Origin of the sequence: Streptosporangium vulgare (assembly GCF_042428775.1) — a bacterium.
Lineage (GTDB): Bacteria > Actinomycetota > Actinomycetes > Streptosporangiales > Streptosporangiaceae > Streptosporangium > Streptosporangium vulgare.
On record NZ_JBHMBS010000013.1, the window covers coordinates 1 to 114,078 of the forward strand.

Annotated in this window: 101 protein-coding genes and 4 pseudogenes (1 of these 105 only partly in view); 56 read left to right on the top strand and 49 right to left on the bottom strand. The window is 72.2% G+C overall.

Features of this window, described 5'->3' with window-relative positions; all coding sequences use genetic code 11:
• Positions 1–910: 910 nt before the first annotated feature.
• Positions 911–2,140, bottom strand: coding sequence for a low temperature requirement protein A (locus ACFFRH_RS25700; protein ID WP_344745778.1), 1,230 nt, complete (start codon positions 2,138–2,140; stop codon positions 911–913).
• 254 nt (positions 2,141–2,394) lie between these two features.
• Here ACFFRH_RS25700 and ACFFRH_RS25705 point away from each other — a divergent pair, with 254 nt between their 5' ends.
• The 3 genes from ACFFRH_RS25705 to ACFFRH_RS25715 all read left to right on the top strand — a co-directional run bounded on the left by ACFFRH_RS25705 (position 2,395) and on the right by ACFFRH_RS25715 (position 4,583).
• The gene (locus ACFFRH_RS25705; protein ID WP_344745779.1) at positions 2,395–2,820 is read left to right on the top strand and encodes a sigma factor; all 426 of its coding nucleotides are present in this window, start codon (positions 2,395–2,397) and stop codon (positions 2,818–2,820) included.
• A 96-nt stretch (positions 2,821–2,916) separates the two neighbouring features.
• Complete coding sequence (locus tag ACFFRH_RS25710; protein WP_344745780.1) at positions 2,917–3,801, top strand: helix-turn-helix domain-containing protein; 885 nt, start codon at positions 2,917–2,919, stop codon at positions 3,799–3,801.
• Entirely contained in the window at positions 3,798–4,583 is a 786-nt protein-coding gene (locus ACFFRH_RS25715; RefSeq protein ID WP_344745781.1) for an SAM-dependent methyltransferase, read from the top strand. Before ACFFRH_RS25710 ends, ACFFRH_RS25715 begins: the two co-directional genes overlap by 4 nt.
• Before the next feature lie 181 nt (positions 4,584–4,764).
• Here the strand turns inward: ACFFRH_RS25715 and ACFFRH_RS25720 are convergent, their stop codons facing one another.
• On the bottom strand, positions 4,765–5,643 hold the full coding sequence (locus tag ACFFRH_RS25720) for an LLM class F420-dependent oxidoreductase (protein WP_344745782.1): 879 nt from the start codon (positions 5,641–5,643) through the stop codon (positions 4,765–4,767).
• A gap of 193 nt (positions 5,644–5,836) precedes the next feature.
• Between ACFFRH_RS25720 and ACFFRH_RS25725 the strand changes: the two genes are divergently transcribed.
• From ACFFRH_RS25725 to ACFFRH_RS25755, 7 genes are all read left to right on the top strand, one after another.
• Entirely contained in the window at positions 5,837–5,986 is a 150-nt protein-coding gene (locus tag ACFFRH_RS25725; protein ID WP_386160123.1) for a hypothetical protein, read from the top strand.
• Complete coding sequence (locus tag ACFFRH_RS25730; RefSeq protein WP_386160125.1) at positions 5,983–6,765, top strand: SGNH/GDSL hydrolase family protein; 783 nt, start codon at positions 5,983–5,985, stop codon at positions 6,763–6,765. Before ACFFRH_RS25725 ends, ACFFRH_RS25730 begins: the two co-directional genes overlap by 4 nt.
• A gap of 296 nt (positions 6,766–7,061) precedes the next feature.
• Positions 7,062–7,325 carry a malonate decarboxylase subunit alpha gene (locus tag ACFFRH_RS25735; RefSeq protein WP_386160127.1) on the top strand — a complete coding sequence of 88 codons (264 nt, stop codon included), beginning with the start codon at positions 7,062–7,064 and terminating at the stop codon, positions 7,323–7,325.
• A gap of 37 nt (positions 7,326–7,362) precedes the next feature.
• Positions 7,363–7,515 carry a hypothetical protein gene (locus tag ACFFRH_RS25740; RefSeq protein ID WP_386160129.1) on the top strand — a complete coding sequence of 51 codons (153 nt, stop codon included), beginning with the start codon at positions 7,363–7,365 and terminating at the stop codon, positions 7,513–7,515.
• Positions 7,506–8,120, top strand: coding sequence for a malonate decarboxylase holo-ACP synthase (locus ACFFRH_RS25745; protein WP_386160131.1), 615 nt, complete (start codon positions 7,506–7,508; stop codon positions 8,118–8,120). The genes ACFFRH_RS25740 and ACFFRH_RS25745 overlap by 10 nt, the downstream gene beginning before the upstream one ends.
• A 187-nt stretch (positions 8,121–8,307) precedes the next feature.
• Positions 8,308–9,282, top strand: a complete 975-nt coding sequence (locus tag ACFFRH_RS25750; protein ID WP_386160133.1) for an alpha/beta hydrolase — start codon at positions 8,308–8,310, stop codon at positions 9,280–9,282.
• A 264-nt stretch (positions 9,283–9,546) separates the two neighbouring features.
• The gene (locus tag ACFFRH_RS25755; protein WP_386160135.1) at positions 9,547–10,509 is read left to right on the top strand and encodes an epimerase; all 963 of its coding nucleotides are present in this window, start codon (positions 9,547–9,549) and stop codon (positions 10,507–10,509) included.
• 21 nt (positions 10,510–10,530) lie between these two features.
• Here the strand turns inward: ACFFRH_RS25755 and ACFFRH_RS25760 are convergent, their stop codons facing one another.
• Both ACFFRH_RS25760 and ACFFRH_RS25765 read right to left on the bottom strand, forming a co-directional pair.
• Entirely contained in the window at positions 10,531–11,067 is a 537-nt protein-coding gene (locus ACFFRH_RS25760) for a dihydrofolate reductase family protein (RefSeq protein WP_386160137.1), read from the bottom strand.
• A gap of 270 nt (positions 11,068–11,337) precedes the next feature.
• Complete coding sequence (locus ACFFRH_RS25765) at positions 11,338–12,150, bottom strand: aminoglycoside 3'-phosphotransferase (RefSeq protein WP_386160139.1); 813 nt, start codon at positions 12,148–12,150, stop codon at positions 11,338–11,340.
• Positions 12,151–12,476: 326 nt separating this feature from the next.
• On the opposite strand from ACFFRH_RS25765, the gene ACFFRH_RS25770 reads away from it, so the two are divergent.
• A complete protein-coding gene (locus ACFFRH_RS25770; protein ID WP_386160141.1) occupies positions 12,477–13,055 on the top strand; it encodes a DsbA family protein in 579 nt (192 codons plus the stop codon).
• Between the two features lie 286 nt (positions 13,056–13,341).
• Here the strand turns inward: ACFFRH_RS25770 and ACFFRH_RS25775 are convergent, their stop codons facing one another.
• Positions 13,342–14,454 carry a serine hydrolase domain-containing protein gene (locus tag ACFFRH_RS25775; protein WP_386160143.1) on the bottom strand — a complete coding sequence of 371 codons (1,113 nt, stop codon included), beginning with the start codon at positions 14,452–14,454 and terminating at the stop codon, positions 13,342–13,344.
• A gap of 533 nt (positions 14,455–14,987) precedes the next feature.
• Positions 14,988–16,118 (bottom strand): serine hydrolase domain-containing protein, encoded by a 1,131-nt coding sequence (locus ACFFRH_RS25780; RefSeq protein ID WP_386160145.1) that lies wholly within the window; start codon positions 16,116–16,118, stop codon positions 14,988–14,990.
• Between the two features lie 365 nt (positions 16,119–16,483).
• Between ACFFRH_RS25780 and ACFFRH_RS25785 the strand changes: the two are divergent.
• Positions 16,484–16,543 (top strand): annotated as a pseudogene (locus ACFFRH_RS25785) (hypothetical protein); the annotation flags it as partial.
• 141 nt (positions 16,544–16,684) lie between these two features.
• Here ACFFRH_RS25785 and ACFFRH_RS25790 read toward each other — a convergent pair.
• The 6 genes and pseudogenes from ACFFRH_RS25790 to ACFFRH_RS25815 form a co-directional block, all read right to left on the bottom strand.
• Positions 16,685–17,155: pseudogene (locus ACFFRH_RS25790) on the bottom strand (PfkB family carbohydrate kinase); the annotation flags it as partial.
• Positions 17,156–17,230: 75 nt separating this feature from the next.
• Positions 17,231–17,767: a sugar-binding domain-containing protein gene (locus ACFFRH_RS25795; RefSeq protein ID WP_386160148.1), complete on the bottom strand. Its 537-nt coding sequence runs from the start codon at positions 17,765–17,767 to the stop codon at positions 17,231–17,233.
• A 211-nt stretch (positions 17,768–17,978) separates the two neighbouring features.
• Positions 17,979–19,199: an ABC transporter permease gene (locus tag ACFFRH_RS25800; protein WP_386160150.1), complete on the bottom strand. Its 1,221-nt coding sequence runs from the start codon at positions 19,197–19,199 to the stop codon at positions 17,979–17,981.
• Complete coding sequence (locus tag ACFFRH_RS25805; RefSeq protein ID WP_386160152.1) at positions 19,199–19,915, bottom strand: ABC transporter ATP-binding protein; 717 nt, start codon at positions 19,913–19,915, stop codon at positions 19,199–19,201. Before ACFFRH_RS25805 ends, ACFFRH_RS25800 begins: the two co-directional genes overlap by 1 nt.
• Entirely contained in the window at positions 19,912–21,039 is a 1,128-nt protein-coding gene (locus tag ACFFRH_RS25810; RefSeq protein WP_386160154.1) for an efflux RND transporter periplasmic adaptor subunit, read from the bottom strand. Before ACFFRH_RS25810 ends, ACFFRH_RS25805 begins: the two co-directional genes overlap by 4 nt.
• A 5-nt stretch (positions 21,040–21,044) precedes the next feature.
• Positions 21,045–21,563, bottom strand: coding sequence for a hypothetical protein (locus tag ACFFRH_RS25815; RefSeq protein ID WP_386160156.1), 519 nt, complete (start codon positions 21,561–21,563; stop codon positions 21,045–21,047).
• A gap of 146 nt (positions 21,564–21,709) precedes the next feature.
• Between ACFFRH_RS25815 and ACFFRH_RS25820 the strand changes: the two genes are divergently transcribed.
• From ACFFRH_RS25820 to ACFFRH_RS25830, 3 genes are all read left to right on the top strand, one after another.
• Positions 21,710–22,366, top strand: a complete 657-nt coding sequence (locus tag ACFFRH_RS25820; protein WP_386160158.1) for a response regulator transcription factor — start codon at positions 21,710–21,712, stop codon at positions 22,364–22,366.
• Positions 22,363–23,583 carry a sensor histidine kinase gene (locus tag ACFFRH_RS25825; RefSeq protein ID WP_386160160.1) on the top strand — a complete coding sequence of 407 codons (1,221 nt, stop codon included), beginning with the start codon at positions 22,363–22,365 and terminating at the stop codon, positions 23,581–23,583. Before ACFFRH_RS25820 ends, ACFFRH_RS25825 begins: the two co-directional genes overlap by 4 nt.
• A 90-nt stretch (positions 23,584–23,673) precedes the next feature.
• Positions 23,674–24,294 (top strand): phosphotransferase, encoded by a 621-nt coding sequence (locus ACFFRH_RS25830; RefSeq protein ID WP_386160365.1) that lies wholly within the window; start codon positions 23,674–23,676, stop codon positions 24,292–24,294.
• A 64-nt stretch (positions 24,295–24,358) separates the two neighbouring features.
• On the opposite strand, the gene ACFFRH_RS25835 is transcribed toward ACFFRH_RS25830, so the two are convergent.
• On the bottom strand, positions 24,359–25,978 hold the full coding sequence (locus tag ACFFRH_RS25835; RefSeq protein WP_386160162.1) for a condensation domain-containing protein: 1,620 nt from the start codon (positions 25,976–25,978) through the stop codon (positions 24,359–24,361).
• Between the two features lie 640 nt (positions 25,979–26,618).
• Here ACFFRH_RS25835 and ACFFRH_RS25840 point away from each other — a divergent pair.
• The 3 genes and pseudogenes from ACFFRH_RS25840 to ACFFRH_RS25850 form a co-directional block, all read left to right on the top strand.
• Entirely contained in the window at positions 26,619–27,860 is a 1,242-nt protein-coding gene (locus tag ACFFRH_RS25840) for an RNA-guided endonuclease InsQ/TnpB family protein (protein WP_386160367.1), read from the top strand.
• A 63-nt stretch (positions 27,861–27,923) separates the two neighbouring features.
• Positions 27,924–28,772 (top strand): HAMP domain-containing protein, encoded by an 849-nt coding sequence (locus ACFFRH_RS25845; protein WP_386160165.1) that lies wholly within the window; start codon positions 27,924–27,926, stop codon positions 28,770–28,772.
• Positions 28,727–29,059 (top strand): annotated as a pseudogene (locus ACFFRH_RS25850) (acyltransferase family protein); the annotation flags it as partial. The gene ACFFRH_RS25845 and the pseudogene ACFFRH_RS25850, both read left to right, overlap by 46 nt.
• A 207-nt stretch (positions 29,060–29,266) precedes the next feature.
• Here ACFFRH_RS25850 and ACFFRH_RS25855 read toward each other — a convergent pair.
• A complete protein-coding gene (locus ACFFRH_RS25855; RefSeq protein WP_386160167.1) occupies positions 29,267–29,950 on the bottom strand; it encodes a TetR/AcrR family transcriptional regulator in 684 nt (227 codons plus the stop codon).
• A 298-nt stretch (positions 29,951–30,248) separates the two neighbouring features.
• Here ACFFRH_RS25855 and ACFFRH_RS25860 point away from each other — a divergent pair, with 298 nt between their 5' ends.
• A complete protein-coding gene (locus ACFFRH_RS25860; protein WP_386160169.1) occupies positions 30,249–31,202 on the top strand; it encodes an NAD(P)-dependent alcohol dehydrogenase in 954 nt (317 codons plus the stop codon).
• Positions 31,203–31,335: 133 nt separating this feature from the next.
• Here ACFFRH_RS25860 and ACFFRH_RS25865 read toward each other — a convergent pair whose 3' ends face one another.
• From ACFFRH_RS25865 to ACFFRH_RS25875, 3 genes are all read right to left on the bottom strand, one after another.
• Positions 31,336–31,734, bottom strand: a complete 399-nt coding sequence (locus ACFFRH_RS25865; protein WP_386160171.1) for a hypothetical protein — start codon at positions 31,732–31,734, stop codon at positions 31,336–31,338.
• A gap of 146 nt (positions 31,735–31,880) precedes the next feature.
• A complete protein-coding gene (locus ACFFRH_RS25870) occupies positions 31,881–33,203 on the bottom strand; it encodes a hypothetical protein (protein WP_386160173.1) in 1,323 nt (440 codons plus the stop codon).
• A gap of 167 nt (positions 33,204–33,370) precedes the next feature.
• Entirely contained in the window at positions 33,371–34,081 is a 711-nt protein-coding gene (locus ACFFRH_RS25875) for a TetR/AcrR family transcriptional regulator (RefSeq protein WP_386160175.1), read from the bottom strand.
• 144 nt (positions 34,082–34,225) lie between these two features.
• Here ACFFRH_RS25875 and ACFFRH_RS25880 point away from each other — a divergent pair, with 144 nt between their 5' ends.
• The 6 genes from ACFFRH_RS25880 (at position 34,226) to ACFFRH_RS25905 (ending at position 41,371) form a co-directional block, all read left to right on the top strand.
• Complete coding sequence (locus tag ACFFRH_RS25880) at positions 34,226–35,872, top strand: ABC-F family ATP-binding cassette domain-containing protein (protein ID WP_386160177.1); 1,647 nt, start codon at positions 34,226–34,228, stop codon at positions 35,870–35,872.
• Positions 35,873–36,131: 259 nt separating this feature from the next.
• Entirely contained in the window at positions 36,132–37,007 is an 876-nt protein-coding gene (locus ACFFRH_RS25885) for a hypothetical protein (RefSeq protein ID WP_386160179.1), read from the top strand.
• A 482-nt stretch (positions 37,008–37,489) separates the two neighbouring features.
• A complete protein-coding gene (locus ACFFRH_RS25890) occupies positions 37,490–38,005 on the top strand; it encodes a hemerythrin domain-containing protein (protein ID WP_386160181.1) in 516 nt (171 codons plus the stop codon).
• 131 nt (positions 38,006–38,136) lie between these two features.
• Complete coding sequence (locus ACFFRH_RS25895; protein ID WP_386160183.1) at positions 38,137–38,580, top strand: hypothetical protein; 444 nt, start codon at positions 38,137–38,139, stop codon at positions 38,578–38,580.
• Between the two features lie 113 nt (positions 38,581–38,693).
• Complete coding sequence (locus ACFFRH_RS25900; RefSeq protein WP_386160185.1) at positions 38,694–40,079, top strand: PLP-dependent cysteine synthase family protein; 1,386 nt, start codon at positions 38,694–38,696, stop codon at positions 40,077–40,079.
• On the top strand, positions 40,076–41,371 hold the full coding sequence (locus ACFFRH_RS25905) for an MFS transporter (RefSeq protein ID WP_386160187.1): 1,296 nt from the start codon (positions 40,076–40,078) through the stop codon (positions 41,369–41,371). The genes ACFFRH_RS25900 and ACFFRH_RS25905 overlap by 4 nt, the downstream gene beginning before the upstream one ends.
• Before the next feature lie 240 nt (positions 41,372–41,611).
• On the opposite strand, the gene ACFFRH_RS25910 is transcribed toward ACFFRH_RS25905, so the two are convergent.
• Positions 41,612–42,952: an aminotransferase class V-fold PLP-dependent enzyme gene (locus ACFFRH_RS25910; protein ID WP_386160189.1), complete on the bottom strand. Its 1,341-nt coding sequence runs from the start codon at positions 42,950–42,952 to the stop codon at positions 41,612–41,614.
• Between the two features lie 228 nt (positions 42,953–43,180).
• On the opposite strand from ACFFRH_RS25910, the gene ACFFRH_RS25915 reads away from it, so the two are divergent.
• Positions 43,181–43,732: a DinB family protein gene (locus tag ACFFRH_RS25915; protein ID WP_386160191.1), complete on the top strand. Its 552-nt coding sequence runs from the start codon at positions 43,181–43,183 to the stop codon at positions 43,730–43,732.
• Between the two features lie 43 nt (positions 43,733–43,775).
• Here ACFFRH_RS25915 and ACFFRH_RS25920 read toward each other — a convergent pair whose 3' ends face one another.
• Together ACFFRH_RS25920 and ACFFRH_RS25925 are read right to left on the bottom strand one after the other, a co-directional pair.
• The gene (locus tag ACFFRH_RS25920; RefSeq protein WP_386160193.1) at positions 43,776–44,204 is read right to left on the bottom strand and encodes a hypothetical protein; all 429 of its coding nucleotides are present in this window, start codon (positions 44,202–44,204) and stop codon (positions 43,776–43,778) included.
• 327 nt (positions 44,205–44,531) lie between these two features.
• Complete coding sequence (locus tag ACFFRH_RS25925; protein WP_386160195.1) at positions 44,532–45,248, bottom strand: polyprenol monophosphomannose synthase; 717 nt, start codon at positions 45,246–45,248, stop codon at positions 44,532–44,534.
• Positions 45,249–45,607: 359 nt separating this feature from the next.
• Between ACFFRH_RS25925 and ACFFRH_RS25930 the strand changes: the two genes are divergently transcribed.
• On the top strand, positions 45,608–46,852 hold the full coding sequence (locus ACFFRH_RS25930; protein ID WP_386160197.1) for a hypothetical protein: 1,245 nt from the start codon (positions 45,608–45,610) through the stop codon (positions 46,850–46,852).
• A gap of 128 nt (positions 46,853–46,980) precedes the next feature.
• On the opposite strand, the gene ACFFRH_RS25935 is transcribed toward ACFFRH_RS25930, so the two are convergent.
• The 5 genes from ACFFRH_RS25935 to ACFFRH_RS25955 all read right to left on the bottom strand — a co-directional run bounded on the left by ACFFRH_RS25935 (position 46,981) and on the right by ACFFRH_RS25955 (position 52,473).
• Positions 46,981–48,477: an aldehyde dehydrogenase family protein gene (locus tag ACFFRH_RS25935; protein WP_386160199.1), complete on the bottom strand. Its 1,497-nt coding sequence runs from the start codon at positions 48,475–48,477 to the stop codon at positions 46,981–46,983.
• A 363-nt stretch (positions 48,478–48,840) separates the two neighbouring features.
• Positions 48,841–49,707, bottom strand: coding sequence for a (2Fe-2S)-binding protein (locus ACFFRH_RS25940; protein ID WP_386160201.1), 867 nt, complete (start codon positions 49,705–49,707; stop codon positions 48,841–48,843).
• 225 nt (positions 49,708–49,932) lie between these two features.
• Complete coding sequence (locus ACFFRH_RS25945; RefSeq protein WP_386160203.1) at positions 49,933–51,297, bottom strand: FtsX-like permease family protein; 1,365 nt, start codon at positions 51,295–51,297, stop codon at positions 49,933–49,935.
• The gene (locus ACFFRH_RS25950; protein ID WP_386160205.1) at positions 51,294–51,956 is read right to left on the bottom strand and encodes an ABC transporter ATP-binding protein; all 663 of its coding nucleotides are present in this window, start codon (positions 51,954–51,956) and stop codon (positions 51,294–51,296) included. The genes ACFFRH_RS25945 and ACFFRH_RS25950 overlap by 4 nt, the downstream gene beginning before the upstream one ends.
• A complete protein-coding gene (locus tag ACFFRH_RS25955; RefSeq protein WP_386160207.1) occupies positions 51,949–52,473 on the bottom strand; it encodes a PadR family transcriptional regulator in 525 nt (174 codons plus the stop codon). The genes ACFFRH_RS25950 and ACFFRH_RS25955 overlap by 8 nt, the downstream gene beginning before the upstream one ends.
• Before the next feature lie 552 nt (positions 52,474–53,025).
• Between ACFFRH_RS25955 and ACFFRH_RS25960 the strand changes: the two genes are divergently transcribed.
• The 4 genes from ACFFRH_RS25960 (at position 53,026) to ACFFRH_RS25975 (ending at position 56,841) form a co-directional block, all read left to right on the top strand.
• Positions 53,026–53,847 carry a nitroreductase/quinone reductase family protein gene (locus tag ACFFRH_RS25960; protein ID WP_386160209.1) on the top strand — a complete coding sequence of 274 codons (822 nt, stop codon included), beginning with the start codon at positions 53,026–53,028 and terminating at the stop codon, positions 53,845–53,847.
• Positions 53,848–54,192: 345 nt separating this feature from the next.
• Entirely contained in the window at positions 54,193–54,867 is a 675-nt protein-coding gene (locus tag ACFFRH_RS25965; RefSeq protein ID WP_386160211.1) for a response regulator, read from the top strand.
• Positions 54,868–54,874: 7 nt separating this feature from the next.
• Complete coding sequence (locus tag ACFFRH_RS25970; RefSeq protein WP_386160214.1) at positions 54,875–56,359, top strand: ATP-binding protein; 1,485 nt, start codon at positions 54,875–54,877, stop codon at positions 56,357–56,359.
• Positions 56,356–56,841: a GerMN domain-containing protein gene (locus tag ACFFRH_RS25975; RefSeq protein WP_386160216.1), complete on the top strand. Its 486-nt coding sequence runs from the start codon at positions 56,356–56,358 to the stop codon at positions 56,839–56,841. The genes ACFFRH_RS25970 and ACFFRH_RS25975 overlap by 4 nt, the downstream gene beginning before the upstream one ends.
• Before the next feature lie 307 nt (positions 56,842–57,148).
• Here the strand turns inward: ACFFRH_RS25975 and ACFFRH_RS25980 are convergent, their stop codons facing one another.
• The 5 genes from ACFFRH_RS25980 to ACFFRH_RS26000 all read right to left on the bottom strand — a co-directional run bounded on the left by ACFFRH_RS25980 (position 57,149) and on the right by ACFFRH_RS26000 (position 61,835).
• Complete coding sequence (locus ACFFRH_RS25980) at positions 57,149–57,841, bottom strand: aspartate/glutamate racemase family protein (RefSeq protein ID WP_344749524.1); 693 nt, start codon at positions 57,839–57,841, stop codon at positions 57,149–57,151.
• Between the two features lie 176 nt (positions 57,842–58,017).
• The gene (locus tag ACFFRH_RS25985; protein ID WP_344749525.1) at positions 58,018–59,397 is read right to left on the bottom strand and encodes a UDP-N-acetylmuramoyl-tripeptide--D-alanyl-D-alanine ligase; all 1,380 of its coding nucleotides are present in this window, start codon (positions 59,395–59,397) and stop codon (positions 58,018–58,020) included.
• Positions 59,394–60,350 (bottom strand): D-alanine--D-alanine ligase family protein, encoded by a 957-nt coding sequence (locus ACFFRH_RS25990; RefSeq protein ID WP_344749526.1) that lies wholly within the window; start codon positions 60,348–60,350, stop codon positions 59,394–59,396. The genes ACFFRH_RS25985 and ACFFRH_RS25990 overlap by 4 nt, the downstream gene beginning before the upstream one ends.
• Positions 60,351–60,575: 225 nt before the next feature.
• Complete coding sequence (vanY-N, locus tag ACFFRH_RS25995; protein WP_344749528.1) at positions 60,576–61,148, bottom strand: D,D-peptidase/D,D-carboxypeptidase VanY-N; 573 nt, start codon at positions 61,146–61,148, stop codon at positions 60,576–60,578.
• A gap of 96 nt (positions 61,149–61,244) precedes the next feature.
• Positions 61,245–61,835 carry a cupin domain-containing protein gene (locus ACFFRH_RS26000; RefSeq protein ID WP_344749529.1) on the bottom strand — a complete coding sequence of 197 codons (591 nt, stop codon included), beginning with the start codon at positions 61,833–61,835 and terminating at the stop codon, positions 61,245–61,247.
• Positions 61,836–61,942: 107 nt separating this feature from the next.
• Between ACFFRH_RS26000 and ACFFRH_RS26005 the strand changes: the two genes are divergently transcribed.
• The gene (locus ACFFRH_RS26005) at positions 61,943–63,586 is read left to right on the top strand and encodes an FAD-dependent oxidoreductase (RefSeq protein ID WP_386160221.1); all 1,644 of its coding nucleotides are present in this window, start codon (positions 61,943–61,945) and stop codon (positions 63,584–63,586) included.
• 210 nt (positions 63,587–63,796) lie between these two features.
• On the opposite strand, the gene ACFFRH_RS26010 is transcribed toward ACFFRH_RS26005, so the two are convergent.
• The gene (locus ACFFRH_RS26010) at positions 63,797–65,362 is read right to left on the bottom strand and encodes an MDR family MFS transporter (protein ID WP_486389162.1); all 1,566 of its coding nucleotides are present in this window, start codon (positions 65,360–65,362) and stop codon (positions 63,797–63,799) included.
• A gap of 107 nt (positions 65,363–65,469) precedes the next feature.
• On the opposite strand from ACFFRH_RS26010, the gene ACFFRH_RS26015 reads away from it, so the two are divergent.
• The gene (locus tag ACFFRH_RS26015; protein WP_344749531.1) at positions 65,470–66,096 is read left to right on the top strand and encodes a TetR/AcrR family transcriptional regulator; all 627 of its coding nucleotides are present in this window, start codon (positions 65,470–65,472) and stop codon (positions 66,094–66,096) included.
• Between the two features lie 84 nt (positions 66,097–66,180).
• Here the strand turns inward: ACFFRH_RS26015 and crcB are convergent, their stop codons facing one another.
• From crcB to ACFFRH_RS26035, 4 genes are all read right to left on the bottom strand, one after another.
• Complete coding sequence (crcB, locus tag ACFFRH_RS26020) at positions 66,181–66,567, bottom strand: fluoride efflux transporter CrcB (protein WP_344749532.1); 387 nt, start codon at positions 66,565–66,567, stop codon at positions 66,181–66,183.
• Positions 66,564–66,905: a DUF190 domain-containing protein gene (locus tag ACFFRH_RS26025; protein ID WP_344749533.1), complete on the bottom strand. Its 342-nt coding sequence runs from the start codon at positions 66,903–66,905 to the stop codon at positions 66,564–66,566. The genes crcB and ACFFRH_RS26025 overlap by 4 nt, the downstream gene beginning before the upstream one ends.
• A complete protein-coding gene (locus ACFFRH_RS26030) occupies positions 66,902–67,465 on the bottom strand; it encodes a fluoride efflux transporter FluC (RefSeq protein WP_344749534.1) in 564 nt (187 codons plus the stop codon). The genes ACFFRH_RS26025 and ACFFRH_RS26030 overlap by 4 nt, the downstream gene beginning before the upstream one ends.
• Positions 67,466–67,710: 245 nt before the next feature.
• A complete protein-coding gene (locus ACFFRH_RS26035) occupies positions 67,711–69,279 on the bottom strand; it encodes an acetyl-CoA acetyltransferase (RefSeq protein WP_344749535.1) in 1,569 nt (522 codons plus the stop codon).
• Between the two features lie 271 nt (positions 69,280–69,550).
• On the opposite strand from ACFFRH_RS26035, the gene ACFFRH_RS26040 reads away from it, so the two are divergent.
• Positions 69,551–70,180: a TetR/AcrR family transcriptional regulator gene (locus tag ACFFRH_RS26040; protein WP_344749536.1), complete on the top strand. Its 630-nt coding sequence runs from the start codon at positions 69,551–69,553 to the stop codon at positions 70,178–70,180.
• Positions 70,181–70,326: 146 nt separating this feature from the next.
• On the opposite strand, the gene ACFFRH_RS26045 is transcribed toward ACFFRH_RS26040, so the two are convergent.
• Positions 70,327–71,169 carry an SDR family oxidoreductase gene (locus ACFFRH_RS26045; RefSeq protein WP_386160225.1) on the bottom strand — a complete coding sequence of 281 codons (843 nt, stop codon included), beginning with the start codon at positions 71,167–71,169 and terminating at the stop codon, positions 70,327–70,329.
• A gap of 62 nt (positions 71,170–71,231) precedes the next feature.
• On the opposite strand from ACFFRH_RS26045, the gene ACFFRH_RS26050 reads away from it, so the two are divergent.
• The 3 genes from ACFFRH_RS26050 (at position 71,232) to ACFFRH_RS26060 (ending at position 77,239) form a co-directional block, all read left to right on the top strand.
• Positions 71,232–72,242 (top strand): helix-turn-helix transcriptional regulator, encoded by a 1,011-nt coding sequence (locus ACFFRH_RS26050; RefSeq protein WP_344749538.1) that lies wholly within the window; start codon positions 71,232–71,234, stop codon positions 72,240–72,242.
• Between the two features lie 573 nt (positions 72,243–72,815).
• Entirely contained in the window at positions 72,816–74,138 is a 1,323-nt protein-coding gene (locus ACFFRH_RS26055; protein WP_344749539.1) for an aspartyl protease family protein, read from the top strand.
• 947 nt (positions 74,139–75,085) lie between these two features.
• Positions 75,086–77,239 carry a pectate lyase-like domain-containing protein gene (locus ACFFRH_RS26060; protein ID WP_344749541.1) on the top strand — a complete coding sequence of 718 codons (2,154 nt, stop codon included), beginning with the start codon at positions 75,086–75,088 and terminating at the stop codon, positions 77,237–77,239.
• A gap of 495 nt (positions 77,240–77,734) precedes the next feature.
• On the opposite strand, the gene ACFFRH_RS26065 is transcribed toward ACFFRH_RS26060, so the two are convergent.
• Positions 77,735–78,469, bottom strand: coding sequence for a helix-turn-helix transcriptional regulator (locus ACFFRH_RS26065; RefSeq protein WP_344749542.1), 735 nt, complete (start codon positions 78,467–78,469; stop codon positions 77,735–77,737).
• A 285-nt stretch (positions 78,470–78,754) separates the two neighbouring features.
• Here ACFFRH_RS26065 and ACFFRH_RS26070 point away from each other — a divergent pair, with 285 nt between their 5' ends.
• A complete protein-coding gene (locus tag ACFFRH_RS26070; protein WP_386160229.1) occupies positions 78,755–79,939 on the top strand; it encodes a globin domain-containing protein in 1,185 nt (394 codons plus the stop codon).
• A 318-nt stretch (positions 79,940–80,257) separates the two neighbouring features.
• Positions 80,258–80,680: a hypothetical protein gene (locus tag ACFFRH_RS26075; protein WP_386160231.1), complete on the top strand. Its 423-nt coding sequence runs from the start codon at positions 80,258–80,260 to the stop codon at positions 80,678–80,680.
• Positions 80,681–80,741: 61 nt separating this feature from the next.
• Here ACFFRH_RS26075 and ACFFRH_RS26080 read toward each other — a convergent pair whose 3' ends face one another.
• Positions 80,742–81,092: a PRC-barrel domain-containing protein gene (locus tag ACFFRH_RS26080; RefSeq protein WP_386160233.1), complete on the bottom strand. Its 351-nt coding sequence runs from the start codon at positions 81,090–81,092 to the stop codon at positions 80,742–80,744.
• Positions 81,093–81,259: 167 nt separating this feature from the next.
• On the bottom strand, positions 81,260–81,748 hold the full coding sequence (locus ACFFRH_RS26085) for an NUDIX domain-containing protein (protein ID WP_386160235.1): 489 nt from the start codon (positions 81,746–81,748) through the stop codon (positions 81,260–81,262).
• 120 nt (positions 81,749–81,868) lie between these two features.
• Between ACFFRH_RS26085 and cobF the strand changes: the two genes are divergently transcribed.
• The 3 genes from cobF (at position 81,869) to ACFFRH_RS26100 (ending at position 85,121) form a co-directional block, all read left to right on the top strand.
• The gene (gene cobF, locus ACFFRH_RS26090) at positions 81,869–82,744 is read left to right on the top strand and encodes a precorrin-6A synthase (deacetylating) (RefSeq protein WP_386160237.1); all 876 of its coding nucleotides are present in this window, start codon (positions 81,869–81,871) and stop codon (positions 82,742–82,744) included.
• A 428-nt stretch (positions 82,745–83,172) separates the two neighbouring features.
• A complete protein-coding gene (locus ACFFRH_RS26095; RefSeq protein WP_386160239.1) occupies positions 83,173–84,198 on the top strand; it encodes a putative protein N(5)-glutamine methyltransferase in 1,026 nt (341 codons plus the stop codon).
• A gap of 83 nt (positions 84,199–84,281) precedes the next feature.
• A complete protein-coding gene (locus ACFFRH_RS26100) occupies positions 84,282–85,121 on the top strand; it encodes a pentapeptide repeat-containing protein (RefSeq protein ID WP_386160241.1) in 840 nt (279 codons plus the stop codon).
• A gap of 82 nt (positions 85,122–85,203) precedes the next feature.
• Here the strand turns inward: ACFFRH_RS26100 and ACFFRH_RS26105 are convergent, their stop codons facing one another.
• On the bottom strand, positions 85,204–85,569 hold the full coding sequence (locus ACFFRH_RS26105) for an MFS transporter (RefSeq protein WP_386160243.1): 366 nt from the start codon (positions 85,567–85,569) through the stop codon (positions 85,204–85,206).
• 51 nt (positions 85,570–85,620) lie between these two features.
• Between ACFFRH_RS26105 and ACFFRH_RS26110 the strand changes: the two genes are divergently transcribed.
• Entirely contained in the window at positions 85,621–85,887 is a 267-nt protein-coding gene (locus tag ACFFRH_RS26110) for an ArsR/SmtB family transcription factor (RefSeq protein ID WP_386160245.1), read from the top strand.
• Here ACFFRH_RS26110 and ACFFRH_RS26115 read toward each other — a convergent pair.
• A complete protein-coding gene (locus ACFFRH_RS26115) occupies positions 85,839–86,036 on the bottom strand; it encodes an NAD-dependent epimerase/dehydratase family protein (RefSeq protein ID WP_386160370.1) in 198 nt (65 codons plus the stop codon). The genes ACFFRH_RS26110 and ACFFRH_RS26115 overlap by 49 nt on opposite strands.
• Before the next feature lie 23 nt (positions 86,037–86,059).
• Between ACFFRH_RS26115 and ACFFRH_RS26120 the strand changes: the two genes are divergently transcribed.
• Entirely contained in the window at positions 86,060–86,227 is a 168-nt protein-coding gene (locus ACFFRH_RS26120) for a hypothetical protein (protein WP_386160383.1), read from the top strand.
• Between the two features lie 91 nt (positions 86,228–86,318).
• Here the strand turns inward: ACFFRH_RS26120 and ACFFRH_RS26125 are convergent, their stop codons facing one another.
• The gene (locus ACFFRH_RS26125) at positions 86,319–86,744 is read right to left on the bottom strand and encodes a nucleoside deaminase (protein ID WP_386160247.1); all 426 of its coding nucleotides are present in this window, start codon (positions 86,742–86,744) and stop codon (positions 86,319–86,321) included.
• Positions 86,741–87,610 carry an LLM class flavin-dependent oxidoreductase gene (locus tag ACFFRH_RS26130; protein WP_386160249.1) on the bottom strand — a complete coding sequence of 290 codons (870 nt, stop codon included), beginning with the start codon at positions 87,608–87,610 and terminating at the stop codon, positions 86,741–86,743. The genes ACFFRH_RS26125 and ACFFRH_RS26130 overlap by 4 nt, the downstream gene beginning before the upstream one ends.
• A 93-nt stretch (positions 87,611–87,703) precedes the next feature.
• Here ACFFRH_RS26130 and ACFFRH_RS26135 point away from each other — a divergent pair, with 93 nt between their 5' ends.
• The 5 genes from ACFFRH_RS26135 to ACFFRH_RS26155 all read left to right on the top strand — a co-directional run bounded on the left by ACFFRH_RS26135 (position 87,704) and on the right by ACFFRH_RS26155 (position 93,416).
• The gene (locus ACFFRH_RS26135) at positions 87,704–88,156 is read left to right on the top strand and encodes an Lrp/AsnC family transcriptional regulator (RefSeq protein ID WP_386160251.1); all 453 of its coding nucleotides are present in this window, start codon (positions 87,704–87,706) and stop codon (positions 88,154–88,156) included.
• Positions 88,157–88,881: 725 nt separating this feature from the next.
• Positions 88,882–90,552: an alpha/beta hydrolase gene (locus ACFFRH_RS26140; protein ID WP_386160253.1), complete on the top strand. Its 1,671-nt coding sequence runs from the start codon at positions 88,882–88,884 to the stop codon at positions 90,550–90,552.
• A 169-nt stretch (positions 90,553–90,721) separates the two neighbouring features.
• A complete protein-coding gene (pyrF, locus tag ACFFRH_RS26145; RefSeq protein ID WP_344745290.1) occupies positions 90,722–91,549 on the top strand; it encodes an orotidine-5'-phosphate decarboxylase in 828 nt (275 codons plus the stop codon).
• On the top strand, positions 91,543–92,622 hold the full coding sequence (locus ACFFRH_RS26150; RefSeq protein WP_344745291.1) for a hypothetical protein: 1,080 nt from the start codon (positions 91,543–91,545) through the stop codon (positions 92,620–92,622). Before pyrF ends, ACFFRH_RS26150 begins: the two co-directional genes overlap by 7 nt.
• Positions 92,619–93,416, top strand: a complete 798-nt coding sequence (locus tag ACFFRH_RS26155; protein ID WP_344745292.1) for a thioesterase II family protein — start codon at positions 92,619–92,621, stop codon at positions 93,414–93,416. Before ACFFRH_RS26150 ends, ACFFRH_RS26155 begins: the two co-directional genes overlap by 4 nt.
• 205 nt (positions 93,417–93,621) lie before the next feature.
• On the opposite strand, the gene ACFFRH_RS26160 is transcribed toward ACFFRH_RS26155, so the two are convergent.
• Complete coding sequence (locus ACFFRH_RS26160; RefSeq protein WP_344745293.1) at positions 93,622–94,779, bottom strand: winged helix DNA-binding domain-containing protein; 1,158 nt, start codon at positions 94,777–94,779, stop codon at positions 93,622–93,624.
• Between the two features lie 11 nt (positions 94,780–94,790).
• Positions 94,791–96,002 carry a cytochrome P450 gene (locus ACFFRH_RS26165; RefSeq protein ID WP_344745294.1) on the bottom strand — a complete coding sequence of 404 codons (1,212 nt, stop codon included), beginning with the start codon at positions 96,000–96,002 and terminating at the stop codon, positions 94,791–94,793.
• 277 nt (positions 96,003–96,279) lie between these two features.
• Between ACFFRH_RS26165 and ACFFRH_RS26170 the strand changes: the two genes are divergently transcribed.
• The 4 genes and pseudogenes from ACFFRH_RS26170 (at position 96,280) to ACFFRH_RS26185 (ending at position 103,842) form a co-directional block, all read left to right on the top strand.
• On the top strand, positions 96,280–98,826 hold the full coding sequence (locus ACFFRH_RS26170; protein ID WP_344745295.1) for a S9 family peptidase: 2,547 nt from the start codon (positions 96,280–96,282) through the stop codon (positions 98,824–98,826).
• Entirely contained in the window at positions 98,823–102,293 is a 3,471-nt protein-coding gene (locus tag ACFFRH_RS26175; protein WP_386160258.1) for a non-ribosomal peptide synthetase, read from the top strand. Before ACFFRH_RS26170 ends, ACFFRH_RS26175 begins: the two co-directional genes overlap by 4 nt.
• A 663-nt stretch (positions 102,294–102,956) precedes the next feature.
• Positions 102,957–103,283 (top strand): annotated as a pseudogene (locus ACFFRH_RS26180) (histidine kinase); the annotation flags it as partial.
• A gap of 361 nt (positions 103,284–103,644) precedes the next feature.
• A complete protein-coding gene (locus ACFFRH_RS26185; RefSeq protein WP_344745298.1) occupies positions 103,645–103,842 on the top strand; it encodes a hypothetical protein in 198 nt (65 codons plus the stop codon).
• 167 nt (positions 103,843–104,009) lie between these two features.
• On the opposite strand, the gene ACFFRH_RS26190 is transcribed toward ACFFRH_RS26185, so the two are convergent.
• On the bottom strand, positions 104,010–105,221 hold the full coding sequence (locus tag ACFFRH_RS26190) for an acyltransferase family protein (protein ID WP_344745299.1): 1,212 nt from the start codon (positions 105,219–105,221) through the stop codon (positions 104,010–104,012).
• Positions 105,218–108,079 (bottom strand): condensation domain-containing protein, encoded by a 2,862-nt coding sequence (locus ACFFRH_RS26195; protein WP_386160260.1) that lies wholly within the window; start codon positions 108,077–108,079, stop codon positions 105,218–105,220. Before ACFFRH_RS26195 ends, ACFFRH_RS26190 begins: the two co-directional genes overlap by 4 nt.
• Positions 108,080–108,194: 115 nt before the next feature.
• Between ACFFRH_RS26195 and ACFFRH_RS26200 the strand changes: the two genes are divergently transcribed.
• From ACFFRH_RS26200 to ACFFRH_RS26210, 3 genes are all read left to right on the top strand, one after another.
• Complete coding sequence (locus ACFFRH_RS26200) at positions 108,195–108,959, top strand: SDR family NAD(P)-dependent oxidoreductase (protein WP_386160262.1); 765 nt, start codon at positions 108,195–108,197, stop codon at positions 108,957–108,959.
• A 208-nt stretch (positions 108,960–109,167) separates the two neighbouring features.
• Positions 109,168–109,608 carry a VOC family protein gene (locus ACFFRH_RS26205; protein ID WP_386160264.1) on the top strand — a complete coding sequence of 147 codons (441 nt, stop codon included), beginning with the start codon at positions 109,168–109,170 and terminating at the stop codon, positions 109,606–109,608.
• Entirely contained in the window at positions 109,605–110,615 is a 1,011-nt protein-coding gene (locus tag ACFFRH_RS26210) for a class I SAM-dependent methyltransferase (protein ID WP_386160266.1), read from the top strand. The genes ACFFRH_RS26205 and ACFFRH_RS26210 overlap by 4 nt, the downstream gene beginning before the upstream one ends.
• Before the next feature lie 265 nt (positions 110,616–110,880).
• On the opposite strand, the gene ACFFRH_RS26215 is transcribed toward ACFFRH_RS26210, so the two are convergent.
• On the bottom strand, positions 110,881–112,350 hold the full coding sequence (locus tag ACFFRH_RS26215; protein ID WP_386160268.1) for a glycosyl hydrolase: 1,470 nt from the start codon (positions 112,348–112,350) through the stop codon (positions 110,881–110,883).
• 263 nt (positions 112,351–112,613) lie between these two features.
• Positions 112,614–114,078: the 3' portion of a glycoside hydrolase family 2 protein gene (locus ACFFRH_RS26220; protein ID WP_386160270.1), read on the bottom strand. It continues 1,160 nt past the right edge of the window; the window shows 1,465 of its 2,625 coding nt (coding positions 1,161–2,625); its start codon lies beyond the right edge, outside the window; it ends in the stop codon at positions 112,614–112,616.

Here is a 114,078-nt window from a genome sequence, read left to right on the forward strand (position 1 = left end):
ACCTGGGAGAAACCCATCGTGATCTTGCCGTCGTCGGCGACCTTGCCGGTGTCGGTGGAGGCACCCGGGGTGCTGGAGCCACCGCAACCCGTCATCGCCGTGGCGATGACGCCCGCCAGGACGAATGCTGAGACTTTTCGGAACATGGGGGGTGTCCTTTATGTGAGCGTTAACATTTTGAACCGGAAGACCATGAATGGTGCTGGTCGTCCGAATTGACGGCTACCTCGGCTGAGTGCCGTTCACCCGCAGGGTGATCGAGGGCGCGCACGAGATGTTCACATGACGCGCCCGCCGCGTGAACCCGCCACGGCAGCACGTCGGCACCGCGTCGCTTCGCGGCTCCGCGGTTTCCGGACGCCCGTTCTGCGCGCGCCCGGAGGCTTGTTGAGCATCCAGGAGACCGTCCGGCGCGACACGCTCGCCGACCCGGACGCCTCGGCAGCCACCGGCGGGTGGAGCCCCACACTTGTCTGCACGGCCGCTCCTCATCTTGCGTTGGACAAGACTGTGAACGCTAACAACCATGCCGTCAAGCGATCGCCTTATTACGGTCTAATCACACCGGAAACGTGAAGCCGTGAGCCTCCGTGATCCTCGTGGCCGCAGGCGGTGGCCGGGCGGGCGCTTTCGGCGAGGTCACGCCCCTGAAAGCGCGCGGCGTTCGGGCGAGGTCACGCCCCCCCGAGAGCACGCCGCGTTCGGGCGAGGTCACGCTTCTGAGGGCACGCGGCAGCGGCACCCGGCGGACCCAGGCGACGGGGGACGGGGGCGGGGGACGGCGGCTCCGGGCCCGGCGCGCGCCGCCCGGATTCCAGTCCCGCCCCGCTTCCGGCGCCATGCCCCGAGGCGGCGGACCCTGACGCGGTGTCCGGCGGGGCGGGCGACACCACCACCGGCTTCGGCCGGATCACCCAGGGGCTTCCTCCATGGATCGGTCTTCCTCACCGGACCCGGGAACGATGGTGACGGCGATCAGCAGGACGCAGACGGTCGCGATCGCCGCGACCACGGCGGACACCCCGGTCCACGGCGCCGCGGACGGCAGCAGCAGGACGGCGGTGACGCAGCCCAGGAGCACGGCGGGGCGGATGACGGGCTCCGCCAGGATGGGGGCGTGGACCAGCCAGAGCAGCGCGAGGAACACCGCGACCGGGATCGCGACGGCGTAGCAGACCGCCAGGGGGGACGCCGCGAGGGCGTGCCCGCTCTGCTCGACCGCGACCTCCAGCCCGGCGCCGAGGGCCGCCAGGGCCGCGAAGATGCCATAGTGGCCGTATCCCCACAGGTAGGAGCGATGGCGACGGTCGATGAGGCCCTCGCCGACGGGCGCGAGGAAGTACAGCCACCACAGGGCGAACAGCAGGACGAGCCCGGACACCGCGACGACGACGAGGGAACCGCTGAGCTCGGCCGCCTCCAGCACCCCCTTGACTCCCGTGGTCGCGGCGAGGACGCTCTCACCGAGCAGGATGATCGTGAACAGGCCGTAGCGCTCGGCGATGTGGTGCGGATGCCAGGTGGTGGCCCCGGCCCGCTCCGCCCACCGTGGCACGGCGAGCTCCAGCACGACCAGGCCGGCGAAGAACGGCAGCAGGGTGGACGACGGCAGGACGCCCGCCTGCGAGAGGAGGAGGCGGAGCACCCAGCCCACCTGCACGACGGCGATGCCCGCGGCGTAGCGCAGCGCGGTACGGCGGCCCGGCGCGTCCTCGGCCCCGGCCCGCAGCCACTGGGCGACGAGCCCGATCCTCATGATGAGGTAGCCCAGCGTGACGGCGCGGTAGTCGGAGTCGTCGGCCGCCGCCGGCACACCTGCGGCGAGGACCAGCACACCGGCCATCTGCACCATGGTCAGCAGCCGGTAGGCGACGTCGTCGGTGTCGTACGAGGAGGCGAACCAGGTGAAGTTCATCCACGCCCACCAGATCGCGAAGAAGACCTGGAGGAAGGGGACGAGCCCGGCCGGGCCGTGACCGTCGGCGACGGTGTGCGCGAACCGGGCGGTGACGGCAGCGATCGCGACCACGAAGGTAAGGTCGAACAGGAGTTCGAGAGGACTGGAGGCGCGGTGCGGCTCGTCGGTCGGACGCGCCCTCATCCGGACCCGGATCGGGCTGCTGGTACTCGCTGGTGTCAAGGTCTCGCTCCTGTCGCTTCATGACTCCGTCCTGCGGGAAGACAGGACAGCCTCTCGATCCGTGACGCCGGTGCCGGAGATCCGCCGCCGGGGCCCCAAGGACCGGGATCGCCGGGCCGGGCGGTTCCGGACGGACGGCTCCCTCCCGGACGCCCCGGAGGCCCGGGACGCCCGTCACGGGAAGCCCGCGGCCGGGGAGCGCCGGCCCGGGACGCGGGGCCACCGATAGGGTGCGAACAGAGGTTAAAGGGGCGATGACCGTGGCCGATACCACGCCGGCGAACGAATCCGGCGGATCGGAAGATCTCGAACGGGCCGCGGCGGTCTTCGCAGACTCGCGGCCCCGCCTGTTCGGGATCGCGCACCGGATGCCGGGCAGCGCCGTCGAGGCCGAGGACCTGGTGCAGGAGGTCTGGCTGCGCCGGCAGACCTGTGACCGCGGCGCGGCGATCAGCCCGGCCGCGTTCCTGGCGACGGTGACCGCGCGGCTCCATCAACGCCGTCCAGTCCGCATCACCGCGGCGTCCACCGCGGGCCGACCCGCCGCGGGGCGCCGCTCCGCCGCCCTGTCGAGGTGCGGGCGGGCCTTGGCCGGACGCGCCTCCCGCAAGTTTTGTGATCTTGAAATTTCGTGGAGCGGTATTCGAAATCCCTGGACACCAGAAGAAAATAAGCAATAGCCTCGATTTCTCTTTCCAGGTGATCTTGCCGTGGCAAGTCGAGGGAGCGGGGGGTTCCCACTGATCGTCCGGCGGGCGGAGACACGCGGAGGGGATGTGAGCGCTCAAGCCGAGGTCGGCGACATGGCGCGCCAGATCGTCGGTGCCCGGCTGCGGCAGCTCCGGCTCCAGTGCAACCTGACCGCCGCCGAGGCGGGCAAGGCCATCCGGGCCAGCGAGTCGAAGATCAGCCGGATGGAGACCGGGCAGCGGGGCTTCCGCCGGGACGATCTACGCGACCTCTTCACCCTGTACGGCGTCAGGGACCCGTACCAGCAGGAGATGCTGCTGTCCGTGGCGTTCGGCGAACGCACGCCGGGCTGGTGGGACAGCAAGGAGCTCCCGCTGGACGCGGCGGTGGTGATGCGCCTGGAACAGACCGCGGACCTCATCCGCACCTACCAGCCGTTCGTCATCCCGCCGCTGCTGCAGACCCCGGAGTACGCGGCGGCCATCTACCGGATGAGCCGTTACCCGGCCCCGCCCCTCCACGTCGAGAGAAGCGTGGAGCAGCTGCTGCGCCGCCAGAGGGTGCTCGCCGGCGCCGACCGGCCCGTGCTGTGGGCCGTGATCGAGGAGCCCGTGCTGTGGCGGCCGATCGCGGGGGTCGACGCGCACATCCGCCAGCTCATCGCGCTGACCGCCTCGGCCCAGATGAAGGGCATCAGCATCCAGGTGAATCCGATGGGCTCACGGTTCGTCCCCGGGTACGGGCCTTTCACGATCTTCCGCCGCGGTTACGGCCGGCCCCAGATGATCGCCGTACACGGGGAGAAGGACGAGGTCGCCGAACGGTCCCTCCGGGAGGAGCACGCCATCACGTTCGACCGGCTCTCGGTCGCGGCCCGCGAGAGTGGTGACACGACAGCGCTCCTGATGAGGATCTGTGACCGCATTCACGTCATGGACGACCCCACACCTCCACCGAAAGGCGCCCAGTGACCCATCACAGTGACGCATCGCAGGCGAGTGCGGCCCGTATGTATGACGTCATGCTCGGCGGCGAGGAGAACTTCGCGGCGGACCGGGAGGCCGTCAAGATGCTGGTGGCCCATTTCCCGACGGTCCCCGACGCGTGCCGGGCCAACCGCGGGTTCCTGCTGCGGTCCGCCAGGGTCATGGCCGACGCCGGTATCGACCAGTTCCTGGACATCGGCTGCGGCCTGCCCACTCCCCCGAACCTCCACCAGGTCGTGCGGAGGGTCCACCCGGACGCCCGCGTGGTGTACGTCGACAACGACCAGACGGTCGTCACGCACAACCAGTCGACCGTGGACCACTCCGGCGTGCTCACGATCCACGGGGACCTGCGCAGGCCGCAGGAGATCCTCGACCATCCCCGGGTGCGGGCCACGCTCGACTTCACCCGGCCGGTCGGCGTGTTCACCGTCGCGGTGTGGCACTTCGTCACCGGGGACACCGCGCACGACCTCATGGCCCGGCTGCGTGACGCCCTCGCGCCGGGCAGCTACCTGGGGCTGACCCACGCCTGTTCCGACACGATGCCGGAGGACGAGGCGACCGCCGGGCTGGCGGTATACGGGCAGACCCGCAACCCGGTACAGCTCCGCACCATGCGCGAGGTCGGCGAGCTGTTCGAGGGGTTCGAGCTCCTCGAACCGGGACTGGTCCTGGCGGCGGACTGGCGTCCCGTCGACGACGACCCGTTCCCCGAGCGCGCGTTCGAGGTCGTCGCCGGTCTCGGCAGGATCCCATCGCGCTGAACCACCCGTGGACGCAGACCGGATCCCGCCACGCCGAACCGCCCATGGACGAGGCTCCGGGTCCCACCGCGCCGAACCGCCCGCAGGCGAAGGGCGGGTCCAGCCACGCTGACCACCCGCGGGCGAGGCTCCGGGTTCCGCCACGCCCAGCCACCCGCGGGCGAAGGGCGGGTCCCGCCGGTCAGGCGGTCCGGCCCTCACGCAACCCGAGCGTGTCGGCCACGGCCGCCAGCGCGGCCAGGTGCTCGTCGACCGAGCCCAGCCCCGCCTTCATGGTGTTGACGGCGAGGTGGGTGGCGCCGGCCTCCCGCCACCGGCGGACCTGGTCGCCCACCTCCTCCGCGTCGCCCATCCAGCCCGCCCGGCCCTCCATGCCGAGCGCCGACGGGTCGCGTCCCGCCTGTACGGCGGCCTCCTCGACCATCGCCCTGGCCTCGTCCAGCTTCGGACCGGGAGGCACCTGCGGGAACCAGCCGTCGGCCAGCCGCCCGACACGCCGGTACGCCGGGGGCGACTGCGCGCCGAACCAGAGCGGGATCGGCCGCTGCACCGGCAGCGGCGCCAGCCCCGCCCCGGTCACCCGGTCGAAGGTGCCCTCGAAGGTGACCGACCGCTCGGTCCACAGGCGGCGCATCAACTCCACCTGCTCCTCGACGCGCCTGCCCCGGGTGCCGAAGTCCTGGCCGAGGGCCTCGTACTCGACCTGGTTCCACCCCAGGCCCACGCCCAGCCGCAACCGGCCACCGGCGAGCAGATCGACCTCCGCCGCCTGCTTGGCGACCAGGACCGTCTGCCGCTGGGGCAGGATGACGATCGCGGTGACGAGCTCCAGCGAGGTCAGCGCGGCGAGATACCCGAAGAGGACCATCGGTTCATGGAAGGTCGCCTCTATGTCGTAGACGCCCTTCCAGCCCTGGTGGACCTCCGGGTCGGCACCGACGACGTGGTCGTAGGCCATCAGATGCCGGAACCCGAGCTCCTCGGCCCCCTGCGCGTAGGCGCGCACCGCGCCCGCGTCCGCGCCGATCTCGGTCTGCGGAAAGACGACACCGATCTGCATCCATGGCTCCCGTCAACGGTCAGGCGAACTCACCGACCATCATTCCGCGCCCGGCATCGCTCAACCGCGCGCGACACCGTGGCGGCCCGTCCGGAGGGAAAGATCTACGGCTGGAGCGACGCCCGTCTCGGTACGATCGGCCGGTCGTCCCCTGGCCCGGGACCAGGCCGCCGCCGCTTCTAGGATGAGCCGCATGGAAATCCTCGAACTCGACCGGCGGGTGAGTGACCCCCTGAGGAAGGTCGCCGCCACCGCCACTGTCAGCGCCACCGTCACCGGTGGCGCACCGGTCTGCCGGCGGCCGGTCACCCGCCCCGGACGCGACCCGCGGTGGACCCCGTGACGGACTTCGGCTTCGTCGCGCTCGGCGACAGCTTCACCGAAGGGGTCGGCGACCCGCTTCCCGACGGCACGTTCCGCGGCTGGGCGGATCTCGTGGCGGCGGACCTCGACGCGCCGGGCTTCGGCTACGCGAACCTGGCCATCCGGGGGCGCAGGTTCGACGACGTCGTCGCGCAGCAGGTCGAGGTGGCGATCGCGATGAGCCCGTCACTTGTCAGCATCGCCGCGGGCGGCAACGACGCGCTGTGGCGCGGCTTCGACCTGACCACGATGCGCGACCGCTTCGACCAGGTGGTCGCCCGCCTGCGCGCGTCGGGCGCGGACGTGCTGCTCTTCACCTTCCCCGACCTGAGCGTCCGGCTCCCGCTGCCCCACGTGCTGCGGCCTCGCATCGTCGCGATGAACGACCTGGTCACGGAGGTTGCCGAGCGGCACGGGGCCTACCTGGTCGACCTGTTCGGCGACCGGGCGTTCGACGACCACGGGCTGTGGAGCTCCGACCGCCTGCACCTCAACCCGCTGGGCCACCGCCGGGTCGCCGACCAGGTCCTGGCCGCGCTCGGCCGCGCCGCCGCCCCTGCCCCGCCCCCTCCGGGCCCGCCCGTGACCAGGCCGCCGCTGCTCGCCGACCTCCGCTGGGCCTCGGCGCACCTCACCCCCTGGCTGCGCCGCCGCCTGACGGGCCGTTCCTCGGGTGACGGGGTCCTGCCCAAGCGTCCCGTCCTGACGGGCGGATTCGAGCCGCCGTCCAGCCCTCCCCCGGACCTGCGGCCCGGCTGAGCGGCCCGCCGAGGTCCGCACGACCGGGCGGGGACCGGAGCTGTCGCCCCCTGCTTCGCCGGGAGGCTTTCGTTCTCCCGGGAGGGCCTCCCGGGAGAACGAAAGCCTCCCGGGAGGCCCTCCCGCTCGGCTCTTCGGGAGGTTCTCCCGCCCGGCTTGGACGCCGCGTACCCCTTCCCCCGCATCCGCTCCCCGCAGCGGCGAAGAAAGCCGAACCCCGATCACCGGCTGTGACGTTTTAACGTGATTTGAGTTAATTCTTATCTTTTGCGAGGTATTAGCCCCAAGGACATTAATTGGGGGGCAGGCGATGGCACTCACGAAGGTGGTACCCCGTCGGCCGCGACATCACCGAGCGGCGGGTGGAGGAACCGCGCCGCGACGGCCTGGTGGCACTGCCGGAGGACCTCGAGGTGAACGTCCGCGGGGCGGACCGCTCCCTGCCGACGGCCCGCGGCATCGAGGATCTCATCGCCTGGTCCGGGGACCCGCACGACCCGCCCGTCCACCTCTACGACACCCCGGCCTCCCTGACGGACGTGTGGTCCGGGGACCTGTAGGACCCGCCCGTCCGGTTCCGGACCTGGTGATCCGCCGATGACCGTCATCGGTGGCGCGCCCGCGACAGGGGAACGGACACCGGGCCCCTCCCCCATCCTGTCCCCCATCCTGCTCGCCGACCCGGCCGTCCGGCGAACCCGGGCGGCCTCCCGCCGTGTCCGCGACGCGCTCGCCGCCCGATGGCGGTGACCACGCGCCCGCACGACCTGCTGCGGCTCTCCGGAGCCGCGGCACTCGGGGACACGCCCCCGGGGTGGGTGTCCGCGTCGATCGCCGCCTGCCCCTGGGGGGTCGTACGGCGGGCACCGCATCCGCCCGGCCTCGTCCCGGTCGGCATCCGCGGGCCCGAGCGGTGGCAGCGCCACGCCGCCCTCGTTCCCCGGGACGCGGTCACCCGTTCCGTACCGCCCGAGGAGCTGAGGGAGCGGAGGCCCTGGCTCCCCCTGCTCGCCGTCACCCTCTCCGCCGTCACCCTCCTGCTCGCCGCCGAGCTGGAGGCCGACGCCGCCTGGGGCCCGATCGGCGGGGTCGGTTTCGAACTGGCCACCGGGAAGCCCGCCACCCACCCCGGAAGCGACCTGGACCTGCTGATCCGGGCACCGCGCAGGATCGACCGGCCCCTGGTCACCCGGCTGGCGGCCGTTTTCGCCGCCCTGCCCGGCAAGGTCGACTGCCAGCTGGAGACACCGTCCGGCGGGGTCGGCCTCACCGAGTGGGCACGCACCGGCGGCCCCGTCATGGCCCGTACCGAGCACGGCCCACGCCTGGTGGACGACCCGTGGGCCCCCGCATGAGCGTCGCGTTCCTCTACCCCGGCCAGGGCACCCAGCGGCCCGGGATGCTCCACGACCTGCCCGGCCATCCGGCCGTCACCACGACCCGCGCCGAGGCCGGTTCCCCGGCGGGGCCGGAAGATGGCACGGGGACGCCGGACCGCTCGCCGGAACCTGAGGATCACTCATCACAGCGAGGGGGAGGAAGATGAAATCCGCACGCACCCGTCGGCGGTTCAGGGGGATCGCGCCCGCGGTGGCACTCGCCGTCGTCACCGCGTCCGCGATGGCGTCGCCGGCGACCGGCGCTCAGACGGCCACGACGACCACCGCGACCGCCGCGACCACGGCGACCACCGCGACCGCAACGACCATGGCGGCTACGACGGCTACGACGGCCGCAGCGACCGCAACGGCCACGGCGGCGCTCGCGACCGAGCCCTTGCCCTGCCCGTCACAGGGACGCGCCAAGCCCACCGTCGTCATGGTGCACGGCGCCTGGGCCGGCACCTCCAGCTGGGGCGGCGAGGTGGACGCCCTGCACCGGGCGGGTTACGTCGCGCGGGCCATCGCCAACCCGCTCCGGGGCCTCACCGACGACGCCGCGTCCGTCGCCGACTTCCTGCGAACCGTCTCCGGCCCGATCGTGCTCGTCGGGCACTCCTACGGAGGCTCGGTGATCACGAACGCCGCGGCGGACGTGCCGAACGTCAAGGCCCTGGTGTACGTCGACGCGGCGGCGCCCGACGCCGGGGAGACCACCGGCGGGCTCAGCGGCCGAGGCTCCGCCCTCTCCGCGGATCCCGCCTCCCTCTACGAGAGGGTGCCCTACCCGGGGGCGCCCCGGGGAGCGACGGACCTGTACCTCAAGCGGGACACCTTCGTCCGCTCGTTCGCCTCGGACCTGCCCCGGGACACCGCCGTACGCCTGTGGGCCTCCCAGCGGCCCGCCTCGACCAGCGCGTTCTCGACGCCGTCGAAGGCCGCGGCGTGGAAGACGATCCCCTCCTGGTATCTCATCAGCACCGGTGACCGGATCATCACCCCGTCCTCGCAGCGGTTCATGGCCTACCGGGCGCGCTCGAAGGTCACCGAGTTCCCCGGCGGCTCGCACCTGACCCTGATATCGCACCCGGAGGCGGTGACGGCGGTGATCGGGTCCGCGATCTGCTCCGTCAGCTAGGAGTACCGGGTCATGACGTCCGCACACGACCGGGCGGCGGCGCGGCCCCGATCCGGTGGATCACCACCACCGTCGGGGAACCGCCGGAGGTGGTCTGGGGATGACCTGGAGGATTACCTGGGGACGAACCGCACCGGGACCGGCGCGCCCGGCTTCCCCGCCTCGCACACCGCTCGTGACCCGTGGGCGGACGCGTGACCGTTTCGGCCGTGTGTAAAGCTGGCAGCGGTCGACGCGTCCAGAGCGGCCGGAAACGGGAGCACGGTGAAAATCGTCATACCTGGTGGCACCGGACATCTAGGACTCCTGCTCGCCGGCGTCCTCGGGCACGCGGGCCACGAGGTGGTCGTCGTCAGCCGCCGCGCGGGCACCCGGGTGCCCGGTGCTCGTACGGTGCCCTGGGACGGGCGGAGCACCGGGGATTGGGCGGCCGAGGTCGACGGCGCCGACGCGGTGATCAATCTGGCCGGGCGCAGCGTGAACTGCCGGTACACCGAGTCCAACCTGCGGGAGATGATGGCCTCGCGGGTGGACTCCGCCACCGCCGTGGGGACGGCGATCGCCGCGGCGGCCAGACCCCCGCGGGTGTGGCTGCAGATGAGCACCGCCACGATCTACGCGCACAGCCACGACCGGGCCAACGACGAGGCGACGGGGGTCATCGGCGGCACCGAGGACGGCGTACCGGCGTACTGGGCCTTCAGCGTCGACATCGCGCGGCAGTGGGAACGCGCGCTGTCCGAGGCGCAGGCCCCGGACACCCGCAGGGTCGCGCTGCGCACGAGCATCGTGATGGCACCCGGCCGGGGCGGAGCGTTCGACCAGCTGTGGCGGATGACCAGATGGGGCCTCGGCGGACCGGTCGCCGGTGGCCGGCAGTACATGTCCTGGATCCACGACCGCGACTTCGTCCGGGCGGTCGAGTTCCTGCTGGCCCATGACGAGCTCGCGGGACCGGTCAACCTCGCCTCGCCCGGCCCGCTGCCGTACCGCGCGTTCATGGCGGACCTGCGCGACGCGGCGGGCGTGCGGGTGGGGCTGCCCGCCACGCGATGGATGGCCGAGCTCGGCGCGTTCGTGCTGCGCGGCGACACCGAACTGCTGCTGAAGAGCCGCCGGGTCGTGCCGGGCCGGCTGCTCAGCGCGGGCTTCGTGTTCGACGTCCCCGGATGGCCGGAGGCCGCCCGTGACCTGGTGGCCCGCGCCCGCGCGGGCGAGGGCTCGTGAGCCCGCGCGGGAAGGTGGCGCTCAGGTGGCCGGACGGTAGTCCAGGACGATGGCGCCGGAGCTGAAGGCCGAGGTGCCGGCCAGCTTCCAGGAGGAGGTGGCGACTCCGTCGGGGAACAGCCGCTTGCCGGAGCCGACCACGACCGGGTGCAGGAAGAGCTTCAGCTCGTCGATGAGCGTGTGCTCGATCAGGTAGGCGACCAGCTCGCCGCTGCCGTAGATCAGCAGGTCCTGGCCTTCCTCGGCCTTGAGCTTGGCGACCTCCTCGGCGACGTCCCCCTCGATCACGGAGGCGTTCCACTCGGGGTCTCGCAGGGTGGTCGAGGCGACGTACTTGGGCAGGCTGTTCATCTGCTCCGCCCCCGGCGTGCCCTCCATCTTCGGCCAGGCCTGCGACATGCCGTCGTAGGTCTTGCGTCCCAGCAGCAGCGCCCGGCTGGCGTGCAGCTGGCCGCTCTGGAACCTGGCGTGCTCGTCGTTCCAGTACGGGCCGGTCCAGGCGGGCTGCTCCACGACGCCGTCCATCGAGATGTAGATGATTGCGACGACCTTGCTCATGTTCTGCTCCTCGGGGGTGGCGGCCCGTCCGGCCCGCTGTTTCGATGTGCCTTCAGCGTGGCGGAACCCGTTTACGGATTGTTTACGGCTTCCGCCCCCACCGGTTTGTTCACGGCTTCCGTCTTCTCGGTTGTTCACGGTTTCCGCCCCACCCCGTTGTTGACGGCTTCCGTCCCGCCGGCCGCGCGGCTCCGGCGATCCCGGCCCGCCCCGGGCGGCGGGGGCCTCGCGGGAGCGGTCGCCGTGCCGGGCACTCGCGGGGGCGACCGGTCAGGCCATGTCCCAGAGCAGGCGGTAGTAGGCGAGGCGCTCCTGGTCGGGGACGATCCCGTACGCGTCGTACACGACGCCGTCGTATCCCGGGCCGTAGTCCCACTCCATGCTCCACGCCGCGACCGCGAGGTCCGCCCACCGGTCGGCCACCCCGAGCGAGCCCAGGTCGACGTGCGCGGCGAACGTGCCGTCGTCGTGCAGCAGGGTGTTGGGGGCGCACGCGTCACCGTGACAGACGACGAGGCGGTCGACGGCGGGCGGCTCCCCGATGCGGGCCCGCGCCTCCGCGAGTCCCAGGTGCCGGTGCTCGGGGAACCGGTCGTCCGGCCCCTCGCCGCCGGCGATGCGTTCGTCGGCGCGGACGAGCCGCCGATCGACGCTCCAGTCGTACGGGCACAGGTCCACGGGCAGGGCGTCGTGGAGCAGGCGCAGCCCGTGGCCGATCGCTGCCGCTGCGGTCGCCGGGTCGGCGCTCAACCGGGGATCCACCGCCGAGCGGCCGGGAACCGCCTCCGTGACCAGCCACGCGCCCTCGGCGTCCGTGCCGTGCTCGATGACCCGCGGGACGGTCACCCATCGCCGCGCCCAGGTCAGGCGCTCCGCCTCGCCGGGGAGGTCGATCTCCGGGGTACCGGTGGGCACCCATTTGGCGTATCTGGTGGCACCGTGCCCGCCTTCGAGGCGGAACGTCAGGCCGCCGAGCTCGTTGCGCCACACCGGGGTGACGGTGTCGCCGCCGGCGAGCGCGGCGACGACGGCGGGGACGGCCACGGGGCCTGTCGGGATCTCGGAGATGACGGGACGGCTCATGGAAACCTGATCCTTCCGGGAGGGCGGTGCCGGTGACAAATGGGTTTCCGAGCCGGAGGGCCCGCGTGGGGTTTCGAACCGGAGAGCGCGCGTGGGGTTCCGAGGCGGAGGGCACGCGCGGATTTTTCCAGGCCGGTGCGGCCCGGGTGAGGCCCCGAGCCGGAGAGGGCCTGCGCAACGGCCGGTGCCGGGAGCACCGCGAGGCCTGATCCGTGATCCCGGCTTTGACCTGTTCTTAGGCTGCGGCACCCGGGGGTGGGTAGGAACAGGGGAGTTCTCGGGCGCACGGGTCCGGGTCTCTCCCCGAACATCGCGAGGAGGACCTCATGAGCGCGCGACCACAGCGGGCGACGGCGCCCGTCCGGGTGCCGGCCGGCGCCTCCGCCGGCGGGGACGGCATCGTCGTCGGTACGGGCCCGGTCACCGTCGACGTCTACGTCGACTTCCTGTGCCCGTTCTGCAAGTCGTTCGAGCGGACGTCCGGGCCGGCGCTGAACGGGATGGTGAAGGACCGGGCGATCAGCCTGATCTGTCATCCAGTGGGCTTTCTGGACAGGCTGTCGACCAACCAGTACTCCTCCCGCGCTTCGGCGGCCTCCGCCTGCGCCTCGGACGGCGGGAGGTTCGTCGAGTACGCCCGCGCGCTCTTCGCCGGCCAGCCTCCCGAGGGAGGACCGGGACTCACCGACGACGAGCTGATCGAGCTCGGCGGCCCGGCCGGGCTCACCGGCCCGGCGTTCGGCGAGTGCGTACGCGCGGGCGCCTACCTCGACTGGACCGCCTACGTGACGCGGAAGGCCGTCGAGCGGGGGGTGAGCGCCACGCCGACCGTCCTCGTCGAGGGCGTGTCCGTGCGGACGGACCCCCAGGCGATCGTGGCCGCCGTGGCCGCCGCCGCCCCCTGACCCGCCCGGGCCGGGGTGGCCCCCACCCCGGCCTCGGATCCCCTCGCCCGCCTCACCCCCGTCTCCTGACTCCCTGCTCCCTAGTGCAACGTTCCTCATAGCCGGTAGACGAACGTGCGGCGCAGGGTGCGGGGCACATAGTTCTCGCTGCTGCGGACGCGCTGCGTGCCATGGAGGCCGACCTGGTCAAGCGGTGGAGCGGGTCGTGGCGCTTTCCCGGACCTGGCCGACGAGTTCGCGTTGGTGCTGCGCAACGTCTATCAGGCTGGGCGCGCCGAGTGGGGCTTCAAGCCGTCGGGCAGAGGACGGCTTCGACGGTTTTGATCATCGTGGGGACGATGGCGTTATCGTCGGCGGTGCTGCGCGTGACGGAGATGGCGAACTGCTGCCGGCCGTCGGCCGAGGCGAAGGTCAGTGTGGCGAGGCCGGGCGCCGAACCGCCGAGCATCTGGCCTTTCAGCTTTCCTGCGCACAGGCCCGTGCCCTGCCGCACGCTGCCACCGGTGAGGACCTCCTGCAGCGACGGCGGCAGCAGCCTGCCCTGGTCGAAGGCCCGCCGAAAGGCGCTGACGTCCCGCGTAGTCGAGACGACGCCGCCGGCGCCGTTGCCCCAGCTGGCGTTGAAGCGGTGCACGTCGCGCAGGGTGCCGGTGGAGTCGGGGTAGTAGCCGTGCCCGTGCGTGCCCTTGATGCCTTCTGGGGGCTTGGTGGCCTGGTAGGTCTCGGTCATGCCGAGCGGGCGGAAGAGACGCCGGTCGAGTTCGCGGGCCAGGGTTTGCCTGGTCACCTTCTCGATGATCATGCCGATGAGGGTGTAGTTGGTGTTGGAGTAGGTGTAGGTCTCGCCCGGCTCGCCGGTGCGCGGCCGGCCCCGCGTCATCTTCACGATGTCGATGGGCCGGTAGTAGGTGGTGAAGTCGAAGACGTCGAACGCCGGAGCGGTCGAGCCGCTCCGGTGGAACCAGTCGGGAATACCGGAGGTGTGCTGGACCAGCTGCCGAACGGTGATCTCGTCGGCCCGTTCCACCAGCCCGCCGACGGCCACCTCGGGCAGCAGTTCGGCGAGCTTGTCCTCCAGGCCGAGCCTGCTCTCCCCGACGAGTTGGAGGAGCACGGTGGCCACCATCGTCTTGGATTGCGAGCCGATACGGAAGCGGGAGGACGCCGGGATGGTCCCGCCCTCGCCGTTGAGCAGCCGCGTCCCGGCGGTGCCCCGGCCGGCGAGCTTGCCGTCCACGTACGCACCGCCAATGGCGCCCACGACGCCGGGCGTCGCGGCCAGGGCCTCCATGGCCTGCTGGACGTCGCCGATCGCGGTGGCGCCGTCGGCCATCGCGGGCAAGGTGGTGGCCAGCAGCAGGCCTACCGCAGTCGCGGCGGCAACAGACAGGCGTTTCACGACAAAAGCTCCTTCGAAAGGGACGGAAGGGCAAGAAAGGCGCGGCGGTTCGTGTGATGACCTGCCGTGCCGGCTCGCTGATGGACGTCACAGAGATGTCGCCGTGGGACACGCCGCCGGACTGGGAGGCCGGCGCGGGCGGGGTGGGTGGGTGGGTGGGTGGCGCACCGTCCCGCTGGGCGCGCGAGGGCGGGCAGGTCGGCGGCGGCGCGGAAAGACCCCCATGATGCGGATCGGCGAAGGGCAAGCAGAGGCTGGGGGTGAGGTCGACCCCGGAGCCGGACGGTCGAGTGGCGTACGGGCACACAACCGTCGGGCCGGCCCTCGCCTGCGTCTCACCCAGCCGGAACAGCCCGTCCTCGCAGGCTGAGCCGCTCGTTGCAGGCGGAACGCTCCGGCTCTCGGCGCCGCCCCGCTGCCGGCGTGCGGGAAAGGCCTCTCGGTCATCCGGCCTCACAGAACCGTGCCGCGTATGCGCCACGGCCGCCCAGAGGCTTCCCAATCTTCAGCCGCACTCGGCCATGATGATCTGATCACGTCCCGGGACAGAACAGCGATTTGAGGGCGTTGGTGATACGCGTCGGCACGGTGCTGCGCTCGTCGTTGTCCATGGCCAGGGTCAGGGACACGGCGAACTGCACGCGGCCGTCGGATGAGGTGAGGGTCGCGGCGGTGAAGCCGGGGGCGCTACCTCCGCCTCCTGCGGCGAACTCGGGGTTGCCGGCGCACGGGCCGCCCGCGGGCGGCGGCGTCTGGCCGGGCGGCGGGTCGGTGATGAGCTTGCTCAGGGACGCCGGCAGGAGCTTGCCCTGACGGAAGGCGCGCTGGAAGGTGCTCATCTCGCGCATGGTGGAGATCACACCGCCGGCGCCGAGCAGGGTGGTGGCGTTGATCTTGTCGGCATCGCGCATCGTGCCCGCCTCGTCAGGGGCGTAGCCGTGCCCGTGCGGGCCCTTGATGCCCTCGTTCGCCTTGGCGGGCAGGTAGGTGTGGCGCATGCCGAGCGGGGCGAAAAGCCTCCGGTTGAGTTCGGCGGCCAGTGACCTGCCGGACAATTTCTCGATGATCATGCCGAGCAGGATGTAGTTGGTGTTGGAGTAGTCGAAGGTACCGACTTCCACGCGGCGTGCGTTCTTGCGCGAGGCCGCCAGCAGGTCGGTCGGGCGGTAGTTACGCGTAGGGCTCGAGGTGTCCGGGCCGATGTAGTCGGGGATGCCCGAGGTCAACTGGACCAGATGGCGTACGGTGATCTCGTCGGCTCGCTCCACCAGGTCCTTCTTCGCCACCTCCGGCAGGACCTCGCTGAGTTTGTCGTCCAGGCTCAGCTTGCCTTCCTTGACCAGTTGCAGCGCCACGGCGGCGGTCATGGTCTTGGTCTGCGACCCGATCCGGTAACGGGCGGTCGACGGGATCGCGCCGCCCTTGCCGTCGAGCAGACGGGACCCGGCCGATCCCTTTCCGACCCGCTTGCCGTCCACGTACACCTCGCCGATGGCACCCACCACATGGCCCGTTTTCACCAAGGCTTCCATCGCCTGCTGCACGTCCCCGACCTTGACGGGGGCGGCAGCTGTCACGGCGGTGGCGGGCGGCGCCGCGCTCAAGACCAGCGCCGCGCACGCCAGTGAGGCTGCGCCGGTGAACATCGTTCGACGAAGAATCATGAAGTCTGCCTCTTCCAAACTTGAATACCGGGCTGTCGAGCCACAAGTTCTAACGAGGGCAGTGTTTCCTCAGCGTTAACCCCCTAAAGCGCAGCTCCGCCACGCCGGTCCGTGGTGTCCCCCCCCGCGCGAACGGCGGGACGGGGTCGCGTCCGAGATGCGGCGGGCAAGGGACATGTCTGCACCTTCACCACCTCAACGCCGCGACCCTCGGCGATCTCCTCGCCCGCGTCCTCACACCGACCACCAGGTAGACGAACGCCCCACTGAGCTTCCCCTCGTAGCGTGGAGATCGAACCGAGAGAGGTTTGGGCGTGGCAGGTACCACGCGGCGCCGCTTTGATCCGGAGTTCCGGGCTGGGGCGGTGCGGATCGTCAAGGAGACCGGCAAACCCGTCGCGCACGTCGCCCGGGATCTGGGGATCAACGAATACACGCTGCACAATTGGGTGGAGATGGACCGGCACGCCGACGGTCAGGTCAGCGACGAAGGTGGAACGCTGACCGGGCAGCAGTTCGCGGTAGCGCTCCGCGGAGACGATGCCGGGCCGGATGTTCGGGTCGATCGAGATGGTCGCGCTGACACGCCGTTCTCGCAGCGTCCTCTCGATAAGAGGGCCGCTGGGTTCCAGGGCGAGGGCCAGGGAGCCGGCGTGGACGCAGACGGCTTCGAGAGGCATCGCATCGGCGAGTTCGTCGGCCGTCCATTGGAAGTCGGCGGTGCCGGTCGCGTAAAAGGAGTACTGGGCATGGCCTGCCTCGTCGACGGCGGTGATCGCCAGCGTCGGCTGTTCGGCGGCGGTGACGAGGCGTGACAGGTCGACGTGGGAGTCGGCGAGGTGGGTGCGGAGCAGTTCGCCCAGCGGTCCGCGCGGAATCCGGCCGAGGAAGGCGACGGGCGTGCCGAGCCTGCCGAGGGCGACGGCGGTGTTGGCGGGTTCGCCGCCGGGGCGCACTCGCAGGTCGAGTCCGCCCGGTGTGGGCTGCTGGGCGGGCATGAAAGTGTCCGCCACGGTCTCCCCGATGACCGAGATCATAGTTGAACGGCTCCAGTCATGATCGCGACGACGTCGGACATCGTGTGATCGGAAGGTCTGACGACGCCCGCGCGTTTACCGAGGCGTTGGATACGGATACGGTCGGCGATCTCGAACACATGCGGCATGTTGTGGCTGATCAGCACGACCGGCAGGCCCCTGCCACGAACCCGCGCGATCAGTTCCAGTACCTGTGTGGGTAGAACACCTAGCGCGGTTCCTGGTGGGCCCGGGCGTCGACGCGGATCTCGTTTCCTGGCCGTAGCGCAGGAACCGGTCGGCGTCGATGAAGAAGCGGGAGTAGCCGTAGGGGCGCTGCCCGGCGTAGTCGCCGTTGATGAACACGGCGGCGTCGCGGTAGACGTCCTCGAACTCGACGATGATCCGCCGACCCCGGTGCTCCTCGGGCATGGGGAAGGCCTTGCGGTACTCGTACACCCCGCCGGGGAAGTAGCCGCCCGCCCCTCCGCCCGAGGCGTCCCGCTCCTGGTCGATCATGGCGTCGTGCGGCAGTGTCACCTCCTGGTACGGGACCACGTGGCCGGACAGTTCGGCGAACGGGTCGACCGTCGGCCGGACCTGCCAGCCGTCGTTGCAGGACGTGCGGATCACACATGCTCCTTGTCGGTTGTCGAGGTCGCCTGCTCCTGCTGGGGGTGGGCGCCAGGTCGCGTCCCGCTGCCAGCGACGGAACAGGTCGTACACCCGGTGCCACGGAGGTGGGTGCCCGGCAGCGCCGCAACCCCGTGGCCGCGTCCGGTTTCCCATCTCGGGACGCCCGGGCCGTGTGGGACCGGACGCGCCGGGCCCCGTGTGCGCGGGGTCAAGGGGTGGACAGGGCCTCGGTGGGGGAGAGGCGGGAGGCGCGGATGGCGGGGTAGAGGCCGGCGGCGGCGCCAATGGCGAGGGTGGCTGCGAGGCCGCCGCCGGTGGCCCAGGCCGGGACGACGGATGGCCAGCCGCTGTACAGTGCGTAGCCCATCGTGACCCCCGTCCCCAGGAGGATCCCGCCTCCCCCGCCAAGCGCCGACAGCAGCAGCGACTCCGCCAGGAACTGGGTGCGGATCTGCCCCCGGGTGGCCCCGAGCGAACGGCGGAGGCCGATTTCGGCGCGGCGTTCCAGCACCGAGATGACCATCGTGTTGGCCACCCCCACTCCGCCCACGAGCAGGGCCACGGCGCCCACCCCCAGCAGGAGGTTGGCAAACGCCTGGCTGGTCGCCTGCTTGGCGGCCAGGACGTCGGACGGCCGGGAGACGTCCACCTCGTTGGGCGCCTCCGGGTTGGCGGTGCCCGCCAGCACCTCGCGGACGGCCTCCAGTTTGGACTCCTCCGAGCGGGTGTAGAGCGTGGTCGGGTGCCCGTCGAAGCCCAGCCTGGACTCCGCCACCGGCCGGCCGATGAGCACACCGCTGTCCAGTTCGGTGGCGAGCGCCACCGGGTTCATGACCCCGACGACCGCGAAGCGGACGCCGCCGACCACCACTTGTGTGTCGGGCCCGATCGAGCCCACGCCGAGCCGCTGGGCGGCGGAGGAGCCAAGTACGGCGGCCGGGTAGCGTTCGGTGGCGGCGTTGAGCCAGGTCCCGCTCCGCAGGGTCGCGCCGACGGTGGAGGGCAGGTCGAGGCGGGCCGCGTACGTGGTCATACCGCCGGTCTGGGCCTCGGGGATCTGCTCCGATCGGTATACCTTGGCGTCGCCTACGCGCCCGATCGACGAGACCGCCTGGACAGGGCCGATCCGTTCGATCATCGACTCCGCGTCCTTCGGCATCTGCGCGGCCTCGCCCATGATCGTGGTGCCGGACGAGACCGTGAGCAGGTTGGTGCCGAGCGCGGAAAGCGTACGGTCCAACTCGGCGCCCGAGGAGGACGAGAGCCCGACGACGCTGACCATGGCCGCGATGCCGATGGCGATGCCGAGCGCCGACAGGAAGGCCCGCAACGGTCGCGTGCGCAGGCCGACCGCCCCGACGCGCATCACGTCGCGGGGCCGCATCCTGGCCGGGGACAACTTCGGCCGGGCCACTTCCAAGACGGTCATCACGCCACTCCCAAGTCCGCAGGCTGGGGAGCCGGGGACGCGGCGGCGGTGTCAGAGATCAGGTGGCCGTCGCGCATCCGCACCTGCCTGGGCAGGCTGGCGGCGATCTCCCGGTCGTGCGTGATAATCACGATGGTGGTGCCGCCCGCGTTCAGCTCGTGCAGCAGCTCCATCACCCCCGTACCCGACACCGAGTCCAGGGCCCCGGTCGGTTCGTCGGCCAGGAGCAGCGGCGGGTCGCTCGCCACCGCCCTGGCGATGGCCACACGCTGCCGTTCGCCGCCGGACAACTCGTGCGGCTCGTGGTCCATCCGGTGTCCGAGCCCCACCCGTTCGAGCGCCTCGGCCGCGCGACGGCGCCGCTCCGACCTGCTCAGGCCGGTGTAGACGAGGCCGTCGGCCACGTTGTCCAGCGCCGGGACCTTCGCGGCGAGGTGGAACGACTGGAACACGAACCCGATCGTGGTCGCCCGCAGTGCCGACAGCTGGTTGTCGGAGAGCTTGGAGATGTCGTACCCGTCGATGTGGATGGTCCCGGACGTGGGCCGGTCGAGGGTGCCGACGACGTTGAGCATCGTCGACTTGCCCGAGCCGGACGGCCCAACGATGGCGACCAGCTCGCCGTGCTCGATGCGCAGCGACACCGACCGCAACGCCGCCACGCCGCCGGGGTATGTCCTGTACACGTCCGTCAGCGCGATCATGGGGTACGTCATTTCGGCATCCCCACGCTCATGCCCTCGGTGAGCCCGTCACCGCTGACCTCGACCCGTCCCCCGGCGAACAGCCCCGTCTCGACCTTGACGTAGCGGGACCTGCCCCCTTCGACGACCTGCAGGCCGTACCCGCCCTCCCGCAGCGCCACCAGCGCCGCGACCGGCACGGTCAGCACGTTCTCGCGCTGGGAGGTCGTGAACGTCACGTCCACCGCCGCCTTGTCCAGCCCCTTCGCGGCCTTGGAGTCGCCGATCGAGACGAGCGCCTCGACCCGGGTCTCCGGCTCGGCGTTCTGGCCCTCGCCCGGCTTGACGACCGTGGCCACCTCGGTGACCTTGCCCCGCACGTTCTTGCCGACCGGCAGCGTGACCTCGACCTTGGCGCCCTTCTTCGCCATCCGCTGGTCCTCGGCCTCAAGCTCGACCGTGACCACCTTGGACGTGCCCGTATAAGTCAGAACCTTCTGCCCCGGCGCGGTCGGCTGGCCCTCCTCGGCCTCCAGGCTCTCCGCCCGTACCTTGCCGGGAGCGAAGACGACCCGGCCCAGCTCAACCACGCCCGTCTCGTCCAGACCGCGGTCCTCCTGCCACTCCTTGACCGCCTCAGCCGTGTCGTAGGTGTACTCGTCGTCGACCGTGAAACCGTCGTAGCCGAGTTTCTTGAGGTTGCGCTCCAGGTTCTCGACGTCCTTGCCCTCCAGGCCGACCTTGAGGTCTCGGTAGGCCGGCGTGTCGCCGTACATGAGCATGACCGGCTGGTTGTCCACCCGGTACAGCGACCGGCCGCGGGTGATCTGGGCACCGCTGTCGGGCAGCCAGGTGATCGTGCCAGGCTTCCTGCTCACCGCCGTGGTTACGGGGCCGTAGCCGAGCTCGCCGTCGGCATCCCTGGTGTCGTTCAAAGTCTGCCTGGTCACCGCGGTGGTGGCCGGGGGCAGGGCGCCGGCCGGCCGGGTGGGACCGGTGCCGCCCTTCAGCAGGCCGGCGCTGTTGACCGCCACGAACCCGCCGCCCGCGACAGCCAGCACGATCAACAGCCCGGCGACCACCCTGCCCCGGCCGCGCCGGCGGCGCGGCCGGGAGGGCGGGGAGCCGGGCTCCGCCTTCCCGTCGATGGTGGCCATCCCCATCACATGCCTCCCATGCCCGCCTCAGAGAGCTCCTTCTGGCACTTCTGCTGGGCGGACACGAAGTCGGGATCCTGGCCGACCTCGCTGGTGATGCGTACCATGCCGCCCTCGGGGTCGGGGTAGGACTCGACGCCGTTGTCACGCATGCACTGCGCGACCTTGCGCAGTGCCTCGGCCCTCTTGGGGTCGACCCTGCCGCCCTGCCCGCCCATCATCGGCGCGTACTGCTTGCACGCCTGCTGGGCCGCCTCGACCTTCTCCTGCGGGACGCTGCCGTCGAACTTCATCATGATGCCCTTGCCGGGTTCGGGATCGGGGACGTCGACGCCGTTCTCGCGCATGCACTGGGCGAACTTGAGACCGCGCTCGTACGGGTCCTCGCTGGGCTTCGCGCTGGCCGCGGCCTGGTTGCCGGTGCCGGACACCGACGCCACGTCGGAGCCGCCGTCGCCCGAGCCGCAGGCGGCCAGGATCGCGGTGAGCGCCAGGGCCATCACGCTGAGGGTTCGTCCTCGCATGGGTGTTCTCCTCCGTCGAATGAATGTGGTTCAAGGGGAGATGCAATAGGGGCCGCTGTTTCCTCGGCGTTTCCGTCCGCGGCTTATTTTGAGCGAATGCCGGCTATGCCACACTCGGGGCCCCATAAGCAGATGAAAGGTGCACAATGCGGGTGCTGGTGGTTGAGGACGAGCCGCTGCTCGCTGACGCGATCGCCGAGTGGCTGCGCGAGGAGACGCACGCGGTCGATCTGGCGCATGACGGCGAGGCGGCGTTGGAACGGATCGCGCTCAACGACTACGACGTGGTCGTGCTGGACCGCGATCTGCCGCGTGTGCACGGCGACGACGTGTGCCGGGAGCTCGTCGCGTCCGAGCGGGACGCGCGGGTGCTGATGCTGACCGCCGCCGCCCAGCTCGACGACCGGGTGACCGGGCTGTCCCTGGGGGCCGACGACTATCTGTCGAAGCCGTTTGCGTTCCCCGAGCTGGCCGCGCGGGTCCTGGCGCTGGGGCGGCGCTCGCGGCCGGCCGTGCCGCCGGTGCTGCGCAGGGCCGGGATCACGCTGGACTCGGCGCGCAGGGAGGTGTTCAGGAACGAGCGATTCGTCCCGTTGTCGAAGAAGGAGTTCGCCGTCCTGACGGAGCTGATGCGGGCGAACGGCAGCGTGGTCTCGGCCGAGCAGCTGCTGGAGAAGGCGTGGGACGAGCACGCCGACCCCTTCACCGGAGCGGTCAGGCTCACCATTCTCAAGTTGCGCCGCAAGCTCGCCGACCCGCCGGTGGTGGAGACCGTGCCGGGGGTGGGGTACCGGATCGCATGAGCTTCCTGAAGCGGCTCGTGCGGTCGCGGTCCACGCTGCGCATGCGGCTCACCCTGTTGTACGGCGCCGTGTTCATGCTCGCCGGGCTGACGCTGCTCGGCGTCACCTACCTGCTGTTCAACCAGCAGTTGACGAATTCGTTCGAGAGCCGGTTCACCGCCCCGCCGGGCCGGGTCAAGCAGTTGTTCTTCATTCAGGACGGCGTCCAGCTCACGGGCGACGCCGCGTACGAGTGGCTGCGGCAGCAGGAGATGAAGCTGCGCGGCGCGGCCGTCACGTCGCTGCTCACGCAGGGCCTGATCGCGCTGGTCGTGGTCGGCGCCGCGGCCGTATGGCTCGGCTGGGTGGTCGCGGGACGGGTGCTGGTCCCGCTGCACCGGGTCACCGAGACGGCGCGCAGGATCGCCGCCGCGCCCATGGCCGAGCGCGGGCTGCACGAGCGGATCGCACTGGAGGGGCCGGACGACGACGTCAAGACGCTCGCCGACACGTTCGACACCATGGTGGAGCGGCTGGACCAGTCCTTCGACGGGCAACGCCGGTTCGTGGCGAACGCCTCGCACGAGCTGCGCACGCCGCTGACGCTGAACCGGGCGCTGGTTGAGCTGGCCATGCACCGCCGTACGGCCTCGGCCGAGGTCAAGGAGCTGGGCGAGAGCCTGCTGGAGATCAACGCCCGCCACGAGCGGCTCATCTCCGGGTTGTTGCTGCTGGCCAGGTCGGAGCATGAGATCAAGGATCGCTCCCTGGTCGACCTGGCCGACGTGGTGACGCACGTGGTCAGGCAGACCGCCACGGACGCCCACGACTCCAAGGTCACCGTGTACGAGGTCACCGCGCAGGCATCCACCGCCGGAGACGCCCTGCTGTTGGAACGGCTGGTGCACAACCTGGTCGAGAACGCCATCCGGCACAACCTGGACGACGGGACCGGGTGGGTGCGGGTGGTGAGCCGTACCGTGTCCGACGAATCGGGCGGGAAAGTCGAGGTCGAGGTCAGCAACACCGGGCCGGGCGTGCCACCGTACGAGATCCCGCAGCTCTTCAAGCCGTTCCACCGGCACGGGGCCGAGCGCGTGATCACGGCCAGGAGCGCGGGCCTGGGGCTGTCGATCGTACGGTCGGTCGCGGCGGCGCACGGCGGCGATGTCGGGGCGTGGCCGCGCGAGGGCGGCGGCCTGGTCGTTGTCGCCTCGTTCCCCCACGCGCGCGAGTAGGTAGGGCGGCGGCCCTGGAGGCGCGGTGGCTGCCGAGGCTCGCGCCACACCTGCCGCTCGCGGTCCCGGTGCGGGTGGCGACGGGAGACCCTGCCGAGGGATACCCCTTCGCCTGGTCCGTGTACGAGTGGCTGCCCGGCGAGGACGCCAACGGCACGACCCGCGACCCCGGACCAGGCGGCCGTCGATCTCGCCGCGTTCGTGAGAGCGCTGCGGCGGGTCGACACCGTCGGCGCGCATCCGCGCCTCCCCCACGCTCGCGGCGGGCCGCTCGCCGAAGGCGACGATCTTGTCCGCCGGTCGGTCGCCCGGCTCGGTGACCGCGTCGACGGCGACGCGGTCCTGTGCTCGTGGCGGGAGTCGCTCGACGCCCCGGCGTGGGACCGGCCGGAGGTCTGGGTGCACGGCGACCTGCTGCCGGGCAACCTGCTCGTCGTCGACGGCCGCCTGTCCGCGGTCATCGACTTCGGCGGCCTCAACGTGGGCGACCCCGCGTGCGATCTCCAGCCCGCCTGGAACGTGTTCGCGGGTGACAGCCGCCTGCGCTTCCGGGCCGAGCTCGGCGTTGACGAAGCGTCATGGGTGCGTGGCCGCGGCTGGGCGCTCTATCAGGCCGTGACGGGGCTGGCGTACTACTGGGACACCAACCCCGGGATGGTTCGCCAGACCGCGCACGCGCTGGAACAGGTCCTCGCCGACGGCTCCCCGTGAGACGACGGTCCCCGTGGGACGACGGCCTCTCATGAGACGCCGGCGGCTCGTTGACGACTCCCCCTCAAGCCTCACCGCCCGCCCAAGAGATTTCGACGTGGTGATCAACAGGTGAGGCGGAGCCGGGGCGCCCACCGTTCCACGTGGTGCAGTGGGGCTCGACCAGGGGGCGCTCGACCGGGGTGATGCCGCACAGCCCGGCGACGGCGTCCAGCGGGACGCCCTCGGCGACGGCACGCACCAGCAGGGTCTCCATCCCGCGCAGCAACGCGTACACCGTGGGCCGGGGCAGGTAGGCGGTGTCGGCCAGCAGATGCAGCTCGCAGGCGTCCCTGGCCTGACCGATGATGAACTGCGCCGTGGTGGCGTCCACGTGCTCCCAGGAGCCGACCACGGAGAAGGTGGTCCGCGCGGTGAGGCCGGCGATCGCGGCGGGATCCCCCGCGGGCTCCACCACGGGCAGGTCGGGCCAGTCGCCGCCGCCCCGCGTGTCGTTGAAGTAGGCCGACAGGTCGATGGGACCGCCTCGTTCGCGACCGAGTTCCTCGCGCATCGCCATCAGCCTCAGCGGTTCGTAGAGCGCGTGGCGGTAGGCGGTCAGCGCCTGGCGGTGCCCGGCCTGGGTGATCTCGGTCAGGGTGCCGCCGACCGGCAACTCCAGGGCGAAGACGCCGTCCTGCGCGGCCGGGCCCACCAGCGCGCCGATCCGCGCGTCGTGCCGGTTGGCCGCGATCAACTGCATCACCACCCGGCGATGGCCGGTCAGCACCGACAACAACACCGCGCTCGCCGCGGTCAGCACGCTGGCCGAGCTCACCCCCCACCGCCCCGCCAGCACCTGAGCCGCCACCCCCAGGGCCACCGACTCCATCCGCACCCGCACGAACCGCGGCACCTCTCCCGGACCCGGCGGATAATCGAACATCGACCGCGGGGAACGCTCCAGCACCGCTCGCCAATGCCGAAACGCCCGCTCCCCCCGCTCGGCCCCCGCCCCCTCCCGCTCGAACCACGCCTGATCCATCGGCTGCCACCCCGGGTCCGGCCCCGCCACCCCCGCCAGCAGATCCCGCCAGTCAGCCGCCAGCAGATCCAGCGCACCCCCGTCCACCGCCAGGTGCGACAGCCCGAACGCCACCGCCCGCGGCCGGCCCCCCACCGTCACCACCGCACACCGCACCGGCCACTCCCCGGCGTAGTCGAACACCTCCGCCGCCAAGCTCACGGCCAGTTCCCTGGCCAACGCCATCGGCTTGGCCTGCCCGCCCTCGACCACCTCCACCACCAACCGCCCCGACCGCGCCACATGCTGCTCCATCCCCGCGACCCCCGGGCGGAAGTTCGTCCGCAACGTCTCATGCCGCTCCAGCAACCGCCGCAGCGTCCCCACCACCACATCAAGATCACGCCTGCCGTACACCGGCAGCACCCAGGGCATGTTGAAGTAGGGGTCACCCTCACCCCGCCACGTGGTCAACCGCCAGATCGACGTCTGCCCCCACGTCAACGGCGCCACCCCACCCCGCGCACCGTCGAACTCCACGACGACCGCACGCCGCGGCGGGTCGTCCACCGCCACTCCCGGGTCGACCGGCCGTACCCGCGACACCGGGGGCGGATCGCCGATCCCGGCATCGGGCAGCTCAAGATCAGGTCGCAGGGAGATCACACCGTCAGAATCCACGCCACAAGGCTGATCTTCCCGAACCACGGTGTCAACCGGTGTTTCGGCAGCTGGACCCGCCGTTTCGCCCAGGCCGAATCCGGGTCCCCGCGCGGGCCCGAGGACGCTCGGCCGTCCGGCGCGAGGGGGCGACCGATCCGTCCGGCGCGGCGCTTCCACGACCGGCGCGAGGGCCGACCGATCCGTCCCCGAAGATGCTCCCGTGAAGAGAGATTATGGTGTCCTAGGTGAGTTGCCTGTCGCCTTTGGGGAGATATGTCCGATTTGAGGGTCGACAGCGCGCCGATGGCTCCTGTCACCGTGCTGCTCGTCGAGGACGACGCGGTGATCCGCAAGGCGGTCTCGATGGCGCTGGAGCGCTACCGAAATGCGGGCCAGTGTGCGGCCTTCAGGCCGGGGGTGAAGGCCCGCGCGGGAGTGCCCGCCAGGGCGCGAGCGTGCCCTGACCTTCCTGGTCTTGCCGCTCGGCCCACCAGGTGTGGGACAGGTGTGGGAGGCGACCACGACGCGAGGCTCCCCGTGTCGCTCCACGATCGTGGGTTCGCCGGTGAAGTGGGCGACGTCGATGCGTCGCCCCAGGCGGTCGCGGAGTCGTCGAACACTCATGCGTTCCGTCATGAACCATGGAACCCTCAGTACCGTGCAGCTTCGTTACCGGTACCGGCTCTACCCCGACGCCGCTCAGCGCCAGGCACTGGCGCGGGCGTTCGGGTGCGCGCGGGTGGTGTTCAACGACGGGCTGCGCGCACGAGCCGACGCCCGCCAGGCAGGCCTGGCCTACGTTTCCGACGCGGAGCTGTCCAAGCGTCTGACCGCCGCGAAGACGACACCGCAACGAACATGGCTGGGCGAGGTGTCCAGCGTGGTTCTTCAGCAGGCTCTGGCCGATCTGAACACCGCCTACCGCAACTTCTTCGCCTCCCTGTCCGGTCGGCGCCAAGGGCCGAAGATCGGCCCGCCCCGGTATCGGTCCCGCAAAGACAGCCGCCAGGCGATCCGGTTCACCCGCAACGCCCGGTTCGCCATCACCGCGGGCGGGAAACTACGACTGCCGAAGATCGGTGACGTGCCGGTCACCTGGTCACGCTCTTTGCCGTCGGAACCCTCATCGGTCACAGTGATCAAGGATGCGGCGGACCGATACTTCGCCTCCTTCGCCGTCGAGACCGGTGATGAGCCGCTGCCCGAGACGGCGTGCGAGGTCGGCATCGACCTCGGGCTCACTCACTTCGCGGTGTTGTCGGACGGCCGGAAGATCGACAACCCGCGCTTCCTGCGGCGGGCGGCCAAGAAACTGCGCCGGGCACAGAAAGCACTGAGCCGCACGGCAAAAGGGTCGGCCAACCGCAGCAAGGCCGTCGTCAAGGTCGCCAGGGCGCACGCCCGGGTGGCCGATGCGCGCCGGGACTTCACCCACAAGCTCTCCTCCACGTTGATCGGTGACAACCAAGCCGTCTACGTGGAGGACCTTGCCGTCTCGGGTCTGGCGCGCACCCGGCTGGCCAAGAGCGTGCACGACGCGGGCTGGTCGCAGTTCGTGGCCATGCTGGAGTACAAGGCCACCCGGTACGGTCGGACCTTCGCCAAGATCGACCGGTGGTTTCCGTCCTCCAAGCTGTGCTCACAGTGCGGGAGCGTCGCCACCGCCCTACCGCTGGACGTCCGGGAATGGGCCTGCCCCTGCGGCGCGGTCCATGACCGCGACGTCAACGCCGCCCGCAACATCCTGGCCGAAGGCCGACGAACCGTCGCCGCTGGACGGAAACCCGCCGCCGGGAGGCGGCGGGAGGCGGAGACGTCAAACGCCTGTGGAGGTGACGTAAGACCACCGCTCGCGGTGGCGGACGCCGATGAAGCAGGAAGCCACAGAGGTGCCGCATGACGCGGCACGGACTGAATCCCCGGCCTTCAAGCCGGAGAGCGCGTCAAAAGTTGAGGCGCTGAGATGGGACACGTCACCCGGACGGCACGCGGGCTGCCGGGCTGGAGGTCGCTGCGCTGGAAGGTCGCCGCGCTGGTGACCATGGCGTCCTGCGCGGTGGCGCTGGCCGTCGGGGTGCTGGTGCACCGGAGCACCCTTGAGCGTTCCATGAGCATCGGCGAGGGCCGGGCACTGACCGAACTGGCCTCCACGGTGGAGACCCACCGGCGCGCGGCCGACGGCACACGGGCCGGTGAGCCGGACCCGGTGCTGATCCCGTCCCCGCTGCTCCAGCAGGTCAGGGCCACGGGACGGACCGGCACCTGGTACGACGACCGCAAGCCGGACATCCCCTGGATGTGGGCGGCCGAGCCCGTCGGCGACCAGGTGGTGGCCGTGCAGATCGACATGGGCACCGAGCTGCGCAGCAGGCAGGCGCTCGACCGGCACATCGTGATGGCCGCGCTGGCCGCGCTCGGGGTCGTCGTACCTTCCGCGGTGCTGGCCGCCGAGCTGCCCGGCCGGCGGCTGAGGCGGGTGGCCAGGACCGCGCGGCGTATCGCGGACGGCGACCTGGACGCCCGGACCGGGGAGGGCGGCCGGGGCGGTGACGAGATCACCGAGATCTCGGCCACCGTCGACTCGATGGCGGACAGCCTGCGGGAGCGGCTGCTGAGCGAGCAACGTTTCACCGCCGACGTCGCCCACGAGCTGCGCACCCCGCTGATGGGCCTGGTCACCTCCGCCGAGTTGCTGCCGGAGGGGGAGGCCACCGAACTGGTCAGGGACCGGGTACGGGTGCTGCGGGCGCTGGTGGAGGACCTGCTGTGGAGCGGCTGGCCGCCACCGCGGGCTGGGGACGCCTGGCCCTGACCGGCGCCTGCTACGCCGGGGCCCTGGCGGCGGTCGCGATGACCGGATCGCGGGCCTGGCCCGGTGTCTGGCCGGTGGTCTGCGCCGTCGCCACGGCCTTCGGCGTGACGGCCGCGGCGCTGCTCGGCCGTCACGCCGCGCTCGGGAACGCGCTGGCGCGGCTGGGGCGCCGCACCCTGCCCGTCTACGTCATCCACATGCCCCTGCTCGCGCTGCTGCACCTGGCTCTCGTGCCGCCGCTGTCGGCCGGCATGGACGGCATGGACGGCCGGGCTCGGATCGCGCTCGCCGTCGTCGAGCCGGTCGCCCTGACCGCCCTCGTGGTGTGGCTGTGCCTCGCCTTCCACCGGCTGCTGCCGATGCTGGGCGCCACCTGGCTGTTCGACCTCCCCGGCCGCGGGCCGCGGGCCGCGGAACCGCTGACCACGGCGACGCACCGAGGGACGGCCTCTCACCGGGCGCGTCACTCGCCGGAGACGGCGCGGCGCCATCGGCTATCCGGCGGAGCACGCCGGCGGGAGGCCGGGCATGTGCCGCAGTCCGAACGGGGGCGCCGGCGGGAGGGGGACGTCCCGATCGAGGTGATCGGCCTGGAAGGACTGGAGCAGGTAGGCGACGAGCCTCCGCGACGCCGTGAGCGCGTCCTCGGTGGACCCGGCGACGATGCCGCCGTTGGCCATGAGCAGCAGCGCGAGGTCCGCCTGCTCGAAGTCCGCGCGCAGGCGTCCGGTGGCCTTGGCCCGCCGTGTCAGCTCGGCGAAGCCCCGCTCGGCGCGGACGCGTTCACGTTCGTAGTCGACCGCGTCGGGGAAGGCCGTCAGGAACGCCGCGGTGAATCCCCGGTCGGTGGCCTGCATGGCGCACACCTTCTCGATGACCGTACGGAATCCGTGCCACGGGTCGGGGTCGGCGAGGGCGTCGTCGACGACCGACACGCACGCCTCCATCTGGTCGGCGAACACCTCGGTGATCAGCGACTCCCGGGTGGGAAAGCGCCGGTAGAGGGTGGCCACCCCGACACCGGCCCGGCGGGCGATGGCGGCCATCGGCACGCCGGGCCCGAGCGTGGCGAACGCCTCGCGGGCGGCCTCCAGGATGCGGTTGCGGTTGTGCAGCGCGTCCACGCGGAGCCCGGCCGTGTCCGCGGGGCGCGGCATCCGAGAGGAACTGATTGACATGTTTCTCACATTATCCCAAATGGAGCATCCTCTCCGTTTAACCGATTAGCCTGGCGATACGTGGAAATCACCGCCTGTTTCTCCCGGGCGCGTGGAGTTCGTCCCGGATCGACGACGGCCGTCGCGGCCACGGGAACACGACGCCGGACACGGCCCGCGCCCTCGCCCGATCAGCGAGGTGCCCGGAGCCCGCCCGCGTTCCCTCGCGACGCGTCACCGGGGGACCTGACCGACATCACGACCATGCGGAAGCCCGGCGACAGGCCGGGCGGATTGGACGACGAGGACAGTGAGCGAGATGCGCGCGGCCCGGTACGACAGGTACGGCCCGCCGGAGGTGCTGTACGAGGGCACGTTGCCCAAGCCGGTCGCGGGTCCGGGTGAGGTGCTGGTGCGCGTACGCGCCACCAGCGTGAACGGAGGCGAGTTCCTCGGCCGGACGGGAAAGGTACGGCTGATCACGGGACGGGGCTTCCCGAAGGGCACGGGGATCGACTTCGTCGGCGAGGTCGCCGCCCTGGGCTCCCCCATGTCCGGCCTCACCGTGGGTGACCGGGTGTGGGGGACACTGCCCAGGGGCTCCTTCGGAAGCGCCGCCGAGTTCGTGGCCGTCCGCCCCCGGCAACTCGCCTTCGCCCCGGCGGGGCTCGACCCCGCCCAGGCCGTGACCCTGCTCGCCGGAGGCACGACGTCGATCACCGCCCTGCGCGACAAGGCCCGCCTCAGGGCGGGAGAGCGGCTGCTCGTGCGGGGGGCGAGCGGCGGGGTCGGCAGCGTCGCCGTCCAGCTCGGACGGGCGTACGGAGCGCACGTCACCGCGCTCGCCGGGGCCGGGAACCTCGACTTCGTACGGGACCTCGGCGCCCACGAGGTCTTCGACTACGCGACCACCGGCCCGGCCGACCTCGGCACCTTCGACGTCGTTCTCGACACCGCGATCGGCACCGAGCTCGGCGCCTTCCGCCGCCTCCTGGCGCCGGGAGGGCGGATGGTGTCGATCACCCTCGACTACCGGCACGTGCTCTCGTCCCTGTCGTACGTCCTCGCGTCCGCCGTGTTCGGCCCGCGGCGCGTGCGGTTCTTCAGCGGCAACCCCACCCACCGGCTCTTCGCCGATCTGACCGGGCTGGTGGAGAGCGGGGCACTGCGGCCGGTCGTCGACACGATCCATCCCCTCGCGGACATCGCCAAGGCCCACCGGGCACTGGAGGCCGGCGGCGTACGCGGCAAACACGTCATCCTCATCGATTGACGGAGAGGTACGGAAAGGTACGGGAGGACGCGGAAAGACGCGGAAAGGTCCCGCCGCCCGTACCCGGCGCGGCGGGACCCTCGGGGCCCTCGACGGCGGGATCCTTGGCAGCGGGACCCTCGACGGCGCGGGGTCAGGCGCGGCGCAACCCGACGTACTGGAGCTCGGCGAAGACACCCACCAGGAGAGCCTGGGCCAGGACGAAGGCGACGCCCAGCGGGTTGGGGTCCACCCAGCCGGTGAACAGCAGGAGGACGCTGTCCACCGTCCACAGCGCGTTGAGGGCGATCAGCGCCCGGACGCCTCCCCGGGGCGGGACCGGGCGGGTGGCCAGGTAGACGACGAACGCCGCGACCGGCAGCAACCCGATCCCGGCCCAGCGGACCAGCGGCTCGGGGAGCCCGAACAGCCCCGCGAGCGGGGTCGCCGCGACGGCCAGGACGAGCGCGAACCCTCCGGTGAGGAAGGCGTCCGTCCACAGCACACGGGTCAGCAGGGGGGTACGGCGGGCGGTGGGAGTGGTGGTGCTCATCGGTGTCTCCTTCGCTGAAGGTTCCGGCTTCCGCTTCCGGCTTCACGGAAGCGGAAGCCGGAAGCCGGAAGCGGAAGGTGTCGGGGCTTCCGACTCCCTCAGCACACCGCCTCACCCACTGCCATCTGCAGACATGGCACTGCCATTCACTGCCAGTTCTCCCTGCGAAGATCGTCGGCGACGAGTTTGGCCGCCGCGTTCTGCCAGTTGTAGAGCGTGCGTTCGGGAACCTCGCGGACGAACCAGTCGAACGCCTGCCGCTCGACGGCGGTGAGCCCCCCGCGCCCGGCCCCGCGCCGGTAGGGACGCAGCCCCCGGACGTACGGGAAGTACAGGACGTTGTAGAACCGCCACTCCTCGCTGGTGCCGAACTCCCCGTCACGGGGCTTGAGCCGCTGGATGCTCTCCAGCAGCAGGCGCTTCAACTCGGCCGCCCGCTCCAGCGGGATGTCACCGGTGATCCGCGCCTCGATCACCGGCAGGTTCGCGAGCGGGCTGCCGGCGAGCTTGCCCAGATCGCCGTAACCGGCCAGGGCACGCCGCGTCAGCCGGACGAACTCGGCCTCGTCCGGTGGCGGCGGCCCCTGCTCGCGGCGCGGCAGCGCCTCGGACGTCTCGCGCAGCTCGGCCCGCTCGCGGCGGATCTCCGGATCACCGGGGAAGGCGATCCGGTCCAGCGCCCGGTGCACCGGACCGGCCAGCGTCTGCACGGCGACGGCCACCGCGATCACCCCGAACAGCAGCGCCGAGAGGGCGGGCGTGGACCCGCCGAGCGTGACGGCCAGCGCGACCTGGCCGCCGGACGCCACGGCCACGACGGCCGCCCCCAGCAGGGATCTCAGCATGTCGCGCCAGAGCGCCTCGCCCGCCTGGAACGCGCTGGACATCGCGATCGCCACGCCCAGCAGGACCATGTCCACGTCGACGGCGATGACGGCGAGCAGGCCGGGCGGGCCGAACAGCGGGAACATGAGCAGCGCGGCCCCCTGCAAGAAGAACAGCGTGGCGACCGCCGCCAGCCACCCGGCCCTCGGCGGCCTGGCCCGCACGAGCAGCACCAGCACCCCGGCCAGCGGCCCCAGCAGCAACACCCCGGTCACCACCCGCGCCGCGAGGCTCACCTCCGACACCAGGCCGGACACCAGCAGCCACGCGACCGCCGCGAGCGTGAGCGGGACGAGCCCTCTGGACCAGACCCGGTCCAGCCGTTCGCCGCCGGGGACGAGGGTGAGCACGGCCCCCGTCCAGAGCAGCGCCGGCAGGTGGACCAGCGTGGCCTCGACCGCGTCCAGCACCTCCGCGGCGGGACCCGGTACGGCGGTGAGCATCTGGGCGACCGCCAGGGCGGCACCGTAGACCAGCAGCCCCAGCCCGGCCCGTCGCGGCCCGCGCTCCCGAGGGTCCCGTGCGATCACGTAACACCCGAGCCACCAGGTGAGCCCGAACACGGCCGCGACGGCGAAGAGCATCCCGCCTCCCTTCCCGGCCGCGAGCGTACCGGCCGCGCGCTCCGGCCCTGTCAGCAGGTGAATCGGGAAGCCGTACGGGAGCGGCGACGAGAGAGGGTGATTTCCCTCAAATCCGGACAAATGCCTTTACATTGTAGATCAACGGATTTGAGGGGCAAGACCCGCTCTCACCGGATCCGCGACTCGATGCCGTCCAGCAGGTAGTCCAGCCCCGCGGCGAACACCGGATCCCAGTCGTTGCCGATCGGGGATCCGTGCGCGGCGAGCGTCGGATACAGCTCACGGCGGGTCCGCACGTGCAGGTCGGCGGCCCGCCTCCACTCGGCCTCGCCGTACCCGGCACCGGCGACCTGCATCGTCGCGGAACCGATGACGTAGTTGGCCAGGGCGTACGCGGCGGCGGTCAGGCGGGGGCCGGTGAGACCCGCGCCCGCCAGCACGGCGTGCAGGTGTTCGGTGCGGGCCAGGACGTTGGGACCGAGCAGGGGCCGGTCCAGCACCGTCACCGACCACGGGTGGCGCAGCATGGTGTCACGCCAGCCGGTGATCAGGGCGACGGCGTCGTCGCGCCACGCGCCCCTCCCCCCCGGCGGGACGGGCACCTCGCCGAACACGGCGTCGAGCGCGAGATCCAGCACGTCGTCCTTGGTCTCGACGTGCAGGTAGAGCGTGGTCGCGGCGGTCTCCAGCCGCTCGGCGAGGCGCCGCATGGTCAGCCGGTCGGCCCCCGCCTCGTCCAGCAGCTCCACGGCCGCCGCCACGATCCGCCCGAGGGTGACGACCGGCTCGGCCCGGCCCGCGCGCGGGGGACGCAGCCACACCCCCGGCGCCGCCTCACCGCTCCGGCGCCGCGTTCTCCTGCCCGGCGTAGCGCTCACGATCCTCCGATCCCGTCTCTCCCACTCCGGAGATCCTAATGGCCTGAGAAACGACCCGATCAATGTTCATAGTGTATGACCAATGTTCTAACTGCGGTTTCTCTCCAGCGCGATGGGGACCGCCACCTTCGAGGGGACGCCACCGTGGGACATGTCGAGGCCGACGAGCTGACCTACGTGCTGCCGGACGGGCGGCTGCTGCTCAACGAGGTGTCCTTCCGCGTCGGCGACGGCGTCACCGCGGCGCTGGTCGGCCCCAACGGCGCGGGGAAGACCACCCTGATACGGCTGATCGCCGGTGACCTCTCCCCCTCCTCCGGGCGGATCATCGCGTCCGGCGGGCTCGGGGTGATGCGTCAGTTCATCGGGGGGCTCCGCGGGGGCCTGACGGTCCGCGAGCTGCTGCTGGCGGTCGCCCCGGAACGCGTGCGCGCCGCGACCGCCGAGCTGGAGCGGGCCGAGCGCGCGATGCGGGAACGCGACCTGGAGGGGACCCAGCTCGCCTACGCCCGCGCCCTCGGCGAGTACGCCGACGCCGGCGGCTACGACATCGAGGTCACCTGGAGCGCCTGTACGACCTCCGCCATGGGCGTCGGCTACGAGCAGGTGGCGGACCGCGACGTCGGCACGCTGTCGGGCGGCGAGCAGAAGAGGCTCGCGCTGGAGGCGCTCCTGCGCGGCCCCGACCAGGTCCTGCTGCTCGACGAGCCCGACAACTACCTGGACGTCTCCGGCAAGCAGTGGCTGGAGGAACAGCTGGAGGCCACCCGGAAGACCGTCCTGCTCGTCTCCCACGACCGCCGGCTGATCGCCGACACGGCCACCCGCGTCCTCACCGTGGAGTCACGCGGGGTGTGGACCCACGGCGGGGGCTTCGCCACCTACGCCCAGGCTCGACGCGACCGCAACGAGCGCCTGCACGAGCACCGCCGCCGCTGGGACGAGGAGCACGCCCGGCTCAGGAAACTGGTCCATACCCTGCGCCAGAAGGCGACCAACAACGACTCCGTCGCCTCCGCCTACCGGGCCGCCCAGACCCGGCTGGCCAGGTTCGAGGAGGCGGGCCCGCCCGAGAGCGCGCCCAGGGAACAGAACGTCCGGATGCGGCTGAGCGGCGGCCGTACCGGCAAGCGCGCGCTCATCTGCACCCGCCTGGAGCTGACCGGCCTGACGCGGCCGTTCGACGTCGAGATCCACTACGGGGAGCGGGTGGCGATCCTCGGCCCGAACGGCTCCGGCAAGTCCCACTTCCTGCGGCTGCTGGCCGAATCGGGGAGCGGCGCGCTCCCTCCGGCCTCCGGGTCGCCCGCGCCGGTACGCCACCGGGGCACCGTGGAGCTCGGCGCCAGGGTCGTGCCCGGCCACTTCGTCCAGACGCACGCCCGGCCCGACCTGGCCGGGCGGACTCCCGCCGACATCGTCACGGCCGCCGGGTCGCTGACGCTCAACGACGCCATGGCCTCCCTCGCCCGCTACGAGCTCGCCCCCGCCGGGCGTCAGCCCTTCGAGACCCTCTCGGGCGGCCAGCAGGCACGCCTGCAGATCCTGCTGCTCGAACTGTCGGGAGCCACCCTGCTGCTGCTCGACGAGCCGACCGACAACCTCGACCTGGCCAGCGCGCAGGCACTCCAGGACGGCCTCGCCTCCTTCTCCGGCACCGTCCTCGCCGTCACCCACGACCGGTGGTTCGCCGACGACTTCGACCGGTTCCTGATCTTCGGCGCCGACGGGGAGGTCCAGGAGTCCGGCGAACCCCTCTGGCAGCCGGACCGATCCCGCCGCGCACGGTGACGACCCCAGCCGGAGTCGGCCGGACCGCGACCAAGCCAAACAAAGCCAAACAAAGCCAGACGAAGCCAGACGAAGCCACTGCCGCATACGCGGCGGGCCCGGAAAGGACGGCGGGCCCGGAAACGACGGCGGCGAACGTGTGACCGGTCCCTGCCCCCGGCCCGCCCCGACCGGTCCTGGACGGGCGCGGGCTCGGGGCGGGGGCGGTGTCCGATTCCTGCAAGACGGCCGGGCCAGGCGTCCCGCAGTATGGGACACCATGAGTGACAGCATCTTCGACACCGCTCAAGCCTTCGTCCTCCGCGAGGGGCGCCTGCTCGAACGCCGCCTGTTCGCCACCCTTTTCCAGGCGGCGCCCGCCACCGGGGTGGTGGACGCCCTGCGTGGCTACCGGAACTCGGACGGGGGCTTCGGCCACGGCCTCGAACCCGACAAGCGCTGCCCCGACAGCCTGCCCATCGACGTGGAGGCCGCGTTCCAGACACTGCTCGCGGCCGGCGTGCCGGCGACCGGCCCGCTGGTGCCGGAGGCGTGCGACTGGCTGGCGACGGTCGCCGCGCCCGACGGAGCGGTGCCGCTGTCCCTGCCGGTCATGGAGGCCTACCCGAGGGCCGTGCACTGGTCGGAGTGGACGTACACACCGGGGCTGAACCCGACCGCCGGGCTGGCCGGGCTGCTGCACCGGATGGGCGTGGAGCATCCGTGGCTCACCCGGGCCACCGACTGGTGCTGGTCGGCACTGGAGAAGGGCTTCCCCGACGACGCGCACGCCATGTCCGAGACGCTCGTGTTCCTCGAACACGTCCCGGATCGCGATCGGGCCGAACACCTCGCCGAGCGGGTGGGCGAGTGGCTCCCCCAGCTGCAGTGGTACCGGAGCGACCCCGCCGACCCGGAGTACGGGGTCACCCCCCTGCACCTCGCTCCCCACCCCGACAGCCGCTGGCGCCGGCTGTTCTCCGACGAGGTGATCGAGGGCCACCTCGACCGGCTGGCGGCCGACCAGCAGCCCGACGGAGGATGGGCCATCACCTGGGAGCCTCCCGGCGCGGCCGCCACCCTGGAGTACCGGGGTGTCGAGACCCTGCGGGCCCTCCAGGTGCTCAGCGCCTACCGGAGGGTGCCGTCGAGCTGACGGAAACCGGCCATGGCGCCGCGATAGTCCCGGCAGGCTCGTCTTCCCGATCCGTCGTGACCACGACCGCCGACCGCGGCGCCACGGAAAATCCCGGTGAGCTCGTCCTCCCGATCCGTCGTGACCACGACCATCGACCGCCGCGCCGCGGAGAGTCCCCGGTGAGCTCGTCCCCCCGGTCCGTCGTGACCACGGCCGCCGACCGGGCCGGTGGCGGTCCCCCGCGGACCACCGGGCCGTCGCCGTTCTCCTCACGCTCACCCAGTGCTCCGGGTGGTCACGACGCCCGGCCACCGGGCCGTCCCCGCGACGTCGCCCCCTTGGTGCCGTCATCCGTCCCCGGCCGGGGACGGCACGCGGGCGGAGCACGGCCCGGCGCGATTTGACGGATCGGCGCGACGATGATGGAGTCCCTGCCAGCGTCGCGGTGTACCCGGCAAAGAGATCGCCGAGGACATGGAGGCGTGGAACACGGGACGACCATGGAAACACCCGACGGACGCCTGGTGGCGTTCGGCAACCAGCTGATCGAAGTGCACCTCTGGCTCCGCGAGGAGCTCGCCGCGCTCCGCGAGGGCGTCGACGCCTACCTCGACGGCGGCGTGCGACCCCGCGAGCTGCGGGCCCACTGCCTGACCTTCTGCTCCGCCCTGGACCGGCACCACAACGGCGAGGACGACGGCGCGTTCCCCGCGCTCGCCGCCCGGTTTCCCGAGCTCCGCCCGGTGCTGGAGGAGCTGCGCCGTGACCACCGGCTGGTGGAGGACTCCCTCCGGCGGCTGGAGGCGCTCCTCGGCGACCTGGACCGGGAGATCGACCCCGTCACCGCGCGAAGGGAGATCGACAGCCTCGCCGCGCTGATGGAGACGCACTTCGTCTACGAGGAGAAGCGGATCGTCTCGGCCCTGAACGAGCTGAACACACCGGATATATCGAACATATCGGACTGGAATCGCTCCCGGCCCGATTTCCTGCTCACCGACGACGTGGAGCGCTGATCGGCCCCGGCCCTCCCCGCGGGGCCGCCATGACCGCTCCACGCCCCGGTCCCGCCCGAGGCCGCCCACCTGAAGCACGAAATCACACCCCGAATTCAAGCGATCACACAACGTGATGTACGTTTGTGGTCATGATCGTGTCGATGCGGCGAGTCGCGCAACGTGGAGGCGTCGCCTTCACACTGTGCCTGACCGTGCTCGGCATCGTCGTGCTGATCCATCTGGCGCTGTACGCCGCCGCCCACGCTCATGCGGCGCACCACCACGCGCCCGGCGCGCAGACGGCGATTTCCGCCGGGGGCTCGAACACCGATCCCCCCGCCGCGCTGCCGAGCGAGCACGCACCGTGCCCCCGGCTTCCCGTCGATCACGATCATCGCCTGTGTGGCGCGGCCGCCGGGGCGCAGGTCACCGACATGCGCCCTCTGCTGCAGACCGGCCCCGCCGTCACCGGCCCGATGAGCACCGAGGTGTCCGCGACCCCCTCACCACCGCCCACCCAGCGATCCTCGCGGCCCGCGTGCATGCCGCCGGGGGCCGTGCTCCTCGTCCTCAAATCCGTTTCCCGCATGTAGACCGGCCCACCGGGCCGCTCGGCAACGACTCAAGCTCGACACGATCGGCGTGAGCCGTCACTTCCGCGCGCCCAAAAGCGAGTCGAACACATCGCGACCATGGGAAACGGATCATGACATACACACTTAATTCATCGCAGATCGACACCGCCTCGCTCAGCCGACTGATCACCGGGACCACCTGCCACACTCCCGAGCACGTGGTCGGCAACACGCCGGTGCTCTGGGTTCCCGAGATCACCTCGGGGCGGGGGCACGGATTCTGGGCGAAGCTGGAGAGCGGAAACCCCGGGGGGATCAAGGACCGCTCCGCGCTCTACATCGTCGAGCGGGCGCGCGAGCGCGGCCTGCTGCGACCGGGAGCTCCCATCGTGGAATCCACCAGCGGCACCTTCGGGCTGGGCCTGGCACTGGCCGGCATCGTCCACGGCCACCCGGTGACGCTGGTGACCGACCCGGGCATGGAACCGCTGATGCGCCGGCTGCTGACGGCCTACGGGGCCCGCGTCGTCATCGTCACCGAACCGCACCCGGTGGGCGGCTGGCAGCAGGCCCGCCGGCAGCGCGTACGGGAACTGCTCGCCGAGCAGCCGGACGCCTACTGCCCCGACCAGTACAACAACCCCGACAACGTCGCCGCCTACGCGGGACTCGCCGTGGAGCTGGCCGGCCAGCTCGGGCGGATCGACGTCCTGGTGTGCAGCGTGGGCACCGGCGGCCACAGCGCGGGCGTCTACCGCGAACTCCGGCGCTTCTACCCCGACCTGCGGCTCGTCGGCGTCGACGCGGTCGGCTCGACCATCTTCGGCCAGCCCGCGCGCTCGCGGCTCATGCGCGGCCTGGGCAGCAGCATCCACCCGCGCAACGTGGCGTACGAGGCCTTCGGGGAGGTCCACTGGGTCGCGCCCGCGGAGGCGGTCTGGGCCTGCCGGCGCCTGGCCGCGCTGCGGTACGCCACCGGCGGCTGGAGTGTCGGCGCGGTGGCCCTGGTGGCGTCCTGGCTGGCCCGCGCGCTGCCCGGCCACACCCGGATAGCGGCGATCTTCCCCGACGGCCCGCACCGCTACTTCGACACCGTGTTCAACGACGACTACTGCGCCGAACACGGCCTGCTCGGCGTGCCTCCGGCGACGGACCCCGACGAGATCGCCCATCCGGCCGAGCGCGAGCTGACGCGCTGGACCCGATGCGCGACCGTGCTCGACCCGGCCGCCTTCCCGGGAGACGGCGTCGCGGAGACACCCCGGAGCAGCTCGGATGGCGGCGTCGCGGAGACACCCCGGACCGCCCTGGGGGACGGCGTGGCGGAGACACTCCGGAGCAGCTCGGAAGAAGGCGTCGCGAAAACACCCCAGACCAGCCCTGGGGACGGCGACGCGGCGACGCCCTCGGCCGCCTCGGGAGACGGCGCCCGTACCGGAGCCGCCGCTGTCACCACCACCACCGCCGACGCCCCCGGGGAGACGACGCTCGCCGGTGGCGAGGGGGGCCGGCTGTGAGAGGCACCCTGGCCCTGGCCCGCTCCTTCGACCGGCCGGTGAAACTGCTGCTGGTCAACCAGCTCACCATCAACACCGGCTTCTACATGCTGATGCCCTATCTGGCCGGTCACCTGTCGGGAACGCTCGCGCTGCCGGCCGCACTGGTCGGCCTGGTCCTGGGCATCCGCAACCTCAGCCAGCAGGGCATGTTCCTGGTCGGCGGCACCCTCGCCGACAGGCTCGGCCACAAGCCCGTGATCGTGGCGGGGTGCGGGCTGCGCACGGTCGCGTTCCTGCTGCTGGCCGTGGCCGGTTCCCTGCCCGCACTGGTGATCGCCTCCGCGCTGACCGGTTTCGCCGGCGCGCTGTTCAACCCGGCCGTGCGGGCCTACCTCGCCCGCGAGGCCGGAGCGCGCAAGGTCGAGGCGTTCGCCGTGTTCAACGCCTTCTCCCAGGTGGGCATCCTGGTCGGGCCGCTCATCGGCCTGCTGCTCAACGCGGTGGCCTTCAGGCTCGTCTGCCTGGTCGCGGGGGTGATGTTCGCGGTCCTGACGGTCGCCCAGATGCGGGCCCTGCCCGGAAAGACCGTTCCGGAAGCCGGAGGGGACGGGGCGGACGGGGACGGGCGGGGCGTGCTGCCCGCCTGGCGCGGGGTGGCGGGCGACCGGCCGTTCCTGCTGTTCTCGCTGGCCATGGCCGGTTCCTACGTGCTGAACTTCCAGGTCTACCTGGGGCTGCCGCTGGAGATCCGCCGGGTGACGGGCGACGAGCTGGGGATCACCCTCGTGTTCGCCGTCTCCGCGGTGATGACCATCGCCGGTCAGGCCCGGCTGACGGCGTGGGCGACCCGGCGGTGGCGACCGCCGCAGGCCATCGCGCGGGGCCTGGTCGTGATGGGGTTCGCCTTCACCCCACTGGCCCTCGCCGCCCCCTGGGCGGGCACCGCCGTCGTACCGTCCGGGGGTGTCGCCCGGATGCTCGCGCTGGTCCCCGTCCTGGGGGCGGCGGTGCTGCTCAGCCTGGCCACCATGATCATCTATCCGTTCGAGATGGCGACCATCGCCACCTTCGGCGGCCGGCACATGGTGGGCACCTACTACGGGCTCTACAGCACCCTGGCCGGAGTCGGCATCGCCGTGGGCAACCTGCTCACCGGGTGGTCCCTGGATCTGGGCGCGCGGGCCGGCCTGCCGGCCCTGCCGTGGCTGGCCCTGGCGCTGATCGGCCTCGGCTGTGCCGCCGCCGTCGCCGCCCTGGATCGATCGGGACGCCTGGCGCCCTCACCGGAGGGCACCCGGGCGACGGCGTAGTACCCGCACGGGACTTTCCCCGGCCACGGCTCGACCGGAAACCCCGGTGAGGCCCTGAGCGCGGCGAAAGACCCACACGAGCGTGTCGCGGGTCCGCCCGGTGGTGGGCCCGCGACATGGGGCACCCATGATCGCGACAGGGTGCCGCGAACCGGCGGGAACCGGTCTTCCCGGTTCATGCCATCGCCCCCGGCCCGCCCGCTCTTCCCCGCTCATGACGTGGCCCCGGCCCGCCCGCGTTCAGCGGCGCTTCCGTGACGCCAGCTCGCGTACGGCCACGGCGAGCAGGTCGACCTGGTCCCGGGAGGTGAACAGTGCCGGTGTCACCCGGACGCAGTCGCCTCGCACCGGCCCGCCGCGGCGCACCGTGAAGATCCGGTGCCTGTCCATCAGGTCCTTGGCGATCGCGACGTTGTCGGCCTCCGACGTGCGGCCGGTGATCCGGAAGGCGGTCATGGCCCCGTACATGGCGGGGTCCTCGGGGGTGAGGATCTCCAGGTTCGGGAGGTCGATCACCTGGTGCACCCAGCGGTCGCGCAGGAAACGCAGCCGCGCCTGCTTGACCGCGGCGCCCAGGGCGTCGTGGAAGTCCAGGGCGGTGCCGACGGTGAGGATCGAGGCGACGTCCATGGTGCCGGAGTGGACCCGCGAGCGGATGTCACCGCCGGGGTAGGTCTCGTCGGCGAAGGCGGGATCGATGTCGGCGAGGCGCTCCTTGCGAATGTGGAGAAACCCCGAGCCCAGCGGCGCCCCCATCCACTTGTGCAGCGAGAACACGGCGAAATCCGCCGCGAGGTCATCGGCGGTGAAGTCGAGTTGCCCCCAGGAGTGGGCCGCGTCGACGATCACGTCGACACCGTGGTCGCGGGCCATCGTGACGATCTCCGCCACCGGCAGGACGAGTCCGGTGCGGTTGTTCATGTGGCTCAGCAACAGCAGCCTGACCTTCGGATGGTCGCGGAGCGCCCGAGCGTAGGTGTCCAGTGCGATCCGGCGGGTCACCGGCTCGGGGATGGCCATCCGCTCGACGCTCACCCCACGCCGATCGCGCAGCCAGTTCATCGCGTACCGCGCGCTGTGGTAGTCGAGGTCGGCGTACATCACCGCATCGCCCGGCCGCAGCCGGTTGTAGCCGCCGATCAGGTTCTGCAGGGCCTCGGTGCCGCCACGGGTCAGGGCGATCTCCTCATGGGAGACGCCCAGGACGGTCGCGACGCGCTTCCTGACCTGGTCGGCCCGATCGGCGTAGGAGGTGCGCAGCAGGTGTGAGTTCAGCTCGTTCAGCTGGTCCACGTTGCGGTGATACGCCTGGCGCACCGGCTCGGGCATGATCCCGTAGTAGCCGTTCTCCAGGTTGACGAAATCCGCGCTGACCCGGTACTGCCGCGCGACGGTGCCCCAGAAGTCCTCGTCCCCGGCCAGCCGGTCGGCGGGAACACCGGCCGGAACGGCCGGCAGCGCGGGTGGCGGCTGTGGCGGCCGCGGTGACCGCGACCGCGGCCGCACGAGCGGTGGCGGTCCCGCGAGGGAGGCGGCGAACGCACCGAGCCCGGCAACCGCGTGACGCCTGGATATGGTCATCGATCCATCCCCCCGCAGACGGCCCGGCCCCCCGCGGGCCGAGCCACGGCGGTCACCGCGCTCGCGTTTCACCACCGGCTTCCAGTGTGCGGCGACCCGACCTCCCGCCCCGGCATCCATGATGTGCGGGCGTGGCGCGGCCCACCTCGGCCGTGGGGGTACGCGCCCTGTCCCTCCCGCGGTGAAAACCGGTGGCAGGGCGGCCGGGGACGGTGCCAGAGTTCCCGGGTGACCGTACCTCGCGTTGACCTGCTGATCCGGCAACTCGACATCGCATGGGCGCTGTTCGAGTACCACCTGAAGGACCTCGACGACCCGGCCTGCCTCTGGGAGCCCGCGGCGGGCTGCTGGGGCGTCCGGCCGGACGGTCGGGGCCGCTGGGTGGCCGACTGGGAGGTGCCGGAGCCGGATCCCGCGCCGGTCGTCTCGATCGGGTGGCTGACCTGGCACATCGGCTTCTGGTGGACGACCACCCTCGGGCACTGCTTCGGGTCGGGGGCACCCCCGCGCGAGGAGATCACCTGGCCGGGCACCGCCGAGGCCACGGCCGGCTGGCTGCGCGGACTGAGGGACGACTGGCGGGCGGCCCTGCTGCCGCTCACCGACGCCGACCTCGACTCCATGGAGAGGACCGCCGGGCTGCCGTGGGGGCAGGGGCAGACGCTGGTGGACATAGCGGGCTGGGTCACCGTCGAGCTGACCAAGAACGTCTCCGAGATCGGCCTCGTCCGTCACCTCCACGAGGCGCGAAGGCGTGAGCCCGGCGATCTCCAGGTGTGACCACGCGGCACGACGCGTCCTGTCCTCGGCCGCGTCTCGGGGGTCAGGCGTGGTGACGCACCGGAGTGCCGACCGTCTCTTCGCACGATCGGGCAGAGGGCGCGATCTCCGCAGTCCTGGCCGCCCTGATCGTCATGAGGATCACCCGACTCCAGAAGAACCGGCAACCGTCGTTCCCCGCGCGGATGGCCTGAGCGGCTCCCCACAGCGAGTCCGCGGGCACGGGCGCGGCGGCCGCGTCAGTGCCGGCGTCGGCGTCGGCGCGGACGGCTTCGCGGGGGGTGACCGGGAGGCGGCCGTCCACGCCCGCGCCGTTGGGCAGCTCGACGATGTCGTTCCCGGGGAAGACCGGACCGGCTCCCGGATTGACCGGCTCGCCGGGTCGCACCGCCGCGGTCACGGCACAGGGTACGGCGACGGCGCCCATCGTGATCAGCGTCACGAGGATCCCGGTCAGCCCCGAACGGGCCATCTTCCGCGCCACCCCGCGAGATCGATTGGCATATATCATAATATTGTTCTTTTCTTTTGGTATTGTGCCACCCAGACGCATTGAGATGATGCGTCACACCTTTCGACATTATCAATCAGCAGCACAGCACCCGTCGCATGGCATACCGGAAGATCCCAGTGAAGCAAATTTATCAGTCATGAATATGCGCCAAGCAGATATAGCCTGATGTTCATTGATGAAGGCGACATCTGATGCGTTCCCCGGCGGCGCACTCCTCGCACCCGCCACGGGAGACCCGCCCCTGGGGCACGGGACGCGCGGGGATCGGCGCGCCGCGCGGTCTCCTCAACGCTTGAAGATCAACCGCCACGGCATCAGGGCCGACTCCAGCTGCACCCGAAGGCTCATCTTCGAGCTGCCCGCCCGGCGGTCGGAGAAATGGATCGGGATCTCGACGATCGTCATCCCCGCCCTGATCGCCCGATAGTGCATCTCCACCTGGAAGCTGTAGCCCCCCGAGGAGATCGCGCCGAGGTCCAGAGCGGCGAGGCTCTCCGCCCGCCAGATCTTGAACCCGGCGGTCACGTCCCGCAACCCGACGCGCAGGATGGTACGGACGTAGAGGTTCGCCCACCTCGACAGGGCCCGCCGCCGCAGGCTCCACTCGGCGGCCAGCGTCCCGCCCGGCACGTACCGGCTGCCGATCACGCACGCCGCCCCCGTCGCCAGCACGGTGTCGAGCAGGCGCGGCACGGCGTCGACGGGATGCGAGAAGTCGGCGTCCATCTGCACCACGAACTCCGCCCCGGCCGAGAGGGCGGTCTTCATGCCGTCGACGTAGGCGCGCCCCAGCCCTTCCCTCACCTGCCGGTGCACCACGCCGACCCGGCCGGGATGCGCGGCGGCCAGCGTGTCGGCCACCTTCCCGGTGCCGTCAGGGGAACCGTCGTCGACGACCAGGACGCGCAGGTCGTCCAGCGGCAACGCGAGCAGCGCCTCCGCGATGAGCGGAAGGTTGTCCACCTCGTTGAACGTTGGGATCACGACGGTGACGGTGGCCATGTTCGGGGTCAGGGCCTTCCGGGCTCGATGGTCGGATGCTCTCGCCACGGAACGGCACGGCGTTCCCGTCCGGTGGTCTCCGACACCGGACGTGGCAAAAGATCATCCCATGCTAGCGGCCGACGGGCCGGCCGCGCGGTCGGCCCGGAAATGGAGGGCGCAGGTACGGTACGGCGCACCACGGACGGTACGGCGCATCACGAATGGCGCGGACGGCGCGGACGGCGCGGACGGAAAAATCCGTTGCGCAGGTATCAGGGTGACGTATCCTAAAGAATCGTCCATTATTCATGGAACCGGGCAGTGACCGATATCGCAAGGACATTATGCGGGCACAATCCGTATCGGCCTATCAATCCGTGGAAATCAGCTGCGACGAGTCCGGCTCGGAGGGCGAGAAACTCATCGGCGGAAACACCGATGTTTTCACCCACGCCAGCCTGTGCCTGGACGTCGAATCGGCGGCGAGCTGTATTCGGGGAATACGGGACAGGGCCCCCTCTCCGGCGGTGGAGTACAAGGCGAACGTCCTGCTTCGCGAGAAGAACAGGCCCGCCCTCACGTGGCTGCTCGGGCCGTCGGGGCCGATCCACGGGAAAGCCCATGTGCATCTGACCGACAAGACATTCCTCGTCATCGGCAGGCTCACCGGGCTGCTCGCCGGGGAGAGCGGCCCGGAGACCATCGCCGAGACCACTGCGGAGACCGCCCACGCGCCGGACATGGGTCTGCGGCGGGACCTGCGGCAGGACCGGCGGGATCGGCAGATCGGCGCCATGGCCGCCACCCTGTACCGCGAGGGCCTGCGCACGTTCGGGCACGAACGGTGGCGGGCCTTCCTGGAGTCGTCCAACGACCTGATGCGCACCGGGAACGGCCGGAGCACGGGAAACGGCCAGGGCGCCGGGAACGGCCAGGGAACGGGAAACGGCCGGGACACCGGGAGCGGGCAGGGCACAGAGAACGGCCGGGAGGCGGGAAACGGCCACGGCACAGAGAACGGCCGTGACTCCGAGAGCAACCGGGACACCGGGAGCGGCCGGAGCGCGGAGGCGTCCGCCGACACGTTCTTCGACATGGTCGAGGGCCTGCGCCTCGCCGGCGCGGGGAGCGAGGTCGGCGAGATCATGGAACTGTTCCGGCGGGCCAGACCCCGGGTGGACTCCTTCCTGGCACGGCTTCTCGACGACCCGCGGACGGTCCCGTCGCTGGATCCCCTGATCCCGGCCATCGTCCGGGCCGTCGCCTACTGGGGCGGGGGCACGAGGCCCGTCTCGATCGTCCATGACCGCCAGACCACGCTGACGGAGGAGCGCGTCGCCCGGATCAGGGAGATGCTGGGCGAGCCACGGCCCGACGGGCTCCCCTGGTCGCCGACGGCCCGGCTGTCCGGCCTGAGGTTCGTCGCCTCGTACGCGGACGCGCGGATCCAGGTCGCCGACCTCCTCGCCGGAGCGGCGAGGAAGATAGCGTCGGACGAGCTCAACGGCCGGGGCGACGCGGAGCTCACCGCCCTGCTGCGACCGTACGTGGACGCGTCCTCGATCTGGGGGGACGACCGGAGCTGGTCCCTGCTGGAGTCCGCGTCCGGCATCCGGCCATGAGGACGTCCCGCCGGAAAGGGTCCGGTCGTTCCGCCGGGGACGTGGAGCCGACGCCCCCGGCGGAACGACCGGACCCGCGCCCGCTCACCTGTCGTACGGTGCGGGCACGGGTCCGGTGTGCGGTGTGATCAGGTCTGCAGCTGGGTGCAGACGGACTTCACCTCGGTGTAGGCGTCGAGGGCCTGGTGGCCCATCTCGCGGCCCCAGCCCGACTGCTTGTAGCCGCCGAAGGGCAGGGCGGCGTCGAAGACGTTGTAGCAGTTGATCCAGACGGTGCCCGCGCGGATCTTGCCGGCGAGGGCGTGCGCCTTGGAGATGTCGCGGGTCCAGATGCCGGCCCCCAGCCCGTAGTCGGTGGCGTTGGCCTCCGCCGCGATCTCGTCCAGGTCGGAGAAGGGTGAGGCGACCACCACCGGCCCGAAGATCTCCTCGCGGACGACCTTCATCTCCGGGCGTACGTCGGTGAGCACGGTGGGCTGGACGAAGTAGCCCCGATCTCCGTACCGGCTACCGCCGGCCAGTGTCTGGACACCGTCCTCGCGTCCCGAGTCCAGGTAGCCGGTAACCCGGCGCAGTTGCTCGTCGGAGACGAGGGGGCCCATCTGCGTGTCGGGCTCCATGCCCGGACCGAGCCTGATGCCCCGGGCGATCTCGGCGACGCCTTCCACCACCTGGTCGAACCGGTCACGCTGGACGAACAGCCGGGATCCGGCCACGCAGCACTGGCCGTGGTTGAAGAAGATCGCGTTCGCCGCGCCCTGGATGGCGATGTCGGGGTCGGCGTCGTCGAAGACGATGTTGGGGCTCTTGCCGCCGAGTTCCAGGGTGACCTTCTTCAGGTTGCCCGCCGCGGCGTGCACGATCAGCTTGCCGACCTCGGTCGAGCCGGTGAAGGCGATCTTGTCCACGCCGTCGTGCGCGGCGAGCGCCGCGCCGGCGGTCTCGCCGTACCCGGGCAGGACGTTGACCACGCCGTCGGGCATCCCGGCCTCGGCGATCAGCTCCGCCAGCCGCAGGGCGGACAGCGGGGTCTGCTCGGCGGGCTTGAGGATCACGACGTTCCCGGTCGCCAGCGCGGGCCCGAGTTTCCAGGCCGCCATCAGCAGCGGGAAGTTCCAAGGGATGATCTGGCCGACCACGCCGACCGGCTCGCGCAGGGTGTAGGCGTGGAACGCGGCGCCCGGCATGTACGGCACCGACAGCGCGATCGTGTTGCCCTCGATCTTGGTCGCCCAGCCCGCCATGTAGTGGAACAGGTCGGCCGCGAGCGGAACGTCCGCGGCCCGCGCCACGGCCACCGGCTTGCCGTTGTCCAGCGATTCGAGCTGGGCCAGTTCCTCGACGTGCTCCAGGATCAGGTCACCGATCCTCCAGATGATCCGGCCCCGCTCCGAGGCGGTCATCCGTGACCAGGGTCCCTGCTCGAAGGCCTTGCGAGCGGCGCGCACCGCCCGCTCGACGTCCTCGGCGTCGGCTTCGGCGACGTGCGCCAGGGTCTGTCCGGTAGCGGGGTTGGGGGTCGCGAAGGTCCTGCCGGACGCCGCGTCCACCCACTGTCCGTCGATGAACAACTTGTGGGGGGTGGTGATGAAGTCCTCGACGCTCTTTTCCAGGGTTACCGTCATCAGCGTCGGCTCCCTTCCTGTTCAGAGACGCTGTGCCGGACCGCGCGCCCGCCCGCACCGCGAAACCGTCCGGGGTGCGTGAACGCTCGGCCCGATGAACAATTCCTGTCAATCAGACTACGGACGAAGTGAGAGCACAAGGACTCCCGTCTCCGCCCGGCCTCGGTCGCGTGGAACCACCCGCGCCGTCGTCACCCACCGGCTGCCCACACCTCTCCTCGTTGCTCCTCCCCGGACGGTAAGGCGGTGAAGCGGTAAGAGGACCGGACCCGAACGGGAACCCGGGTCACGTCCGGATACGGCCCGGACGGCCGGGGGCCGGGGGGGCGACGCGGACGGCAGGGGGTCCGGGGGGCGACGTGGTCATCGGCCGGACTCCCGTGCGGCTCGCGCCCACCGCTCGCGACGGATCCCGGGATCGACCAGAACGCAGTCGCCGCACATGCCTCCGCCGGGCAGGCGGTAGTACAGGCAGCAACTGCGCCGGGCGAAGAGAGGATGGCCTGGGACGGGTTCGGCCAGTTCGCCGGTGCCGCGCAGCAGGCCCGTGCCCAGCAGTTCGCGGCCCAGCGCCACGGCCTTGGCGGCGAGCCCGGGGCGGTGGCGGCCCAGTTCGAGGAGGGTGCCCACCAGGGCGGAGGCCGCGTTGCCCCACAGCAGGCCGGGAGCCGTCGGCACGACCCGCCGGACCGTCTCGGCGAGCGGCTCCAGCAGCCCGGTCACCACGGTGCGGTACAGCGGCCCGGTGATCCGCGCGGGGTCGCGGACCTCCCACCCTTCCAGGTGGGCGGCCCGCAGCGGCAGCGGGCCACCGGCCGCCGCCCGCCAGTACACGTGCCGGGGAGCCAGGTCGATGAGCAGGTCGTGGGCGACCGCGGCGCCGAGCGACGGCGACCAGAAACGGGCGGCCAGCCCCTGGAAGAGGATGGAGGCGGCCACCCGGGTCTCCACGGTGCCGAGCCGTCCGGCCATGTCCGCGACCCGGGCCCGCACGGTGGCGGGATCGGCGAGCAGGCCGGTGAGCGGCCGCCAGCCGGGCTCACCGGGAACCGGTCCGAGGTCCAGTCCGAAGTAGCCCCCGGCGGCGGAGACGTCCGCGACCGCCGCGGCGACCGTGGCCGGGGAGGCGGGAAACGATCCCGGCGCTCCTGACCGGACGGACGGCACGGCGACCACGTCCTTTCTGGGGGAGCCCGGCGAGACCCGGGACGGCTCAGGACCAATGCTCATGAGCTCAAGACTCGCGCGTCCAGGCCCGCAGGCCCAGAACTCACGCCCCCGAAACCCATGCACCGGAAACCCACAAACCCACGCCCCGCGAACCCAAAACCCGTGCACCCGAAACCCGCGAACCGCGAATCCAAGACCCGCGGACCCGAGACCCGCGAACCAGAGGGGAGCGCCGGAAGGACTCGGGAAGAGTCACCCCCATACTCACACACCCCCGGCTCCCCCTCACTCGTCCCGGAGTTCCTCCGGCCGCAGCGCCCGGCGCAGGATCGGCCGGGCGGCCCGTGCCACCAGCATCGCGGCCAGCACCCCGATCCCCACCATGAGCACCGCCCGGACGGCGGCGGCGGCGAACGCCTCCGGCACCTCGCGGTAGATGTCCCACAGCGACAGAACGACCACTCCCACCCCCGCGACGGCGGCCACGACGCACACCGGCGGCGCCGCGATGAGCGCCTGCCGGGTGAGGACCCGGCCCAGCGCGGGACCGGGCGCGCCCGAGGCGGCCAGGGTCGCGAACGAGCGCCGGTGGTCCAGCAGGGCCTCCGCCTGGTGCACCACGAGGGCGGCGGCCGAGGTGACCAGCGCGACCAGCAGGGCGAGGTCCACGAGCAGATAGGCCACGGTCTCGGAGGAATCGAAGCCGCCCCGGAAAAGAACGAACCCCTGCTGGGCGCCGACCGCGGCGCCGAAGAACACGGTCAGCCCCACCACCGACAGCGCGCGGGCCCACCCCCGGGGATCGGCCCCGACCATCCGGGCCGCCAGCAGGGTCTCCGCCGCCCCGGTCCGGTCACCGACCCACCGGGCGACCGCCCTGACCAGCCACGCGGCCCCGAGGACCAGGCCGAACAGCAGGAGCACCATGCCGGTCGTCATGGACAGCACCGCGGCGTACGGCCCGCCGGGGAACTTCCCCTTGCCGACGAACCCGGCGACGAACAGCCCGACACCCACCGCGACCAGCTTCAGGTCGCGCACCCGGGGACCGGCCGGGGATGTCCGCCGGACCACGCCCAGGGGTGAGGTCACCACGTGCCGCCCCGCCTTCAGCCCGGACAGCGTCCCGGCGAGCGTCACCGCGGCGAGGATCGCCACGATCTGCGCCGCGGGGACCAGGGGCACCGCACCCTCCAGCGCCCCGGCCAGCGCCAGGTTCGCCACCAGGTACAACGCGACACCGCACACCCCGCCCAGCAGGGTCCGCCACCCGCTCTCGTACGCCCCGAGCAGGCGCACCTCGCGCGGTGTGGCCCCGGCCAGCCGGAGCGCGGCCAGCCGCCGCTCCCGCGTCGCGGTGGCCAGGCGGCTCACCTGGTAGACGAAGGCCATGGTGGGCACGACCAGCAGGGCCAGCGCCAGCGCGGTGATCAGCCGCGCGTCCCGGCCGGAGAAGAAGCCCAGATACTCGATCCGCGTCTCGGTGAGGAAGCCCTCGGGGTGGCGCGAGACGCGGAGCCCGAACGCCAGGAGGTTCGCCGCCACGCACAGCAGGAAGGTCGCGAGCGCCGCCCCCGCGGTCATGAGGTGCCCCCGTACCCGCTGGCGCCGCGATCCGCCCCTGGCGAGCATCAACGTCACGGCGATCACACGGTCACCCCGGCAAGCCTGCCGTCGCGCAGCGCGATCTCCCGGCCGGCGTAGGCGGCCACCCGGTTGTCGTGGGTGACGATCACCAGCGTGGTGCCGTCCGCGCGGGCCGTGCCGACGAGTTCGTCCATCACCCGCTCACCGGCCAGCGAGTCGAGCGCGCCGGTCGGCTCGTCGGCGAAGACCACCCGAGGGCCGGTGACCAGGGCGCGGGCCACGGCGACCCGCTGCAACTGGCCGCCGGACAGCTCGCCGGGCCGCCGGGCCGCGCAGCCGGCCACGTCCAGCCTCTCCAGCCGGGACCGGGCGGCCAGCAGCGACTCCTGGCGCCCGTGCCGGTTGAACAGCAGCGGCAGCGCCACGTTCTCCTCGGCGGTCAGCTCGGGGACCAGCCCGCCCGACTGGAAGACGACACCGAAGCTCTGCCTGCGCAGCATCGTGCGCTCGGCCTCGTCGAGGGTGTCGACGCGCCGCCCGTCGAAGTGGACCTCCCCCGCCTCGGGGCGAATGATCCCGGCCAGGCAGTGCAACAACGTCGATTTGCCAGAACCACTCGGCCCGGTGATCGCGACGATCTCCCCGTCGCCGATCTCCGCGGACACACCGTCCAGCGCGACGGTCCCGGCGAAGGTCTTGCGCAACGCACGTGCCTCAAGCATCCATCTCCTCCTTCAGATCCGCGAGTCGTTCCATGGCCGTCTCGATCCAGCGCAGGTCGGCGTCGAGGTGCTGGAGCGCGTAGTCGGCGGCGAGCACCTGCGCGGGGGACCCCGAGGCCCGCTCCGCGGTGAGCTCGCGCATCCGCGCCAGATGGGCGGCGCGCTGCCTGACCAGGTAGCCGTCGGCGGCGCCCCCGGCGACGATCGCCACCACCACGCGCGAGACGAGCGCGCTGGAGACGTGCGGCGCGGGTGTCTCCACCTGTTCCAGCCATCGGGCCAGCTCGGCCAGCCCCTCCTCGGTGATCGCGTACACCGTGCGCTCGGGGCCGCTCTCCCGCACGGTCTCCGCCACCTCGGCGAAACCGTCCCGTTGCAGGCGCTGCAACGTCGCGTAGACCTGTCCGTACGCGAGCGGCCTGGCGCCCGGCAGGCGCTGGTCGTGCTCGCGTTTGAGCTCGTAGCCGTGCTTGGGCCGCTCGGCGAGCAGCCCGAGCATGACGTGTCCGGTAGACATGATCGCGACTATACATTCAATGAATACATCAGGTGAATAGTTGGGCGCCGATCACCCGGCACCGCGGGCGGCGGTCGAGCACCGGGACCGAGTCCGTCCCCGCGCGATCGACGCGTTGCCTCGGCGCGTCCCTGGCGCTACGGTTGATCTCGTGACTGCCGGGTCGGCCTTGGGCCAACAGCGAGTAGGGCACCCGGCCGAGGCGTGAGCCCCGGGCGGGCCAGAGGCCCACCCCTTCTTTCCTTCCGCGCGTTCAGCGTGACTCCCCCGTGGTCCCCACCTCGCGGTCTCCGCGTCCCAGGTGGCGACCGCGTCCCGCGTGATCCCCACGTGCTCTCACGGTGCCGGTCGTCGTAGGCCGTCGCCGATCTGGCGCCATCCGCGAACCGGCCCCGGCGGTGCACCGCCGGCCCGGCCGCTCGTCCGGCGCGCCCTCCCTCGTTTCCCGCACCACGGTCGCCCCGTGGTGATTTCACGCCGCCCGCCGGGCGGTCCTTCGTCATGCCCGCGAACAGCTCGCGGGACCATCGATCCCGGAGAAGAGAACAGAGAATGCCGATCGAATTCAACCAGCAGGTCATCGAGGAGTTCCGCGCCAACGGCGGGAAGGTCGGTGGCCCCTTCGAGGGCGCCCGGCTGCTCCTGCTCACCACCGTCGGAGCGCGATCCGGCGTCCGGCACACGACCCCGCTCGGCTACCTTCCCGACGGCGGCGAACGGATCCTGGTCATCGCCTCGGCCGGCGGCGCGCCGAACCACCCGGCCTGGTACCACAACCTGGTGGCCAACCCTCTCGTCACGGTCGAGGACGGCATCTTCACCTACGAGGCGCGGGCCGTCGTCCTGGAGGGCGCCGAACGCGACCGCGTCTTCGCCCGCGCGGTCGAGGCCGACCCCGGGTGGGCCGACTACCAGGCCAGGACGACGCGCGTCATCCCCGTGGTCGCCCTCGCCGGGGGCGGGCCGCCGAAGGCGTCGTCGGCGAGCGAGACCCTCAAGCGGGTCCACGACATGTTCCGGCGGGAACTCGCCCTGATCCGCAAGGAGGTCACCGAGTCGGGTCCCGGGCTGGGCGCCCAGCTGCGGGTGAACTGCCTCACCCTCTGCCAGGGGCTGCACAACCACCACACCGGCGAGGACATCGCGATGTTCCCCTTCCTCGCCGGGCGCTATCCCGAACTCGCCCCCACCCTGGAGCGCCTGGGCCGGGAACACGAGAAGATCGCGGCTCTCGTCGGGGAGCTGCGGGAGGTCCTCTCCACCGAGCGCGCGGACCCCCTGCTGGTGCTCCCCGAGGTCGAACGGCTCACGGACGAGCTCGAAAGGCACCTGACCTACGAGGAGCAGCAGCTGATCCCGATCCTCGACACCTGATCCTCGCCTTCCCGGCCGGGGATGCCCCAAGGATCCGGGGAGGCCAAGGATGCCGGGGGGTGAGGTCCACGTGCGCCCCGGACCCGCCCCCGGCGGACAGCCGGCCGCGGGGCCGGGGTGGGACCGCGCGTGGCTCGTTCACGACGAACTACGATTGGTGCCGAATACGCGCGCCCTGTCCGCCGCATGTCACCCTTCGCCGACGACGACCACCGCCGGCGTGACCGTGACACAACCATGACACGGCGAGGACGAGACGGGCACACGGCCGGCCGACAGTGGACGGGGTTGACCGGCGGACGAGTTATGGGCGAGTGACGGGGGCGTGCTGTGAAACCCGGGGGCGTGTCGCGAGTGTTGTTGATCGAGGATGACCCGGCCGTACGGGAGGGTCTCGAGCTGGCCCTGACCCTGCACGGGTACCGGGTGCGCGCGGTGGAGTCCGGCGAGCAGGGGCTGGACCGGCTGCGTACGGACCTTCCCGACGTCGTCGTGCTCGATCTGATGTTGCCCGGCATGGACGGGTTCGAGGTCTGCCGCCGCATCCGGGCCGCCGGACAGTTGCCGATCATCATGCTGACCGCGCGCGGCGACGACATGGACGTGGTGGCCGGGCTGGAGGCGGGCGCCGACGACTACGTGGTCAAGCCGGTGCAGCCCAGGGTGCTCGAGGCGCGCATCGGCGCCGTGCTCCGGCGGATCGGCCGGGACCAGGCGGAGCTGGAGCGGCACGGGGACCTGACCATCGACCGGGCCGGGATCGTGGTCGCCAAGCGCGGCGTGCCGCTGGACCTCGCCCCGACCGAGCTGCGCCTGCTGCTCGAACTCTCCGGCACGCCGGGCCGGGTGCACAGCCGCCAGCAGCTGCTGGAGTCGGTGTGGGAGCACGGGTACTTCGGCGACTCGCGCCTGGTGGACGCGTGCGTGCAGCGGTTGCGCGCGAAGATCGAGGACGACTCGGCCGCGCCCGTCTACGTGCAGACGGTGCGTGGGTTCGGGTACCGGTTCGGGCCGGTGTGAGCCGCCGGTGACGCCTCGGCCCGGCCTGGGGCTGCGAGCCCGGCTGTTGTTCGCCTTCGCACTGCTGTGCGTGGTCACCGCGGCGGCGGTGGCCGGCGGGACCTACGTCGAGGCCCGCAACGCCATCCTGCAGAGGACCCAGGACGCCGCGGTGCAGGCGATGACCGGCCGCCTGCAGGCGCTCTACCCGTTGCGGAGCACGACGCCGAGCCCGGCCGAGCTCGGCGAGATCGCCGAGGCCGCGGCCGACCAGAACAGCTTCGCCGTCGCCGTCCACGGCGAGACGCACTCGCCGCTCCCCCCGTCCCCGCCCCCGGCGCCGGGGGCCTTGAGGCAGGACGGGAGCGCCCGGATCCTGGACCTCGGGGTGATCTCACCGCAGCTGCGGCGGGCGGTGGCCGGTGGCGACGTCGCGTGGCAGCGCGTGGTCTGGGAGAACGCGCCCATCCTGATCGTCGGCATGCCGCTGCTGATCATCGAGGGGGACCGGACGACGCGGGTGTCCGGCATCGAGGTCTACAGCGCGCGCAGCCTGCTTCCCGAGGAGCGCAGCGTCGACGCGCTCGCCGCGCGCGCCTGGCTCATCGGCGGGGCGGCCCTGGCGTTCGCGGTCGTCCTGGCGTTGCTGGCCACCCGTGGCGTGCTGGGCCCGGTGCGCGAGCTCGGCCGGGCGGCCCGCCTGCTGGGCGAGGGCGAGATGCGGACCAGGATCGCGGTGCGCGGCTCCGACGAGCTGGCCGACGTGGCGCGTACGTTCAACAACACCGCCGCGGAGCTGGAACGGCTCGTCGGGCAGCTGCGCGAGATGGAGGCCGACGCCCGCCGGTTCGTGGCCGACGTGTCCCACGAGTTACGCACCCCGCTGGCCGCGCTCACCGCGGTCGCCGGCGTCCTGGAGGAGGAGGCGGACCGGCTGCCCGAGCCCGCCGACAGGGCCGCCAGGCTGGTCGGCCAGGAGACGCTCAACCTCACCGCCCTGGTGAACGACCTCATCGAGATCAGCAGGTTCGACTCCGGCGTCGCGGCCCTCGCGCCGAACGAGGTCGACATGGCCGAGCTGGTGCGCGCGACCTTGCGCGTCCGGGGCTGGACGGAGCGGGTGGACACCGAGGTGCCGCCCGGGGTGACGGCACGGCTGGACCCGCGCCGGGTGGACGTCATCCTCGCGAACCTGGTCGGCAACGCCCTGCGGCACGGCGAGCCACCGGTGTCGGTACGGCTTCGCGCCGACCCGCACCGGATCACTCTTGAGGTCCGCGACCACGGACCGGGGCTGGACGAGGCGGTGCTGCCGCACGTGTTCGACCGGTTCTACAAGGCCAGCGCGGCCAGGGCCAGGTCCGAGGGCAGCGGCCTGGGCCTGGCCATCGCGCGGGAGAACGCGCGTCTGCACCGAGGCGACCTCACCGTCGCCAACGCCCCGGACGGCGGCGCCGTCTTCACGCTGCGCCTGCCGCGCCGGGCGCCCGATCCGGACGGAGGCCCCGGATGAGGACCGGACTCGCCCGCCGCGTGCTCGCCGCGGGCCTCGTATCGCTCGTCGCCGTGGCCGGCTGCGGCGTGCGACCCAGCGACGTCATCCTCGCCGGCCCCCCGCCGAGCGGACGTGTCGCACCGTCCACGACGATCACCCTCTATCTGGTGAGGAACGGCCGGCTCAGCGCGGTGACCCGGCCCGGTGCTCCTCCGCTGCTCCCGGCGGACACGCTCGCGCTGCTGGCGGCCGGACCCACCGCGGCGGAACGGGCGCGCGGACTCACCACCGACGTCCCGTCCGGAGCCGGCCCGTTCTCGGTGACCGCCGAGCAGACCGGCCACCTGGTGGTGACCCTGTCCACCCCGGCGGGCGAACTGTCCACACTGGCCGTCGGGCAGATCGTGTGCACGGCCGCCACCACGGCGCCGGGAGGCCCCACCCAGGTCACCGTCGCCGGTGCCGGGCAGAGCGTCGGCCCCCGGAAGTGCCCGGGGTGACGATCACCTCGGCCCGATCGCCGTGGTCTCGGGGAGGTCGGATGGGACATTCGGCCGGCGGTGGCGGCGACGGCGACGGCGAGGCCGGGGAGCCGCCCGGGGGCGGCGGGCCCCGGGCGCGGGCGACGACCGGAGCGACGACCGGAGCGGCGACCGCACTCCGGCCTCGAACGTGTCCGCGCCGGCCCGTGACACCGGGCCGCACGGCGCCGACGCGCCGTGCGGGAACGCGGGTACGCCGCGCGGGAACATGCGGGAACGCGGGCACAGAGCCCACCCGCCGTGCGAGAACGCGGCCGGGCGCGCGTCAGCCGGCCAGCACGAAGCCGGCCGCCGCCTCCGCGTGCAGCCGGGCGCTCGGCAGCAGCGGGATGGCGGTGTCCTTCTCGGTGACCAGGAGCTCGATCTCCGTGCAGCCGAGGATGACGCCTTCGGCTCCGCCGTCCGCGAGATCGGCGATGATCTGGGCGTACGCGTCCCTGGAGGATTCCCGCAGCACCCCGCGCACCAGCTCGTCGAAGATCACGCGATGGACCAGTTCCCGCTGCTCGCGTCGCGGGACGACCACGTCGAAGCCGTGGGCGGCCAGCCGGTCCCGGTAGAAGGACTGCTCCATGGTGAAGCGGGTGCCCAGCAGACCGACCTTGCGCATCCCCCTGGCGCTGGCCTCCGCGCCCACGGCGTCGGCGATGTGCAGCACGGGCACGCTCGCGGCCCGCGCCACGTCGTCGCTCACCCGGCTGAAGGTGTTGCTGCAGACGAGCAGGACCTCGGCGCCGAGATCCTCCAGTTTCCTGCCGGCATCGGCCAGGAGCGTACTCACCTCGTCCCAGCGATCGGCGAAGACGAGGTCCTCGACGGTCGTGTAGTCGACCGACCAGATGAGGCTGTTGGCGGAATGGCTGCCGCCGAGGCGCTCGCGTACCCGCTGGTTGATGATCTGGTAGTAGATCACCGTCGATTCCCAGCTCAACCCGCCGATGAGACCGATGGTGCGCATGGAACTCCGTTTCGACAGCTGTGACGACGGGCCGGCCGGTGCCGGCCACGGTGAGGCCACCGGCTCGGCCGGGTCCGGCCAGGCGGTGCGCCTGCATGGACGTGCCCGACCCGCTCGGCCCCTCGGCGACGCGCCGACGCCCCGACTCGACGCGACGCGACGCGACGCGACGACGGTCAGGCACCGGCCAGCGCGCGGGCGCAGGCGCCGAGCCCGATCTCGCTGGAGGCCTTGACGAACACCACGTCTCCCGGTTCGAGGAGCGCGGTGGCCAGCCTGAGGGCCCCGGCCACGTCCTCGGCGGTGTGGACGGCCACGCCCCGGTCCGAGGACTCCGCCGCCTCCGCCATCGCGAGCGGATCCCCCGTTCCGACCGTGATCAGCACGTCGAAGCGGAGGTCGGCGACGAGCCGGCCCATCTCCGCGTGCCGGGCGCGGGAGGCGTCCGCCTGCTGCCCCATCGCGCCGAGCACGGCGACGGTACGGCGGGTGCCGGCCAGGGCTCTCACCGCCCGCAGCCCGGCCCGCATGGACTCGGGGCTGGCGTTGTAGGCGTCGTCGACGACGGTGACGCCGTCGGGTCGTTCGACGATCTCCAGCCGGCCCGCGGAGCGCCGCCGTGCGGCGTTCAGCCCGTCGGCGATCTCGGCGACGCCCAGGCCGAGCGCGGTGGCGACGGCGGCCGCGGCCAGGGCGTTGCCCACCTGGTGCTCGCCCATGAGGTCGAGCTCGACCGGGGCGCGGCCGGAGGGTGTCACCAGCTCGAACGCGGTTCGTGCGCCGTCGGCCATCCGCACGCCTTCGGCCCGCACCCGCGCCTCCGCCGACCGGCCGTACAGCAGGATCTGTGCCCTGGTGCGGCCGGCCATGCCCACGACGTACGGGTCGTCGGCGTTGAGCAGCGCGAACCCGTCCGCCGGAAGCGCCTCGACCAGCTCGCCCTTGGCCTCGGCCACGTCGGCCGGCCCGGTTCCCATCCGCTCCACATGCGCGGTGCCGACGTTGAGCACCAGCCCGATCCGGGGCGGGGCGATCCCGGTCAGGTACGTCAGGTCGCCCTTGCGGCCCGCGCCCATCTCCAGTACCAGGTACCGGGTGGTGGCATCGGCGCGCAGCACGGTGAGCGGCAGCCCGAGCTCGTTGTTGAACGACCTGTCGGTGGCGACCGTCGGGGCGTGCCGTTCGAGCACCTGGGCCAGCAGGTCCTTGGTCGTGGTCTTGCCCACCGAGCCGGTCAGGCCGATCACGGTCGGGCCGATGTGTTCGAGCAGGTGCCTGGCGAGCAGGCCGAGCGCGAGCCGGACGTCCTCGACCACGAGGGCGGGCACGCCGACGGGTCTCGAGGCCAGCACGGCGACGGCGCCGCTCGCGACGGCGCCGGCCGCGTGGTCGTGACCGTCGGCGCGGGCCCCGGCCGTCGCGGCGAACAGGCCGCCGGGCACCACCTCGCGGGAGTCGACCGCCGAGGGCGCCGTCACCGGCGCCTGCGGGTCGCGCACGTCGTGCAGGCTCGCGCCGACGACCCGCGCGATCTCGTTCAGCGTCATGGGGATCATGAGCCGCTCCTGGCGAACGCGAGATCGATGAGGCGGCGCAGCAGATCGGGGTACGGGACACCGCTCGCGGCCCAGGCCCTGGCGTAGACGGAACGGGAGGTGAAGCCGGGCATGGTGTTGATCTCCAGTACGCGCAGGCGTCCCGTGTCCTCCTCGTAGAGGAAGTCGACACGGGACAGGCCGTAGCCGCCGATCGCCCGGAAGGCGCGCAGGGCCAGCTCGCGCACGTCCTCGGCCACCCGTTCCGGCAGCACGGCGGGGATGGCGGCGATCTCGGCCCGGCTGAGGTACTTGGCCTCGTAGTCGAGCCAGTCCCCGGGCACGATGAGCTCGCCGGGCACCGAGGCCTCCGGGGTGTCGTAGCCGCCGAGCACGCCGCAGATGATCTCGCGCGCGGTCACGCCCTGCTCGACGACGACCACCCGGTCGTAGGTCAGCGCCAGATCCACGCCCGCGCGCAGCTCCTCCATGGAGGTGACACGTGAGATGCCGATGGAGGAGCCCATGTTGGCCGGTTTGACGTACATCGGCCAGTCGAGCGACTTGACCAGGCCCCAGTGGTCGGTGGTGGTGCGCCACTCGTGCCCGGTGAACCACACGTGTGGGGTGACCGGGATGTCCTCCGCCAGGAACGCGCGCCGCATCGCGGCCTTGTCCATGGCCACGGCGGAGGCCGTGACACCGCAGCCCACGTACGGGATGCCCAGCGTCTCCAGGTGACCCTGGACGACGCCGTCCTCGCCGAACGGCCCGTGCAGCACGGGGAAGACCACGTCGGCCAGATCGCGTCGCAGTTCCACCGGCCACCTGCCCCGCCGGTCGACGATGACGGCGACGGGCTCGTACAGATCCCTGGGCAGGGCTTTGAGCACGGCCTGCGCCGACTGCAGCGACACCTCGTGCTCGGCGGACGGCCCACCCGCCAGCACGGCCACGCGTACGCGTTCGGTCAAGATCGATCAGCCTTCCTCGGTGGCACGGAGACGGCCGGGCCCGCCGCCGGGGAACAGCGCCGGTCGGCCTTGTCCACTGTCGGCCGACCGTGTCCCCGCCTCGTCAGCGCCGTGTCATGGTCGTGTCACGGTCATCCCGGCTCGACGGGCCTGGCGACCTTGAGTCCCGGACGCGGGCGAGCCGGCCGGATCACCGGCGCGGCTCCCCCGGATCGCCCCCGTGTTCTACAACTGGTCCGTGTACTCACTGGCGTGGCCCACCCCGGGGTGGGGGCGTCGCCGCGGTGGCCTGCCGCCGCGGTCCGGGCGGTACTCGAAGTGCCACCACTCGTTGTCGTAGACGCGGTACAGGTCGTAGCGGGCGCCGTGCTCCTCCAGCCAGCGCGCGCCTTCATGGGGGCGCACGTCCAACGCGACGCCCTTGACGTGGCAGGACTCCGCCGGTGGCAGCACGAGCATGCGCGCCAGCGCCGGGGAGCCGGAGCGGCGCACCTCCTCGTCGAACATCCGTTGCTGGACATGGGGGTCGCGGTATCCCGAGGTGAGGCCGATCAGCTGGCCGTGCCGCCAGAGCGCCCGGGTGCGCGCCGCGGCGAACGCCGCCAGGGTTCCGTCGGTGAGGCCGGTGAGGTCCTCGGCGGGGAATCGCATCCGCAACGCCCAGCGGCAGGCCAGTTCGCGGGCACGGCCGGGACGGCGGACGAACGCCGCGGGCAGCAGGAACACGGCGAGCACCAACGTGACCGCGGCGTACAGCCGGTCACGGGGCCGGGGCGGGATCGTGCGTGGCTCGTTCATGACGAACCACGATTGGCGCCGAATATGCGTGCGTTGTCCGCCGCATGTCACCGTTTCCCGACGACGGCCACCGTCGGCGCTACCGGAGGGAGCGGATCACTTACCGGCGGGACTGGCCCGCACGTGCATCCGCTCGCCCTGCACCCCGAACAGGCTGAGGAACTCGACCGGCTCGGGACCGGCGGCGGCCCACGCGTGCGGGGTGCGGGTGTCGAACTCGGCGACCTCCCCGGGGCTGAGGACGAGGTCGTGCTCGCCCAGGAGCAGCCGCAGCCGGCCGGACAGGATGTAGAGCCACTCGTAGCCCTCGTGCGTCCGCTGCTCCGGCAGCGCGTCCCCGTGCGGCCTGCCCGGCATTATCTGCTTGTAGGCGCGCAGGCCGCCGAGATGGCGGGCGAGCGGCACGAAGGTCATGCCGTACCGGGTGAAGGAACGCATGTGCACGCGGGGGTCACCGGTCTCCGGCGCGCCGACCAGCTCGTCCAGCTGCACGCCGTGCGCCTTCGCGAGGGGCAGCAGGAGCTCCAGGGTCGGTTTGCGCTGCCCGGACTCCAGGCGCGAGAGGGTGCTGAGCGAGATCCCGGTCGTCTCGCTCAGCTGGGCCAGGGTGGTGCCGCGGGTGCGGCGCAGCGCCCGCAGCCGCGGGCCCACGGCGGTCAGCACGCTCGCGATGGTGTCGTCTGCCATGCCTCTATTTGCTAACTCAGCAAGTAATTTTGTCAAATTTCGGAGCGAAGGTGGAGCATGTGCGGTGAACGGAGGAATCACACATGACCGGACGAACGGAACAAAAAGTGACAGCAGCTCCCCCGGCCTCCTCGGCCCTCCCGGACGGGGAACGGCGCTACGAGGTGGTGGTCGTCGGCGGTGGCGCCGCCGGGTTGAGCGGGGCGCTGGTCCTGGCACGGGCACGGCGCTCGGTGCTGGTGATCGACGCGGGCCGGCCGCGCAACGCTCCGGCGGCCCACGTCCACTCCTACCTGACGCGCGACGGCGTGCCCCCCTCGGAGCTCCTCGCCGCCGGGCGCGCGGAGGTGACCGGCTACGGCGGCGAGATCGCGCGGGGCGACGTCGTGGCGGCCGAGCGCCTGGAGGCCGGTGACTTCCGCGTCGTCCTCGAGGACGGGTCCTCGGTCGTGGCGGAGCGGCTGCTGGTGACCACCGGCCTGGTCGACGAGCTGCCCGAGGTGTCCGGACTCGCGGAACGATGGGGGCGCGACGTCCTGCACTGCCCGTACTGCCACGGCTGGGAGGTGCGCGACCAGGCGATCGGCATCCTGGCCACCGGACCGCTCGCGGTCCACCAGGCCCTGCAGTGGCGGCAGTGGAGCGCGGACGTCACCCTCTTCACGCACACCGCGCCCGGGTTCGGCGCCGAGGAGCACGAGCAGCTGGCCGCCCGCGGCGTCGCCGTGGTGGACGGGCGGGTGGCGGCGCTGGAGGTGACGGACGACCGGCTCACCGGCGTACGCCTGGCCGGCGGCCGGGTGGTCCCCCGCCAGGCCCTCGTGGTGGCCCCGCGCTTCACCGCCCGCTCCGGGCTCCTCACCGGCCTGGGTCTCGAGACGACCGACCAGGAGATGGGCGGGTACGTGATCGGCAGCTACGTCGCCGCCGACCCGGCCGGGGCGACGGCACTGCCCGGGGTGTGGGTGGCCGGGAACGTCACCGTGCTGACCGAGCAGGTCATCGGCGCCGCCGCCGCGGGTGTGCGCGCCGGCGCGGCGATCAACACCGACCTGATCGCGGAGGAGACCCGCCGGGCCGTCGCCGCCCGCCGCGAATCCGGCGGGCACGAGCACGCGCGGGAGGACGCCCTCCCGGAGGAGGAGTTCTGGGACCGCCGTTACGGTGAGAGCGACCGGATCTGGAGCGGGAACCCCAACGTCATCCTGGTCCGCGAGGTCACCGGCATGGAGCCGGGCAGTGCCCTGGACCTGGGGTGCGGCGAGGGGGCCGACGCGATCTGGCTCGCACAGCGGGGATGGCGCGTCACCGCCACCGACATCTCCGGCGTCGCCCTGGAGCGCGCCGCCCGGCACGCCGCGTCGGCGGACGTCGCCGATCGCGTCGACTGGCAGCGGCACGACCTGGGAGCCTCCTTCCCCGAAGGCCTCTTCGATCTCGTCTCCGCCCACTTCCTGCACTCCCCCGGCGACATGCCGCGCGAGAAGATCCTGCGGACCGCCGCCTCGGCGGTCGCGCCCGGCGGGACGCTCCTCATCGTCGGCCACGCGGGATTCCCCGCCTGGGAGCCCAACCCCCATCCCGACGTGCACCTCCCCACGCCGGAGGAGGTCCTGGCCGGCCTGGAGCTCCCCGACGGGGAGTGGGAGGTGCTGCTCCGCGAAGAGCACGACCGGATCCAGAACGACCCCGAGGGGAAGCCCACCACCCGCAGGGACAACGTCCTCAAGGTCCGGCGCCTGCGCGGCTGAGCCGCCGCCCCCCGCCGCCCCCGCCGCCCCGCCGTACGGGCGGAAGGCCGGGGCTGGAGGGCGAGCGGGCGGAGGGTACGCAGGCGGGGGGTGCTCGGGCGGAGGATGCGCGGGCAGAGGCGAGCGTGCGCGGGCAGAGGGTGCGCGGGCGGAGGGGTGACCCGGGCGCCGAGGGGCCGGGGCGCCTCCTCGCGAGCGGCGGCGCCCGGGTCAGTCGGCCAGGGCGCCGCTTTCCCGCGTGTCCGGCAGGTCCAGGCTGTCGCGCAGCCTGGTCGGCTTGAGGAAGAGCGCGGCGACGACGCCCACCGCGGCGATCCCGGCGGAGACCAGGAAGATGTGCCCGGTGGCGTCGCCGTACGCCGCGCGCACGACGGTCCTCGCGGCTTCGGGCAGCGCCTGGAGGTTGAGGGTGTTGCCTCCGGAGCCGGACGGCCGGATGCCCGCCTTCGCGAAGCCCTCGGCGATGCCGGTGGCCACCCTGTTGGCCAGGATCGCGCCCAGGACCGAGACCCCGATCGTGCCGCCCAGCGAGCGGAAGAAGGTGATGGCGCCGCTGGCGGCCCCCAGCTCCCGCAGCGGGACGACGTTCTGGATGACCAGCACCAGGTTCTGCATGGACATGCCGACGCCGATGCCGACCAGCAGCATCGCGGCCGACACGAACACCAGCGAGGTCTCGTGGTCGATCACAGACAGGCCGAGGAATCCGACGGTGAGCACCACGGCGCCCGCCACGATGTACGGCTTGACCTTGCCGCTCCTGGACACGAGCGTCCCGGAGACCGTCGAGGACAGCAGCACGCCGAGCATCAGCGGGATGGTCAGCAGGCCGGCCTCGGTGGGGCCGTACCCGCGGCCGATCTGGAAGTACTGGCCCAGGAAGACCGATCCGCCGAACATCGCCATGCCGACCGCGAGGCTGGCCAGGATGGCGAGGGCGGGGTCGCGCCTGCGCACGATGTGCAGCGGCACGACCGGCTCCTTGACCCGCGACTCCACCAGCACGGCGACGCCCAGGACGACGATTCCGCCGCCGACCATGGCCGCGGTCTGCCAGGAGATCCAGTCGAAGGAGTTGCCGACGAAGGTGATCCAGATGAGCAGGACGCTCACACCCGCGGCGATCAGCGTGGCGCCTGCGTAGTCGACCTTGGCGCCCGGCCGCCGGACCGTGACCACGTGGAGCGTCTTGTGCAGCAGGGCGAAGGCGACGATCGTGAACGGCACGGCGATGAAGAAGCACCAGCGCCAGCCCAGCCACGAGGTGTCGGCGATCAGGCCGCCGAGGAGCGGGCCCGCCACGGTGGCCACGGCCATCACGGCGCCGAGATAGCCGTTGTAGCGTCCCCGCTCCTTGGGGCTGATCATCGCGGCGATGATGACCTGAACCAGGACCTGCAGGGCGCCCATGCCGAGGCCCTGGACGGCGCGGAAGGCGATGAGCTGGCCGGTGTTCTGCGCGAATCCGCAGGCCAGCGAGCTCACCATGAAGATGACGATGGAGATCTGGATGAGCAGTTTCTTGCTGAACAGGTCGGCGAGCTTGCCCCAGACCGGGGTGGACGCGGTCGCGGCGAGCAGCGACGCGGTGACCACCCATGTGTACTGGGACTGGGTGCCGTCGAGGGCGCCGATGATCTGCGGCAGCGCCACCGACACGATCGTGGCACTGATCATCGCCACGAACAGGGCGAGAAGCAGACCGCTCAGCGCTTCGAGGATCTCGCGATGGGTCATCGGTTCCGCGCCGGGTGGCGCGACCGCTTGCGTGCTCACGCACGACCTCCGATACCGGTAATTAGGACAGACCGTGACAAGATACATGCCCAATGGGAAAGTTTGCGCACTGGGCATACTTGTCCGGACAGTAGGCTGTTCACGTCATGGAGATCACAGCGGGATTGCGCGAGCGCAAGAAGGCCGAGACGCGGCTGGCGGTCCACGAGGCCGCCCTGCGGCTCACCGTCGAGCACGGCCTGGAGCACGTCACCGTCGAGGCCATCGCCGACGCCGCCAACATCTCCCGGCGGACCTTCTCCAACTACTTCGCCAGCAAGGAGGACGCCCTCCTCTACGGCGACGAGCAGCGTATCCGCCTCCTGGTCGAGCGGATCCGCGCCCGTCCCGCCGGGGAGTCGGCCTGGCGGGCGCTGCACGAGGCCGCCCGCGACGTCTACTGCCAGATGGGCGGGCCGGACAGGCAGTGGGTGATCCGCGCCAGGCTCGCCAAGCGGCACCCCTCGCTCCTGGCCAGGCAGCTGGCCAACCACACCAACCTCGAACGCGAGCTCGCCCAGGTCATCGCCGAACGCGACGGCGGCTCCGGCCCGCGCCCCCAGGTGATGGCCGCGGCCTTCCTGGTCGCGATGCGCATCGCCACGCACCTGTGGACCGACGAGCACGAGACCCGCCCGTTGGACGAGATCATGGACGACGTCCTCGACGAGATGGCCCGTCCCTTCGACGACCGGCCCTTCGACGCCGGCCGGCCCGCGCGGCAGGACGCCTGACGCGCCGGTCCCCCTACCGAGACCGGAGGCCTCCCGGGCAGACACCTCCCGGACAGGCGCCTCCCGGACCTCGGTGGAGCGAGGTCACGCGAGGATCGCCTGGGCGAGGGCGAGGCCGAGGAACACCGCCCCCAGCCCGGCGACGACCGAGGCGACGACGTTGGCCACCGCGAAGAGGACCGCTCCCGTCTCGGCCAGCCGCAGCGTCTCGTAGGAGAACGTCGAGTACGTGGTCAGCGCCCCGCAGAACCCGGTGCCGAGCAGTAGCCGCACGTCGGTGCCCACCGCGCCGGACAGCGCCGCCCCGGTCAGGAGGCCCAGGATCAGCGAGCCGACCACGTTGACGATGAAGGTCCCCCAGGGGAAGACCGTGTCGTGGCGGGCCTGCACGGCCCGGTCGGCCAGATAGCGCAGCGGTGCCCCGGCGGCGCCGCCGAGCAGCACCGGAAGCCAGTTCTGCGGCCCGTTCACGTCACTCGCCCGCCCCGGTGGCGAACCACCTCGACCTCGTCCAGGATGGCGAGCCCCTCGGTGAGGAGATCGTCAAGTTGTGGCAGGAAGGCGCGGATCCGCTCCTCGGTGTCGACGATCGTGATGGCCACCGGCAGGTCGTCGGCCATCGACAGCAGCCGGGTGGTGTGCACGATCGAGGTGGTGCCGAAACCTTCGAGGCCGTGGAAGACCGACGCCCCGGCCAGCCCGGCGGCGTGGGCACGGTGCACGATCTCGGTGTACAGGGGCCGGTGGTGCCAGGTGTCGGTGTCGTCGACGAAGATCGTCAATCGCAGCGCCCGTCCGGCTGGAATCATCGCGTTCTCCTCACCATCGCCGTTCCCGCTCTTCTCGCCAGGAACCACCGGGTGGTCCACGTGCCGGCCGCCACCGCGGCCAGCGCCGCCAGGACCGTCGCCGCCAGATAGCCGAGCGCCGGGCCGGGCCGGCCGGCGGAGACCAGGCGCTCGATGTCCAGGCAGTAGGTGGAGAAGGTGGTGAAACCACCCAGCACGCCGGTGGCCAGGAACGGCCGCACCCAGACCGGCGCGGTCCACGCCTCGGTGATCGTGACCAGGAGAACACCGATGAGCAGGCAACCGGCCACGTTGACCGCCAGCGTGGTCCACGGGAAGGAGCCGGTCGCGGTCGGCCACAGCAGGGCGGCGCCGTAGCGGGCCCCCGTACCGATCGCGCCACCGGCGGCGATCACCGCCAGGACCCCGTGACGGGAGCGACGCGGCTCACCGCGCCCGCGCCCGCCGGGGGGACCGGCGCCGGGGTCAGTGCCGGGGGCGAGCCCGGGATCAATGTCGGGATCGATGTCGGGGTCGATGGGCTCGGTCGCCACCGTGAACCTCGCCTGGTCCGGACGCATGCCTCTCCCTACACGTGGTGGAGGCCCGGCACGGATGCGCGGGCACGACCTGTCACGGGCAGGGACCGTTGGCGGCAGCGGGTGCCGCGGTTGGGTGCGGCGGGCCCCACCGCCGCGGGACCCCGGCATCGGCGGGATCCGCACCTCCCACCCTAGCGCGGCCGGTTCGCGATCACCCTCCAGCACCCGCGTGACGGCGTCGACCGTGGCCGATCTTGGCCGATCTTGGCCGATCGTGTCCTGGGTCAGCCGCCCGTCCCGGCGGCGCCGGCGGTCACCCGGTTGCCGGCGTCGAGGGAGCGGACGTGGACGCGCCGGCCGACGGGCTCGCCGTCGCCGAGCAGGGCGACCGTCTCCTCGTCGCCGTCGGCGGTCGTCGCCAGGAAGCGGCGCCCGTCGGCCTCCAGCCGCCCGACCACGATGCCGAAGCGGCTGCCGGCCCGCCGGTGCCTCACGGTGTAGGTCTCGATCGTGCCCCACCCGTCGGCCCGGACGGCCTGCCGGACGGCGGGCCAGGCGTCGATCTCGGCCTGCAGCGCGGCGCCGCGGTCCTTTCGCCACCCGGCGGGGGTGGTCGAGTAGACGCCGACCGAGTACTTGCTCAGCATCCCGCCGTTGGCCCCCACCATTCCGTACGAGCCGGGCCGGGCGCGGAGCCGCTGGACGATCTCGGCTATCGCGTGCGTCGAGTAGTTGTTGCCCGCCCCGCCGAAGAAGGGCAGGCCGCCGGTGACCGTCAGCCCGCGCGGGTCGTCGGCGGCGAGGCCGAGGCCGTCGCAGATGTTGGAGACGGCGATCGGGAAGCAGCTGTACAGGTCGATGGCGTGCAGGTCCGCCACCCCGATGCCGGCCAGCTCCAGGGCGTGCCGAGCGGCCATGACGGAGGCCGGTCCCCTGCCGAGGTCGGCCCGGTCCAGCAGGTCGCGCTCGCGCAGGTCGGCGTGGCCGTGCAGGAAGACCCACCTCTCCCCGGGAACGCCGAGACGCCTGGCCTCGGCCACGGACATCAGCAGGACGGCCGCCCCCTGGTTGACCTTCTCGCGCGCGACGAGGTAGCGGGTGTAGGGCTCGGCGATGAGCCGGTTGTCCTCGGTCGGGGTGACCAGCTCCGCGGGACCGCGCTCGGTGGGGGCGGCGGCGTGCGGGTTGGCGGCGGCGACCCTGGTGAAGGGGGCGAACAGCGCGCCCATCCCGGCCGCGTACTCCTGCCTCGTCTGCCCGAGGCGGGCCCGGCGCGCGTTGTCGAGCAGGGCGTACTGGCCCGGCGCGCCCGCCAGCCCGTGCGCGGCCAGGAACGGGGAGACCAGGCCCTCGAGTCCGTAGCCTCGGTCCTCCAGGTCGCCTTCGGCCGTCTCGCCGAAATCGGGCCTGTCCTCGGCCCCGGCCAGGTGCAGCACCGTCGAGATGGCCTCGGACCCGACGACGAGGGCCACCCGCGAGGAGCCCGTCGCGATCGTCGCGGCGAGCTCGTTGACCAGGTGCTGGGGTGCCTGCCCGCCCGCCACCTCCAGGATCGCCCGGCCGGGATCCGCCCCCACCCGGCCGGCGACGGAGCGGGGGTAGTTGGTGGAGCGGCCCAGCGGCGAGGGAACGCCGGGCGCGGAGATCTCGAACTGGCGCACCCCCGCCACGGTGTCGACGGCGGCGGCGACCCGTGCCGGGTCCGCCCCGGTGTCGGCGAAAGCCTCACGGACCGCGGCCGCCGCGAGCTCGACGGGCGACAGCCGCCGGTAGCCGGGCTCGCCGATCCGCTCGGACGACTGCCCGACGCCCACGAGCACCGGCGTGCGGGGGTCGAGGCCCTCGAAGGTCATCTTCACGCTCCAGCGGGTTCGGGGATGGGGTCCGTCACCGCCCCGGGCGGATGACCACCCTGGTCACCCGCGAAAGCCGAGGTGAACAGGTACGATTTATAGACGAATATCGTCCTTAAACAGGATCGAGGGTATCCCCGCGCTCCGAAGCCGGGCAAGCCTTCACCCCCCGAGACAGGCAGGCCGGACCTCTGCGGTCGCGCTCCTTAAGTACCGACATGCCGGTCGCGTCTAGGATTTCGAACCGATGTCCCCTCGGGAGGTGACAGCAGTGCCCGCACCCACGGCCGGTGCCGCCGGGCCCGGCCGGCCCCGCGACGCGGAGGTGGACCGCAAGGCCCTCCGCGCGGCCATGGAGATCTACGCCGAACTCGGCTGGGCCAAGTTCACCCTCGACGCGGTGGCGCGGCGGGCCGGGATCGGCAAGGCGGCGATCTACCGGCGATGGCCCACGCGGGAGCGGCTGGTCAGGGACGCGATCGAGTACGCCCTCGTGCTGCCCGCCATCTCCACCGACACCGGGACCCTGCGCGAGGACCTGCGCGAGCTCGCCCGCTCCATGATGGACCACTATCTCGGCCCCCACGGGCTGGCGGGCCTGCGGCTGCACGTCGAGGCCCGCGCCTACCCCGGCCTGTTCTCCGGCCTGTCGGCCACCATCCGGCGCTCGCGGGTGCTGGAGGCCCGGGCGATCATCCGTCGCGCCATCGCGCGCGGCGAGCTGGGCGAGCGGGCGTCGCCCACCCTCATCCTCGACACCCTGATGGGCGGGGTGCTCAACCACGTGCTGGCCACACCGGAGGAGCTGCGCGCGGAGATGGCCGCGCGAAGCCCCCGGTACGTCGACGACCTCACGGCCTTCGTCCTCACCGCCGCCACGACGATCTACCCGCCGGATTGACGTCCCCCCGCTCCACGGGACGGAGATTCCCGTCCGCCGCGTGTGCGGCTCCGGGTGGGTGGGTCGCGCCGACGTCAGGCGGGGCGGGCGTGCCGATGTCAGGGACGGGCCGGGCCGATGTCAGGCCGGGCAGCCCGGTGCGGCTGTCAGGCTCCGAAGGCGGCGGCGTTCTCCCGGACCCACTCCGCGAAGGTCCTGGCCGGTTTTCCGGTGACCTCCTGCACGGTGGGGAGCACGGTGTAGCCCGCCTCGGGCGGGTTGGTCCGCATCGCCAGGAAGAACTCGACGTCCTCGTCGGAGTAGCCGCTCCCGCGCCACTCCGCGACGATCTCGTCCCTGGTGAGCTCGACGTAGCGCACCTCGCGGCCCAGGACGGCGCCGATCACGCCTACCTTCTCGGGCGGGTTGAGCGCCTGCGGCCCGGTCAGCCAGTACTCCTGGCCCGCGTGGCCGTCGGTGGTCAGCGCGGTCGCGGCGACCGCCGCGATGTCCGCCTCGTGGATCATGGCGCTCCTGGCGCCGGCGAACGCCTCGCGGACGACGCCCTCGTTCCGCACGGAATCCGCCCACTCCAGGGCGTTGGACATGAACTCCACCGGTGCCAGGTGGGTCCACTCCAGGCCGCCGGCCTCGACGGCCTCCTCCAGCGGGCTCTTCGTCACGTCCCCCTTGAGCACCGTCACTTTGCGTACGCCCGCCCTCCTCGCCAGGTCCACGATCTCCGTGCCGTTGGTCAGCGGCGCGAAGTCGTCCCCGCCGAAACCGATCAGGTGTACGGCGTCGACGCCGGAGAGGGCCTCCGGCAGGGTCGCGGTGTCGGCGAGGTTGCCCGCCACCACCTCGGCGCCCGCGGGGAGGTTCGCCTTCGCCGGGTTCCGGGTGAGGGCGCGGACCCGGTGCCCTTCGGCCAGCAGCCGCTCGACGAGGGGGCGGCCGACGGTGCCGGTGGCACCGGTCACGAGAACGGTCATCGGATTTTCTGTGGTCATGGCGCAGACGTTAGGAGCATTCGCGGCCAGCTCCTGTCCGCGATAGATGGAAAAATCGTCTTATGTTGGAGACTTCGGCTCGGCTGCTCCGCCTGCTCGCGCTGCTGCAGGCCCATCGGGACTGGTCGGGCGCGGAGCTGGCCGGGCGGCTGGAGGTGAGCCCGCGGACCGTGCGCCGCGACGTCGACAAGCTGCGGCTCCTGGGGTATCCGATCAACGCGACCGGTGGCGTCGGCGGCGGCTACCAGCTGGCCGCGGGCGCCTCGCTGCCCCCGCTGCTGCTCGACGACGAGGAGGCGGTCGCGGTGGCGGTCGGGCTGCGGACGGCGGCCGGGGGCGCGGTCACCGGCATCGCCGAGACCTCCGTACGGGCCCTGGCCAAGCTGGACCAGGTGCTGCCCTCGCGGCTGCGCCACCAGGTCAGCACGCTGAGCTCGGCCATGGTGACCATGCCGATGCCCGGTCCCACCGTCGATCCCTCGACGCTGACCGCGATCGCCTCGGCGGTGCGCGACCACCGGCGGCTGCGGTTCGGCTACGTCTCCCACGACGGCTCGGAGAGCGTACGGGACGTGGAGCCCTACCGCCTGGTCACCGGCGGGCGGCGCTGGTATCTCTTCGCCTGGGACACCGAAAGGTCGGACTGGCGCAGGTTCCGGGTCGACAGGCTGTCCCCGCGCGTCCCCACCGGGCCCCGGTTCGTCCCCCGGCCGCTTCCCTCCGACGACCTGGCCGGATACTTCGCCCTGGGCATGACCACGGACCGCCACCGTTACCGGGCGGTGCTCACCATGCACGGTTCGGCCCGGGCGGTGGCCGACGAGGTTCCCCCCACCCTCGGCGTGGTGGAACCCGTGGACGACGACACCTGCGTCCTGCGCATCGGCTCCGACAGCCTCGACCATCTCGCGGTCTGGGTGGCCGCGTTCGGCTTCGAGTTCGAGGTCCACGAGCCCCCCGAGCTGGTGGAACACCTGCGGACGCTGACCGCCCGCCTGCATCGGGCCGCGTGGCGTGACTCCCCGGGGGCGGCCCCCTCCGAGACGTCCCAGGATGGACCGGGTCTTCCCTGAGGGACCGCCGGAATCCCGCCGGCCCCGTCTCCCCGCTGGGCGCCCCCAATAGTGCCCCCTTCACTGAAACAGTTTGCGGAACAGCTATACGGAACATCCTGACCTGGGGTCTGTGCGGGCTGGGTGGTGTTCCGGCGGGGGGATCCCCTTCCGGAACACCGCCATGATCACGCGGCCGTCAGCTCTCGTGGCCCTCGTCCAGGTCGTCGACGACCTCGTTCCATGACGGGGACACCTTCTCAGCTCATCATGAACCACGATCGGTTGCCGAATGCGCGCGCGTTGTCTGCCGCATGTCCCGGTTCGTCGGCGGCTGCCACCGTCGGTTGCGGCCGTGACGCGACCATGACACGGCGCGGACGAGGCGGGAACACGGCCGTCCGACAGTGGACTGGGCCGACCGGCGGGCGAGCTGTGGAGCGCGCCGCATCGGGACGACGCTGTACCGCCCGGGTGGCCCCGGCACCTCCGGCGCCGCCCTCACCAAGCAGGGCGAGACGAGCCGGCCGGAGGTGTTGTGCCCGTCCGTCGGACGGAAAGTCACGGCGAAGGTGATCACGAAAAGGAGAAGACATGGCTGATGACGGACGATGGGACCGCCGTTCGCTGCTGCGGGGCGCCTCCGTGCTGGCCGGTGCCGCCGCGACCGCGCCGCTGCTGGGCGGCGCGGCCACCGCGCTGGCCAGCAGCGGTGACGCGGACGCGCTGTTCAAGGCCGGCAAGTTCGAGCAGGCCGGCCGCGCGTACGAGGAGATCCTCAAAAAGAATCCCAAAAACCTGCACGCGGCCCGCCAGCGCGGCTACGTCGGGCTGCTGTCCAACCGGTTCCCCGACGCCGAGAAATACCTCAAGATGGCACTCAGCCTGGCGCCCGACGACAAGCAAACCAACCATCTCCTGGGCGACTGTTACATCCGGCAGGACAAGTTCGCCCTGGCCGCACCCCGCTGGAAAGCGGCAGGCGAGGACAGCTACGCCAAGTGGTTCGCGGCGGTCAGCGGCGAGGCGTATCAGGTCCATGGCGAGACGGCGCGAGTGCCATGGAAGCAGATGGACCCGAGGCCGCTGGTGGAGGCCTCGGTCAACGGCGGACCGACGAAGCGCTTCTCGTTCTACACCGGCGCCCCGAATCTGAGCTTGCGCGCGTCGGTGGCCAAGGAGGCCGGGCTGAGCCCCGTCGCCAGTCAGAAGACCGATTTCGAGGGCGTTACCATCTGGGCGTACTGGGGGATCCTGGACTCCCTGAAGCTGGGCGGCATCGAACTGCGCAACATCCCCGTGAGCTGGTCGGCAACGGAGTCGGGCGAAGATGTCGACACCGACTGCGACGGCCTGATCGGCACGTGGGTCTTTTACCACTTGCTGACCACCTTCGACTACGCGGGCCGGCAGCTGATCCTGCGCCGCCGCACCCCCGAAACGGCCAGGAAGGCACGCGCCGCCGCCGCACGGGCGGGCGCCGAACCCCTGCCGCTGTGGCTGGCCCGTGAGCAATACCTGCAAAGCACGGGCAGCTTCGCCGGCGCCGCCGGCTCCCGCACAGGGGTGGTGGGCGTGAACTTCGGCGGAGTCGGCGAGATCGCCGCGGGGGTGGTCGGGAAAACAGCCGAGCAGTTGGGAATCCGCACCGATCACGACCGCCAGGTCGGAACTTTCGCCCAAAGCCACCCGGCCGTCGTCTACCCCTGCTACCCGAAGGAAATCCGCGTCGGCGACGCCGTCGCCAAGGAGGTCTACTGCTACACGAACCCAAACGGGCCGGTCAACGTGCCCTGGCCCTATGGGACAGGATTCGACTCGATGGGCTGGTTTTCCCACTGCTTCTGGAAGCCCTACAACATCACCGTCGACTTCACCGACATGAACCTCTACATCGCCCGCGGCGAGGCCGCCTGATCACCGCGACAGCACGAGAGGCATAGGAGCCACCTGGAGCTGCCGACTCCTGCGGGCGCGGGGTAAGGGCGGGCCAGACGCCCTTACCCCGTCACCCGGTACCGCGCCCGGGAGTGTCCTGGCCGCCGCCGTAGCAGCCACGCGCGGTCGGAGCCCGGCGAGTCGCTGATCGAGCAGGGCCGTCAGCCCGCGTCCAGCGCCCTCTGGCCGGCGGCCCCGGCCGTCGGCGAGCTGGGCCGCCGGCACCGGCACCACGAGAAGCCGTATCGGCGCCTGGCCGACCCGAGGCCTTGGTCGGCGCCGTGCGCAGCCGGTCCAGCTCCGAGAACCCGCGGCCGTCGGCCACGCGTAACAGCCCCGTCAGCGCCGTGCGCATCTCACTCGACAACCGCCCCGACAACAGCGCGTACAGCCGGTCGTTCTCCGCCTTGCGGACCAACCGGGTCAGCACGGTGATGCCGGGCAGCAGGATCCGCTCCTTCAGCATGTGGGCTCGCGCCCGATCGAACAGCGCCCATGGTCGGCGGCACAGCCGGGTGTCCGGAGGTCGGGTGAGGCGTCAGGCGGGGCGCCTCACCGCGTCGCCGCTCCCGCGGTGCCGCGCAATTACTATTTGGAAACTTTCCTATTGACAAGCCTCCTGCCCCCGTGTTTGATCCGAGTTAATTTAAAAGGTGAAGTTACCGGAGGGACTACCGGGCCACGGGAACGGCTCCCGGATCCGTCACCTCGCCGTACGAGCCGACGATGCCCGGCGCCAGGAGCGCACGCACCGCGGCACAGGAAGAGACCCCACAGAGAAGAGCCACCGTGACCCCGCAGCACCCCCCACCGCCGCCTCCGGGCGCGGTCGCCGCGCCGACCCCAGGCACCACCGGCTCCGCCGAGGCACCGGCCCGGCGAGCCCGCACCTCGCCCGCGTCACGGCAGGATTCCAGGAGGATCGGATGAGGCGCATCCTCATGGCGCTCGCCGTGGTCGCGGCGTTCCTGGTCGTGCCGCCCGGCACGGCGCAGGCCGCCCCGCCCACCGGGCTCACCACCGTGATCAGCCGCAACAGCGGCAAGTGCGTGGACGCCCGTGCCGCCGCGACCGCCAACGGCACCGTCGTCCAGCAGTACGCGTGCAACGGCTCGACCGCCCAGCTCTGGCAGTTCCAGCCGACCAGCGGCGGGTACTACCGGGTCAACAACGGCAACAACGCCGCCCAGGCGTGGGACGTCACGAACGTCTCCACCGCCGACAGTGCCCCCGTCCAGCTCTGGTCGTACTCCGGCGGCAACAACCAGCAGTGGCAGGCCGTGGAGGAGACCGGCGGCTTCTACCACTTCGTCAACCGGCACAGCGGCAAGTGCCTCGACGTGCCGGGCGCCTCGATCGGGGACAGCGTGCAGCTCCAGCAGTACACGTGCAACGGCACGACCGCCCAGTCCTTCAGCCTGGGCAGCCCGCCGCCGACCGGGAACAACCCCGACCTCGGCCCGAACGTGAGCATCTTCGACCCCTCGACGCCCACCGCGACCATCCAGGCCAGGCTCAACTCGGTCTTCGGCCAGCAGCAGACCAACCAGTTCGGCGGCAACCGCTTCGCCCTGCTGTTCAAGCCCGGCTCGTACTCGGTGGACGCCAACATCGGCTTCTACACGCAGATCGCCGGTCTCGGCCTGTCCCCCGACAGCGTCACCATCAACGGCGGCGTGCACGTCGAGGCCGACTGGTTCCAGGGCAACGCGACCCACAACTTCTGGCGCGGCGCCGAGAACCTGTCGGTCAACCCGCCGTCGGGCACCGACCGCTGGGCGGTCTCGCAGGCCTCCTCGTACCGGCGGATGCACCTGCGCGGCAACCTGCAGCTCGACGACGGCGGCTGGTCGAGCGGCGGCTTCATCGCCGACTCGAAGATCGACGGCCAGGTCAGGTCGGGCTCGCAGCAGCAGTGGCTCTCGCGCAACGCCGAGTGGGGCAGCTGGACCGGCTCCAACTGGAACATGGTGTTCGTGGGCGTCAACAACCCGCCCGCGGGCAACTTCCCCAGCCCGCCGTACACCAGGGTGGCGACCACCCCGGTCGTGCGGGAGAAGCCGTTCCTGTACGTCGACCAGGCCGGCGCCTACCAGGTGTTCGTCCCGGCGCTGCGGACGAACTCCGTCGGCACCACGTGGGCCGGCGGCAACCCGGCGGGCACCTCGATCCCGATCAGCCAGTTCTTCGTCGTCAAGCCCGGCCACACCGCGGCGGACATCAACGCGGCGCTCGCGCAGGGGCTGAACCTGCTGTTCACCCCCGCCGTCTACCACCTCAACGACACGATCAGGGTGACCCGCGCCAACACCGTCGTGCTCGGCCTGGGCCTGGCCACGCTCGTCCCCGACAACGGCGTGACCGCGATGACCGTCGCCGACGTGGACGGCGTCAAGGTGGCCGGCGTGCTGTTCGACGCGGGCACGACCAACTCGGCCATGCTGATGCAGGTCGGCCCCACGGGATCGTCGGCGAGCCACGCGGCCAACCCGACGTCGCTGCACGACGTGTACTTCCGGGTCGGCGGCGCGGCCGTCGGCAAGGCCACCCAGAGCCTCGTCGTCAACAGCGACAACGTGATCGGCGACCACCTGTGGATCTGGCGCGGCGACCACGGCAGCGGCATCGGGTGGAACAGCAACACCGCCGCCAACGGTCTCACCGTCAACGGTGACGACGTCACGATGTACGGCCTGTTCGTCGAGCACTACCAGCAGCACCAGACCGTCTGGAACGGCAACGGCGGCCGGACGTACTTCTACCAGAACGAGATGCCCTACGACCCGCCCAACCAGGCCGCCTGGATGAACGGAAGCACGCAGGGCTACTCCGCGTACAAGGTGGCCGACACCGTCACCACGCACGAGGCGTGGGGGCTGGGCAGCTACTGCTACTTCAACGTCAACCCGGGCGTCGTGGCGGCCCGCGCGTTCGAGGTGCCGAACACGCCGGGCGTCCGTTTCCACAACATGGTGACGGTCTCGCTCGGCGGCGTCGGCACGATCCGCAACGTCATCAACACGACGGGCGGCCCGTCCAACTCCAGCACCAACGTGGCCAACCTGGTCAACTACCCCTGACCGAACCTCCCGCCGCTTTCCGGGACCGCTTCGAGGTCACCGCTTCGAGGTCACCGCTTCGAGGTCACCGTCTCGAGGTCCCGGAACCCGGCGCCCGGCTCCGCGCGAAAGGACCGCGCGGGGACGGGCTGGGACGGGCGGGGTCCCGCGGTGGCGCGCGGGAGGGCTCCACGGTGGCGCGCGGACGGGCGGGAGATCAGCCGGGGCGGTCATGGGATGAGAGCCGCCCCCGGTCAGGAGGCGGGCGCTCCCGCGGGGACGGCGGGCGCCCGCCTTCCGGCCCGATCGAGAGGCGGGTGCCTTCACGGGCACCCGCCTTTCCGCCCATCACCCCCGGCACGCCGCCGACCACCTCCGGCACGACGAGACGCCCGGCCGCGGTGAGACGTCCGGCACGACGAGGCGCCCGGTCGCGGTGAGGCCCGCGCGGCCCCGCCGGTCATCCCGTGACACGAGGCCCGCGCGCACCCCCGGATCACCCCGTGACACGACGCGTCACGACGCGTCACGGACCGCCGCGAGGTGCGCGAGGCACAGGTCGGGCTCGGCGAACGGTTCGAGCCGGTCCACGGTCACCGGGGAGCCGAGTGCCGCCATCGCTCCCTGCATGAGCCCGAGGTGCAGCGGGCAGATCACCTTGCCCTGGGTCGTGGCGAGCTCCAGGAACGGGCAGTGCCGCAGCCCGATCCGCCCGCCGTCACCCTCCGGCCGCTCCTCGGGGGCGAACCCGATGTCGTCGAGCAGGCCCACCAGCTCGCGCACCGCCTCCTCCCGCGTGGGAGCGGCCGCCGGAGCCGGCCGGTCGGCCGCCAGAGCACGTCCCCACGCCCGTCCGGCCTCGATCGCCTTGGCGGCGGGTTCCGGTCCGGCGGCCAGGTTGCCGGCCAGGATCTCGGCCAGCACGCGGTAGTTGCGCGGCCCGGCGAGATCCATCCCCGGCCGAGCCCGGAACACCAGCGGCGGCCGGCCGGGACCGGCCGGTGCCGCGTGAACCCGCTCGATCCGGCCGGTGTCGGCCAGGGCGTCGAGATGGAACCGCACCGTGTTGGGATGGACGTCGAGCCGCTCGGCGATCTCGACCACGCCCAGCGGTGTCCCGGACTCGCGGAGCATCGTCAGGATGAGCCGCCGGCGACCGGCCGGTGGCGGCACGGGGTGTCCGGCGGCCCGCGCGGACGTCGTGGCGCCCGTGACGTCGTCGGTCCCGCGCGGCTTCCTCGGCTCGGTCATGGCCGCTCACCTCCCCTGCTCCCCTGCGGCGGTGCCGCGACGCGCTCGTCCAGGTGGACGCGAAGACTCCGGCCGCCATCGTAGACGCGGCCGGCCGGCCCCTCCCCCGTAAGCGCCCGGTCCCGCGAGCCTGTCGCGAGGGAGCCCTATCTCACAGCCCACGAACTTGAGTTTATACAAAATCTGCTTGTATAAATAGGGCGACGGGAGGAAGAACACGTCTGACCAGGAGTTCGGCGTGCCCGATCCCACCCGTGCAAAGATCATCTAGTAGTTGGAGGACCTGTGCTTTCCCCAGATTCGGCCGTGATCGTCCGCGCCACCCTGCCCGCGGTCGGGGGCGCCATCCAGGACATCTCCGGACGCTTCTACCAGATGATGTTCACCGACCACCCCGAACTGCTGCGCGGACTGTTCAATCGCGGCAACCAGGCCAACGGCGAGCAGCAGAGCGCGCTCGCCGGGTCGATCGCCGCCTTCGCCACCATCCTGGTGCGGCGCCCCGACGACCGGCCGGACGCGATGCTCGCCAGGATCGCCAACAAGCACGCCTCGCTCGGCATCACCCCCGAGCAGTACGAGGTGGTCCACAAGTACCTCTTCGCCGCCATCGCCGAGGTGCTCGGCGACGCCGCCACCCCCGAGGTGGTGGCGGCCTGGGACGAGGTCTACTGGCTGATGGCGAACGCGCTCATCGCCCTGGAGGCGGACCTCTACCGCGACTCCGCGACGGAGGGCTGGCTGCCGGCCACGGTGCTCGAACGGCGGCGCGAGACCCCGGACGCCGTCTCCTTCACCCTGCGCCCGCGGATCCCCCTGTCCTTCAGGCCCGGCCAGTACGTCAGCGTCGCGGTCACCCTGCCCGACGGCGCGCGGCAGATCCGGCAGTACAGCCTGTCGTGCGCCCCCGAGCGGGACGACTGGCGGATCACCGTCAAACGGGTGCGCGGCGGCGACACACCCGACGGGGAGGTGTCCAACTGGCTGCACGCCAACGTCCGGGCCGGGGACGTGCTGACGGTCTCCGCGCCGTTCGGCGACCTGACCCTGCCCACCGAGGGTCCCCCGCTGCTCCTGGCCTCGGCGGGCATCGGCGCCACCCCCATCCTGTCGATGGTCGAGCACCTCGCGGCGAACGGTTCCACCCGCCGGGTCACCGTCGTCCACGCCGACCGCAGCCCCGCCGACCACGCCCACCGGGACGAGCTCAGGCGGCTGGTCGACGCCCTGCCCGGCGCCACCCTGCACCGCTGGTACGAGGAGACGGGCGACTGCTCCTGCCTGCCGGCGCCGAACGCCGGCCAGGTCGACCTGACCGGAATCGACCTTCCCGACCCCCTGGTCGCCTACCTGTGCGGGCCGCTGCCGTTCATGCGCGGGGTGCGTACCGAGCTGCTGCGGCGCGGGGTGCCCGCCTCCGACATCCACTACGAGGTGTTCGGGCCCGACCTCTGGCTCGGCCAGAACTGATCGGAGACCGGGCGCACCGGGATCGGCCGGTTGTCACATTCGAGACGCCCTCCTGGTCATAGCCGGTAACGAACCGGAAAGGAGCACCATGTTCGTTACGGCCCGCCCAGCGCGGCGGAACCGGCATGCCCTCACACGTCACCCGCGACCGGAGCCGCAGGAGGCACCGGAAAGGACATCAGGCCGGATACCGGGACGGGCACCGGGAGGGATCCCGCCGTCACGAGGAGCGCGTCGCCCGGGTGCCGGGCGTGCCATCGCCCGGCCCTGCCTGCCCGGGGAACGTCTCACGCGTGACGCGCGGAGCGGGGAGACGAGGTGAACGTCCCGATCCGCATCGCCCTGGCCATCCTCTTCCTCGACGAACTCGTCGTCGGGTTCTGGAACCAGTTCTTCCCCGAGAGCTTCTACACCGATTTCCCCACGGTCGACCTCACGCCGCCGTTCAGTGAACACTACGCGCGGGATTTCGGGGGTGCGACGCTCGGCATCGCCCTTCTCCTCGGCATAGCGCTCGTCATACCGCGCGCCGTGTTCGTCATCCCCGCCGCGCTGGCGTACAGCGTGTTCTCGATCCCCCATCTCCTCTACCACCTCCACCACCTCGAAGGCACGACGACCGGCGAGGCCGTCCTCCTCACCGCCGCGAACGCGACCGTCGCCCTGCTGGGCCTCCTCGCCGTCCTGCTCACGGTGATCAGGGACAGAAGGGAGCGGGGCCGGGCCCCGGCGCCAGCCTGAGGGGGCGACACGACGAACGAGCCCCTCCCCGGGAGGGGAGGGGCTCGTCGACGATCAACGACTACGGCGCGCCGGGGCCGTAGTAGCCGCCCAGCTTGTCGCGGTAGCCGGGCTCCTTGTAGGTCGCCTCGTCGAACTCAGGCGCGTCCTTGATCTCCTGCTTGGTGCGCGAGACGTAGATCTTGCGCTCCTGCGGGTCGATCTGGTGCACGGTGCCGGCCGGCAGCACGACCTTCTTGCCGAAAATCCAGAAACCGGTGTCGACGACGATGTAGCTGTCACCCACCGTGTTGCTCTCCTCGTCCACCGAACCGATCTTGCCGTCGGTGGCCTCCACGTCGAACCCCACGAGGTCCAGCGTCTGCTCGCCACTGTAGGCCTCGGGGCGGTAGCTCCACACGTTCTCCGTCATGGCGTTTCTCCTCGTCAGTGAAGGTTGGACAACTGCCTTCTACCCGTCGCGCCCGCGCTAAACGGACCGAGGGGGACGAGGAGCCGTACCGGTGGAGCCCTCGGCGGCCGTGCCGCGCCTCCCACCGAGGTCGCGGGCCAGATCGCGGCCGCCGACACTCACCGTAATCATTTCCCGGCGAAGTACTCCGCCACGATCCGGGTGTGCAGCGGGAACGCCAGCTCTCGCGGCCCGTCGATCAGCAGCCACTCCGTCGTCTCGGCCGTCGGCACGACCGGCGGGAGGTCCGCCTCGCCGGTCCGCGGCCCCAGGGCGAAGACCAGCACGGTGCCGTCGGGAGCGCTGAGCACGTCGAGGAGCCGCACGCCGTCCGCGTCGACGACGATCCCCGTCTCCTCACGAAGCTCCCGCACGGCCGCCTGCTGCCAGGACTCCCCCATGTCGACGAAGCCGCCGGGCAGGGCGAGCCCGCCCCGGTGCGGCTCGACGTCACGACGGACCACCAGCAGGCCGTCGTCCACCGGCAGCACCATCACCGCGACCGGCAGCGGATTGAGGTAGGAGGTGTTCGCGCAGCCGGAGCAGGTGCGCGGCCAGGGCTGGCCGGGGGTGAAGGCTTCACCGCAGAAGGAGCAGTGCGAGTTCCTGATCGTCACGATCGCGAGACTAGACCAGGGCGGGGTTCTACCTCACGTTTTCTCCTCTCCCGCCGGGAATCGGGGTCAGGGCCCGGCCCGGCGCGACGGCCCCTTCGCGCAGGCGGCAGACTTTCCCGCGTGAAGCGAATCCTCATCATCGGCATCGGCGCGGGGAACCCCGACCACCTCACCCTTCAGGCGGTCAAGGCCATCGCCTCGGCCGACGTGTTCTTCATCCTCGACAAGGGGGAGGCCAAGCACGACCTCGTCCAGCTCCGGCAGGACCTCGTCGACGCGCACGCCCGCGCCTCGTACCGGCTGGTCGAGGCCCGCGACCCCGACCGCGACCGGACCACTCCCGCGTACGCGGGCGCGGTGGAGGACTGGCGGTCGCGCCGGGCCGACATCTACGAGCGGCTCGTCCGCGACGAGCTCGGCGACGACGAGACCGGCGCGTTCCTGGTCTGGGGCGACCCCTCCCTCTACGACAGCACACTGGCCATCGTCGAGGAGGTCCTCGACCGGGGCACGGTCCGGTTCGAGTACGACGTCGTGCCCGGTATCAGCAGCGTGTCCGCGCTGGCCGCCCGGCACCGCACCAGCCTGACCCAGGTCGCACGGCCCCTGCACATCACCACGGGCCGCCGCCTGTCCGAGGAGGGGCCCGGCGGGTCCGACGACATCGTCGTGATGCTCGACGCCCGCCACGCCTTCGCCTCCCTGCCCGACACCGCCGGCTTCGAGATCTACTGGGGCGCCTACCTCGGCACCCCCGACGAGATCCTGGTCGCCGGGCCGGTCGCGGAGGTCGCCGACCGAATCCGCGACGTCCGCACCGAAGCCCGGGAGCGCAAGGGATGGATCATGGACACCTACCTGCTGAGGCGCATTCCCGGCACGGAGTCCGTCAAGGCCCCCGCGTCCCCCGCGTCCGCCAAGTCCCCCGAATCCGGCGCGTCCGGCGCGTTCCCCGAGTCCGCTGGGTCCGCCGAGTCCGCCGGCTCCCCGTCCTGAGCCGTACTCCCGGCGTGCCGGGTTCTCGCGGGAGGACGGGAAGAACCGGCCACCGCTCTCACAGGTGTCTCTCGGAGCGGTGGCACGCCGCGCTCCCGGCGGGGACGTCCGCCCCCTCCGGGAAGGCACGATCGACCTCCGGAGAGGACGTGGCCGGGCTGCGGAGGAGGCGCGGCGGGCCAACGCGGACGGGAACCGCCGGGAACCGTCCCCCTGAGTTCGGGCTCCGTCCTCCCCGAGGGCGCGCCCGGTGTAAACGTGTTCGCACCGGGGACCGGCTCGGGTAGTGTTGCCCTCCAGCAATGGACGTGATCGAGGAGGTGAGACCCATTACCGCTGTGTCAGGTCGGGTGCTCCCATCTCACGGCCGCGCGGTCCTTCCGACGTAGGTGACCGAGGGAGCCCCATCGGCATTCCGAAAGGCTCCAATGTCGGCTTTACCGTCATTTCTCCCCCAGCCCGTCATCGTCACCAGGCTTCGGGCCGCCGGTTGTGTCTTCGCCGAGGACGAGGCGCGGTTGCTCATCTCCACGGCGCGGACGCCGTCCGACCTCACCGACATGGTGGACCGGCGGGTCGCCGGTCTGCCCCTCGAACACGTTCTCGGCTGGGCCGACTTCTGCGGGCTGCGGATAGCGGTGGACACCGGGGTCTTCGTTCCCCGCCGCCGCACCGAGTTCCTCGTCCACCAGGCCGTCGCCCTCGCCCGCCGGACCGCCGGGCCCACCGGCCGCTCCCACCCGGCCGTCGCCCCGGCCGATCCCACCGGCTCCCTCGCCCCCTCCGCCCCTTCCGATCCCTCCGATCCCCTCGGTCCCCCCGATCCCGAAGCGCTCGCCGTCCCCGCCGGTCAGGTCCCTGACCGGCCACGGATCATCGTCGACCTGTGCTGCGGTTCCGGCGCGGTGGGCGCCGCGCTGGTCGCGGCCCTGGGCCGGGTCGAGTCGCACTCCGTCGACATCGACCCCGCCGCGGTGCGCTGCGCCCGGCGCAACCTCGCCGCCGCCGACGGCCTGGTGTACGAGGGCGATCTCTACGAGCCGCTGCCCGCCACGCTGCGGGGCCGCGTCGACATCCTGACCGCCAACGCGCCCTACGTGCCCACCGGGGCGATCGGGCTGCTGCCCCCGGAGGCCCGCGTGCACGAACCCCGGGTGGCCCTCGACGGTGGCGCGGACGGGCTCGAGATCCAGCGGCGGGTGGCCGCGGAGGCGGCGCTGTGGCTGGCACCGGGCGGCCATCTGCTGATCGAGACGAGCGAGCGCCAGGCGCCCCAGACCGCGGAGACCTTCGCCCGCAACGGACTGATCCCACGGGTGGTCGATTCCGACGAGCTGGACGCCACCGTCGTCATCGGGACCATGCCCGACTCTCACATGCCCGTCCCCCATATGCCCGTCCCCCACCCGCCGCGCTGTCCCGCCCGTGATCGGGAGATGGGCGGGTTCGGGTAGGGTTCACTGGTCAAATCGCTGTTCACGGCCATCGGAACATGGCCGTGAACAGCACGGCCGCCCTGTTCAGGAGATTCCGCGTAGTGTCCGAGAGCCGCGAGCGCACAACCCCCTCCCCGGGGGAGGGGCGCGCCGATCTGCGAGCCGACTGTGAGAGCTGCTTCGCGCTGTGCTGTGTCGTGCCCGCCTTCTCGGCCTCGTCGGACTTCGCGATCGACAAGAAGGCCGGGCAGGCCTGCCCCAACCTGCGGACCGACTTCCGCTGCGGCATCCACACGCGCCTCAGGGACAAGGGCTTCCGGGGCTGCACCGTCTACGACTGCTTCGGCGCCGGGCAGAAGGTCTCCCAGGTCACCTTCGGCGGGCAGGACTGGCGGCGGGCGCCGCGGACCGCCAAGCGGATGTTCGAGGTGTTCCCGATCATGCGGGATCTCCACGAGCTGCTCTGGTACCTGTCCGAGGCGCTGACACTGCCCCCGGCCCGCCCGATCCACGGCGAGCTCGGCCTCGCCCTGGAGAAGACCGAACGCCTCACCCGCGACACCCCCGACGCTCTCGTACGGCTGGACGTGGCGGCGCACCGGCGGGAGGTCAACACCCTGCTGCTGCGCACGAGCGAGCTCGTGCGCGCCGGAGCCGGGCGCGGGAGGAAGGACCGCAGGGGGGCCGACCTCATCGGGGCCAAGCTGAGGGGCGCCGACCTCAGGGGCGCCAACCTCAGGGGCGCCTATCTCATCGGGGCCGACCTCAGGGGCGCCGACCTGAGGACGGCCGACCTCATCGGGGCCGACCTCAGGGACGCGGACTTCTCGGGCGCCGACCTCACCGGGAGCATCTTCCTGATCCAGTCGCAGCTGGACGCGGCGAAGGGCGACGCCCGGACCACGCTGCCGCCGTCACTCACCCGACCGGCTCACTGGTAGTTCTCCGCTCACCGGCGACCGCCGTCACCCTCCCGTCCGGCTCGGCGGCGCGCGGCCAGGCCTTCGCGGCCCCCGGGTGTCCTCACGACCCGTCCGTCCTTGAAGCCGCCCGATCCCCGGCGGGACGGGTCAGGGCGGGATACAGGCACGCGGTCGCCACCAGTGACGCCACCCCCGCCAGCGCCATCGCCGCGGAGACCGGTACGAACTCGGCCAGCGTCCCCGTCCCCGAGGCCGCCAGCGCCTGTCCGGCCATCGTGCCGCTGCCCGCCAGCCCGAGCGCCTGTCCCCGGACGCGCTCGGGCACCGCCGCCACGTAGCGCTCCTGCGTGCCCAGGTGCCCGGCGAACCCGAAGGAGGCCACCGCCACCAGCACCGTCGCGACCCCCGCGCCCGGTGACAGCGCGAAGAAGAGGTACGGCACCGCCATCAGCGTGAACAGCGGCACCGCCAGCCGGACCCGCCGCGCGCCTTCGGGCTCACCTATCCCGCGCGGGGGGTGGCCGCGCTGTGGGAGAGCCGGGTGCCCGCGCCGGACAGCCTGGCCGCGCTGCTCGGCAGGGGCAGGGCCGCGGTGCTGCTGGAGCTGGCGGCGCCCGCGAGCACCAGCCAGCTCGTCGCCAGGCTGGGCATGACGCTCGGCGGCGTCGGCGACCACCTCGCGGTGCTCAGGCGGTCGGGGCTGGTCTCGCGCGGCAGGAGCGGGCGATCGGTGCTCTACACGCGCACCCCGATGGGCGACGCCCTGACGGAGTGGAACGCGTGAGCGTGGCACGCTGGGGGGAAGCGTCGGCGGCCGCCACGCGGAGACCGGGTGGGGGCCGGGCGGGCCGGGGCCGCGACGTCGTGACCGGCCTCGGCGAACGCGGTGGCCACGTGCGACCCGACGTAGCCGGTGGCACCGGTGATCAGGATCTTATGAGGGGACGGCTCCTTGGATGCCTGGGGAGTCCGGGGAGGTCTGGGAGATCCAGAGGGCGCCCGCCGACGGCATCGCGGTCCAGGCGGCCGCGGGCTGCGCCAGGGAGGACCAGCTGCGGGTCGCCGAGACGGCACTGCGCGCCTGGCCCGCCCCGGCCTCCAGGCGGGGCGGGCCGAAGCCGTGAGGCGACCGGCCGAGGCCCCGGCCGAGGCCCCGGCCAGGGACCCGGCCAGGGACCCGGCCACGACGGCGCGGTGGCGACCGGGGCGGATCGGTCAGGCGTAGTAGCCCTCGACCGGGACGCGCGCCTCGTCGAACAGCGCGGGCCCCTCCTGGGGCACGTGCGGCCAGCCGCCTCCCGGCTTGAGGCTCGCGAGCTGTTCGTTGGAGAGCGCGAACACCACGCGGCCGAGGCCGGACCGTTCGATCGCGCCCGCGCACATGGGGCAGGGCTGGCAGCTGGTGTACATGGTCGTGGCCGCCGCGGTGCCGGGGTCGAGCTCGCGGGCCGCCCACCTGGCCAGCTTCAGCTCGGGATGGGCGCTGATGTCGCGGTCGCCGAGGACCGTGTTGTGGTCCTCGGCCAGGACGGTGCCGTCCTGGCCCACCAGCAGCGACCCGAACGGGGCCTCTCCGGCCGCCCGCGCCCCGGCGGCGAGCTCGATGGCCCTGCGGAGATACTTCTCGTCGTCGTTCGTCATGACTGTCCTGTTCGTGGTTGACGGGTGCGCAGATCCCAGCGGGCGGCCACGGTCGCGAGCGCCTGCCAGGCCACCTCCGGGTGGCGCGTCTCCTCCGGGTCGCCGTCGAACGGGTCGAGCACGACGGTGTCGGCGCCGAGCAGGCGCAGCCGTTCGAGGTCGTCGGCGACCTGGTCGATCGTGCCCTCACCGGCGAGCCGCCCGGGGGCGGTGACCGGGGACGCGGTGAGCCGCAGGGCGATGCGGGGCGCGAAGCCGGGCACCGGCCGGCCCTCCTCGTCCGCGATGACCTTCAGCCGGTCCAGCGCCTCGCGCATCCGGCCGAGGGTGAGGCGCAGCGGGTGCCACGCCTCGCCGAGACGCACCGCCCGGCGCAGGCCGGCGTCGCTGTTGCCGCCGACCCAGACCGGGATCCGCCCGGCCCGGTAGTCGTCCTCGTCGTCCCAGGCTGCGCGCATCACCCGCAGATGGTCGTCGGTCAGTGCCCCGCGCCGCTCGAACGGGACCCCGAGCGCCTCGAACTCCTGCCGCGCCCAGCCGACGCCCACGCCGAGGACGAGCCGCCCGCCGCTGAGCCGGTCGAGGTTGGCGGCCATCCGGGCGACGAGCAGCGGATGGCGGTAGGGCACGATGAGCACCGTGGTGCCGATCCTGATCCCGTCGGTGATCCCGGCCAGCCAGGCGAGGGTGGTGAAGGGCTCGTAGAACGGCGCCGGGTACTGCTCGGCGACGTCGGGGGTGATCACGACGTGGTCGGAGACCATGAGCAGATCGAAGCCCAGCCCCTCCACCGTTCGCGCCCAGCCGCGCAGCACCCCGGGGTCGGTGCCGGGCCCAAAGTTCGGGACGTTGACTCCTATTCTCACCACTTCAGGCTATCCATCGATCACCGGCGACCGGAAGGGACTCATCACGGCGTACGAGGCCGTACGCCGTTGATATGCCGGTATCTTCGCCAGATGACCGAGAATCTCGACGCGACCGACTGGTTGATCCTGGTCGAGGTCCAGCGGGACGGCCGCATCCCGATCACCGAGCTGGGGCGGCGGGTGAACCTCAGCGCCTCCGCCACGACCGAGCGGGTCAGGCGGCTGGAGGCGGCGGGCGTCATCACCGGGTACCACGCGAGCGTCGACCTGGAGAAGGCCGGCTTCCCCGTGCTCGCCGTCGTCCGCCTGAAGTATCCGGGCAGCAGGCACGAGCCGCTGCACCGGCTGCTCGACGAGCGCCCGGAGATCCTGGAGTGCCTGCGGACCACCGGCGACGACTGCTACATGCTGAAGGTGGCCGCGACCTCCATGGGCCACCTCGAAGAACTCGTCAACGAGCTGGCCCAGCTGGGCAGCACCACCACCAACCTCGTCTACAGCCGGACACTCCCCTACCGCGGACCCAGGGAACCCCGTTCCTGACCGGGGTTCCCCCGCCGGCCCGCGGACGTCTCGGGCACCGTTTCGTCCCCCGCGCACCGGCTGGGGACGACGAACGCAGCCGACCGTGGTCCGGGTGCCGGCCTTGCCGCCCGCCGCCGGCCCGGCCACACCCCGAGGTCCCCGGTGATGACCGTGGTCCCGGTGTTCGTGACGGCGTCCCGGCCCAGGACCGCGAAACTCGCGGTCGTGCCGAGCGGCACGGGCGTCGCCGCGCTCGCGGCCGTTCCCGGCGGCACCGGCCTCGCCACGCCCGCTGCCGCCGCTGCCGCCGCGGCCGTCGGCACGGCGGGAAAAGCGCCGGCAGGTTCGCCCGCCGCCCGATCCGCGACGGCGGGGCCAACCGTTACTCCACGGCCGAGGAAGGCGTCCGGTGCCCGCTGCCGCGCGTCCGTCGAGACGCCTGACAGTTCGATCTCGTCGTCGTTCCCGCGAAGTCATGCCCGCTGATCCGGCGTCCCACCGGAACCACGAGGCTCCCCCTGCCTCGGCGGATCGTCAGAGAACACCTCCGCCTCCGCCGCGCACCACCTGTCAAGCGCTACGAAAGCGGCCTGCAACTCGAAATACCTACAAATGTAGATAGAAGCGGAAGGATCTTCATTTTCTTCTCCGAAGTTCTTTCCTGCCATCCGGTGATCCTCGACTCCACCCGCAGGTGGGGCGGACCGATCAGGACCGATCAGGACCGACCCAAAGGAGAGAACATGAACGGCGCGAAGCCGATGAGACCGGCGAGGACCGGCGGTGCCCGGCGTCGATGGGCCGGGGCCGTGCTGGCACTGGTCACCGCGGCGGCCGTCGCGGGCCTCGGGACCGGCCCCGCCTCGGCCGACGTACCGAAGAACGACACGGCGAACGGCATGACGAACGGCGTAAAGAACAACGCGGCGCACGACATGAAGAACGACGCGGCCGATGGCAGGGCGAACGGTACGGCACACGGCACGGCGAACGCGCCCGGCGCCAAGGCTCCCGCCGCGGCACCCGATCCGGCGTCCGACGCCCGTTTGGAACGTTTCATCAAGAAGGCGCCGAAGTGGAGACGGTGCGGCCTGTTCAGATGCGCGACCCTCACGGTGCCCGTCGACTACGCCGACCCGGGCAACGGCAGGACCTTCACCCTCCCCCTGCTCAAGGCCCCCGCGAGCAAGCCCGACCAGCGGATCGGCACGCTCGTCGCCGCGGCCGGAGGACCCGGCCAGTCCGGCACCTGGATGGTCCGCACCTTCCACGAGAGCTGGCCCGCGCCGCTCCGCGAGCGCTTCGACGTCGTCGCCTTCGACCCGCGCGGGGTGGGCGGCAGCAAGCCCGCCATCGACTGCGGCCTGCGCGCGGGCGACAAGCCCGTCGGGAAACCACGCGCCGACCTGCCGCTGGTCGGCGAGGTCGCACCGTACTACCGGCTCGTCGCCCAGGCCTGCGCCCGCGGCACCGGCAAGGACGTCCTGCCCCACGTCGGCACCGCCAACGTCGTCACCGACCTGGAACTGCTGCGCGCGGCGCTGCGCCAGGACACGATCAGCTTCCTCGGCTACTCCTACGGCACGAACATCGGCCAGCGCTACGCCGACCGCTTCCCGCGCCGCGTCCGCGCCATGGTGCTCGACGGCATCGACACCGCGCACCTGGACTGGGAGACCGACTCCCTGCACGGCGCCAGGGCCCACACCGCGGCGCTGCACTCCTTCGCCCGCGCGTGCGCCCGCGACCCCCGGATGGCCTGCCCGGCCACCAGCGCGAAGGGCGTCCTCGCCGCCATCGACAAGGTGATCGCGCGGGCGAGGACCAGGCCGCTGCGCGGGGGCAGGTACGACCTCGACGCCGACACCGTGCGAGCGGTGATCGGCGGCACCCTGATCAACCCCTCCTCCTGGCGGGAGCTGTCCACCGCGCTGGGAGCGGCGGCCGACGGTGACGGGACCCCGCTCGCGGACCTGCGGGTCCAGCTCAGCGCCCCCTCGGTCTCCCTGCCCGTCGACGAGGTGACGAGCGTGGTCAACTGCCTCGACCGGCCCCACTCCAGGGACCTGAGGGACTACGAACGGCTCGCCGCGCAGATCCGCCGCGTCGACCGCCTCTTTGAGGGCACCAACCTGACCTGCGCCTTCCTGCCCTCACCCGCGGTCGCGCCCACCCCCGCCCGCGCCAGGGGCGCCGGGCCCATCGTGCTGGTCAGCCACACCCGGGACGCGCGCACACCGTACCGCTGGGCCAGGGAGGTCGCCCGGAACATGCCCTCAGCCGTGCTGCTGACCTACGACGCCGACGGGCACACCGTCTACGCCACCGGCGCCTCCTCCTGCGTCGACGACACCGTCACCCGCTACCTCGTCGACCTCACCCCGCCCAGGAACGGAGCACGCTGCGCCCCATGAGAGGGGGGCGAGGCCGCCCGCGACCGTGCTCTCTCTTTCTTGCGCCGGCCGAGTGCCTTTACGTTGTAGATCAACAAGGTGGCGACGCGAGGCGGAGATTTTAGCCGACGGAGCCCTGGCGGCGAGCGGGCGCGAGGCGGTCCCCGGCGCGAGCGTGTGCAATGGGTCCATGGCTGCCGTACCGATATGGACCGACCTGCTCACGACCCGTTCCGCCCTCTGCCTGGGGATCGCCCCCTCCCCCAAGTGGCTGGAGGCGTGGAGGATGGACGACGACCTGGACGGGGCCCGGCGGATGTGCGCGGTGGTGCTGGAGGCCGCGGGCGAGCGGGTGTCCGTCTACCGGATCCAGGTGCCGTTCTTCACCCGCTTCGGCGCCGCGGGCACGGCCCTGCTGCGCGAGGTCGTCGACGGCGTGCACGAACGGGGCTCGCTCGCCGTGCTGGACGCGAAGGTGTGCGACGCCGACGACACCATGGACTCCTACGCCGACCTCTACCTGGGCCCCGGCAGCGTGCTGGGCGGGGACGCGGTGACGGCGAACCCGTTCATGGGCTTCGCCGCCCTCGACCCGCTGCTGCGCCGGGCCCGTGACAGCGGGACGCTGGTCATGGTGCTCGTACGCACCTCCAACCACGCGGCCGGCGGGGTGCAGGGCGCCGTGACCGGATCGCGCACCGTCGCGCAGCGCACCGCCGACGAGGTGCGGGAGTGGAACGACGAGCACGGCGTGGCGGCCGCGGCCGTGGTCGGGGCCGCCCGCGAGGAGGCCCTCGACCTGGTGGCCCGCATGCCGTCGGCGGTCGTGGAACTGCCGGGCCTCGGCAGGGCCGGGCGCGAGACCCGCGACCTCGTCGCCGTCGCCGCCGAGGCGCCGGGCCGGGCCGTCCTGCCGGTCACGACCGGGGTGCTGCGGCACGGGCCCGACGTCGCCGCGCTGGGCGCGAGCATCGCGGCCTGGCGGGAGGAGATCGGCGCGGAGGTCCCGGCGTGCTGATCGAGCTCCGGCCCGGCACCCCCGCCGAGGTCGCCGCGGAGGTGGCGGCGCTGGCCGCGGCGCACGAGGACGTCACCGCCTGGCCGGTCAGCCTGGCCGGGAGGGTCTTCGTCGTGGTGAGCGGCGACGAGTCCCTCGCCCGCGTACCCGCCTCACCCGCCGTGCTGGCCCGCCGCCCGACCCCCGACGGCCACTGGCTGGTACGGCGGGAGAGCGGCGTGGCACCGCGCGAGGTGACGATCGGCCCCCCCTCGCGGCCCGGACTCCGGCGCCCCGGTCCACCGGCGACTCCCCGGCCCCCCGGGCAGGCGGTCGACGGCGGGACGGTCGGAGGACCCCGGCTGTGGTGGGCGGCCGGACCGTGCGCGCTGGAGTCGGCCGAGGACGCGGTCGAGACGGCCCTCGCGGTCAAGGCGCAGGGGGCGCACGCCCTGCGGGCCGGGCTGTCCAAGACGCGCAGCAGCCCCTACCACTTCCCCGGCAAGGGCGTGCGGGGCCTGGAGACGCTCGCGGAGGTCCGGCGGGCGGCGGCCATCCCGGTGATCACCGAGGTGTGCGACCCGCGCGAGGTGGGGGCGGTCGCCGAGGTGGCCGACTGCCTGCAGGTGGACGGCCGGCAGCTGGACAACCGGCCGCTCCTCGCCGAGCTGGGCGCGCAGCCCAGGCCGGTGCTGCTGATGCGGGGGCCGCGGGCGAGCGTCGACGACTGGCTGCGGGCGGCGGAGTTCGTCCTCACCCGGGGCAACGCCGCCGTGGTGCTCTGCGCGGGCGCCTCGGGGACGCCGCCCCAGCCCGGTTTCTGCGTGATCGCCGCGCTGCGCGCCCGTACCGACCTGCCGGTGGTCTTCGACCCCAGCCACAGCACCGGCTCGGCCTCGCTGGTGGCTCCGGCCTCGCTGGCGGCCGCGGCGTACGGCGCGGACGGTCTGCTCATCGAGTCGTGCGTGAAGCCCGAGAGGATGTACCGGCCGGGCGACGCGGCGCACATGTTCCCTCCCGAGTCCCTGGCGGACCTGGTCTCCGCCTGTGAGCGGACCCGGGACTCCGCACGATCCCTGGCGGTTCCGCTATGACTGTCTCCACCGCATCCATGACCTCCCCCGCCTCCATGACCTCGGCGTTTCATCCCGCGAGCTGGCTGGTGCCGCTGCACCGGCCGGAACGACCCCGCGCGCGGCTGGTCTGCGTGCCCAACGCGGGAGGCGGCGCCACGACGTTCCGCGGCTGGGCCGACCTGCTCCCCGGCGACGTTGAGCTGTGGGCGGTGCGCTCGCCGGGCAGGGAGACCCGCATCTCGGAGAAGCCCAGGCACAAGCTGTCGACGATCGTCGATCCGGTGGTCGACGGGCTCTCGCGCCTGGACCCGCTGCCGTTCGCGCTGTTCGGGCACAGCATGGGCGCGCTGGTGTCGTTCACGGTGACGCGGCGGCTGCGCTCGCGCGGACTGCCGGGCCCCGGGCGGCTGTTCGTGTCGGGCTGGAACGCCCCCCAGGTCCGCGACGGCGTGCCGCGCCTCGGGCAGCTCGGCGACGAGGACCTGATGCGGGTGCTGCACCGGCTCGACGGCATCCCGCCGGAGGTGATCGGCAACGCGGAGCTGATGAGCCTCATCATGCCGGTGCTGCGGGCCGACCTGAACGCGGCGGAGTCGTACGTCCACCAGGACGAGCCGCCGCTGGCCTGCCCGATCTCGGTGTTCGGCGGGAACGGGGACCCGACCACGACGGCGGCCGGGCTGGGCGCGTGGAGCGCGCAGACGGAGTCGGCGTTCCGTCTGCGGCTGCTGCCCGGCGGGCACTTCTTCATCCACACCCAGCGCCGGGCGGTGCTGCGCGCGATACGGGGAGACCTCGGCACCTGCCGGTGAGGGGGCGGGGGTCACGGCCGGACGGACGAGCCCGAGCCGGGCGGGGACCGGTCCCGGCGGAGAGTCCGGCCGGCTCGGCGCTCACCGACGGGCGGGGGTCCCGGACGGGCTCCCCCCGTCCGAACGTGCCCGCCGGGCCGACGGTCAGCGGACGCCCCGGAAGGAACCGAGCGGGCCGACGGTCAACGGGCGCCCCGGAAGGGACTCAGCGCTTCTTGCCGACGAGCTTGCCCGTGGACAGGGTGGCCTCGGCGCCGTAGAAACGGCCGACGCGCTCGACCTCCTTCTCCAGCTCCTTGGTCTGGCCCGAGTCGAGCTTGACGAACGACTCCAGCTTGATCTCGACCTTGCCGCCCCTCTCCCTGCGCTCCCACATCCCGGAGACGACCCCGTCGACCAGCATGATCTGGTGGGCGACCGCGCCCTCGTACCTGCCCCGGCCGTGCTCGAAGACGCGGGCGGCGGTGTCCTTGGGCACGACGACCTCCTTGGGGCCGCTGCCGAGGACGTACGCCTCGTACTGCGGCAGCAGCCGCACGCAGCTCGGATCCGACGGCCAGCGCCCCTCGTCGGCGGCGAGGACGTACGCCTTGCGCCCCTCGACCTCGACCTGGGCGATCTCGTCGCCGAGCGACTCCAGCGCCTCGCGCGCCTCGGGCGGCCTGAGCGCGAACCAGCGGGCCAGGTCCTGGTGGGTGGCGGGACCGTACGCGCGCAGGTAGCGGCGCACGATCTCCATCGCCGACTCCTCGGGGTCGGGCTGGTCCTTGACCTCGGTCTTCAGCCCCGCCCACCGGTCGGGCCTGACGTAGGTGACCTTGGCGCCCCGCACCGGCCCGAAGCAGAGCACCCCGAGGTAGGCGACGGGACGCAGCAGCTCGCCCCAGTTGGAGGCGAGCTTGTCCTTGGCCCACGCGCCGACGTGCCCGGAGACCTCCCTGGCCAGCTCCTCGCGGGTGAGGCACTCACCGTCCAGCGCCTCGCGGACCGCGTCGACGAACGCCTCGCCCTGCTTGGCGGTGAGCCCGTGGTGGGCGTGCCAGCTGTCCTTGGCGCGCCAGTAGGGCTTCCAGCGCATGGCCGCCATCCACAGCGCCAGCTCGTCGGCGGCGTGCACGTGCAGGGTGCCGCGCAGACTGTACGTCTTGACGAGGCGCTTCTTGTCGTACAGCTCGGCGCGCACCTGCTCCTGCGTGGCGTCCTTCACCCGTGACCCGATGGCCAGCTCGGCCGCTGCGGCGACCTGCGACTGCACCCCGCACACGTCGCGCACGGGTTTGCGCAGGTCGCCGGAGACGGGTTTCACGAGATGGTGGCGGGCCAGCCGCCGCGCGTGGACCTGATCCCAGGTGAGTGAGTTCATGGTCGACGCTTCTACCCCATGGGATGGAGCCGAACCTGGACGTGCTTGACGCCGTTGATGACGGGAGAGCGCAGATAGTCGGGCGGCCCGAGCAGCTCCGCCCCCGACACCGAGTTCGCGAGCTCGTCCAGGAAGACGGTGAGCTCCAGCTCGGCGAGGGCGGCTCCCAGGCAGAAGTGCGGCCCGGAGCCGAACGCGACGTGCCCGCTGCGGGAGCTGCGCGGCCGCCCGACGTCGAACACCTCGGGGGAGTCGAACACGCGCTCGTCGCGGTTGGCGGAGGTGTGCCAGATGACGACGTCCTGGCCCGCGTGGATGGTCTTGCCGTGCAGCTCGGTCTCGCGGGCGGCGCGGCGCAGCACGTGCCGGCTGGGCGAGGTCCAGCGCAGCAGCTCGCCCACCGCGTTGGGCACCAGCTCGGGTTCCTTGCGCAGCCGGTCCCACTGGTCGGGGTGCTCCATGAAGGCGAGCAGCCCGCCGACTGCGGCGTGCCGGGTGGTCTCGTTGCCGCCGAGCATCAGCACGTCGAAGAAGAGCAGGCACTCCTCCTCGCTCAGCACCCCCGCGTCCTGGGAGCGGGCGAGCAGGCTCACGATGTCGTCGCCGGGCGACTTGCGGCGCTTCTCCACCAGGCCCTGGCAGTACAGCAGGAGCTGGCCGTGCGCCTGGGCGGCGTTGGCGCGCACGTCGGAGGTCATCTGGTACTCGCTGTCGTGCGAGCCGAACGCCGTGGAGGTGAGCCTGAGCATCAGGTCCCAGTCCTGGCGCGGCACGTCCAGCAGCGCGGAGATGCCCGCGACGGGCAGGGCCGCCACGACGGTGGCGAAGTCGCACTCCCCCTGCTCCAGCGCGTCGGCGAACACGTCCCTCACGACCGAGCGCAGGTACGGCTCCAGGGCGGCGATCGCCCGGGGGGTGAAGCACTTGTTGACCAGCTTGCGCAGCTCGGTGTGCCGGGGCGGGTCCGTCGTGTTGATCATCTTTCCGGAGCCCTGGTCACCGGTGTTGCGGTGCGGGCCGAGGGTGTTGGTCTGGTTGGAACTGAACGTCCGGGGGTCCTTCTGGACGTTCACGCAGTCCTCGTACCGGGTGACCGACCAGAAGCCGGGCTCCTTGCCGTCGGGGTTCCAGTAGAGCGGGTCGTTGTCTCGCAGGTGGCGGAAGACCTCGTGGGGTCTGTCGCCGACGTGCAGATCGGCATCGGCCAGATCGACATCAGTCATTTAGGAACTTCCCATTCCTCGGAGAATTTTCCGGCAGAAGTCATCTCGCCGGCGGGATGACCCGATTAGCGGGATGACCCGATTGGCGGGGGCCTGATTGGCGAAGGCCTGCATTAGGGGCAGGCCCGATTGGCGGTGGGACGAGGTCGATTACCGGCGGGCGACCCTGATTGACCCGCGGCCGCCAGATTAAGGCGAGGGCGGGATTATAGGCCGCCCACCGGAGACCCGTTCGAGCGTTTTTCCGCGTTTCCGGCGACATGGTTATCGTCCTCCCATGGTGCTACGTGTCAAGCTCGTCCTGTCGTTGCTCACGGCCGCCGCCCTGGTGGGAGGCGCTTCGCCACCGGCTTCCCCGGTGGCGGAACGACCAGCCGCCGCGGGGGCCGCGCGGCCGTTCACGATGCAGGACTTCATGACCACGAGGAAACTCGGTCAGGTCGTCCCGTCCCCCGACGGTAAAGCGGTGGCGGCGGTCGTGAAACGCGGGCCGAGCGAGTCGAGCAGATATGGCGCATCATTCGTCGACGGAAACGAGCGCGCGGACATCTGGATAGCCGACGGCGAGGGACCGGCACGCGACGTGACGCACGGCGCGAAGGACGGCACCGGCCACTACAACCCGGTGTGGTCGCCCGACGGGCGCATGCTGGCCTTCGCCTCCACCCGGGGCGGCGACGACGTGTTCCTGCACGTGTGGGACCGCGAGACGGGCGAGACCCGCAAGCTGACCCCGCGCGGGGTGCAGACGATGACGAACGCCTCGGGCTACCTGATCCAGTGGCTGGACGCGCGGCGGGTGATAGCCCCGATGGTGAACGCCGGCCGGTGGACGCTGGAGTACGGGCAGTGGCTGGAGGCCCAGCGCGTCGCCCCGAAGTCGTGGGCCAAGGTCGAGAAGGGCAAGGAGACCACCGCCTCCGTCCTCGACAGCTCCATGACCCAGGGCCAGGACAAGCTGGACGAGGAGATCGTCGTCGTCGACGCCGTCACCGGGAAGCTCACCTCTGCGGGCCCGGCCCGCACCTACACGGCGGGCAACCTGGTGGCCGACCCGACCGGGCGGAACATCGCCCGGGTGGACGACCTCGGCCCCACCCCGGCGGTCGACGGGCAGCTCAAGCGCATCATGGAACGGCGCACCCAGCTGGCGATCGCCTCCGCCTCCGGCGGGCAGCCGCGCGTGATCGACGACGTGCCGAGCCCCTCGGTCACCGTGCAGCCCCGCTGGGCCGCCGACGGCTCCCGGCTGCTGATCGTCGGCAAGGCCACCCCCGAGACGCCCGACCCGTTCACCGCCTACCTCGTCCCCGCCACCGGGGGGAAGGCCGCGCCGCTCGCCGCCGACCGGCTGGTGGCCACCGGCCTGCTGTGGGGCGCGGGCACCCCGCTGGTCCGCGGATTAAAGGTCGCCGACGCCGCGAACCCGATGGCCCGCCAGGACTGGTGGGCGTTCGACCCCGCCGACCCGGCCGCCGCGCCGCGCGACCTGACCTCGCGGTTCAAGGTCCCGCCGCTGGAGCTGGTGCCGGTGCCCGGCGGCGTGCTGGGCGTGGCCGACGGGCGCGCCTGGCTGATCGACCCGCGCACCGGGCAGGCGCGCGACCTGAAGGCGACCGGCGCCGCCCCGCTGGCGGAGCTGGCCTGGCCGCTGGACGACGGCGTGCGGCGCAACGGCGTGCGGCCCACCGACCGGGGCGGCGCCGAACCGGCCAACCCCCGCCTCGACCGCGACTTCCCCCTGGTGCTGGCACGCGACGCCAAGGGCGGCCTGTACGAGCTGGCCCCCGGCGCCTCTCCCGTGCTGACCCCGCTCCCCCTTCCCCACCCCGAGGCGGGCGTCGCCGGGTACTCCCCCGCGAACCGCACCGCGGTCTTCGGCGCGGGCGGCGACCAGGGCACCGCGCTGTGGACCTCCCACGCGGGCCGCCACACCCAGCGGCTCTCGCTGAACGGCCACCTCGCCCAGGTGACCCCCCCGAAGCGCGAGCTCATCACCTACAAGGGCGCGAACGGGGAGAAGCTCACCGGCGCGCTGCTGCTGCCGCCGGGCCACCGCGACGGGCAGCGCCACCCGCTCGTGGTCAACGTGTACGGCACCCGGATCGTCTCCACGCTGGAGGACGTGCCGGAGTTCAAGGTGAACAACCCGAGCTACCTCACCCTGCAGTTCCTCGCGGCCCGCGGCTACGCCGTGCTCGTCCCCTCGATCCCCCGCCCCGAGGGGAAGGCCGCGGCCGAGCCGATGACGTGGCCCACCAAGCCGATCATGAACGCGGTGGACGCCGCGATCGACGAGGGCGTGGCCGACCCGAAGCGGCTGGCGGTGCTGGGACACTCCTTCGGCTCCTACAACGTGCACAGCCTCGTCACGCAGACCGACCGCTTCAAGGCGGCGATCGCGATCTCCGGCTTCTCCGACGTGATCAGCAGCTACGGCGTGTTCGACTCCCGCTTCCGCTACACGCCGCGCGCCCAGGAGTGGTTCGCGCCCGCCTACATCGAGGACCCGGCGTTCGAGTTCGGGCTGGGCAAGCCCCCGTGGGAGGACCCGCAGAAGTACGTGCGCAACAGCCCGCTCCTGCACGCGGGCAAGATCAAGACGCCGGTGCTCATGCTGCACGGCGAACGTGACTACCTGACCCACACCGGCTCGGAGGAGATGTACACCGCGCTGGCCAGGCAGGCCAAGAAGGTGCGGCTGGTCAGCTACTGGGGCGAGGCGCACATGCCGTACTCGATGATCTCCCCCGCGAACTTCCAGAGCATGATCGAGCAGGAGCTGGAGTGGCTCCGCCTGAACCTGCCCGGAGGCAACCAGTGAGACTCTTCTCGCCCGCCCAGGAACGGGCCTGGCTGGAACACCGGATCCGCGGCGACGCCGTACCGGACGGGATCTCCCTGCGGCTGCGGCTGACCGGCCCCCTCGACGACAAGGCGCTGGGCTCGGCGCTCGGCGACCTGGCCGAGCGGCACGAGGTGCTGCGCTGGGCCCTGCCCACCCGGGGGGACGGCCCCCGCCCGGTGGTGTCGGCCGGGGCGCTGCCCGCGCCGCGCGCGGTGCCGGTCGAACCGGACAGGCTCGGCCCGGCGCTGGCCGAGGTGGAGAGCCGGCCGTTCGATCCGGTGACGGGGCCGCTCGCCCGCGTCTCCCTGCTGGAGCTCGGCCCCGAGGAGCACGTGCTGGTGCTGCGCATGCACCCGTGCGTCGCGGACGGGGGCTCGGTCGCCGTGCTCGCCGCCGACCTGGCCGAGCTGTACCGGGCCCGGGCCGAGGACGGCTCCCCCCACCTGCCCGGCACACCCCGCGTACCCGCCTCGGCCCCGGGCACCGGCCCCGAGGTGGCGGACGGGGACAGGCGGGAGTTCTGGCGCGAGGCGTTGCGGGACGTGCCGCCGCTGGAGGTGGCCACCGACCGGCCCCGCCCCGGGCGCCGCTCCGGCGCGGGCGGGGCGCACCACTTCGAGGTGACCGTACCGCCCGAGCTGGGCGTCCCCGCCCAGGCGGTGCTGGCGGCGTTCGCCGTCCTGCTGGCGCGCTGCTCGGGCCAGGAGCGCTTCACGGTCGGCGTGCACGCCCCCGGCCGTGTCTCGGGGCTGCTCGGCGGGGAGCCGAACGAGTTCGCCGGGACGGCGGGGCCGCTGGACGACCTCGTCCCCCTGCCCGTGGACCTGTCCGGCGACCCGGACCTCACCACGTTCGCCGCCCGCCTGGACCGGACCGCGGACGACGCCTGGCGGCATCGGCTGCCGCTGCAGGACCTGGCCACCGCCGTCGCCCCGCCCCGCGACCCCAGCCGGGGCGCGCTGTTCGACGTGGCGTACGGCGTCGTCCCCCGTCCCGCCGCGCACGAGGCGGCGGGCCTGCGCCTCGAACCGCTCGGCGACCGGGAGCCCGCGGCCCGGCGGACGGCCTGCGACCTGGACCTGCGCCTCACCGCGGACACACCGGCCGGGACCGTCGCCGGGACCGGGACCGGGACCGGGACTGAGACCGGGACCGGGGAGGGCGACGGAGCCCGGACCCCGACCCGAAGCGAGAACGGGACCGGGACCTGGAACGGGGAAGGCGACGGAGACGGGGCCGGGGAAGGTGACCGGGAAGGCGACCGGTTCCCGGCGACCCTGACCTACGCCACCGATGTCTTCGACCACGCCACGATCGAGCTGATGGCCGCCCGCCTGACCCGGCTGCTCGGCGAGATGGCCCGTTCCCCCGGGCGGCCGGTGCTCGACCTGCCGCTCGACGACCGCTCGGGCCCGATCGCGGGCCCGCCCGCGGCGGTGGACCTGGACTCCCCGGAGTCCACCCTGGCCGCGCTCATCGCCGCCCAGGCCGGGCGCACCCCGGACGCGACGGCCGTGGACGGGGACGACGGACGGCTCACCTATCGCGAGCTGGACGAACGCGCCAGGGAGCTGGCCGGATGGCTCGCCGCCGAGGGGGTCGGCCCCGGCGGTGTGGTCGCGATCTGCCTGCCGCGCTCGGCCCGTCTGGTCACGGTCGTGGCCGGAGTGCTGTACGCGGGCGGCGCCTTCCTGGCGCTCGACCCGTCGCAACCGGCCCCCAGGCTGGAGTACCTGCTGTCCGACGCGGCGGCGACCGTCCTGGTGAGCACCGGGGAGATCCTGGACGGCCTGCCGCAGGGCGGGGGGCGCCGTCTCGACCTCGACCGGCGCGACCCCGCCAGGACCGCCGAGCCCGGCCGGGCCGGGCCGCGCGACCTCGCGTACATGATCTACACGTCGGGCTCGACCGGCCTGCCCAAGGGGGTGCTGCTGGAGCACTCCGGCGCGTGCAACCTGGTCATGGCCCTCGCCCCCGAGCTGGGCATCGGGCCCGGGGTGCGGCTGCTGCAGTTCGCGCCGCCGACCTTCGACGCCTGGGTGTGGGAGGTGTTCACCACGCTGGTCTCCGGCGGCACCCTGTGCGTGCCGGAGGCCGGGAACATCCTCGTCGGCCGGGCGCTGAGCAGGTGCCTGTCGGAGCGCGAGGTGAACGCCGTGCTGCTGCCCCCCTCGGTGATCGCGACACTGCCCGGCGACGACCCGCTGCCCGGCCTGCGGGTGCTGGTGACCGGCGGCGAGGCGTGCACCCCCGAGCTGGTCGAGCGCTGGGGTACCGGCCGGCGCATGGTCAACGCCTACGGGCCGACCGAGGCGACCGTCATCGCGACCCTCGCCGACTGCTCGGCCGGAGAGGGCGTACCTCCGATCGGACTGCCCATGGCGGGGGCGTACGCGCTGGTGCTGGACGTCGCCGGGCGCGTCGCGCCGTGGGGGGTGCCCGGCGAGCTGCACGTCGGCGGCGCGGGCGTGGCACGCGGCTACCACCGGCGGCCCGCGCTGACCGCCGAGCGGTTCGTCCCCCTCGCCGGACCACCGCCCATGACACCGGGCACGCCGTCGCCCTCGGCACCGGACGGGCCTCCCCCTTCGACGGCGAGCGGACCATCCCCTTCGAGGCCGGACGGGTCATTCCTACCGACGTCGAACGGGTCATCCTCCTCGGGGTCGGGCGGGCCTTCGCCTTCGACGCCGGGCGGGCCGTCCCGGGTGTCCGGCGGTCGGCTCTACCGGACCGGTGACCTGGTGCGGCAGCGCCCCGACGGCCGCCTCGACTTCATCGGCCGGGTGGACCACCAGGTCAAGCATCGCGGCTACCGGATCGAGCTGGGCGAGATCGAGCAGACGCTGCGGGCCTGTCCCGGCGTGGACGACGCGGCGGTGGCGCTGGAGGACGAGCAGCTGGTGGCCTACATAGCCACCACCGCCACCCCGGAATCCACCTCCACCTCCGCTTCGGCCCCCTCCACACCCTCGCGCGCCCCCTCCCCGGAACCCACCCCGGCCTCCGCCTCCGGTCCTGAACCCACCCCCACTCCCGCTCCCGCTCCGGTGACGGCGAAGGACGCCAGGGCGTGGACGGCCGGGCGGCTGCCCGGCTACATGGTGCCGGGGACCGTGCACGTGCTGGACGAGCTGCCGCTGACCACCGCGGGCAAGATCGACCGACGACGGCTGGCCACCTCGGCCGCCCGCGCGGGGAGCCGGTCGGACGAGCCGCGCGACCGGCTGGAGCTGGAGGTGCTGGAGGCCTTCCGGCGGGTGCTGGACGAGCCGGGGATGGGCCCGCACGACGCCTTCTTCGAGTCGGGAGGCGACTCCCGGCTCGCGGTGACGCTGCTCGGCCGCCTGCGCGGCGGCCTGCGCAGACCGGTCGCGGCCCGGCTGCTCTGGGAACGCCCCACCGCCGCGGGCCTCGCCTCGGCCCTGCGCGAACTCGGGTAGGCCGGCCCCCGCGCGGACGCGGCCCCCTCCCCTGCCCACGGGCCGGCCACGAACCGCCCGTTCCGGTACGCCGCGAGCCGGGCGCCGGGCTCGCCGACCTCCTCGGCGTGCGGGAGGAACCGTTCCGGCGGGTGTCCGGGCCGGGGTTCGACGACACCGGCCCGCGCCGCGGAGGATGATGGCCCACCTGGGCGAGAGCCGGCACGGATACCGCGTCGTCGTCCGGGCTCACGGCGAGGCGACCTGGCCTAAGGTTTAGGCGTGCGTGTGGCACGAACCCCCATGAAGATCGCGCGTTTCCTCAGACGCCCCCGGGTCTTCGACACGACGCTGGTGATCGTGCTCTCCGCCCCGGTGCTCCTGGGCGTGGTCTCCGTGCTCCTGAGCACGGCCTCCGTGACCGTCCCGGTCGACACACGGGTGATGATGGCCGCAGGGCTCCATCTGGCGAGTTCCCTGTGCCTGCTCATGAGGCGTGGCCGGCCGATCCTCACCACCGTGCTGGTGGCCGCGCTGAGCGTGGTGGGCATCATGACGCAGTCGCTGTCCTTCCTCGGCCTGCCCTCGTTCGTCGCGTACTACAGCCTGGGCCGCTACACCACCGGCCGCCCGACACTGATCACCTCGGTGACGGTCTTCGTCGTCTACGCGATCGACATGGAGATGTCCCTTCCCGCGACGGGCGGCTGGCTGGCGTCCCTGTTCGCCGTCTTCGTGCCCGTGGGCATCGGCCAGTTCGTCCGGCTCAGGACCGAGCTCAACGAGCGCGGCAGGCAGGAGGCCGCCGGCGCCGCCGTGCGCGCCGAGCGACGGCGTATCGCCGGGGAACTGCACGACGTGGTCGCCCACCACATCACCGTGATCAACGCCCTGGTCGGCGGCGCGCGGGCCACGCCCCCCCCCGAACAGGACGTCGCCAGGAACGCCCTGGGGAGCGCCGAGCGGACGGCCCGCCAGGCGATGTCGGAGATGCGTCACCTGCTCGACGTGCTCAGGGCGGACGGCAACGAAGGACCGGACGCCGCGACGGGGGTGAACGCGGGGCGGCTGCCCGCACTGATCGAGGAGGCCAGGTCGTCGGGACTGCCCGCCGGCCTGTCGGTGACCGGCGAGCCCGTCGAGCTGCCCGCCGCCGTTGACCACGCCGTCTATCGGATCGTCCAGGAGGCGCTGACCAACACGCGCAAGCACGCCGTCAGCGCCAGGGCCGACGTGCGGCTGGCGTACGAGCCGTCCGCGGTGGAGGTCGAGGTGATCGACGACGGCCTGGCGAGAGAGGCCGGCGTGCCGGGGTTCGGACTCAGCGGCATGGCCGAGCGGGTGGCGTTGTGCGGCGGCCGGCTCGCTGGTCGTGTCCGGCCGCGACAGCGGCTCTCTGGGCCCGTGGAGCGGGTTCGCGGTCTACCTCGTCTGGGTGGCCGTTCCCGTGATCACCGGCTTCCACGGCGTCTTCTGGTTCGCCGTCGCCATGCTCGTGGTCGTGCTCGCCGCCGTCCCGCTCCTGCCCCGCCGCGAGGAGGCTCCTCACCGCGTCGGCGTCCCGGCGTGACCCGCGGACGGCTCCGGCCGCGGGCATCCACTCCACCCTCCGCGGGGACCCCGAAGACGCCTCCGGGACTCCGGAGGCGTCTTCGGGGTCCCGGAGGCGTCTTCGGGGTCCCGGAGGCGTCTCCACCGGGTACTCCGGAGACGCGGGACGCGGTGCGCCCCCTCGTGTCACATGGAGGGTTCCGCGCCCGGTGCCGGGGTGGCGGCCTTGGGCTCGCGGCGCAGCAGGGCCCGCAGCCTCTTCTCGATCGGGTACTCGTACAGCCGGTACAGCCCCCACGACAGCAGCACGCTGACGACCAGGCCGGCGAGCGCGTACGGCAGGTGCGCCCAGGTGGGCTGCGGGAAGTCGTAGAGCGACTGCCGCCCGAACGCGTGCTTGGCGATGGGGAAGAGCACCAGGAAGTGGATCAGGTAGAAGGCGTAGGACCACTGGCCGAGCGCCACCAGCGGGCGGGAGCTCAGCAGACTGCGCCGACCGGCCAGGTCGTTGGTCGCCGCCGCCGCGATGAGCAGCGCGAACACCACGATGCTGCCCCGGTTGGCGGTCTCGGCCAGCGCGGTCTGCCACACGCCGGACCAGGACCACGCCCACAGCAGCGCGAAGTAGCCGACCGTGATCGCGGTCGCCGTGCGCAGCCCGATCGGGCTGCGCCAGCCCCGGCGCACCGCGGCGGCGATCACGATGCCCAGCACGAACTCGCTGACCCGGGAGATCGGCGAGTGGGTGGCGAAGTAGTACAGGTCCGAGCTGAACCAGTTCTCCGCGGTGAGCTGCGGATTGGCCAGCCAGAGCCACACGCGCGTGCCGATGCTGATCGCGATGAGCACCGCGGCGATCAGAACCATCTGCCGCAGGGTACGCCGCACGATCGGGCGCACCACGAACGGGAAGACCGCGTAGAAGAACGCCTCGCACGACAGCGACCAGGAGACGGTGTGCGGCACGGTGTCGCCCTGGAACGACGCCGGGAACCACGCCTGCACCATGAGCAGCGTGGCGACCGTCCACCACACCAGCGACGTGCCGCCCTCGGTGGGCCAGAGCTGGCCGCCGACGAGCAGCGCGACCGCCGCGACGGTGGTGATGAGCAGCGACGGCCAGATCCTGGCGAAGCGGCGCCAGTAGAACTTCGGCGCGGTGTCCCTGTCGAAGAACGTCCAGGTGAGGACGTAGCCGGACAGGACGAAGAAGAACGTCACCCCGGCCGTGCCGAGGACGAACAGCTCGTTGAGGTAGGGCAGGGGCAGCAGGATCGCGACGTGGCTGAAGAACACGCCGAACGCGGCGAACCACCGCAGGCCGGTCAGCGACTCCAGCCGTGTCCTGGGCGGTCCCTCGATCGTCTCCGGTGACGGCCTGGCGGCTACCGAGGTCATGACGCCGCCTCCTCTCCTGTGAGGCCGGCTTGCGCGCGGCGTTCGTCGACGAGCGCCGCCTGCTCGCGGACGGTGGCGTGCCGCAGCAGGTCGGGCAGTTCCACCTCGACGCCGAACGCCACCTCGTAGCGCAGGCTCAGCCTGGCCAGGGTGAGCGAGTGGCCGCCGAGGTCGAGGAAGCCGTCGGAGGCGCCGATCTCCTCCACGCCGAGCAGCTCGCGCCAGATCCCGGCGACGGCCTCCTCGGTGCCGCCCTGGACCGGCACGTGCCCGCCCTCGTCGGCGGGGGCGTCGGGGCTGGGCAGCTCCTCGTGGGCGACGCGGCCCTCGGCGGTCCTGGGCAGGGAGTCGAGGACGGTGACGGAGCCGGGCACCTGGTACTCGGGCAGGTGGGCGGTGAGCTCCTTGGTGTCGATCCCCTCCCCCACCACGTACGCGGCGAGCCGGTCGTGGCGCACGTCCACGGCGGCCTCGGCCACGCCGGGGCGGCCGGCCAGGGAGCGGGCCAGCTCGTCGGTGTCCACCCTGAACCCGCCGACGGTGAACATCCGGTCGAAGCGGCCGAGCAGCTCCGTCGAGCCGTCGGGCAGGGTACGGCCTCGGTCACCGGTGGCGGTGCCGTGGACGTGGATCTCGCCGGGCACGCCGGTGGCGCCGGGGCGCCCGGCCCGGTCGACGACCTCGATCGGCGTACCGGCCAGGGGTTCGCCGAGGAGGACGCCCCTGCGGGGTTCGGCGAGCGGGTCGACCCGGCAGGCCGCGGCCCAGCGCTCCCCGTACAGGGTCCAGGTGGGAACGGCCGCGGCCAGCTCCCTCGCGAGACCGGGCGGGGTGGCGGCCGCGTCGCAGAGCGCGGTGAACGGCCGGTCGGCGGGCAGGCCGTCCTGGAGCAGCAGCCGCCACGCGGCGGGCGGGGCGTGCACGACGGTGGCGTCCGCGACCAGCTCCCTCAGCCGTCCGGCGTCGCGGGCGGCCTCGGGGGGCGCGGTCACCAGGTGCGCGCCGTGCAGGAGTGCCAGCAGCATGGCGTCGGTGAACGCGCCGGACGCGGGCGGGGCGAAGGTGAGCACGGTGTCGGCGGCCCCCAGGCCGATCCGCGAGGCCAGGCCGGCGATCGGCGCGGCGGCCACGCTCGCCGTACGGCCGTCGAGGAGGTCCGCCTTGAGGCGGGCGTACCGCCAGACGGCGGGGTCGGGGCTGTCGGCGGACGGTGGCTCGGCTCCCCTGCGCACGGCGGGCACGAGGGTCTCGGCACGCGCGTCGAGCTCGGCGTACGTCAGCGTGACGGCGGAGGAGGCGCCCCCGGAGGACGTACCCGTGGAGGACCCGTGAGTGGTGACGGCGGGCGAGTCCGGGGTGAGCCGCACCCGCTCGGCCAGGACGGCGTCCGCTCTCTCTGCGTCGCCGGTCTCCGGCTCGGGAAGCCGGGGGGCCGGGGGAAGGGAGAGGTCGCCGACCGGCCGGTCCGGGTCGGCGCAGGCCTTGGCGACCAGGAGCGCGAACTGCTCGGCGAGGACCTCGACGGTTCCGGGGTCGAACAGGTCGTCGTTGTAGCCCCACAGGCCCGCCATGCCGTCGCCGTCGACGCTGAAGTCCACCATCAGGTCGAAGTGCGAGACCTCGACGTCGGGGACGAACTCCGAGGCCCGCACGCCCGGCAGGTTCAGGAAGACCCCGTCGTTGTCGCGCACCCCGAGCCCGGCCTGGAACAGCGGCGTGTGGCTCTGCGGCCGCTGCGGGTGCAGCTCGCGCACCAGCTCCTCGAAGGGCATCTCCTCGTGGTCGTGTCCCTCGACGGAGGCGTGGCGCACCCGGCGCAGCAGCTCGCGGAAGGTGGGCTCGCCGCGCAGGTCGAGGCGGAGGCAGATGATGTTGATGAAGCACCCGACGAGCGCTTCGAGCTCGGGCCGGATGCGCCCGGCGGCGGGTACGGCGGTGACGATGTCGGCCTGGCCCGCGTAGCGCGACAGCAGCACGCCGTAGGCGGCCAGCAGCACGGTGAACGGGGTGGTGCCCTCGTCGCGCGCCACCGCGCGCACGGCGGCGACGACGTCGCCGGACAGCCGGGAGCGGTGGAAGCGGCCCGCGCGGCGCCGGTGCGGCGGCCGGGGCCGGTCGGAGGGCAGGTCGAGCAGGCGGGGAACGCCGTCCAGGGTCCGCCGCCAGTAGTCGACCAGGCGCGAGCGCACGTCCTCGGTGCGCAGCCGCTCGCGCTGCCAGACGGAGAAGTCGGTGTACTGCAGGTCCAGGTCGGGCAGGCTCGCGGGCCCGCCGGCGGCGGTGTAGAGGGTCTCGATCTCGCGTCCGACGATGCCGAAGGACGGGTCGTCGAAGACGATGTGGTGGAAGGTGAGCACGAGCACGTGGTCGTCGGGTCCCAGCCGGAGCAGCAGGGCCCGCCAGAGCGGCCCGTGGCGCAGGTCGAACGGGGCCAGGATGTCGTCGGCGGCCATCCGCGCGGCCTCCGCCTCGACATCGGGATCGGCCTCGTCGCCCAGGTCGGCCTCATCGCTCAGGTCGACGGAGCGCAGCACGCTCGCGGGCGCGTCGCCGACGCGCTGCACGGGCATGCCGTCGACCTCCTCGACGGTGGAGCGCAGGATCTCGTGCCGCCTGATCACCTCGCACAGCGCCCGGTCGAGGGCGTCGGCGTCGAGGGGACCGCGCAGCCGCAGGGTGGCGGGCACGTGGTAGAACCCGAAACCCGGATTGAACATCTCGCCGAACCAGATGCGCTCCTGAGTCGAGGAGACCGGCACCCCCGAAGCCGGCACGGGATGTCGCGGGATGCGATCTCGTTCGCGCCGGCGGCGGGCGATCAGGTCGTGCACATTGTCCGCGCTGTTGGCAATCGTCATGTGAATGGTGTCCTCACGTCTGTGGGGTGCAGCGTGAATGCAGAATTTTGCGTCAGGATATGTCTGGATAAGCGAGAGCATTTGTCCCCTATTGCGAAAAGGCGGCGAAACGGATATGGAGCTGCAGGGTGTGACGGCGCTGGTCTCGGGGGCCGGCGGGGGGCTGGGCGCCGCCACCGCGCGCGAGCTCGCCAAGGCCGGCGCGCACGTGGTCGTGGCCGACCTGGACGCCGGCCGGGGAGGCCGGGTGGCCGACGAGGTGGGCGGCACGTTCGTGGAGACCGACGTGACCGACGCGGGGTCCGTCGAGCGCGCCGTGGAGGTGGCCGCCGGGGCCGCGGGGCCGCTGCGCGTGGCGGTGAGCTGCGCGGGGATCGCGCCCGCCGCCCGCACGGTCGGCCTCGACGGCAGGCCGCACGACGTGGAGACCTTCGAGCGGGCGCTCGCGGTCAACGTGGTCGGCACCTTCAACGTGATGCGCCTCGCCGCCGCCGCGATGGCCGCGACCGAGCCGCTGGAGGACGGCGAGCGCGGCGTGGTCGTCAACACCTCCTCGGCCGCCGCCGAGGACGGCCAGGCGGGCCAGGTCGCCTACGCCGCCTCCAAGGGCGCGGTCGCGGCGCTCACCCTGCCGGCCGCCCGCGACCTGGCCTCGGTCGGCGTGCGGGTGTGCGCGCTGTCACCGGGTTTGTTCGACACCCCGCTGCTCGCGGCGATCCCGCCGGAGTTCCGGCGCCCGCTGGAACGGCAGATCGTCTTCCCGCCCCGGCCGGGAACGCCGGAGGAGTTCGCGCGGGCGGTGCGCGCCGTGTGCGAGCTGGGCTATCTCAACGCGGCGGTCGTCCGCCTGGACGGCGGCCTGCGCCTGCCGAACACCTGAGGCCGGACGGCCCGCCCGAACACCTGGAGTCGGACGGTGGCCCGCCCCGCCGAACCTGGAACCGGACGGCGGCCCGCCCCTGCCGAGCGCCCGAAGTTTGAGCGCCGGATCTCCGAGCAGAACACCGAACCCGTGAACGCCGGGACGTCTCGCCGGCGGGATGCGGGGTAGCGTCCCGTTACGTTTCCATGGTCACCGATCGAAGGAGATGAGGAAATTGCTCACCCCACCCGACGGAATGCCGAGAATCACCCCCGTCATCTTCTACTCCGACGTCGAGAAAGCCATCGAATGGCTCATCGAGGCGTACGGATTCGAAAAGCGCAAGGTGCTGAACGACGACGACGGGTCCGTCGTCCACGCCGAGCTGTCGTTCGGCGAGGGTGTCGTGCAGCTCGCCGGGACGGGCGACGGCCGCAAGCACGAGCCGCAGGGCGAGGGCGAGCTGCGCCAGAGCCTGTACGTGTTCGTGGACGACGTGGACGAGCACTACGAGCGCGCGAAGGCCGCCGGGGCGGTGATCCGCGACAAGCCGGACACGCGCTTCTACGGCGACCGCAACTACACCTGCGAGGACCTGGAGGGACACCACTGGGTCTTCGCCCGCCGGGTCGAGGAGATCCCGTACGAGGAGATCGACACCCCATGAGCGCCGTCGAGCAGGTCAGGGAGCTGTACGAGCGTTACCCGTGCCCGTCGCTCACCGTCGGCGACGACCTGATCCTGGACCTGGCGCTCGGCATCGGCATGGTCGCCAGGGACAAGACCCTCGCGGGCAAGCGGGTGCTGGACGCCGGGTGCGGCACCGGGCACCAGCTGCTCGGGCTCGCCTCGCAGTACCCCCGGGCGCACTTCACCGGCATGGACCTGTCGCAGTCGTCGCTCGACGTGGCCGAGGAGCTGCGCGAGCGCAACGGGCTCACCAACGTGGAGCTGGTACGCGGCGCCATCGGCGGGGACGGCTTCGAGGGCCCCTACGACCTGATCGTGATGACCGGCGTGCTGCACTGCCTCGACGACCCCCGCGCGGGCCTGGCCTGGCTGGCCGAGCGGCTCTCGCCCGGCGGGCTGATGTACCTGTGGCTGTTCCACAGCTTCGGCGAGCACCAGCGGCTGATCGACCGCGAGCTGGTGCGGCTGCTGTCGGGCGGCGACACCGGCGAGGAGGGCCTGTCGGTGGTACACCGGCTGGGTTTCGGCCGGTCCGCGGGCCGCTACGGCACGGGCACCGCGCCCGGCGCCGACCCGCGCGACCAGGACGTGCTGGACGCCGACGCCTACCTGCACCCGGTCATGCGCACCCACCGCTTCGGCGACGCGGCCCGCCTGTTCGAGGGTCTCGACGGGATCGGCTGGGTCGCGCTGAACGGCGTCAACTGGGACGGCGGCGGCAAGATCCTGGACCTGGGCCGCCGCCACCCCGTCTCCCCGGTGTTCCTGTCGGACGCCGACCTGTTCGACGACGAGGAGCTGCTCGCGCGCTACGCCGGGCTGTCCGTCGCCGAGCGGGCCGCGGTGATGGAGCTGCGGCTGGCGCCGACCGGCTTCACCATCGTGGCCGGCACCCCGGAGGCGGAGAAGCTGTGCGAGTCCAGGATCTCGGGCAACGTGCTCCTGCGGAACCAGGCGCCCGCACCCGGCGGGACCGGCGGGTGACCGGACCGTTCCCCGTACGGGCACGCTCTCCGGCCCGCCCTCTTCCTGGTCCGGAGGTCTCGACGTCGCCGGGCCCTCCGGCCGAGGACGTTCGGACCGGCCCGCGTGGGCCGGCCCGAACGTCACGATCGGACCGGAATCAGATACGGCCGTGAACCGGGCTCGCACCCGGCCGTGGAGCCGGGTTCGTAACCGGCTCCCGGGTTCGTAACCGGCTGTGGACACGGGCTCGTACCCGGCCGTGAACCCGGCTCGTACCCGAACGTCAGGCGGGGAGGGTCCACTTCTGCCAGGCGTTCGCGTTGCAGTCCCAGATCTGCAGCCGGTTGCCGTTGGTGACGGCCCCGCCGGGCGCGTCGAGGCAACGGCCGGACAGGGGGTTGCGCAGCTGGGAGGCCGAGTTGGCCTGCCACTGCTGGGCGGCGGAGCCGTTGCAGTCCCACAGCTGGATCACCGTGCCGTTGGCGGTGCCGGCGCCGGTGACGTCCATGCACTTGCCCAGTACGCGAACCGTCCCGTCGGTGCCGACCGTCCAGCTCTGGGCGGTGGAGCCGTTGCAGTCCCACAGCTGGACCGCCGTGCCGTTGGCCGAACTCGCCGCCGCGACGTCCACGCACTTGCCGCCCACACCCCTGATCGGGCCCGTCCGCGCCGGCGTGCCGCCGCCGGAGACGGCGAACTCGCCCTGGTTCAGGACGCGCGGGTGGTAGTAGGCGTTCTGGATCTCGGTGTTGCTGTTGTCACCACGCAGCTGCTCCGACCAAAGCATGAAGTAGCTCCAGCGCGTCTGGCCGTCGAGCAGGGCGGCGTTGGGCATCTTCCCCATCTCCGCCAGCGCGATCGGCTTGGAACCGGCGATGTTCTGGATCTGCTGGTAGTCGCTCTGGCTGGGGTGGCTCTTGTACCAAACGTCCAGCGAGACGACGTCGACATACTGGGAGCCGGGATAGTAGGCGGCCCAGTTACCGGCGGGGTTGTCCTGGACGTTCCACACCCAGATCAGATTGGTGAGTCCCTTGCCGACCAGGTAGTCGCGGGTGATCTGGTAGAGGCGGGCGCCGCCGTTGGAGCCGGGACGGTTGCCCCACCAGTTCCAGGACTCGTTCATCTCGTGCAGCGGGCGGAACAGGGCCGGGACCCCGGCGTCCTTCAGCTGCTGCAGATAGGGTACGACCTCGTCCAGGCGCCGCTTCCAGGCGTTGTTCAGCGCGCTGCCGTTGGTGACGATCTGGTTGAACTGGTCGGCGGAGATCTGCGTCTTCACGCCGCCGTCGAACTGGCAGGTGCTGCCCCCGGTCGGCGTGCAGACGTGCCAGGTGAGGGCGACGAGGGAGCCGTTGGCCCATTCGGTCTTGGCCTGATCGATCACGCGCTGGCGGTTGGCGACGTCTTCGGGGCGGAACATCAGGTCTCCGCCCCACAGGCCCGGGTACTGACCGGTGACGTCCTTTACCTGCTGGGTGTACTGGCCGGGGCTGCTGGCCGGCTCCTTGTTGTGCTGCCCGGAGACGACGTTCCTGCCGGTGATGGAGGTCAGGTAGTCGATGACGGCCTGCCTGGACGACGCGGGAAACGCCTGGGCCTGCGGGGGTGCAACGACTCCCAGGCCCAGTGTCATCAGGAAGGCGGCCACTCCGGCCCGGACCCGGCGACGTGTCCTGCCCGCAGGGTGGTGAGCGGCGGCGCGCGGACGGCCGGACGGGCCGTCGGGACGCCGCGGTGAGGTGAGACGCACTTTCTTCTCCTCTTGTCTGACGTGTCCCCCGAGGACTGAGGGACGGCCCGCCGGGGCCGTCGTGGTGAGGTGGTGACCGCCCACCGGATCCGGAGCGCCCGCCCCTCTCGCCGTCCGCGGTGACCGTGGAGAACGAGGGTCACGGGGACCGGACGCTCCGAGGAACGGCGGTCGCGGAGACCTGAGGAACGGTCACCGTGGAGAACGGTCACCGGGCCCGGCCGGGACCAGGTCGTCACGACCGGCCCGGCCGGAACCCGCCGTCACGGCCGGGCGGCCTCTTCGACGACTCGCGCGCCCCCGCGTGCGACCTCCCACGCGGGTGCCTGGGCGGGCGCCTGCGCGGCGTTGACCGTGAACAACGCCGCCCGTACCGACGTGAGGTCCACCTCGGAGGCGCCGGCCCCGGTCACGCCGACGACGCACCTCTCCCCCGGGAGCAGGGTGACCAGGCCCCGGTCGGCCCTCGCCCCCGGGGCGACCCGGTCGGCCTGGAAGAGCAGGTCACGGACGAACGCGTGCGCGGTGATCACCAGGTCGAACCCGCCGGCGCGCGGCTCGACCTCGATCGCCAGATCGGCCGCCGGGTAGGCGAAGTCGCGGTCCTCGCAGCCCAGGACGACGTCCCGCAACCCCTCGACGTCGGCGACGAGCAGTTCCCGGTACCCGTCCTCGAACGTGACCACCTCGGCCGAGAGCGGCAGCGCCGCCACCGATCGCGGTGGCACGGTGAACGGCAGGGTCTCCTCCGCCAGGACGGTCCCGTCGGCCGACATCCTCCGCGCGCCCGCGAACCCGTCCCACTGCCCGGCGGACTGGTTGTCGACGACCAGCACCCGTTCCCCGTCCCGGACCTGGAAACTCACCAGCCTGTCGGCGTACAGCCGGAGCAGCTCGTGGTAGAGCGGCTTGGGACGGCCCGCGCCGTCGATCGCGGCCCACGAGGTGACCGGCCAGCAGTCGTTGAGCTGCCACACGACCGTCCCGGCGCAGATCGGCCAGTACGACCGCCAGTGGGCGACGCCGGTGGCGACGGCGCGGGCCTGGTTCACCTGGGTGAGGTAGTGCCAGTCGTCGAAGGTCGCCGGAGCGCCGAAGTGGTGGGCCAGTCCCCGATCGAGCTTGCCGTTGCCGTCCTCGGCCTTCTGGTGGTGGAGCATTCCGGGTGAGCGCGGGCCGAGCGGCTCGTCGGTGACGGCGTCGCGCAGGGTGGCGTACGCCGGTGGCGCCTGCCAGCCGAACTCTGCGGCGAAGCGGGGCACGTCGTTCAGGTAGTCGGTGTAGTCACGGCGGTTCCACACCTCCCAGAAGTGGGACGGCCCGTGCGCCGGGTCGTTGGGGTGGTGGTCCCACGAGCCCGACCACGGGCTGCCCGCGCTGTAGGGACGGGTGGGGTCGAGCTCGGCGACCACCCGGGGCAGCAGGCCGAGGTAGTAGCCCTCGCCCCAGCTGTCACCGGCCAGCTCCTCCTCCCACCGCCAGTCGCGGAAGCCCCACAGGTTCTCGTTGTTGCCGTTCCACAGCACCAGGCTGGGGTGCGGGGCCAGGCGCACGACGTTCTCACGGGCCTCGGCCTCGACCTCGCCGCGCAGCGGCCGCTCCTCGGGGTAGGCGGCGCAGGCGAACAGGAAGTCCTGCCAGACCAGCAGGCCCAGCTCGTCGCAGGCCTCGTAGAAGGCGCGGTCCTCGTAGATCCCGCCACCCCACACCCTGACCAGGTTCACCCCC

Coding starts and splice junctions, on each gene's coding strand:
- ACFFRH_RS25705 (WP_344745779.1), top strand. CDS start 2,395: ATGACCGTGGCCGATACCACGCCGGCGAACGAATCCGGCGGATCGGAA.
- ACFFRH_RS25720 (WP_344745782.1), bottom strand. CDS start 5,643: ATGCAGATCGGTGTCGTCTTTCCGCAGACCGAGATCGGCGCGGACGCG.
- ACFFRH_RS25725 (WP_386160123.1), top strand. CDS start 5,837: ATGGAAATCCTCGAACTCGACCGGCGGGTGAGTGACCCCCTGAGGAAG.
- ACFFRH_RS25740 (WP_386160129.1), top strand. CDS start 7,363: ATGACCGTCATCGGTGGCGCGCCCGCGACAGGGGAACGGACACCGGGC.
- ACFFRH_RS25745 (WP_386160131.1), top strand. CDS start 7,506: ATGGCGGTGACCACGCGCCCGCACGACCTGCTGCGGCTCTCCGGAGCC.
- ACFFRH_RS25750 (WP_386160133.1), top strand. CDS start 8,308: ATGAAATCCGCACGCACCCGTCGGCGGTTCAGGGGGATCGCGCCCGCG.
- ACFFRH_RS25760 (WP_386160137.1), bottom strand. CDS start 11,067: ATGAGCAAGGTCGTCGCAATCATCTACATCTCGATGGACGGCGTCGTG.
- ACFFRH_RS25765 (WP_386160139.1), bottom strand. CDS start 12,150: ATGAGCCGTCCCGTCATCTCCGAGATCCCGACAGGCCCCGTGGCCGTC.
- ACFFRH_RS25770 (WP_386160141.1), top strand. CDS start 12,477: ATGAGCGCGCGACCACAGCGGGCGACGGCGCCCGTCCGGGTGCCGGCC.
- ACFFRH_RS25780 (WP_386160145.1), bottom strand. CDS start 16,118: ATGATTCTTCGTCGAACGATGTTCACCGGCGCAGCCTCACTGGCGTGC.
- ACFFRH_RS25800 (WP_386160150.1), bottom strand. CDS start 19,199: ATGACCGTCTTGGAAGTGGCCCGGCCGAAGTTGTCCCCGGCCAGGATG.
- ACFFRH_RS25805 (WP_386160152.1), bottom strand. CDS start 19,915: ATGACGTACCCCATGATCGCGCTGACGGACGTGTACAGGACATACCCC.
- ACFFRH_RS25810 (WP_386160154.1), bottom strand. CDS start 21,039: ATGGCCACCATCGACGGGAAGGCGGAGCCCGGCTCCCCGCCCTCCCGG.
- ACFFRH_RS25815 (WP_386160156.1), bottom strand. CDS start 21,563: ATGCGAGGACGAACCCTCAGCGTGATGGCCCTGGCGCTCACCGCGATC.
- ACFFRH_RS25820 (WP_386160158.1), top strand. CDS start 21,710: ATGCGGGTGCTGGTGGTTGAGGACGAGCCGCTGCTCGCTGACGCGATC.
- ACFFRH_RS25825 (WP_386160160.1), top strand. CDS start 22,363: ATGAGCTTCCTGAAGCGGCTCGTGCGGTCGCGGTCCACGCTGCGCATG.
- ACFFRH_RS25845 (WP_386160165.1), top strand. CDS start 27,924: ATGGGACACGTCACCCGGACGGCACGCGGGCTGCCGGGCTGGAGGTCG.
- ACFFRH_RS25855 (WP_386160167.1), bottom strand. CDS start 29,950: ATGTCAATCAGTTCCTCTCGGATGCCGCGCCCCGCGGACACGGCCGGG.
- ACFFRH_RS25860 (WP_386160169.1), top strand. CDS start 30,249: ATGCGCGCGGCCCGGTACGACAGGTACGGCCCGCCGGAGGTGCTGTAC.
- ACFFRH_RS25865 (WP_386160171.1), bottom strand. CDS start 31,734: ATGAGCACCACCACTCCCACCGCCCGCCGTACCCCCCTGCTGACCCGT.
- ACFFRH_RS25870 (WP_386160173.1), bottom strand. CDS start 33,203: ATGCTCTTCGCCGTCGCGGCCGTGTTCGGGCTCACCTGGTGGCTCGGG.
- ACFFRH_RS25885 (WP_386160179.1), top strand. CDS start 36,132: ATGAGTGACAGCATCTTCGACACCGCTCAAGCCTTCGTCCTCCGCGAG.
- ACFFRH_RS25890 (WP_386160181.1), top strand. CDS start 37,490: ATGGAAACACCCGACGGACGCCTGGTGGCGTTCGGCAACCAGCTGATC.
- ACFFRH_RS25895 (WP_386160183.1), top strand. CDS start 38,137: ATGATCGTGTCGATGCGGCGAGTCGCGCAACGTGGAGGCGTCGCCTTC.
- ACFFRH_RS25900 (WP_386160185.1), top strand. CDS start 38,694: ATGACATACACACTTAATTCATCGCAGATCGACACCGCCTCGCTCAGC.
- ACFFRH_RS25910 (WP_386160189.1), bottom strand. CDS start 42,952: ATGACCATATCCAGGCGTCACGCGGTTGCCGGGCTCGGTGCGTTCGCC.
- ACFFRH_RS25920 (WP_386160193.1), bottom strand. CDS start 44,204: ATGGCCCGTTCGGGGCTGACCGGGATCCTCGTGACGCTGATCACGATG.
- ACFFRH_RS25925 (WP_386160195.1), bottom strand. CDS start 45,248: ATGGCCACCGTCACCGTCGTGATCCCAACGTTCAACGAGGTGGACAAC.
- ACFFRH_RS25935 (WP_386160199.1), bottom strand. CDS start 48,477: ATGACGGTAACCCTGGAAAAGAGCGTCGAGGACTTCATCACCACCCCC.
- ACFFRH_RS25940 (WP_386160201.1), bottom strand. CDS start 49,707: ATGAGCATTGGTCCTGAGCCGTCCCGGGTCTCGCCGGGCTCCCCCAGA.
- ACFFRH_RS25950 (WP_386160205.1), bottom strand. CDS start 51,956: ATGCTTGAGGCACGTGCGTTGCGCAAGACCTTCGCCGGGACCGTCGCG.
- ACFFRH_RS25955 (WP_386160207.1), bottom strand. CDS start 52,473: ATGTCTACCGGACACGTCATGCTCGGGCTGCTCGCCGAGCGGCCCAAG.
- ACFFRH_RS25960 (WP_386160209.1), top strand. CDS start 53,026: ATGCCGATCGAATTCAACCAGCAGGTCATCGAGGAGTTCCGCGCCAAC.
- ACFFRH_RS25975 (WP_386160216.1), top strand. CDS start 56,356: ATGAGGACCGGACTCGCCCGCCGCGTGCTCGCCGCGGGCCTCGTATCG.
- ACFFRH_RS25980 (WP_344749524.1), bottom strand. CDS start 57,841: ATGCGCACCATCGGTCTCATCGGCGGGTTGAGCTGGGAATCGACGGTG.
- ACFFRH_RS25985 (WP_344749525.1), bottom strand. CDS start 59,397: ATGATCCCCATGACGCTGAACGAGATCGCGCGGGTCGTCGGCGCGAGC.
- vanY-N (WP_344749528.1), bottom strand. CDS start 61,148: ATGAACGAGCCACGCACGATCCCGCCCCGGCCCCGTGACCGGCTGTAC.
- ACFFRH_RS26000 (WP_344749529.1), bottom strand. CDS start 61,835: ATGGCAGACGACACCATCGCGAGCGTGCTGACCGCCGTGGGCCCGCGG.
- ACFFRH_RS26015 (WP_344749531.1), top strand. CDS start 65,470: ATGGAGATCACAGCGGGATTGCGCGAGCGCAAGAAGGCCGAGACGCGG.
- ACFFRH_RS26025 (WP_344749533.1), bottom strand. CDS start 66,905: ATGATTCCAGCCGGACGGGCGCTGCGATTGACGATCTTCGTCGACGAC.
- ACFFRH_RS26030 (WP_344749534.1), bottom strand. CDS start 67,465: ATGCGTCCGGACCAGGCGAGGTTCACGGTGGCGACCGAGCCCATCGAC.
- ACFFRH_RS26035 (WP_344749535.1), bottom strand. CDS start 69,279: ATGACCTTCGAGGGCCTCGACCCCCGCACGCCGGTGCTCGTGGGCGTC.
- ACFFRH_RS26045 (WP_386160225.1), bottom strand. CDS start 71,169: ATGACCACAGAAAATCCGATGACCGTTCTCGTGACCGGTGCCACCGGC.
- ACFFRH_RS26050 (WP_344749538.1), top strand. CDS start 71,232: ATGTTGGAGACTTCGGCTCGGCTGCTCCGCCTGCTCGCGCTGCTGCAG.
- ACFFRH_RS26055 (WP_344749539.1), top strand. CDS start 72,816: ATGGCTGATGACGGACGATGGGACCGCCGTTCGCTGCTGCGGGGCGCC.
- ACFFRH_RS26060 (WP_344749541.1), top strand. CDS start 75,086: ATGAGGCGCATCCTCATGGCGCTCGCCGTGGTCGCGGCGTTCCTGGTC.
- ACFFRH_RS26065 (WP_344749542.1), bottom strand. CDS start 78,469: ATGACCGAGCCGAGGAAGCCGCGCGGGACCGACGACGTCACGGGCGCC.
- ACFFRH_RS26080 (WP_386160233.1), bottom strand. CDS start 81,092: ATGACGGAGAACGTGTGGAGCTACCGCCCCGAGGCCTACAGTGGCGAG.
- ACFFRH_RS26095 (WP_386160239.1), top strand. CDS start 83,173: ATGTCGGCTTTACCGTCATTTCTCCCCCAGCCCGTCATCGTCACCAGG.
- ACFFRH_RS26120 (WP_386160383.1), top strand. CDS start 86,060: ATGCCTGGGGAGTCCGGGGAGGTCTGGGAGATCCAGAGGGCGCCCGCC.
- ACFFRH_RS26125 (WP_386160247.1), bottom strand. CDS start 86,744: ATGACGAACGACGACGAGAAGTATCTCCGCAGGGCCATCGAGCTCGCC.
- ACFFRH_RS26135 (WP_386160251.1), top strand. CDS start 87,704: ATGACCGAGAATCTCGACGCGACCGACTGGTTGATCCTGGTCGAGGTC.
- ACFFRH_RS26140 (WP_386160253.1), top strand. CDS start 88,882: ATGAACGGCGCGAAGCCGATGAGACCGGCGAGGACCGGCGGTGCCCGG.
- pyrF (WP_344745290.1), top strand. CDS start 90,722: ATGGCTGCCGTACCGATATGGACCGACCTGCTCACGACCCGTTCCGCC.
- ACFFRH_RS26155 (WP_344745292.1), top strand. CDS start 92,619: ATGACTGTCTCCACCGCATCCATGACCTCCCCCGCCTCCATGACCTCG.
- ACFFRH_RS26160 (WP_344745293.1), bottom strand. CDS start 94,779: ATGAACTCACTCACCTGGGATCAGGTCCACGCGCGGCGGCTGGCCCGC.
- ACFFRH_RS26165 (WP_344745294.1), bottom strand. CDS start 96,002: ATGACTGATGTCGATCTGGCCGATGCCGATCTGCACGTCGGCGACAGA.
- ACFFRH_RS26170 (WP_344745295.1), top strand. CDS start 96,280: ATGGTGCTACGTGTCAAGCTCGTCCTGTCGTTGCTCACGGCCGCCGCC.
- ACFFRH_RS26190 (WP_344745299.1), bottom strand. CDS start 105,221: ATGACCTCGGTAGCCGCCAGGCCGTCACCGGAGACGATCGAGGGACCG.
- ACFFRH_RS26195 (WP_386160260.1), bottom strand. CDS start 108,079: ATGACGATTGCCAACAGCGCGGACAATGTGCACGACCTGATCGCCCGC.
- ACFFRH_RS26200 (WP_386160262.1), top strand. CDS start 108,195: ATGGAGCTGCAGGGTGTGACGGCGCTGGTCTCGGGGGCCGGCGGGGGG.
- ACFFRH_RS26205 (WP_386160264.1), top strand. CDS start 109,168: ATGAGGAAATTGCTCACCCCACCCGACGGAATGCCGAGAATCACCCCC.
- ACFFRH_RS26210 (WP_386160266.1), top strand. CDS start 109,605: ATGAGCGCCGTCGAGCAGGTCAGGGAGCTGTACGAGCGTTACCCGTGC.